Origin of the sequence: Nitrospira sp. (assembly GCA_016715825.1) — a bacterium.
Classification (GTDB): Bacteria; Nitrospirota; Nitrospiria; order Nitrospirales; family Nitrospiraceae; genus Nitrospira_D.
Window position 1 is genome coordinate 1 of sequence record JADJXO010000001.1, and the last position, 115,343, is coordinate 115,343.

Sequence of the window (115,343 nt, forward strand, 5' to 3'; positions counted from 1 at the left end):
AATCGGGACCGAAGAGGATTACCACGCGATGATCGACGAGTTGCATCAGCGTGGAATGGGACATCTGCTGGATGTCGTGCCGAATCATATGGGCATCGCTCAGCAGATCAACGCCTGGTGGCAGGATGTGCTTGAGAACGGGCCGAGCTCACGGCATGCGTCGTTTTTCGATATTGATTGGGACCCGCTCAAGATCGAATTGCGGAACAAGGTCCTCCTGCCGATCCTCGGTAATCAATATGGGGTCGTCCTGGAAGACCAAGAGTTACAAATAGAATATCAGGACGGGCGATACATCATCCGCTATTACGAGCATCGACTCCCCGTGGCTCCCAAAGCGTCTGTGCGGATCCTGTCCCATCGCCTTACAGAGCTTGCCGACGCGGAGGGGCCCGAGAGCCCCCATGTGATGGAACTGGAGAGCATCATCACGGCGCTGACGCGCCTACCGCCGCGAGACGCTCGTGACCCAGCGGCGGTCGTCGAGCGGTATCGAGAGAAAGAAGTTGTTCGTCGCCGTCTCTCGGCGTTGCTGGAAAGCAATGCGACGATCCGGCGCTTTCTGGACGAAAACGTGCGACAGATCAACGGGACCAAAGGCGATCCACACAGTTTCGACCTCCTCGATGATCTCTTGAACGATCAGGCGTACCGCCTGGCCGACTGGCGGGTGGCGGCCGAAGAGATCAACTATCGGAGGTTTTTCGATATCAACGAGCTCGCCGCGTTGAGAATGGAAAACCCCGAAGTCTTCGAAGCCACGCATCAGTTGGTCTTTCGATTACTCAAAGAGGGGGCGGTGACCGGGCTTCGGATCGACCATGTCGATGGTCTCTACGACCCGGCCGACTATCTCCAGAAGCTTCAGGAGTGGGTGCGACGCGAATGGCCGGAGGTCGGTGAATCCGAACGCCGTCCGCTGTATCTACTGGTCGAAAAGATCCTTGGTGCCAATGAACGGATTCCCGAGACCTGGGCGGTTCATGGCACCACCGGCTACGAATTTTTGGCCCTCGTGAACGGGCTCTTTGTGAATCGTGCCAATGAACGCGCTGTCGATGCGGCCTATACGCGTTTCGTCGACAATGAGCAACCGTTCGACGAACTGGCCTACCGGTGTAAGCAATTGATCATGAATGTCGCGATGGCGAGCGAGTTGAACGTCTTGGGCCATCAATTGAATCGGTTATCGGAACGGGATCGACGGTCGCAGGACTATACCCTGAATAGCCTCACGCATGCGATCCGGGAGATCATCGCCTGTTTCCCGGTCTACCGGACGTATATTACCGGGGCGCCGGAGGGGATCCTGGATCGAGACCGGGCGTTTATTTGGCAGGCTGTGACGAGGGCCAAACGGCGCAATCCGGCGCTGAGCGGGTCGGTATTCGACTTTGTCCGTGATCTACTCTTGCAACCGGCCGATGTGCACAAGGCCCATGATGAAGAGCGGCTTCGCTTCGTCATGAAGTTTCAACAGACGACGAGTCCGGTCACGGCGAAAGGGATCGAAGATACGGCCTTCTATCGGTACCACCGACTGGTCTCATTGAACGAAGTCGGGGCCGATCCTCAGCACTTTGGCATCACGCCGACGACGGCCCATCAACAGTTGAAGGAACGGCAGGGCCGATGGCCGGCCACCCTGTCAACCACTGCGACGCATGACACCAAGCGAGGCGAGGACGTTCGTATGCGAATCGCGGTGTTGTCCGAGATGCCGAAGCTCTGGAGCCAACGGGTCATGTTGTGGGGCAAGCTTAATCGCAAGTGGAAAGTCTCTGCGGAGCAGGGGCCGGTGCCGAGTGCGGATGATGAATATCTCCTATACCAAACTTTGATCGGGGCCTGGCCGCTGACTCCGCTCGATGAGGAAAGGCATGAAGAGTTTCGCACGAGAATGCAACAGTACATGAACAAGGCGATCAGAGAAGCTAAGGTTCACACGAGTTGGGTCAACCCTGATCCTGAGTACGAAGAGGCCATGGGCCGCTTTGTGGCGAGGATTCTCGATCGATCCGAATCGAAAGACTTCCTCGATGATTTCCTCCCGTTCCAGCGAAGGATCGCGCAGTACGGCATCTACAACTCACTGGCGCAGCTGCTGATCAAGATTACGGCACCAGGCGTCCCGGATTTCTATCAAGGCACGGAGTTCTGGGATCTCAATTTGGTCGATCCGGACAATCGCCGCCCCGTGGACTATGAGTTGAGGCAGACTGTCTTAGCCTCGTTGCGGTCAGCCGGAGACTCGGTGCAAGCCCGGCAGGCCCTCTTGCACGATCTCCTGACGCATCGGGTCGATGGGCGGATCAAGCTGTGGCTCACCACTGAAGGGTTGCGTTACCGCAGAGTGCATGCCGACTTGTTCCAGCAGGGAGAGTACGTGCCGCTCCAGGTCACCGGTGCGAAACGTGAACTCCTCTTTGCGTTCGCTCGCCTTCATGGAGACCAGGCCGTGGTCGTCGTCGTGCCGCGTCTCTTGACGGGAGTGATCGAGGATCCAACGGTGCTTCCGGTCGGTGAACGCGTATGGGGTGATACCAGGGTGATGATGCCGTCGTGGAAAGAAGGATCTCCCTTCCGGAATGTTCTGACGGGGAGTCAATTGGTGACGGTGTCGGACGAGGGGCGACAAAGTATCACCGCTGCAGAGATCCTGAAAGATTGTCCGGTTGCTGTAGTGGAACGCATGGTCTGATTGCTTTGCCGAAGGAGGTCGTCTACGTGGGGGCCAAGACAAAATCGAAACCTGAAACGTGGTCGCCGATCATCATCGAATCGGTGCACCCCGAGGTTGATGGTGGGCGGTATCCGATCAAGCGCGAGGTTGGAGATCGTCTTGAGGTATCCGCAGACATTTTTAAGGAGGGCCACGACGTACTGACCGCCGTGCTCCGATATCGGACGATCAACGAAACAACCTGGCACGAGGCGGTGATGTCGCACGTCGATAATGATCGATGGTCCGGCCATTTCGACCTTCAGGAGAACACGCGCTATCTCTATACCATTGGGGCCTTCACCAACACATTTGAATCATGGCGGCAGGAGGCAATCAAGAAATCGCAGGCGGGGGAGCGCATTGAAAGCGAGCTGCTGGAAGGACGGGCGTTGGTCGAAGGGGCCACGAAACGGGCGACAGGACCGGATAAAGCCAGACTTAGTGAATTGCTGAAGCAATGGCGGTCGTCGGATACACAGGAGGCCCAACTGGCTGTGGCTCTCAGCGAAGAACTCTCATACCTTGTCGAGTGCCATCAGGAACGCACGGCTTGGACCTTGTATGATCGGGAGCTGAAGGTGGTGGTCGATCGTGTCCGTGCGCGCTACGGAGCCTGGTATGAAATCTTCCCCCGTTCACAGGGAACGATCCCGGGCAAAGGTTCGACGTTCAAGGAGTGTGAACAGCGATTGCCGGCGATCAAGGCCATGGGATTCGACGTGCTGTATCTCACGCCGATCCACCCCATCGGCCGCACGAACCGCAAAGGAAAAAACAATTCCCTCACCCCGACTCCGACCGATCCCGGTAGTCCCTATGCGATCGGAAACGAACGGGGCGGCCATGATGCGGTGGAGCCGAGCCTCGGCACGATCGAAGAGTTCGATCGATTCGAGAAAGCTGTCCGCGCGCAGGGAATGGAACTGGCCATGGATTTTGCCATCAATTGCTCGCCGGACCATCCTTACGTCAAAGACCATCCGGAGTGGTTCGCCCATCGGCCGGACGGGACGATCAAGTATGCGGAAAATCCACCCAAGAAGTACCAGGATATCTACAACGTCGACTTTTACTGCAAAGACTGGCTCGGGCTCTGGAACGAGATGAAACGCGTGGTTCTGTTCTGGGCTGATCACGGGGTGAAGATCTTTCGCGTCGACAATCCACATACGAAGCCGGTGGCCTTTTGGGAATGGCTGATCCGTGAAGTGCAAGATCGTCACCCAGACGCCATCTTCTTGTCCGAAGCCTTCACTAGACCCAAAATGATGAAGGTGCTGGCGAAAGCAGGCTTTACTCAATCCTACACCTATTTTACGTGGCGCAATTTCAAGCAGGAACTCACGGACTATCTGATCGAATTGTCGCGCAGTGAGATGAAGGAATATTTCCGGCCGAACTTTTTCACGAATACGCCGGACATTCTGCCGGAGATTCTTCAGCAAGGCGGCCGACCTGCTTTCAAGTTTCGGTTGGTCCTGGCCGCGACGTTATCGCCTTCGTATGGCATCTACAGTGGGTACGAGCTGTGCGAAAACCGAGCGTTGCCGGGGAAAGAGGAATATGTGGATTCAGAGAAATATGAGATTGCAGTATGGGACTGGGATCGCCCCGGCCATATCGTCGACTACGTGACGTTGCTCAATCGAATCAGGCGGGACAATCCTGCGCTGCATGAGCTGGAAAATCTGGAATTCTATGAGTCGAGTAACGATCAGGTTCTGTTCTATGGAAAAAGTACGGTCGATAAGAAGAACGCGGTGCTGGTGGCGGTCAGCCTCAGCCCGTTCCAGTCTCACGAAGCCCATCTCCGGATTCCAATCGCGGCACTCGGCATCAAAGCGGACGAAACGTATCAATTGCACAATGTGATCACTGATCAGCGCGATCTCATGACGGGCGAGAGTTACATGCTACGATTGGATCCTCAGGTCGAACCGGCTGCGATTTTCGTGGTGCGGCGATGGACTCATCGAGAGCAGGAGTTCGATTACTTCTTCTAAGAGGCGACACATGTCACTGGCGGGACAATCTCCGTGGACTGATCAAGTCCGTTCCGCACTCGAAGCGCAGGGGCGGGGACCAATCATCGAGTATCTTCAGCGGCAGCGATGGTTTCGCGGTAAAGGTAGGTCGGTGGCGGACGCGCGATTCCTCGATGGATTCGAGTTGTCATCCGGAACCGTCCCCCATGTGCTGGCGGTCCTGCTGGTGGAATATCGAGGAGGGGGGCAAGAACGCTATGCCGCCCCGCTCTCGGTCAGACCCAGAGCGGAGGGAGACGATGCCGTGGCTATTGCTGCACTCAGCGACTCCACTCCTCAGCTCTGGGTCTGTGATGCCACCCGGGACGATGAGGTCTGGCGTGCCTTATACGCCGCAGTCGGAGGAGAAAAGGAGATCGTCGGGCATGTGGATTGTCTTGCAGGAAAGGTCATACCTGGGCAGCAGGAGGAATTGACTGCACCAGCTGATTGCGTGAAAGTTCTTTCGGCGGAACAGAGCAACACCTCAGTTGTGCTCGACCGGCGGGTGATCATGAAATTGATCCGAAAGCTGGATCTGGGCATCAATCCGGACGGCGAGGTCCTAGAGTTTCTCGCGACGCAGACCTCCTGCCGCGACATCCCGCCGTTGCTCGGCCTCATGAAGTATCACGACTGCCGAACCGAGGAGACGGCTGTTGAGGGAACCATCCTCGTGGTCCAAGGGTTTGTTCAGAACAAGGGGGATGGGTGGACCCACACGCTCATGCGGTTGGAAGAACTGCTGAACACATCACAATCGCGGCGTGAAATGTCCGACACCTTCCTGGGCGAGATCCGTCACCTAGGACGAGTCACCGGCAGGCTCCACCTCGCGTTGGCATCGAATGCGGAGCTGGAGGCCTTTCGCCCCGAGCCGACCACGGACCAGGATGTCGAAGGGTGGCAGGGGAAGATGACGCAGTTTCTTGCCGATGTCTGTCGCGATCTGCGGGGGATGCCGGTCGAGCAACAGGCGCTGGTCGGACTCTCCCTCGACGAACCGGACCGTCTAGAGAAAGTCTGCCGGACTCGATTTGAGAACCTCCGCCTATTAGCGGAGGGGCGAGCAGCGAAGGTTCGTTGCCATGGTGACTATCATCTTGGCCAGGTTCTCAAAACGGACGACGGATTCGTGGTGATTGATTTCGAGGGGGAACCGACACGGCCGCTCGAAGAGCGACGAGCGAAGTACTGTCCTCTCAAGGATGTTGCGGGCATGTTGCGGTCGTTCAACTACGCAGCACATGCTGTGCTGAAACGGGGTCGGCCGATGTCTGCCACTGATCGTGACGTCATCATGGAATGGGAGCGTGCCGCGCGTGCAGTGTTTCTCGAGGGGTATCGCTCGGTCGCCAAACCCGATGAGGCGGAATTCCTGCCAGACACGTGGGAAGACGTGGTGCGGGTGCTGCAGGTCTATGAACTCGACAAAGCGCTGTATGAATTACAGTACGAGTTGCACAATAGGCCGGATTGGCTATCGATTCCGCTGCAAGGCATTCGAAGCCTTACGCTGGAGGAGGTGTAAGGTGAGAGGGGAATCCGATGGGGTATAAACCGATCGGAGATTACGGAGTCATCGGAGACCTCCATACCGTGGCCTTGGTGGGGAAGGATGGGTCTATCGATTGGTGTTGCTTCCCGCACTTTGATTCACCCAGCTTGTTCGGCGCGTTGCTGGATGACCGGCGAGGTGGGCGGTTCCGCATTGCTCCACCCGACGATGGAAAACGACAACAACTCTACTTGCCGGAAACCAACGTGCTCTTGACCCGCTTTCTGCACCATGACGGCGTCGGCGAGGTGACGGATTTCATGCCGATCGAAGGCGATGAGCCGGGAGTGCATGCGACGCGACATCAGATTATTCGTATGGTCAAGGTGGTCAGAGGCAAAATTCGGTTTCGGTTGGAGTGTCATCCCGCGTTCAACTTCGGTCGGGATGATCATCGTGTCACGACGCTCCAGGCCGGAGCGATCTTTCGATCGGCTTCGTTGACGATCGGATTGGTGAGTTCCGTACCGCTGACGACGAGTCAGGGGGGCGTGGAGGCGGAGTTTGTCTTGGAAGAAGGGCAGCAGATCACCTTCGTTCTCGTGCAACTGGAGTCAGAAACGAGCGAGAGCGTCCTTGATGTACCTCAAACGGCCGACACTGCGTTGCGCGAGACCGTGGCCTATTGGCGGAAGTGGTTGAGTCAATGCCGCTACACGGGGAGATGGCGTGAAATGGTTCAACGTTCGGCGTTGACGTTGAAGCTCCTGACTTATGCACCGACCGGTGCGATCGTGGCCGCGCCGACCACCAGTCTGCCCGAATCGTTGGGCGGTGAGAGGAATTGGGACTACCGCTACACCTGGATTCGAGATGCGGCCTTCACCCTGTATGCGCTGTTGCGGCTTGGTTTTTCGAAAGAGGCGGGTCGGTTCATGCAGTGGCTCGAAGCCCGCTGTCACGATCTCAACCAAGACTGCTCGCTACAAGTCCTCTACGGTATCGATGGACGTCGGATTACACAGGAGGACATCCTGTCCCATTGGGAAGGATATCAACGTTCGTCGCCGGTCCGTGTGGGCAATGGCGCGGCTTCACAACGCCAATTGGATATGTACGGCGCGTTGATGGATGCGGCCTATCTCTACAATAAGCATGGATCACCTATCAGCTATGACAGTTGGATGGGTTTGACTCGTCTCCTGGACTACGTCTGTGCCAATTGGGATCAGCCTGACGAAGGAATTTGGGAGGTGCGCGGCGGGCAGCGGCAGTTTGTGTATTCAAAAGTCATGTGTTGGGTTGCGCTCGACCGAGGAATCCGCCTCGCAGACAAGAGAGGATTTCCTGCAGATCGTGCTAAGTGGATGGATGCGAGGGACCGGATCTATCGTGATGTCATGCACTATGGTTGGGATCATGAACGCCGCTCGTTTGTGCAGGAATATCACGGTCACGCACTGGACGCCAGCGCCTTGATCCTGCCGCTTGTCTTTTTCCTTTCACCGACCGATCCACGTATGCAATCCACCATCGAGCAGATCACATCCAGTCTGGTATCCGATGCACTGGTCTTTCGCTACCTCCCAGAGGAGGCTGCGCCCGACGGCTTATCCGGCCAAGAAGGAACCTTTACGCTCTGTTCATTCTGGCTGGTCGAGGCGTTGACCAGAGCCGGTCGTTTGGAAGAAGCTCGGTTGACGTTTGAGAAGATCTTGAGCTATGCGAATCACTTGGGCCTCTATGCGGAAGAGTTGTCTCTGACAGGAGAACAGTTGGGCAATTTCCCTCAGGCGTTCGCCCACATCGGCCTGATCAGCGCTGCCTATAACCTTGACCGAGCTCTTGGTTCACAGCGGATTCCGGCTGCGTGACGGTACATCAAGAGGAAGGGCCATCGTCCATCATGACACCAACGAGCAGTGACGGCGCATTTCAGTTCCTCGGGTGCAGCGAGATCCAGGAAATTCTGGGCAAGCTGGCGGAAGACGAGCGCACTCTGGCCGAATTGTTGGAAGAGGTGCCGCTCGATTCCATCTACTTCCATACCCATAGTTTCTTCTTGCGCCATCGGTTCATTGAACGGACCTATCCCAACGATTTTGCAGAATGGGTGGGCGAGCAGGTGCGCGATCACGTGCTTGCGGAACGGCTTTCGGTCGTGGATCCGTTCGAATATCCGAGCTTGGAGGCCTTGCGGGAAGAACTGATCTCCCTGATCGACGACCACCTCTCCGGCCTCGCGACGGTGCCTCGTGCAGGGTTCGGTGCCCCGTTCTACTTCAGCCGGTCACGTATCCTGGAGGTCCCGACGGGTTTGGAAGCGCGGACGCTGCGGGAATTTCGTGCAGCAATTTCAGAAGTGGATGTCAGCGTGATCTACTTCCATGTGTTCGAATCGCATCTGCGCCTGCAACGGGAGGAGAATGATTTTTCGGCTTGGATTCGACATGGCTTGAAGTTGACCGAATTAGCCGACCGCATGAAGGCGCTGAATCCCTACTTAGGGAGCCTCGAACGGCTGCGATCCAACCTGTTGAACATGTGCGACGATCAATTGGCGAAGGGTGGGTCAGGATAGGAGATGGACAGGACACGATGGTGAACGACGATCCGTTTTGGTACAGGGACGCGGTGTTCTATGAGATCCATGTGAAGGCCTATGCCGACGGCAATGGAGACGGCATCGGGGACTTCCAAGGCTTGATCGGAAAGCTGGACTACCTCGAATGGCTCGGAGTGGACTGCCTCTGGCTGTTACCGTTTTATCCTTCGCCGCTCCGGGACGACGGCTATGACGTGGCGGATTTTCTCACCGTGGCTGAACAGTACGGCACGATGCAGGATGTCAAACAACTGTTGGATGAGGCCCACCGTCGTGGGATTCGTGTCATCGTCGACCTAGTCCTCAATCACACCTCCGATCGCCATGCGTGGTTTCAGGAATCGCGGCAGTCTCCTCAGTCGTCGAAACGCGGCTTCTATGTGTGGAGCGACACCGATCGCAAGTACGGGAAGGCCAGAATTATCTTCATCGACACGGAAAAATCCAATTGGACCTGGGACCCTGATGCGAAGGCGTTCTACTGGCACCGGTTTTTCAGTCATCAGCCGGACTTGAATTATGACAATCCAGAAGTCCGTCAGGCCATGCTGGACATCATGACCTTTTGGCTGGACCAAGGGCTGGACGGGTTTCGGTGCGATGCGGTTCCGTATCTGTTTGAACGGGAAGGTACGATCTGCGAAAACCTTCCTGAGACGCACGACTATCTGAAAGATATCCGTCGGCGAATTGATGCGTCCTATCAGGGGCGCGTCCTGTTGGCAGAAGCGAACCAATGGCCGACGGATGTACGACCATATTTCGGCGATGGCGACGAGTTTCACATGGCCTTTCACTTTCCCCTCATGCCCAGGCTTTACATGGGGGTGCAGAGCGAAACGCGTGATCCCATCATCGATATGTTTACCCACACGCCGGAGATTCCACCGAACTGCCAGTGGTGCCTTTTCCTCCGCAACCATGATGAGCTCACACTCGAAATGTGTTCCGGTGAGGAGCGGGACTACATGTATTACACGTACGCGCGTGATCCGTCGATGCGGCGTAACATCGGCATCGGCCGTCGGCTGGCTCCGTTGTTGGAGAATGACCGTAGAAAGATCGAGCTGCTCCATAGCCTTGTCTTCACCCTACCCGGGAGTCCCATCATCTATTACGGCGACGAAATCGGGATGGGGGACAACATCAAACTCAAGGATCGAGACGGCGTACGGACACCGATGCAATGGACGATGGATCGGAACGCAGGATTTTCGAATTGCGACCCAGCTCAGCTTTATCTGCCGGTGGTGGCAGATGCCGTGTATGGGTATCAAGCGGTCAACGTCGAGTCGCAGAAGGAGGCACCCCATTCGCTCCTTCACTGGATGAAACGGATGATCTCCGTCCGCAAACGGTTCTCGGCGTTCGGACGAGGGGCGATTACGTTTCTACGGCCGGCCAACGGCAAGGTCTTGGCGTATTTTCGGGAGCATGAGGGTGTCAAGCTGCTGGTGGTTCACAATCTTGCAGGCTCCGCACAATCGGTCGAATTGGATTTGAAAGGATGTGTCGGCTCGACGCCGATTGAACTGTTGGGCGAGGCACGTTTCCCCACGCTGACGGAACGCCCCTATATCTTGACGCTGGCGCCGTATGGATTCTATTGGCTCAACCTCATAGGGAAGCCTTCCGAAGTTGCCGCATACGGTATCGAGCAGACAGTGCTGTAATGGGACGGCGAGACATGAAGAGGGGGTGGAGTCGATGATCGGCGAGTTGGAACAGTACCGGGAAGTGGCTCCGAAGGGAACGGTCGATTTTCTGCATCGGTTGAGTGATCTCGTGCAAGGCAAGCAGTTTCTCCATGTCAGCGCTGTGCGCTACGGCGGCGGAATGGCGGAGATCTTGCGGCGGATCGTGCCGGTGATGAAAGCACTGGGTGTCGAAGCTCGTTGGGAGGTCATCGCCGGGACACAGGAATTTTCTGATGTGACAAGACGGATTGCTGACGGGTTGCAGGGGAGACCTGAAACGATCACCAATGAGATGTACGCCACCTATCTTGATATCACCGCCAGAAACGCGAGGGCATTGAATCTCGACGCCGATCTGGTGGTCGTCCACGATCCCCAGCCAGCGGCGCTGATCGATTATCGGAAGGGCGGCAAATGGGTCTGGCGCTGTCACCTGGATATGGGCCGCCCCCACCGCTCAATCTGGAGTCTGTTCCGACGGCACGTCGTGAAATATGATGCAGCTGTCTTCTCGCTGCCGGGATTCGCTCAACGGCTGCCGATTCCGAAGTTCTTGATCTATCCGTCGATTGATCCGTTGACCGAAAAGAATCGGGAACTCTCTCGTGTTGAGATTGCGCAGGGACTTGATCGTTTTGGTATCGCCAAGAGTAAACCGATTCTCTTGCAGGTGGCCCGTTTCGACCGGTTCAAAGATCAGATCGGCACGATTCGAACCTATCAGATGGTCAAGAAGCATCATAACTGCCAGCTTGTTTTGGCCGGTAGCGGAGTGCTTCATGACCCGGAAGGGGAGTCTGTCTTGGCAGAGGTTCAGGCAGCGGCTGCGAATGATCCGGACATTCACATTCTTCAACTGCCTCCGGAGGCAGATCGCGAGATCAACGTGTTGCAACGGGCGGCCTCCGTCGTGGTTCAGAAAGCGCTGAAGGAGGGGTTCGGCGTGGCCGTGTCCGAAGCCATGTGGAAGGGAAAGCCCATCATCGGAGGAACCGCCGGTGGCGTCTCGGCGCAAATCGTCGATGGTGCGACCGGATTCATCGTCCATTCCGTTGAGGGGGCGGCATTTCGTATCCGCTATTTGCTTAGCAATCCTGGAGTCATGACGAGGATGGGGGCATCGGCGAAAGAGCATGTGCGACGCAATTTTCTCATCACCCGACACTTAGGCGACCATCTCACCCTGTTAAAGCTGCTGTGTTCTGAGTGACGGTATGGATCGGCTCGAATCGAATCAACAGCCCGTTGCCGAATCTTCCTTGCCGGATTCGGTCCACGCGCTGCTTGATCAGGCGGAACCAACTGATATCGTCGTGGGAGTGCTTACCTTCAACGATGGAGCGACGGCACCTGCCGTTGCCAAAACGTTGATCGAGGGATTTCGTCGTTCGGGTCGAGGGCAGAGGGTGTTGCTGATCAATTGCGATGCCGGTTCGCAAGATGGGACAGGGGATCTCATCGAACAAGCGGTCGGACGCGAGGGACCTTTCTGGGCGGTCCGACATCCGGTGCGTGGATCCTCATTGCATGTCATCACCGAGTCGGGGGTACCTGGCCGAGACGTGGCGGTGCGGTTGCTCGCGACGGTCTCTGAGCGACTGGCGGCAAAGGTGTGTGTCATCGTCGACGGGAATCTGAAGTCCGTTGATCAACACTGGCCGGAACTGCTCACGTCACCCATTCTCGACAAAGGTGCGGATTGTGTGCTGCCTCAATTCTCCCGCAATCGGTACGAAGGGACCCTGACGAATACGCTGCTGGCACCCCTCACCCGAGCGTTGTATGGAAAACGCCTGACCTATCATCAGGGCGGAGCCTATGCGTTCTCTGATCGGTTCATGCGATCGACCCTGACGGCTCAACCATGGGACGACGAAATCGCCCTGTATGGGATCGATGGATGGATCACGACATTGGCAGCAGCCGAACCCATCGACGTCTATGAAGCAATGTTAGGGGCACGTGTGCGCCAAGGCAAGCCGATGGGGGATTTATCAACGATCATTGCCCAATCGGTCGGCTGCATTTTTCACTTGATGGAACGCTATCAAAGTGGGTGGGAGTCGGTAAAGGGATCGAAGACGGTTCCGATGATCGGAGAACCGGCCGGATTAGGGGAGTCCGTCGGAACTCTGCACGTCGAACGGATGATCCAGGGGTTTCGCCAGGGGCTGCGGGACCTGGTCCCGATCTGGCAGATCGTGTTGGCACCCGATACCTTTCAACACGTGTTGGAGCTGGGGATCGATGATGCGGATAGTTTTCGGTTTCCCTCCAGTCTTTGGGTGCAAGTCGTTTATGACTTGGCCATGGCCTATCACGATCGGCTCCTCCACCGTGAGCACCTGCTCAAGTCGCTGACGCCGCTGTACCTCGGCTATACCGCGTCACTGATCTTGACGACACGTGCGCTACCAGGGAAGCGTGTGGAAGAGCATCTGGAGCGATTGGCCGTCGAGTACGAAACCATGAAATCGTATCTGATTCAGCGATGGAGGTGGAGCGATGGGTAATGTGTGGGGCGACGCGATCGTAGAAGCGTTTCGCGACATGATGATGCGGATGGCGCTCTTTCTCCCAAAGTTACTTGCGCTGGCCAGCTTCATTGTGTTCGGCGTGCTCGTCGGATTGGCGATGAAGGCGGCACTTCACCACTTGTTGCGCGCAGTTCGCGTCGATGTGCTCAGTGAGCGATGGGGATTGCAAGCGTCGCTGGCCAAGGCGGGGTTTAAACAACCGTTTTCTCAGATCATGGGACGCCTGGCGTTCTGGACCGTGTTTATCATCTTTGTGTTCATGGGTGTGGACGCGCTGGGGTTGCCGACGACCGCCGACCTGATGGGGCAACTCTTGGGCTATTTGCCGAGCGTGATTGCGGCCGGACTCTTGATTCTGGTCGGTGTCTTGATGGGCAACTTCTTGGCGGAGGCGACGTTGATCGCGATGGTCAACGCGCAGATTCAGGAGGCACGATTTATCGCTGGTCTGGTGCGTTGGGGGATATTTCTCTTTGCGGCTGCCATGGTGCTGACTCAGCTTGGTATCGCCAAGGAAGTCGTGATCGCGGCATTTTCTATCGTGTTTGGCGGGGTGATCCTGGCTCTGGCGATCGCCGTGGGGCTCGGAGGACGGAACATTGCACGTGATGCACTGGAGCGCCGCTGGCGGAAGCGGAAAGAAAAAGAAGAACGAGACGAAATCGCACACCTGTAAGGGAGGGAATCACTGCCAAGGACACAAGCGGCGAAGCATGGCAAAGTCTCTCCCATTAGGAAGTGACCCCGGGGCTCAAGGTTTCCTCTTGAGCAGACGCCAGGTCTTTGGCCCAACGATGCCGTCCGGTTTCAGTCCATGCTGTTTTTGAAAACTGGCGACGACTCTGTTTGTGGTAGGACCGTAGCGCCCGTCCACAGTGAGACGATGCCCGAATCGGCGTAAGGCTTTCTGGAGCCGTATGACATCACGTCCTTTGAGAGGTGGATGTTGGAGTGAGAGATGTCTGATGAGTTTTGATACCCGAGTGTGTGGTTGAAGTGCCCGCTCGGTATGTGGACCGACGATACCATCGGGTTTGATTCCGTTGTAGCGTTGAAACCAGCGAACGGCTGCAGCCGTGTCGCTCCCATAGACGCCGTCGACTCGAATCGGGAGCCCATGGCGCTTCAAGAGCCGTTGGATACGCGCAACGCGCGGCCCTTTCATCAGGGAGCGTTTGACCCGCAAGGGAGAGTACGAGCCCTTTTTCAGGACCGACCGTTTCGACTTTGAGGTGAGACGGGAAGAAGATGGCTTGACTGAGGCCTCTCGTCTCTTCGCGGTCAAGGCCTCAATGCGGTCTCGCAGGACCCCATTCTCTCGCTCCTGTCCTTCTATCGTGCGCTGCATGGAGGCGTGTCGCGCTCGCATCTCCGAGTCGTCCTGTTCGAATGCGATCTTCTCCACCACAGCCTCGTTCAGGTCTGTGTGCGGTTCCTCGATCTGTGTCTCCAGGGCCGGAGGCGAGAAGTCGCAACCGGTTAGACTCAAAACACCGAGAAGCGACGCAGACGTGAGCGCGGCGGCAGACATCTGGCTGAAGGACCAGGAAAATGCTAGACGATCATTCATCAACGAGTACGCCATTGCAGCTTCCGTTGTAGGTATTGGGTGTGATGGAAGCGACAACGATCATTCGGACCAGTGTGATCAACATTCCTCCCCTTCCTCGAGGAAGGAATCGTAACAGTGTTGATGCCAGACAAGGACGTCTTTCTCCGAAGGGGACGGAACAGATGGGGTTTCTACGAGAGCGCTGTCGTGTCGCAGATCGATGGTTTCACCACAGCCCTGGCACTCCTGCTGTGTCGCCTTGTGTACGAACGGCTTGTTTCCGTTGTCGGTGTTCATGGGTACCTCTCTGGTGTGTAAGCCACGACGTCCGTATAGAGTGCGCATGGGCAGACGCACGAGAGGACAGCGTGTGTGGATTCTAAAGCCAACCTCCTAATGGGGAATCGTCAAGTACCGAATCGGGCGTTTCATCCGGGAACGCGCGGACCAGCGCCGCCGCCGTGCCCACTTGAGCGCAGACCCACACAGTACGGCGACTGTCAGCATGACGAGACCCTCCAGCAACGTTAGTTCCATTGCGTCTTCGTCCAATCTAGTTGCACGGTCATTCCAATATCGTGCCGGGAATCTCCCGATCGGTAGGCGCTTTAATCTCTAGCAGGTCAAGTTGAACCATGATGTTCTTCCCGGCCAATTTGTGGTTGGCATCCAACGTGACCTGTTCTCCGTCCAATTCAGTCACGATCATATTCATCACTGTGCGATCGTTTTTGAGAATGGCCACTTCGAGGCCAATCACCGGCACGATATGGTGGGACTTCAACCATCTGCGCTTCACTCGGTAGCACAGGTCGCTGCGATACAAACCAAAGGCAAGGTCAGGGGGAAACAGCTGGGTTCTGGACTCACCGACGGTCATACCGAGCACCAGATGATTGATGCCCGGCATGACAGACTGTTCTCCGGCGATAAACTCGAGGGGCTCGTGATACAGGGATGAATCAAACAAGGATCCATTCTCCAACCAGGTCATAAAGTCGACTCGTACCAGGTCACCCCACTCGACTCGACGGAGTCGCAGTTCTCCATCCGGATGGCGTAAAGTCCTCGTTATGGCCACGGCATCTCTCCCTGTCTCTCGTCGCATCGATTGGATTGTCAGGACCTGCAAAATATGGCCGTCGCATACTCCTTTAATTCCTGCTTCGTTCGCACGCCGTAAAACTGTTTGAGAAAGGTGATGCTGAGGCGAACGGTTCTGGCAGAAAGGCCGAGCGCACGTGCGATTCGAGATGCCGGGTAGCCTCTCAGCATGAGACGCATGATCAGCTCATCCAATGATGAGATGCCTCTCGTCTGTGGGCGACGTTCATTCGTTCTCGGGCTTGCTGCTTTCGAGGAGAGGGAGGAGGAGAGAAAACGTCGGCCCGCTCGCACTGTACTGATCGCATCGAAGAGTTCGGTTGAGATGTCGTTACGATAAAGGATACCCGAGGCTCCGCTGGAAAAAGCTGCCGCTGCCACATCCTTATTTCGTGCTCCCGTCACGGCCACGATGCAACACGAAGGATTGATGCTCGTAATGCGTCGAATGGTTTGCAAACTGCTTGCATGCAAGAGATCAAGGAGGACGAAATGGGGTTGTAGGCGGCTCACGACCGGCAAAAGAGAGTATTCGTCAGCGGGAGACTCGACGACCTCGTACTGCGTCGATCCAGGAATACCGTGAACGTGAAGTCGACTATCCTCGGCAATCAATGGGTGAATACCCGCTAAGAGGATAATGCGGGGGGGCATGCGACCGGACATGTGGTTGTTGCCTCCTTCAGTCAGATGGCGGCACAGATAACCCTGAATGGGCGCTGCCGTAAAGGAGCCTCATACAGGCCATGCCGACGTCGCTCACCGCCGCCTACAATCAGCCTCATCATCCATGACGTGTGCGATGAGGCATGAGGTATAACTAAGCACAGAGGCCCCAAGCTGAGAACTAGGAGTGTCCCTAGTTACCAGGACTTCATTCCCTGGATAGTGAGAGGGTGTGTTGTGCAGAAAAAAGGTCGGAGGGGTATGGCGACGAGTCGGTGCGAAACACGAGAAGATTGGTGAAGGATCAGGCGGGGACTAGGCCGTGCGTGACCGCATACTTGGTCAAATCGGCCGTCGTAGAAAGTCCGAGTTGTTTGACGATGCGTGTCTTATGAAACTCCACGGTTTTGACCGACACGCAGAGAATCGTGGCAATCTCTTTCAGTGATCGTCCCTCCGCCACCAGCTGGAGAACTTCTCGCTGGCGTATGGTGAGCTGCTTTTGTGGTGCCGTGAGGGATCGCTTGCTGTGTAAAAGCGGATCCAGCATGTCTTTCGCCAGCATGGGAGATACATACAGCTGTCCGCGCAGGACGGCTCGGATGGCTTGAAGAAGTTCGGTCGCGGTCGAACGCTTCAACACATAGCCGGCTGCGCCGGCTCGGAAGGCCTCGGTGACATAGGTCGCATCTCCATGCATGCTTAAAAACAACAACTTGGAGGCGGGAACCAGGCGTCTAAGCTGGTAGGCTGCGTCGATACCGTTTAAGAGCGGCATCGACAGATCCAGCAAAATGACATCAGGAAGCAGACGAGGGGCCGCCTCCAGAAGGGCGCGGCCATCTCCTACTTCACCGACCAAGGTGAATTCCGGCTCCAACACATTATGCAGGGCCTGCACAAACAGGGTATGGTCATCTGCGAGAAGAATCGATGGCTTGTTCATCGCAATTCAGTTCCTGGGTCGAAGCGTGTGAACACAGTTGTTCCGTTCCCAGGCGAAGAGCACCAGGATATCGTGCCATCCAGCAGCTTCGCTCGCTCCTCCATACTCAACATCCCGAGCCCATCCTTTCGACGTTTGACTTCTTCGAGGTCCATTCCAATTCCATCGTCGCACACGGTCAAGGAGATCTCGTCGGATGACACGACGAGTGTAAGGGATACTTGTGACGCATTGGCATGGAGTCCCACATTCCCCAAACTTTCCTGTGCGATTCGATATAAGCACGTCGCCAATCGCAACGGAATGGAGTCGGCCGATCGGGGCTTCGTGAATCGAGCGCTGATGCCGGTGCGCTTCACGAAATCATTGAGGTAACGTTGGAGGGCTGTGACGAGCCCAAGGTCCTCCACCGTTGTTTGATGGAATCGATAGGCAAGCCCACGGACGTCGTCGGATAGTTCACTCACATGCCGCCGGATCACGCGGATCCGCCGGCGGATGACGGATGGGGAGTCCGGGAGATTTCGGCTCAGCGTGTCGAGTTGGAGGCCGATCGCCCCAAGGCGCTGGTTCACGTCGTCGTGAAGATCGCGCGAAATCCGCCGCCGCTCTTCGTCCTGGACCGTGAGCAATTTTCCGGCTAACGTGCGGACATCATCCCGATATCGGTTTTCGGTCTCTTTTTTTTCTGTCGACGCACGCTCCTGATCGAGTGGCAATGCGCCCTGGTCCGGAGCCTGTTTCATAGCATCACACTCCTCGTTCACCTTACGGCGTCTGGGAGGCTTATGCAACGTCTCTCGTCGAGCCTGAGAGGACTGAATGGAATGGGCCCAGATCCGTTAGCGAGGCATAGCGGGGGGGAGAAACCGTGGGGGGGTGCGTACCCCGTCGCTGTAGTGAGGAGGTTCCGGGTCGAGCAAGCTTGGTATGGTGCGCCCGACAGGACTTGAACCTGTAACCTTCTGATCCGTAGTCAGATGCTCTATCCATTGAGCTACGGGCGCATGGCGTCTGTCGCGTTCAGACATGGGGGTAAAGGTCAAAGGCCTGGTCGAGAAGCACAAGTGCAGGTCACAACCTTACCTTAGAGCTCACCGGGACGAATGGTTATACAGTTCTCGAAGTGGGGGGGTCAAGTGAGGAACGTCGATGTAGAGAGGAGCTCAAACCTCAGCCGTTTCGAAATATGCCGAAGGCTTTCTAGAAGATGCGCTTGCGGACTTCGTTCGAGTAGGCACGCTCATCCCCGCCCCACTGTAAGCTGAATCAACGTATGGCAAACACAGAGTGAGAGTTGTGAGCAAGGTATTCGAGCGGCGTAGGCTGACTCCTACGGCAGGGTGCGTAATTGTGCACGCTGCGTATGTATCTGAACTCGGTCTCTCCAGCCTTGGGGGGGGGGTGCTGTATAGAGGAGAGCTCAATGGGGAAGGATCAAAAACTTGGGGGCTTTCATCACGAGAATGAAAGCCCCCAAGTTGACTCGATTGCTCAATCAGGCAAGGATTCAACAATCCGTACTTGGACACAACGCTTTAGTGGCCGCCCTTGTGCTCGTCCTTCTTGTCGTCACCAAATGTATCGGCATGGCCACCCTTCTTTTCCTCTTTCTTGTCGTCGCTATACGTGGCATGCCCGCCCTTCTTCTCTTCTTTCTTGTCATCGCTATAGAGGACATGGCCGCCCTTCTTCTCTTCCTTCTTATCATTGCTAGCGAAGGCCGGGGCGTTAAAAGTCATTGCGACTGCCACTGCCATAGCTGCCATCAACACACGTTTCATAAGGAAACCCCCTGTGAAAAATTAAAAATAGGTGCCACCCATTTGGCACTAGCTTGGCACATGATGCAAGGGTAGTGCCATTGATACTCGAATTGCAAGGTGAAAAAAGAAGATGCAGGCTTTAGCGGATTCCCAAGACCGTGTGTGGGTGCCGGAGCGGCCCTCGTATCATGCCATGGCAGACTAGGGGGGAGGTCATCCACCTGAGATCACCGGTCTGATTTCGATCTGATCCTGATCCGACAGCATCTCGTCTTCTGTGGCCAATTCGTCTCCCCGAATGACTAAGTGTGCTTCAGCGACGAGATTCAGGTCTCGGAGCAATTCCTTCACTCTCTTCGGTCCTTTGACTTCGATCGTGCGTGCGGGATGATTCAGTTGTACGTGCATGGGAGGATGATAAGCGACCGGACGAACGAAGGGCAAGGGGAGATCGTACTCGGAGGAACGCACAATGTGAGAAAAGAAGCCGGTTAGCAGGGCGCGGCAAGCTTGTGCTTTGCGAAACTGAGGCCTTCCTCTAGCGTCCCAAATTCTCCATCCAGTTGAGCCTCGTAGCACTCATCAAGCAGTCGGCCCATTTCAGGACCAGGCTGAACTCCTAATTCCAACAAGTGCCGCCCCATCAGAATGGGGACCGGGGCCTGATGCGCAACGTCCAGCTGCTTCGCTCGGTTCAGTAACCACTCGCCGGCTGGGAATCCATCAAAGACCTTTGGCGGCCGGCCTGCATGATCGGCCCTCGCTACGCGCACTAAACGGTCAAGCCGTTTCACTTGTCTGGCGAGCCGACGGACGGCGCTGTCAGAGGCTTGTGCATCATAGAGTGTGCGGGGACGGAGATGGCACAAGACCAAGGGCAGCACCCCGTCTATGATGTCCTGCTGGTTGGTGAGCCGTTCGAGAAAGCATCGCGTCGGGTCCTCGCCCGCCGATTCATGCCCGCGCGAGGTAATATGCTCGTAATCCTGTCTGGTTGTTGCTGGTTTGCCGAAGTCATGGGAGAGGATCGCCAATCCGACGATCAGATCGTCCTCCTCGTTGCCGGATCGCTCACCGGCAAACCAATCCAGACAGTGGAGTGTGTGGATCCAGACATCCCCTTCAGGGTGCCATAGCGGATCTTGTGGACAGTCCTGAAGTGCCGCAAGCTCCGGATAGAACCGCAGCCACCCGCAGTCGCGCAAGAAGTGCAACCCCCTAGACGGTTTGCAGCCCTGAAGAAGAAGTTTTTTCCACTCCTCCCACAGACGTTCACGGGGCTGACTGTTCTGTGAGAGGGTTCGGCACAGCTCCACGGTCTCCGGCGCAGCGGTGAATTCAAAGCGGGCGCACAACTGCATCCCACGCAGGACACGCAGCGGATCTTCGGTAAACTGTGGCGACACGTGCCGCAAGATACGTGCGTGGAGGTCATCACGCCCATTGAAGGGGTCACGAAGCTCTCTCGTGTCCGGGTCCCACGCCATGGCATTGATGGTGAAGTCCCGTCGGGCCAGGGCATCGTCGATCGAGATGTCAGGATCCGCCTGTCGCACCAGAGTAGGGATCGAGGTCGTGCTGCTGGGAAGGATGCGGGAGGGAATGGAAATGTCGATGGGCAGACCTTGCAGTTTGAAGACCGCGAACGCCTTGCCGACGAATTGGACGGAGAACTGTTCGGACAACAGCGCGTGGAGTTGCCCTGGTGGAAGACCCGCGACTTCGAGGTCCAAATCGCGCGGCTGTCGCCCGAGTACCAAATCGCGGATACAGCCGCCGACCAGCCAGGTTCGTCCGCCATTGCGACGAACCAGTCGCTCAATCTTGCGGAGCGTCGCGGATAGCGTGGGATCTTCAAGGCGAAAACGGACCGGCATCTAGGGCTCCGCTTCCCTCAGGAACCTCGCGGCCTCTTCCGGGGAGACCGGATTGATGTAAAAACCGGTACCCCACTCGAAGCCCGCCACTTGAGTCAGTTTGGGGATGATCTCTAGGTGCCAGTGATAGTAGTCGCCGGTTTTTTCGTGAAGCGGCGAGCTATGGAGGATGAAGTTGTAAGCCGGATGGGCCAAAACTTTATCCATACGACGGAGCGACTCTGACAGGATGGGAGCGAGCAATTCAAATTGAGCTTTTTGGCTATCTTCAAAGTATGCGGCGTGGCGTTTGGGCAGAATCCACATTTCAAACGGGAAGCGTGGGGCGAAGGGCGTCACGCACAGGTACTCTGGATTTTCAGCGACGATCCGATCACCGTCTGAGAGATCTTGCCGAAGAATGTCGCAATAGATGCAGCGTTCCTTCTGCTGAAAGTGAGTGCGGCATCCGTCGAGTTCATCCTGTACGCTGGTCGGGACGATCGGCAAGGCGATGAGTTGGGAGTGGCTATGTTCCAACGTAGCCCCCGCCAGCGCGCCATGATTCTTGAACACCAGGATGTAGCGGAGCCGGACGTCCTTTCTCAGGTCGAGCATGCGGTCGCGATAGGCCCACAGGAGGTCTTCAATCTGCTTGGCCGGTAGGTCGGCCAGACTTTCGACATGGTTGGGGGTTTCAATGATGACTTCGTGCGCTCCCACGCCGTTCATCCGGTCGTACAACCCGATTCCTTCACGGCCCATGTCGCCTTCGACTTGAAGCGCGGGGAACTTATTGGGAATGACACGGACACGCCAATTCGGCGAGTTGGGCTCGCCCGCTTGAGGACGATAGGCCATGATTTCTTTCGGCGTGAGCCGCTCCTGTCCCGGACAAAATGGACAGAGGGTTGTGGCCGTAGGTTTAACCGGCTGGCATTTGACAAAATCGTGTGGGCGTCCATTCCGTTCGGTGGAAATGATCACCCAGCGGCCGACGATCGGATCACGTCTTAAATCTGGCATTGATTCCTCCGTAAAACGTAAAAAAGTAAAAGGTGAACCGTAAAAAGTTTGGCTTCTTGGACATGGGAAAATGACGATTGATTTCTACACGTCACTTTTCACGTTTTACCTTTCATCTTCCATCATACTCTCCACAGTTCGGCCTCAAAGTTCGGTCCAGGCACGGTTAGGACCGCGGGTTTGGGGCCAGGATAGCGGGCTATTTCCAGGTTATGCTTGCGGACGACAATCGAGAGCTGCATGGTCTGAGCAGGTTGAAGCTGAATGTCCTGCCAAGGAATCGCTAGCTCGATGATCGAGCGAGCGCTGATCGTTACATACCGTCCGATCTCTTGCCACGTGCTCGCCGCGATCTGTTGAGACAGAATGAATTCCTCAGCTTCTGGCAAGGGCAGGGGAAAGCTGAGGTGAAAGGGGGCTTGTGGGCCGTGAAGGGCTATCACAACGTCGAGGTCAGTTCGCTTCATAACTGTTTCATCGGGGTCGAGCCTGATCACGAACTCATCCTGACTCCAGCCGAACCGGATGGCCGAAAAGATTCGATCGGCCTTCCACATGGCCCCCAACGGAGGCTGCGTCGTGATGCTGCCGGCGCCGTGCCACTCGAAAAAATCGGTCACCAGACCATCGAGTGTAGGGGTGATCCAACGGACCGGTTGTTGGACCAGGTTGGATTCAGTGCCGATCCCCATCATACAGATCGGTTGGTTCAGCTGATCGGGAGGGTGCTGGCCCATCAGGGTCCACACATTGCGGAGATGTGTTCTGAAAAGCCGGTCGAACTCCGGTTTGAAGTCGGTGTCGAAATCGTCTCCGTACCACCAGAACCAATCACTGCCTTCAGCGGCGTACAGTTCCTGCCATGCGGCTTGGACGCGATCGGGAGGAAGTTGGGGGGCTCTCTCCATGAGCGTGGAACGGGTGTGGCCTAGCAGATCCCATCCTCGATTGTCTTCATGGTGCCCGATCCAGATTTTGTAGTCAGCATTGATCCACGAGCCGGAGTGGAGACAAGGAAGGTGCTGAGTCGGGGGAGTCGAGGCGATGGCTTCGGATATCGTGGAGGTTTGAGTGGTGCTCTGCCCAGCTTGGTCCATATCATGATTGGTGAAGGCTTGGTACAGGAGTGACAGAAACCGTTCGCCTCCGTCGTGATAATGTTCCCACGGGTTTTCGCCATCCAAAATGATCGGGACGATGACTCGATCGAGCGGCGTTTCCTGCGCGATGTGGTGTAGTCGTCGGAGGATATCTTCAGCTGCGGATTCTGCGGTCGTCTTATGGTAGATAAATCCAAAGGCATCGGAGATGTCACGGTCACGAAAGAGGATGGTCAGCGATTGTTCAGCCGGTCCAACCTGATAGGGTTGATACAGCGCGGACTGCCGATGCCATGGTTGTTGGCACATCGCCAGAGAGCGAGCGAGGATACCTTCATCGGTCGCCAGCCAGCGAAGGCCGGTTTGGAAGACAAGAGGAAGCAATTCCGGGCAGACGGATCCCTCTGAAGGCCAGAGGCCTTGGGGAGGACGACCGAATGTCGATCGATGGAACTCCACCGCCTGCCGAAGTTGGGCTTCCGCATCCTCGCGCGCTCGAAAGCGAGCCGGCAGGGGAAGGTCCGGCCTCGCGCGCCGGTTGATATCCGTATCGATCACGAGTGGAAGGATGGGGTGAAAAAACGGCGTCGTGGTCAGCTCGATCTGCCCACGCTCCATGAGGTTCCGGTAGAGAGGAACAATCTCTTGCACGGCGAGCCGTTGAATCGATAACACCTCATGTTTGTCCTCTTCGGTGAAGCCTCGATTTTTCTGGCGTAATGTGGCCAATCGGAGATATCGTCGAATGGTGCCGTATCCGAACCAGGCCAGGTTGTGCCAGACTTGCAGGTCCAACAGCTCCTGCGTGGAAAACTGACAGGCGATGCGACGAAGATCATGCTCATGGAGATCCAAGCCTCGTTTCACCAGCAGCTCTTGGTATCGTGGGTAAGGTTGGACCATCGTCGCCCAATTGGCGGAAAAGAAGTGACGGACCAGAAACGCTTTTTCTTCCACCGTCAGGTTTGTCGCTGGTCGTTGGGCATGTTCGAGAAAAAGGTCGCGAACCTTGCCGTTGCCGATTTCTTCCAACTGTAAGAGGAGTGACGGAGTAAAATTGAACGTTGCATGAACCGTTGGATGCTGTTCCAGGATATAGGCCATATCGTAATAGGATTTGGTCGCATGCAGGCGCACCCAAGGCATACTGGCTGAGCCAGCCAGCGGGTCGGTGTAGTACGGCTGGTGCATATGCCAGAAAAAACACACGTGGATCTGTTTCATCGGCAGGGCGCTCCCTTCACCGGGGAAGTATGTCATAGGGGGCGTGAGCGGGCAATCAGCGGGCCGGTTTGAGTCCTGTCGTCATACAAACGATTTTAGAGGAACTGCAATGCTGTCGTTGCTTCGATACTGGGGACCGGTGTGTGCCTATGCCGGATTGATCTTTTATCTGTCTGCTCAGTCTCACCCCGAGGATAATCTGCCCGATTTCGTGTTCGATCTAAGCGACAAGGTCGTGCATGCCATTGAGTATGCGGTGCTTGGTCTGTTGTGTTATCGGGCCCTTCGTGGCGGATCCAGCGATTCGTGGCGGCAACAGGCGATTCCTATGGCCATTCTGTTGGCGTCGGTCTATGGGGCCAGTGACGAAGTTCACCAAGCATTTGTTCCGTTTCGAGAGTCGAGTTGGCTCGATTGGGTCGCCGATACGGTCGGCGCTGCAATCGGTGTTCTTGCCATGCACCGAACGGTCAATTTCAGGCCGGCTGACTCGATTCCAGAACCATAGCAGTCTGCTGAAAAAATTGGTTTGTGCGCTTCGAAGGGCTCAGCACGAACGGAAATCATCAGTACGCTGAATAACCACTCCGTTCGTCCTGAGGTTCTCGAAACCTGTGGTGAGTTCATCGAACCGGATGAACGGAGGGTTTTTCAGCAGAATGCTGGCCATACCTCGACCGAATGCGGTGTCTTCGTGACAAGTTCTCGGGTGCTCGGTATAATCCCTCAGCTATGGCGACCGTAAATCCCGCATCCTCCACATCTTCATTGCCTCCTCCTGATCACGCACTCGTCGCTCAGACGATGAAGGCCCATCTTTCTCCCAACTTGGAGTTGAAGGAGCTGAGTGCGTTGCCCGGAGATGCGTCCAATCGGCGGTACTACCGCGCCAGCATGACGGGAGGTTCACCACATTCTGTCATCGTGATGCAACTGGCGGAGCCGGAGGCGTTCAAGCAGTCTGAAGAGGCGGTCAGCGGAGCGGTGCATCAGATTTCCGAGCTGCCGTTCACCAATATCATGGCCCATCTTGCCAAGGCGAACGTCCCTGTTCCGACACTGTATCATTATGATCGGTCCGCTGGATTGCTGTATCTCGAGGATTTTGGAGATGTGACGTTAGCAGAAGCCGTCAGCCGTGCCGATGCCCCGAACGTAGAGTCTCGCTATAAACAAGCCATCAATGTGTTGGTACACATACAATTCGACGCAACCACTCCGGAAGACCGTGGGTGTCTCGCGTTTCATCGGAGTTTCGACGTCCCGTTGCTCATGTGGGAGTTCGACCATTTCCTGGAGTACGGGGTTGAGGCCCGGCATGGCAAGCCATTACCCGAAGGGGATGCGACGACCATTCGAAGCGAGTTCGAGCGCATTGCCCAGGTGTTGGCGTCCCAACCTCGTGTCTTCACCCATCGCGATTATCACTCGCGTAACTTGATGGTCGATGGACTGCGGCTTGGCGTGATTGATTTTCAAGATGCCTTGATGGGTCCGGCGACCTACGATTTGGCCTCACTTCTGCGGGATGCCTACATTCAGCTCGATGAAACTCTCATCGATGAGTTGGTGGCCTACTACCTTGATCAACTGGAGGCGCGCCGTTGTGTCTGGGCCAACCGTGCGGTGTTTCGCCGCCTGTTCGATCTGACAAGCATTCAGCGAAATCTGAAGGCGGCCGGCCGGTTCGTCTATATTGACCGAGTCAAAGGCAACCCGAAATTTTTGTCCGATATTCCCCGTGTCTTGGGCTATGTGAAACGAAATCTTAAAAAATATCCAGAGCTGGAGACGCTTCGGAAACACATCACTCCATACGTACCGGAATTGCAGTAAGCCATGCCATGTGAAATGTTCAGCGTGAGGCGAGGACTCAGTATGGGCCCGCCCTCTATCCTCTCCAACGGCTCACCGCTCACCGCTCACGTGTTACGCATATGAAAGCCATGATTCTCGCGGCAGGTCTTGGGACCCGCCTCAGACCCTTAACCAACACCATTCCAAAGCCGCTCTTACCGGTGGGAGGAACCCCACTCATTGTCTGGAACGTCTTACTGCTTAAACGACATGGGTTTCGTGAGATTGTCGTGAATCTTCATCACCTCGGTCCGATGATCGAGCAGGTTCTAGGTGATGGTTCAAAATTTGGCGTTCGAATGATGTACTCACAAGAACCGGTCATCTTGGGTACAGGGGGAGGGATCAAGCAAGCCGAGCCGTATTTTTCTGGCGAACCGGTGCTGATCTTGAACGGGGATACGCTCGTCGAGATAGACCTTGGGGCTGTCTGGGAGTTCCATCAAACACGCCAAGCGGCGGCAACCTTGGTGCTGCGAGAGGATACCGATGCTGTACGATGGGGTCTCGTTGAGGTGGGAGCCGGCGATCAGATTGTGCGTATCACGGGGAAAGGGCGTTCGTCGTTGTCTCCGGTCATTCCCAGGATGTTCGCCGGGATTCACATCCTACATCCGCGTCTTCTTCAGAGGGTTCCGAAGGGGAGCGCTTCTTCAATCATCGATCCTTACCTAGCAGCCATTGAAGGAGGCGAACGAATCCTCGGGTACGACTTTCATGGCTATTGGTCTGATATCGGAACCGCCGAGCGGTATGCGCAGGCGGAGAAAGATGCACGAGCCGGACTGATTCGCCTCGTTGATCGCCAGCCCTCAGAGCCGTCTACGCCACAAACCTGAACCTGCGGCTCTCTTGACCTGTTAGTCCTTCAGTTGCTTGAGTAGGCGAGCGAGATAGGTGCGTTGGAGTTTGAGCGATTCTGCGGCCTTCGTTTGATTCCCCTCGGCTCGTTCCATTGCCCGAGTGATGATGTAACGGCTATGTTTCTCCATCGACTCGTGGTAGGACAAGTCCAGATACGGCAGCACGGCATCTGCTGGTTGGCGGAGACTGGCGTCGTCCGCCATCAGTGCCAACATATCGGGCTCGATCGTATCCTTCGGGTTCAAGACGACGGCCCGTGCGATCACATTGTCCAGCTCTCGAATATTCCCAGGCCATGGGTAACGGGCCAGGGTGTCGAGTGCATCCTGGCTGAGAGCCATGCCGGGCCGCTTGGCGTCACGCGTGTGGCGATCGAGGAAGAACTGCGCCAGGGCCGGCACGTCGCCCTGTCGTTCACGAAGCGGCGGGAGCGTCAGGGTGACGACATTCAGCCGAAAGTAAAGATCTTCCCGGAACTGTCCTGCCTTCACAGCCTGTCTCAGGTCCTTGTTGGTGGCGGCGATGATACGAATATTGACGGAAACCGTCTTCGTTCCTCCGACACGCTGGAATTCCCGGTCTTGTAGAACCCTGAGCAGTTTGGCCTGCAGCGGCAGCGACATATCGCCGATCTCATCGAGGAATACGGTTCCACCGTCGGCCATCTCCAACTTTCCTTTTTGTTGGCGATCCGCTCCGGTAAAGGCGCCGCGTTCATGCCCGAACAACTCGTTCTCGAGCAACGTCTCCGTCAACGCCACGCAATTGATGACGATGAGCGGCATGGCGGAGCGGTGGCTCCATTGATGGATCGATCGGGCGAAGAGTTCTTTGCCGGTTCCGCTTTCACCGAGGAGCAAGACGCTGGCATCCGACTTGGCAGTTCGTTGAGCCGCCTCCACGACAGACTGTACGGATGCACTGTTTCCCACAATGGATGCATAACGGCCGTCGACCTCGGAACGCAGATAGGCCACTTGTCGTCGAAGGGAATCCCGCTCCAAGGCTTTGCGAATGACGATCAGGAGATGTTCATGATCGAGGGGTTTAGTCAGGAAGTCGTACGCGCCTTCCTTCATCGCATCCACTGCCGCTTCAATGGACCCATGTGCGGTCATCACGATGACGGGAAGGTGTTCCGATGGCTTCATCTGGGAGAGGCGCCTGAGCACGTCGAGACCCGACAATCTGGGCAGCGTGAGATCGAGGAGGACCAACTGTGGAGACTCATGGGTAATTTGGTCCAGGGCCTGCGGTCCTTCCGATGCCACGACCGTATCATACCCGGACGCGTGGAGCCGGTCTTCAAGCATCATGACGATATCGGGATCGTCATCGACGATCAGAATCTTCGCGTGCATTCGCCTAATCCTCGGTTGATGGTCAGGGGCATCGACACTCAACCGTTCATGACATTGAGGACAAGACCCGTTAATGGTTTTGGGTAGAAATAGGTTGATTTGTGCGGCATACGCTCGCCCGCAGCCGCCACCGCTTGGACTTCGCTGACCTTCGTGGCATTGAGCAAAAATGCTCCGGTTCCGGTCCCTCGAGCGACCCAGTCGAGTGCGTCATGGTCGTCTTTAGTATAGAGGATGGCTTCTTGTTCCTCTTGTGTTGGGCAGAGCTTCGTCACGATCAGCTGCTGCAACAGGGAGACGTCGAGCCTGGTTCGAGGCGAGGCTTTGATCGAGGGACGATAGACCGGCTTCAGCGTAAGCAGGATGTATCGGTCATCGCCCTGTCGAGTGAGTCCGAATACCGGCACCTGTTGACCTTCCGTCTTCAGGGCGGTCAAGAATTGCTGACGGACCTGAGCTTGAGTGGAGGGGGAGAAGGGAAATTCTCGGAAGTCGAATGCCTCTCCGAGCCGTGTCGCGATCTGATCGGAGGGAGGCAGTGGGGTGGTCGCCACGCGATGCGTTGGCAACACCGTCAATCCTGGGTCTTCAAGAGGAGTGAGCAGCATCATGACCGAGTCATAGGGCTGGAGCCCGGTGAGAGCGCCGAGCTGTTGCCGACGGAGCGTTTGATAGTTCAGTGCTGTTTCGTAGCGATGGTGACCGTCTGCGATGAACAGTGGTTTGCTGTGCATGAGGTCGGAGATCTGTTTGAGAATAGTCTCATCGGTCACCACCCAGAGGCATTCGCGACAGTCTGCATCATCTTGAAAGTCATACTGCGCGGGTTTCCCTTTTGTCGCTGTTTCGAGCAGTCGGATGATGGCGCCGCCGGGATCGGAATAGAGAGACCAGATTGGACTGAAGTTCGCGCGACAGGCTTCAATGAGGTTCAACCGGTCGGTTTTCGCCGCGGCACGGGTGTTCTCATGCGGATAGATATGTCCGGAGTCCAAGGCTTCAAGCTTCGCCAAGGCGAGGAACCCTCGGAGCACTTTGCTCGGTGCACCAGGTGCCGAGTACGGCGGACGGTACTCAATTGTGTGATAGTAGACGGCAGCTTGCGGATCTCGGGTGAGGACCCCCTCTTTGATCCAGGATTGGAGTGCAGCGGCGGCGCGGCTATATCGGTTGTCGGCCGGGCTGTCACCGGTCTGGTCCATCCCCAACTCCATACGGATGATATTGTGAGGGTGGCGATCATGCAGCCGTTGTTGCCCTTCTGCATCGATGATGTCGTACGGCGGAGCCACGACATCCTTGATCGAGCCGACAAGGGCCTGATCGTACCGCATACCCTGGAACGGAAAAATCTGTGACATGAACAACCTCTTGGCTGTGTCGTGACTGCGACGACGGGTTGATGGTTACAGGAGAGGACGGGGTCCTTTCGCTCTACGCCACGCCGTTTCTACGGCCGACGTTCTAACGGTTGGTGGGAATATACTTACCGATCGCGGGTAATCATGTAATCAGCGGCCACCGACATTGCGCGCCGTGGCGTACTATCGTCGAATTGATCGAGCTCATGCTTAGCGGCTGCGATGTAGGCCTTGGCTCGATCCATCGCATAGGTGATCGACCCGAATTCCCCCATGAGGAACAAAATCCGTTCCAAGTCGGCGGTGCTGAGCGTTCGAGTTTCCATTCGATCTTTGATCATCTGACAGTCCTGCGCCGAGCAATGTTGCAGCAGATGGAGGAGCGGCAAGGTGGCTTTGCCTTGCCGGAGGTCTTGTCCGATTGTTTTTCCAAGCGATTCGCCGTTCGCGATGTAATCCAGCGTGTCGTCGGCAACCTGGAACGCAATCCCCAGGTATTGGCCAAATCGGAAGAGGGCTTGCTGCTGGGTCTCAGTTGCGTCGGCGAGAATGGCGCCCATCTGACAGGCTGCGGCGATCAATCCGGCGGTCTTGTGCTCGACGATCTTAATGTAATCAACTTCCGGCATCGCAGGATTGCCGTTGTAGTAGAGCTGGAGGACTTCGCCTTCGGCCATTTTGTTACAGGCTTCGGAGATCACTTCATTGATTCCTTGGCTCTGAAACTCGACGACATTGCACATGGCCTTGGTATAGAGAAAATCGCCAACCAAGATACTGATCTGGTTTCCCCACACCTTCCGAGCAGTTCTTCTCCCCCTCCGCAGATCGGCCTCATCCACGACGTCGTCGTGGAGCAAGGTGGCCGTGTGGATGTACTCTACAATGCTGCCGAGTTGATAGTGTTCGTTACCTGGATAGCCGCAGAGGCGAGCGGACAAGAGTAGAAGCAACGGCCTGATACGCTTCCCCCCACCACTGAGGATGTGGGCAGCCACTGTATTGACCAGGGTGACACTGGAGTCGAGGTTCTTTCGCACCCGGTCTTCCAGTCCGTCCAGCTCAGCACGGTAGGCGTCCCACACGTCGGACATGCTCTGTGGCGTGGCGATGACTGGACCTTGCGTCATGCCGCGGATGGTATGGCAGCCGGGGAAATAAAGTCAAGCAAATGAAAGGGGTATAGACGCATTGTCACCTTGACAGAGGAATGAGCCTTCCAGTAAGTTCCGATCGTGGGAAGCGGCTGAGGTCCAGCCTGCGGACATGGGGTTAATCTACCCCAGGATTCTTGCTCGCGCTCAACTCCATCCGATAGGGAAAATCTCAATATTCTCATGAGACTAGGTACATGAATACTCCAGGTTTCCCCAGGCAACAAGGGCTCTATGACCCTCGGCATGAAAAAGACTCGTGCGGGATCGGATTTGTGGTCAATATCAAGGGGAAGAAGTCCCATGACATTGTCCGTCAAGGACTGCAAGTATTGGAGAATCTAACCCACCGTGGGGCCCAGGGTGCCGACCCCTGTACCGGAGATGGAGCCGGGATTCTCTTGCAAGTGCCGCACACTTTTTTTAAACGGGTCGCAGGAGATGCCGGGGTGTCTTTGCCGGAGGTCAGTGAGTATGGGGTGGGGCAGTTATTCCTACCACCGAATGCAGAGTCTCGGCGGCTCTGCGAAAAGGTATTTGCCGAGATCATCGGTGAGGAAGGCCTCCGGTTGCTTGGGTGGCGTGACGTGCCGGTCAAGAGCGACAGTATCGGGGTGCAAGCGCGAAAGACCGAGCCGTTTATGCGGCAGGTTTTTATCGCACGTGATGCGCTCAATGAGGCTCAGTTCGAACGAAAACTCTATGTGACCAGAAAGCGGGTGGAAAAGGCCGTCCTCGAATCGGCGATTCAGGGGCGAGAGCACTTTTACGTCTCCAGTTTATCGGCCCACACGATCGTCTACAAGGGTTTGCTCCTACCGCATCAAATGGCCGCGTATTATCAGGATCTGACCGATGAACGGATGGTGAGCGCCCTGGCGCTGGTACATTCTCGCTTCAGCACCAATACCTTTCCGACCTGGCCGTTGGCCCATCCGTATCGGTACGTCTGTCACAACGGGGAAATCAATACGCTGAAAGGCAACGTCAACTGGATGAAGGCCCGGCAAGGCCGCCTCCATTCCGATCTGTTCGGCAAGGATATGGAGAAACTGTTCCCGATCGTGACTGAGGATCAAAGCGATTCGGCATGTCTGGACAATACTCTCGAATTCCTTCTGCTTGGGGGCCGGTCGTTGCCCCACGCCATGATGATGTTGATTCCCGAGCCATGGGTGGCGAACTCACAGATGGATTTGGATCGCCGAGGCTTTTACCAATATCACGCGGCGATGATGGAACCATGGGACGGGCCGGCTGCGGTCTGTTTTACTGACGGCAAGATGATCGGAGCGACGTTGGATCGGAACGGACTCCGTCCCTGCCGCTATCAGGTGATGACGGATGACACGGTTGTGCTGTCGTCGGAAGCCGGCGTGTTACCGGTTCCGGCCAAGGAAATCCGTATGAAGGGACGGCTCATGCCCGGGCGGATGTTCCTCGTCGATACTGTCCAAGGCCGGATCATCGATGATGAAGAAATCAAGACTGATATGGCGAAGCGGAAACCCTACCGCAGTTGGGTGACCCAATACGGCGTGTCCCTTGATGAACTGCCTGAGCCTTTGAATGTCCCGCAGCCGGACCATCCGACGATCAGGCAGCGGCAACAGGCTTTCGGCTACACTGTCGAAGAGTTGAAGATGGTCATCACCCCCATGATCGTCAATGGTGAGGAACCGACGTCTTCCATGGGCACCGACACCCCCTTGGCGGTGTTGTCTGATCGACCGCAGCTCTTGTTTAAGTACTTCAAGCAGCTGTTTGCGCAGGTCACCAATCCGCCGATCGATCCGATTCGCGAACAGCTTGTGATGTCGCTGGTTACGAATATCGGGCCGAAGCCCAATCTGATGGATGAGTCGCCGGAATCGTGCCGCCGGATCAAGGTACAACAACCGATTTTGACGAACGCCGATCTGCAAAAGATCCGCGGGATTTCCGATCCGCATTTCAAGAGCAAGACGTTGCGCATGTTGTTCCGCGTGGCCGAAGGGGCCGACGGCTTGGGAGCCGCGGTCGATGAGTTGTGCCGAGAGGCGTCACTGGCAATCAAGGAAGGGTACGAATTTTTAATTCTGAGTGATCGCGGAGTCGATGGGGACTGGGCCCCGATTCCGAGCCTCCTCGGCATCTCCGCGGTGCACCACCATCTCGTGCGGGAATGCACGAGGACGGAAGTCGGATTAATCCTTGAAACCGGGGAGCCGCGAGATGTGCACCAATTCGCCTGCTTAATCGGCTACGGAGTCGGGACGATTAATCCGTATCTCGTGTTCGAAACGCTCGTCGACATGGAGCGTGACGGGTATCTTCCCGAGGGACTCGATGCGCAGACGGCGGAGGCGAAGTTTATCAAGGCCATCAACAAGGGCCTGCTCAAGATCTTCTCAAAGATGGGTATCTCGACCGTGCAATCCTATTGTGGCGCGCAAATTTTCGAAGCCATCGGATTGAGTCACGAGCTCATTGCTCGATACTTTACCGGGACCGCGTCACGGGTCGAAGGGGTCGGCATTCGGGAGATCGGCGAGGAAACCTTGCGTCGACATCGCATGGCCTATGAGCCGGCTGCGATCCGGCAATTGGAGTTCGGTGGGGAGGTCCATTACCGTATTCAGGGCGAACATCACAACTGGAATCCCGACACGATCTACAAGCTGCAACATGCCAGTCGAGCCAACGACGCCAAGACCTATGCGGAGTTTGCGCAACTGGTCAATGATGAAAGTCAGCGACGCTCGAACCTGCGTGGATTGCTCGAGTTCAAGTTCCCCTCACAGCCGATTCCCATCGAAGCAGTCGAGCCAGCTCAGGACATCGTCAAGAGGTTCAATACGGGTGCGATGTCGTTTGGATCCATCAGCAAAGAAGCGCATGAGACACTGGCGATTGCCATGAATCGGGTTGGGGGTAAGAGCAACACCGGAGAAGGTGGAGAAGACCCCGAGCGCTTCACGCCCATGCCGAACGGCGACTCAAAGAACAGCTATATCAAGCAGGTGGCCTCAGCTAGGTTCGGCGTAACGGCGCACTACCTCGTCAATGCCCGCGAGTTACAGATCAAGATGGCGCAGGGTGCGAAACCAGGCGAGGGTGGACAGTTGCCGGGCCATAAGGTCGATGAACAGATCGCGCGGTTCCGATATTCCACGCCGGGTGTGCAACTGATTTCGCCTCCGCCGCACCATGATATCTATTCCATCGAAGATCTGGCGCAATTGATTTTCGATCTAAAGAACTCGAATCCGGAGGCCGGTGTCTCGGTCAAGCTCGTGGCGGAAGTCGGTGTCGGGACGGTCGCGGCCGGCGTCGCCAAAGCGCACGCGGACAAGGTCCTGATCAGTGGGGATTCCGGTGGCACCGGAGCCTCCCCGTTGTCGTCGATCAAGTATGCCGGTATTCCGTGGGAATTGGGGCTGGCGGAAACGCATCAGACTTTGGTGTTGAACGATCTGCGCGGCCGTATTCGTGTTGAAACGGACGGGCAGATGAAGACGGGCCGCGATGTGGTGATCGCCACGTTACTCGGTGCGGAAGAGTATGGGTTTGCGACGGCGCCGCTCATCGTCGAGGGCTGTATCATGATGCGGAAGTGCCACCTCAATACCTGCCCGGTCGGCATTGCGACGCAAGATCCAGAACTGCGAAAGAAATTCAACGGCAAACCGGAACACATCGTCAACTATCTCTTTTTTGTCGCCGAGGAAGCCCGGCAACTCATGGCGAAGCTCGGGTTCAAGACGATCAATGAGATGGTCGGTCGTGTCGATAGGCTGAAGATTACGAAGGCAGTCGACCACTGGAAGGCCAAGGGATTGGATCTCTCACCGTTACTGGCTATGCCCGATGTCGCGCCAAACGTACCACGGTATTGCGTACAAAAGCAGGACCATGGCCTCGACCACATCCTTGATAATGAACTGGTGAAATTGTGTCGTCCAGCGGTCGAGACGGGTGAGAAGGTGACGATCGAGTTGCCGATTCGCAACGTGAATCGGACGACGGGTACGGTCCTGTCGAGCAGCATAGCGAAGAAATATGGCCTCGAAGGGCTTCCAGAAGATACGATCTCGATCAAGTTTAACGGGTCCGCCGGGCAATCGTTCGGTGCGTTCCTGGCGCGAGGCATCACGCTGACGTTGGAAGGGGAGTCGAACGACTATATCGGCAAGGGGCTTTCCGGCGGAAAGATCATCGTGTACCCGCCGAAGGATGCGCTCTATGACCCAGCAGAAACCATTTTGATCGGCAATACGTCGCTCTATGGTGCAACGCAGGGTGAAGCCTACTTCTATGGCCGGGCGGGGGAGCGCTTTGCCGTTCGGAACAGCGGAGCACAGACCGTGGTGGAAGGGACAGGTGATCATGGCTGTGAATACATGACAGGCGGCGTGGTCGTGGTGCTCGGCAGGACAGGCCGGAACTTTGCGGCAGGCATGTCCGGCGGCGTGGCGTTCGTGCTCGACGAGCAGGGCAAATTCAAAGGTCGCTGTAACACCGGCATGGTAGAGTTGGAGACGGTCGTCACATCGGAAGATAAACAGCTTCTCCATGATCTGATCACGAAACATTTCATGTATACCGGCAGCCGGAAGGCCAAGCAGGTGCTCGACACCTTTGATGGCACCGTGCCGAAATTTGTGAAGGTGATGCCGGTCGACTACAAGCGCGTGATGGAAGAACGGAAGCGTAAAGCAAGTGCGGTACATTAATGGGTGATCCAAAAGGTTTCATGAAATATGCCCGTGAGGGCCCGAAGCGGAAGCCGATCGAGTTGCGTGTGCTCGATTGGAAGGAGATGTACGAGCCGATCTCGGAGGAGAAGCTCAAGGTCCAAGGCGCGCGTTGCATGGATTGCGGTGTGCCGTTTTGCCAAGGCAGCACTGGCTGCCCCGTCGTCAATCTCATCCCTGAATGGAACGATCTTGTTTACCGTGGTCGCTGGAAAGATGCCCTCAAAGCGCTGCACACGACGAATAACTTTCCGGAATTCACGGGCCGGCTCTGCCCGGCCCCCTGCGAAGGGGCCTGTGTGCTCGGGATCAATGAAGATCCGGTTTCCATCCGCATCATCGAATGGAATATTGTCGATCGAGGATTCAACGACGGAATGATCGCCCCGATCCTGCCTGTCGTCAAGACTGGGAAGACGGTTGCGATCATCGGTTCCGGTCCGGCAGGGCTGGCTGCGGCACAGCAATTGGCTCGTGCCGGCCATGACGTGACGCTCTTCGAAAAATCCGATCGGATCGGTGGCCTCCTCCGCTACGGCATCCCCGACTTCAAAATGGAGAAGTGGGTCATCGACCGTCGTTTAGAACAGATGAAGGCCGAAGGGGTGAAGTTCCAAACTGGTGTGACGGTCGGCACTGATATCACCGGCGAGCAGCTGCGCAAGCAGTTCGACGCGGTAGGGCTCACGATGGGAGCCGAACAGGCGCGCGAGCTACCGATTCCTGGCCGTGAGCTCAAGGGTGTGCACCTCGCCATGGAATATCTCACCCAGCAGAACAAGCGGACAGCCGGTATTCCGGTTACCGACGAACCGATCACAGCAAAGGGGAAGCGGGTGGTCATCATCGGCGGCGGGGATACCGGGTCCGATTGTCTCGGCACTGCCCATCGTCAGGGTTGCGTCGAAGCACATCAATTTGAATTGTTGCCCGAACCGCCCCCGCAGCGGGCTGGCTCCACCCCCTGGCCGCTCTGGCCGATGCAGCTGCGCACTTCCCACGCTCATGAGGAAGGGTGTGATCGGCAATGGAGCGTGTCGACGACGAAGTTCTCCGGTCATAACGGCCATGTCACAAAACTACATGGCCACCGGGTCAAGTTTGAAAACGGCAAGTTTGAACCGATGCCCGGTACCGAGTTCGAGATGAATGCCGATCTCGTGTTGCTTGCCATGGGGTTTACCGGTCCGGTCAAGAACGGTCTGCTCGATGACCTGGGCGTAAAATATGACGCACGCGGTGCTGTGACGGTCGACCAGCACTTCATGACCAACCTTGAAGGCGTCTTTGCCGGCGGCGATACCAAACGCGGCGCGTCGCTCATCGTCTGGGCCATCGCCGAAGGGCGAAAAATGGCGGCAGGGATCAATCAGTATCTGCAAGCGAACCGGTCCGCAAAAAGGCCATCTCCTGAGCCTGGTTGAGCTGTTAGCAAGGCTTTCCAACTTTGTGGATGTTAAGTGGTTGCCCGAGCAGAGGGTTCGAAGAGCGCGACTTTTTGAAGGGACGGGTAGGTCGGTCGGCCACGTAGGCAATCCGTTAGCGAACGTAGAGAGTTTTCTCTCGCTTGGGCAGCACAGCCTTGCCCTGTCTGCATGCCTCAATAGTGATCTGCTAGCTGGGTGGGGCCATCCTGTTTCCAGTTTTATCAGTTCATCAAGTCACTCCCGCCTATCCTAATACAGCGTACGCCTGTGCGCGCCTGTCATAAAAAGATACAGCGACGAATCGCTTTCGATTCAGAAACGGTAGTCTCTCCCGTACCCGACAGTCTGTTTAGATCCGGGTCACCTAATCGCCTCATCCAATAACAATTCAAAGGGTTGTGAATGATTCAACACGGAGAGGTGCCATCCCTGTTTCACCAGGTACGTATATTGCCTATTAATAGATAGGGAAGGGAATCGGAACGGAGGATCTCATGTCGAAGAACATCGTGCTGTTATCCGATGGTACCGGGAATAGTGCAGCAAAGGTTGTGAAGACGAATGTGTGGAGGTTGTATCAGGCGTTGGATGTTTCTGCGACGAATCAAGAGAATCCCAACGCGCCTGTCCAGATCGCGTTCTATGACGATGGCGTGGGTACCTCCTCTTTCATGCCTCTCGCGGTACTCGGTGGCGCGTTTGGATGGGGGCTCAAACGCAACGTACTGGATCTCTACTGTTTTCTCTGTCGAAACTACGAACCAGATGATCGTATTTATTGCTTTGGGTTCAGTCGAGGAGCATTCACGGCTCGCGTGTTAGTCGGGATGGTCACTTCTCAAGGGCTGGTCCCTGTCACCGGCCTGTCAGAAGATGAACTACGGCGCCACGCTACCCGACGCTATCGCGAGTTCCGCAGGGAGTTCGCTCAGGGGGATGTGGTTGTGAACGTTTTTCGGCGGGTTCGCGATGTGGTCTTATCCATTCAGAACGATGGCGAAGGGCGTTATAAATCTGACAAGGTAATTCCACCGATCAACTTTGTCGGGCTGTGGGATACTGTGGCCGCCTATGGGTTGCCAATCGACGAGCTCACGAGGGCATGGGATAAGATCTTTCCCCTTTCCGCGCCAGATCGGAACTTGAGTAAGCATGTGAATCAGGCCTGTCACGCACTTGCCCTCGACGACGAGCGGCATTCATTTCATCCAGTACTCTGGAACGAGGCGGACCAAACTAATCCGCCGCGCATCAAGCAAGTATGGTTCTCAGGTATGCATGCGAACGTTGGGGGAGGCTATCCGGACGATGCGTTGGCCCACGTGTCACTCGACTGGATGATGACGGAGGCCGAAGATGCTAAGTTGGTGTTTCTTGAAAATGACCGAGAGAAGGTACGGATATCGTCGGACTTGAATGGGAAGCTCTATGACTCGCGCTCGGGGATGGGAGGAGTGTATCGTTATCAGCCGCGAGATCTTGTTGCTCTCTGCAATGACAGACCTCATGAGAACAATCAGGTAATCGTCGAACTTCCAAAGATTCATCACAGCGTCATGAAACGCATCCAATTGAATATGGATGGGTATGCCCCCATCGGCCTTCCCACTCGTTATGTGGTCGTTGGACCTGGTGGGAATGTGGTCGATCAGAAAATCGGAGATCCGACGGGGAAGATTTTTATTGAAACCGAAGAGGCGGCTACAGCTCGGCGCAATCGTGAAGAAGGTGTCTGGGACCTCGTCTGGCGAAAGCGCGCTGTGTACTTTCTCTCCGTACTGGTCGCACTGTCCCTTCTGGTCTTCCCGGTATGGCATCATGACTCAACTGCTTGTGAGGGAAAATCTTGTTGGGCCGCACCGTTCGTCAACGCCCTTGAACTGGTGGCTCCTGGTGCATTGTTTCCCTGGATTAGTGCCTTTAAAACTCATCCAGCTGCACTTGGTGCGCATATGGCGCTTCTTGTGCTCTTGATTATGAGAGGAGGTCAATTAGGGGCAAAAATTAAGGGGCAAATGCGCAGGATTTGGGATGAACAGAAGGTGGAGGGGGAGCCAGGCATTGTACGCTCGCTCAGAACCAGCAGATTGTATAAGGGTGTCATGGGAACTATGCGCACTTGGGTCATGCCATGGGTTGCCAGTCTGGCTGTCATCTGGTTGCTGTTCGCTGGCCTATCGCAGGGGGTATTTTCAATCTTGAACTCTGGTGGTGTGATCTGCTCCGTCACATCGTCTCGCTCCGTTCAACGGTTTGTGACACGTGATATTTGTTGGAACAGTCATAAAACAGCACAGCAGGGGACTCGTTATCGCGTAACGATTTCAATGGGGGAAGGAGGATGGACAGATAGGGGTGTGCCCGCTGGGCTGGGGGGGGTGCATTCGTCCGATGTGACGTTGCCCATGCATCTCTTCACGCTGTTTAAAAGAGACATCCACGAGCCGTGGTTCCGCCCCATCCTTCGTATTGGCGATGAAGGTGCGGACGACTATCCGCTCGTTGGGGACTTGAAAGATGGTGGTCGTGTGCTCGTAGCAGAAATAACGGCGCGTCGGTCCGGGCCCGTCTATCTATTTGTGAATGATGCTGTGCTTCCAGGTCCATCAAGCTGGCAAAAGTTGTATGACAATAATGAGGGTTATGGGACGTTCGAGTTCGAGAGGCTTGGACATACCTCGTACTGAGTGGGGATTCTGTTGCATCGTTTCATCAATGGTAACAGTATCCTTTTGAGCGACGACATGGAACGCAGTGCGGCATTCACACCGTAGGCCATTGCTGAACGGCGAAAAATGGCAGCGCGGATGGATAAGTATCTGCAGGCTGTGAAGTCGAGAAAGTAGCTCGGGCTCAGTCGCTGTTGCGGCAGTCCACAGGTTTTAGCAGACATCAAGGAACTAGAGGCAATCCGCAGGCAAAAGGGAGATAGTTGACATGGCGGACAAATGTGAGGGTGCGTCAAATAAAGAACAAACAAAACATTGGGACGCCAGCGATCAGAGTCTCCTTTCGGCTACATTGCTGGCGACGCCTACGCAGCGGATAGCCTGGTTGGAAGAAGCGCTGCAGCTGGACTATGCAACCGGTGTCTTGAAGGCGAGAGAGTTCCTTAGCGAGGAAGAGTGGGAGGCGATGGACTCCTCACGTGGATGAGCGTCTGGGTTATCGTCGAAGGGGTAAAATGGTGGCAGGGATCGATAGTATCTGATAGGGGAAAGTCAAAGCGAGATCTGGTTAGCTGGTCATGTATGTACTCCGAACAAGCTAAAGGTGCCGACGAAATTAAAGTTTTTCTTCGTTTCCTGCAAGCTGTTGATCTGCCTATCGCGGCGAGCAGCATTGAGAAACGCGACCCGCCAGAGCCCGATATTCGATGCGTTCATGCCACGGACGGGGCAGTCGCATTCGAACTTGTTGAGATCTGCGACCCGAATCTTGCAAAGGCAATAAGCGCGCGATCGGAGGCGTACATCCGTACCTCAGATCCATCGGCTCGAATTATTTCGAAGAAACTTCGCTGCAAATATACGACGAATCTCCCCATTGAACTGCTTTGCTATACAAATGGGCGTGTCATTACGCCAGATAATGTGATCATTCCCACTGTGGCACCTTACCTCCAATCGTGGAGGCACGTCTTTAGGCGTGCATGGCTGTTAGGCAGGAAGGGAGCATATGGGCTTTGGTCCGGCTAACTTGGCGTTCGAGCGAACTCTCAAGTGTGATGATCAGCCCGCGCTCACGCACAGCTCATTGATGAATCGCGGTGCGCAAAAATGAGAGAAATGGCGTTGGGAGTCTTTTCTAGCTCAGAAAGCGGGAGGCCAGCGTTGGTTGTTGGTTGATTGCTCAGCTCGGTCCAAAGAATAGATTTACGCAGCGACTAGGTCGAGCGCGAGTTCAGTTTGAATAGGTTGGCTGGACGTAACAGGTGCTTCGCGACCTTCGATCAGATCACTGACTCGTTCTCGGACTCCCTCGGCGTAGCGAAGGAACTCGATGCCGAACTGATTGTCTTTGTGCCAGCGCACGACTGAGACTTCTACGGCGAGATGGGATTCTGTTTGGGGTACCTCGAAATGGAGGGCGAGATAGCTTCCGGGAGTCAGGGCCGCATTGCTTTGTATTCGGCAGCCCGTGGTAGAGAGATCGAAGAGGGTGCCTTCTCCGGCGCCGTTGTCCGTCTGGACGCTGGCGGAATACCGCACATACTTTCTTGGGCTGTTCCGTAGCCTCATAGGTGCCTCCGTGCTACTGCCTGTATCGGCGGGGAGGGAAAAAACTTAAAGGGGGGGAGGGAATTTCTCTTCCGGTGATTCTCGCTAGACGCGCCCGGCTCTATTTTTGTATTGTTCGAAACACTTGTATAGAGGAGGACTAACCGATGACTCGGCAAAATTTTCCCCGCAGCCCCAAGGTTCTTCTCGGTGGGATTGCTCACCTCGGACGGTTTATCGACAAAATTCAGCTTCGTCATGCTGGACAAATTCAGGACTACAACTACATCACGATGGGGTTCGATAAGTATCTCGTGGATTTTCTTGGTATTGATGGAAAGGCCTTCGAGCAGCGGGTCTTAGCCGGTGGAATGGATGAGGACCTACTTGCGTGGGTGAAGGAGAATGGCCACAAGGTTTCAGATGAAGAAATCGATCAATGGAGCAAGAATCTCCTGGCATCCGGTCCGAAAGATGAGGCAGCTCGCCAGCGGTTTCAAGGCCGGCTTCAAGAAGTTGCCTCCAAGCGTGGCGTACCGGTATCGAGTCTTCCCTCCGTGTCTACCTGGGTGGATGTCATCGAGCTTGACGAAGAGCGCCTGTAGTAGCATGAGCCATGAGGAGAGTTGGCATTATCTGCATTTCTCTTGCGATGATCCTTGGCTTGCCGCTGCTCGGCGTGCTGCTCGCTGGTAAACCGATCGGGCGCTATCTAGAATTTCCTCCCCGCACCAGTTACGTGGAACATGAACCTTTCTCCAGGCCAGTATTCCTCGTTCTGGGACTCTTGATCGTTCTACTCCTTGCGCCCATCCTCTTTCGGATTCTAGTTTCAAGTCTGCAGAAACGCTTCACGTCTGACGTTCCACGTTTCACGCTCCCCTGGTGGGGGTGGCTTGGAATCGGATGGACAGGACTCTGGTGGGTGGCAGCCTGGACTCGCGCCTCCTGGCTCGCTGCGGTTCAGGAACATACGTTCACGCCGCTGTGGATCGGCTACATCGTGACTGTCAACGCCTGCACGGTTGCCCGCACCGGTCGGTGTATGATGATCCATCGACTTCGCTATTTTCTCTCGTTGTTCCCTCTGAGCGCCGCCTTCTGGTGGCTGTTCGAGTATCTGAATCGCTTCGTGCAGAACTGGCACTACGTCGGCGTCGGCGAGCTGTCGTCACTCGAGTATTTCCTTCGAGCCACGATTCCGTTTTCTACGGTGATCCCAGCCGTCATCGGCACGGCGGAGTTACTGACTTCGTATCCTGCCGTTAGTGCGGGTCTGGAGAGGTTCACACCAATTCACTTTGTGGCCAGGAACTGGCTAAGCTGGTCCTTGCTGATACTGTCCGGTCTCGGCCTCCTCGGCATCGGACCCTGGCCCAACTATCTCTTTCCGCTCGTTTGGGTTGGACCCCTGTTGCTGATCGTCTCGTTGGAATCACTGGCTGGACAACCGACAATGCTTTCCCCGCTTGCGCAGGGTGATTGGCGGGGTGTGTGGGTTCCGGCACTGGCTGCGCTGATCTGTGGGTTATTTTGGGAGCTATGGAACTGGAAGAGTCTCGCTCATTGGGAATACGCTGTTCCTTTCGTGCATCGATTCCAACTGTTCGAGATGCCCGTGCTCGGCTACGCGGGCTATCTGCCGTTTGGGCTTGAATGTATGACGGTCGCTCACCTCTGTTTAAGTCGTCAGTTTTCCGGTGGCATGGAGTATCATAGCCCACGACCGTAACGACTCCTTCTCATGAGTGGCTCGTATGCCGGATAGATACCTGCTCAAACTCATTGGATTCATTGCGCTTCTGAACGTCCTCCATCTTGTCGACCATATCTTCCGTGGAGATTTTCACTGGCCTATCGATGAGCAGTCGGTTGGGTTCATCGTCGTCGCTACGGTCATCTTGGGTGGGCTGGCGCTTGGCGTATGGCTCTATCGAGTAGGTTGGGTGGGACCACGATTTTGGGTGATTGTTGGAGTGTTGGGGGTAGGGCTCGGGTGGTTCTCGCATTTCAGTCCGATGACCGACCAGCCTGTGTCGGTTGTGTACCGGGGGTATGCAACGCCTTGGGTGGGAGCCTTGGCCGTCGGTTGTCTGTTTCTACTGATGGTGTCTGTGTTGGGAGCGACGCTGTATGCTGGGTATCTATGGAAGCGAGGGAGTTCCTCATAATCGAGCAACCAGATGAGCTCTTATCTCATTTCCGTCCAGAAGCCTGCTTGCGAGCGGAAGGCCAGTTGGCGTGCTGTCGTGCGGACCACGGCGGCGTCGTTATTGTGGTCGATGGACTGCACCAGCTCATTCGGCGACAGGCGGACCCAGAAGAAGCCTCCCGTAAACGCCGAAATGGCGAGCGCTCGTTCGGAAGTCACCACCACCATCACGTGGCCGCGTCCGCGTAACTGCGTGACTGTCTCATTAGGCCCCAGTGCTTCACTGAACCAGTGGCCTCGACTCTCTTGAAACCCATGGATGCGTCGGTTTGTGTGAACGATAACCAAGCGGGGCAATGTCTGATGCTGTTCGACATGTTCTTCTACGTCCAACTGGACCTCGGTCCATCGATGTAATGCCGAGGAAAACCCCAAAAGCCGGCGGGAGGTCTGTACAAAACCGGCCGGCCCCTTCGCCGCCGTGGTGACGATGGATTCATTGACTCCCAACGCTTCCTCAACCGGGCTTCCTCCTCCCGGCAGCGCGACGACCTTGTCTTCGACGATCGTGACGAGAACCTCGATGGGGTGGACTTGTGCGGCGACAGGACCTGAGCCAAAGCCCACGATGAGGAGGAGAAGCACTATGGGGTGAAGGGTAGGGTAACGCATCCGAAGCCTTCGCGAGCAGCCGGTTTGACGCGGTCGTGTCATGTTCATCATATAAGGAATCGAGTCTTGGCGTCTTCATGCGAGGCCTACTGGTGTGATGCCGTCTTGTGGGGCGGGGGAATTTCGTGGTTGCGAGGATGTTCCAAGGCGGAAAACGTCGACGCCGTCAACCCTAGAGGGCTGACGGCGTTTCTTCATTACGACTCAATGGGTTGGATGATGTTACGCGGAGGGCAACGTCAGGAGCTTCTTCATTTCGCAGTGAGCGAGCACGACATCGGGTGCCCGCTGGAGGGCTTCATAGTAGCTTCGCTCATACCCGTCACCGATTTCGGAAGGACGAATCAACATCCGGATCTCCGTCAGGAGCATCGCGACCTCGTCGATGGTCGGCTGATCATGGCCATCCAACAGTTCATCGATGCGGACGACCATGTTGGAAAGAGGATGAAGCCAGGTAAACCATGGGTCGTTCATCACGAGCTGCAGGAGTTGTCCTGTAGAGTCCACGCGGCCATAAATTCGCTCGTAGGTCAGCTGTTCGGCGACGATCAGGGCTTTGTGCAAGCCCAGGAGCCCGTGGCGGACATCCGTCAGAGTGCGACGAAGTGGGGTTTCTCGAATTTGTGTTTGTTTTGATGAGATAGCCATAATGGTAATCTTACCAGCTCAATTAAAAAATGGGGGTTTGGGTGACATTTACCAGCATGAGCACCGTATTAGGTTCCTTATCGGATCTTCGCTGCTCCTTCTAAAGTCGTGATTCAAATTAATGGGAGGCGATGAACTACAGCGAGTTTGAGATCAATGAGGACGGTAGGACATGTCCACGCCCGATGGGGCGGCATTATGGTGGCAGTATGGTTGAAACAGGTGGGTTGGGAAGGTCTTGCCGATCCTGAATCTGTACAATTGTGTCTTCTCCAGGGAGATCTTCCCAGGGACTCAACAGGTTGCCGTAAAACGCAAAGAGTTCACCAGTCAATCGGGCGGTATGAGCAGGGTCTGTGGGATGTTTTCGCCGGATATAGTCGTTGAGGACTCGACCGTCGCCTGTCCTGTGGATATGCGGTTGCTCCAAGTTCATTCGATAGCGCTCAATGGCACTTGCAACGCGGCTGATGAAGACGACGGTCCCGTCCGGCTCCACTTCCTCAACGATGCCGATATGGGTGAGGGGATCGTTCGCCTTCCCGTCGCCATTAAAATCCCACGTGTTGTCGAAAAACACGAGGTCGCCTGGCCGGACATCCGGTCCACGATGAAGGACGCCATGCCGATGCACATGGTTGTAGATGAGTCGGACCCCGTTGGCGTTCACATCCTGGCTGATTGCCCGGTAGAGATCGATGCCGTGTGCCAGGTAGACGGCACGAGCCACTCCAGCACAGTCGTAGGCGATTCGTTTACCCTGGCTCATGATCGTCCGTGCTCCGACCAACCGTGCTGCGGACTGAACGATGGCCGATCGGCTGGGCAACGACGTCAAAAAGGGAACCGCCTGTCGCTCAGGAGGTAATGTAGCCAGGGATTGAGTCGGTCGAGAGGGTCGGGAATGAGCCGGTTGATCAACGGACATCGGTACCTTACCCATGAGCCGCGCAGACGTCGGTATCGGCGTCGTACAGCCGGCCAGAGGCATGAGGATCACAACGGCGATAAGTACGAGGTATCTCATTTAGGCTACCGCACGTTCACGAATCGGCCTTCGGCTGTTCGGCGGAGTGCATCGATGTCTTCCCGTCTGGTGACCGAAAGGGGAACCGTCTGGGTCAATTCTTCAATGAGGAGATCGGTTGTGAGCGGCGTTTTCCGATGGAGGGCCCGATAAAGCGCCGCAACGACGGCCTGCTCGATCTCAGAGCCGCTGAACCCATCACTGGCACTGACGATTGTACCGAGGTCGAATTGAGCACGGTCTTGCTTGCGCAAACTCAGGTGAATGTTCCAGATGGATGCTCGTTCGGTATCGTCCGGTAGGTCGACGAAAAAGATTTCGTCAAACCGCCCTTTTCGCAAGAGTTCCGGTGGCAAGGACGAGAGATCATTGGCTGTGGCGATGACGAACACATCCTGTTTTTTCTCCTGCAGCCACGTGAGAAACGCCCCGAAGAGTCGGCGGCTTAAGCCTGCGTCGGCCTCGCCGCTCCCGCCTCCGGCGACCATGGCTTTCTCAATTTCATCGATCCAGAGCACGATCGGGGACAAGGATTCGGCCATCTCAATGGCTTTACGGAAATTCTTTTCCGACTCGCCGATGAACTTGTCGAACAAGCGGCCGGCGTCGAGTTTCAAGAGTGGCAGCTTCCATTCCCGTGCAATGGCCTTTGCAGCCAGCGATTTACCACAGCCCGGCACTCCGACTAGCATAATGCCTCGAGGCGGCGTGAGGTTGAGTGATTTCGCTTCCTCCGTAAACCCGACCTGCGCGCGTTCCAACCAGGCCTTGAGATTGGTGAAGCCCCCCAGTTCAAACCGGTTGTCTTCCAATGGATAGTACTCCAACAGTCCGCCATCCTTAATAGCCTGCACTTTACGTTTCAGAATAGCCTGCACGTCGTCGGCCGAGAGGGTGCCACGTTCGACGAGACAATGGGCTACGGCTTGGCGCGCTTGATGGAGTGTGAAACCCTGTAACGCACGCAGGATCGCATCGGCATCTCGGCTGCTCGGTCCCTTATCTGCTGTCTGGGTCTCATTGATTGACCTCAGCATGCTCTGCACGAGAGTGGTCGATCGCAGGCGAGTGGAAGTGCGAGGTGCCAATGAACGAAGTAGATCGTGCAGCATGGATCGCAGCTCCTCTCGATCAGGCAGCCTCAGATCGAGTCGTACGGCAGACTGCTCTAATTCCAACGGGAGCGTAATCGGCTGACCGGTCAGGATGCAGGTGGATCGTGATCGGCTGTAGGCGGCTCCGACCTCACGAAGCTGCCGGCATATGGCAGGATCTTGCAGATGGGGGCCGAGATCTTTCAGCCAGAATACCGCTTCAACAGTAAGCCCGTGGATGTGCTGGAGCACGGCCAAGGGTGTGGCGGTCATTCTGCTGAGCGTCGGGGCATCGTCGGCACGCGTCAGCCCTCTGGTGACGGACCATTCGAAGAGGGGCATCCGTTCCTGAGCTGTGACTGATTGCAGGAGGGCCAGCACCCGGTCCTCTTCCACCGTTTCGATCACGACGAGAGGATGGGAGGAACGGATCAGGATGCGGAGATCGTGCACACTGGTTGACAGAGCCATCGCGTGGAAATGCTAGCATGCGGCCTCGATCGGACCAAGAAAAGCGATGATTGTAACCGCCGGTCAGCCAAGCGTTAGGCTTTAGTCGGGCTGGCGAGTGCTTTGCTGATCTCACGAATCAGGCGCTGTTCGATTTCCACCGTTTCCTCAGGGCTGACGTTCAACACACGGCCGCCTTGGGCCACGCGCTCGAATTCAGCTTTCACCGAGAGTTTGGTCTGATTGTCTTGAAGGGCTTCGAGTGAAATGAGGTATTGGTTTCGTGAACCGGTCACTTCGAGCGTCGGGGGGTTCGAGACCTTGCGTTCCGTAACGTAGATGGCCCTGTGATCGGTTTTGACGCTGACCTTTGGACGATACCCGTTTCGTGTCAGGGCCTCGTCAACGACCTTGACCACGAGTTCAAGAGGGCGAGGGAGTATATCGGACTGTGCACCCTTGTCCTCAACTTTGAGAGATTCGGAGACCTGCGATCCAATCATCTGTTTGGTTTCCACCAACTCCTTCTCGAGTTCCTCTTTGGTGCCCTTTGCGTCGCGAAGTTCTTGATTGAGTAGATCGATTTGCTGCTGCATAACCCTGTTTCCGTCTTGCAGGGAACTAAGCAAGGATTCTTGTTTGGCGACTTGTTTCTTGAGGACTTCGTTTTCTGCACGAGAGGGATCGCTGTCCTGGGCGCAGCCATACAGAGAGACGAACAAGATGCACCAGAGTCTGAATCGTGATCGACCGCCAAGTATTGTGTCTTGCACGCGAGTTCCTCCTGAAAGCGTCGTGGGATTATCCACGCTTCTGCCTGAGTTGTCTACGCAATATCTCACGTTTGACCGCGCCAAGGATTCACCGGTATGTTCACGACCACGAAGGTGATGGCGGCCTTAATGATGTGGTCTTTGCCATTTCTCGTCGTGCAGTCTCCCGTTATGGTGGAGAGCGGGCAGGCGGCGGCGAGTATGTCGCAGGAGGATTATAGTCTGTACGACCGAGTCATTGAGGATAAATTTCTTACCTCGCAGATCCAATTGGTCCTACTGGAGCGCTTCACCGTTTCTCGGTTGGTTCCTGGACAAGATGGATCTCTGATGCTGGATGTCTTTCGGCAGCAGGGCTATTTCGACGATATGCTGCCGCACGAGCTTGTCCGAGACTTTCTCGGATCCAACCAAACCCCTGTTCCCCTGGAACCTCGGTTCCAGTTCGGCATTCGCTACCGATTCGTCACCGAGGGCACGACGGAAGATCCAGAGGCTGGTGCTGCGGTTCTAGTTCTGCGCAATCAGGCTCGGCCCGTACAAAGGCCTTCTGTGCTCGACCGGCTCGCCTTTTCACGTGTGGGGCGGACGTTGAATAACGATCAGGCTCTCGTCTACGTGGAAAATGTTCGCCCTGATCGGACCGGGGCAGGCTTTCTTGTGTGGTATCGCCGAGAGGAACAGGAGTGGAAGCACGTCGATACAGAAATCATCTGGATTATGTGAGCGTGAGAGGAAGCAGATGGTGGCTCGCTTGCGTTGGCAGAGTATTGGGCTGTAGCATGCCTCTACGATGACGGCGTTGATCCGGAAAACCTTCTCGGTCCCTCCGCTGGGCTGCAATTGCTCGATCATCGGCGATCCGGTCACGAAGCAAGCGGTTGTGATCGATCCTGGCGGCGCACCCGAACGAATTCTCCGTGAAGTGCAGCAGCTGGGGTGCACGGTCAGCCATATTCTCCATACCCATGCCCATCTCGACCACTTTTTGGCATCTAGCGAAATCAAGAAGGCGACCGGCGCGGTGATTTGTCTCCATCAGGAGGATCTCCACTTGTGGAACAATCTGGAGCTCCAATGTCGTGTATTCGGGGTCTCGTACGTGCCGGCCCTGCCGCCCGACCATTGGCTGACCGATGAGGAAAAGGTCATGCTGGGGCAGGTGCCGATCGTGGCGCTCCATACACCAGGCCACACGCCTGGGTCGATCAGTTTTTATCTGCCCAATGACAAGCTCGTGCTGGCCGGCGATACGCTCTTCCGGGGGAGCATCGGCCGGACCGACTTATGGGGTGGGAACTTTGAGGCCATCGAACAGTCGATTCGCGAGCGACTCTATACGCTCGATGAGACCACGACGGTGATAACCGGACATGGACCGGACACGGAAATTGGTCTCGAAAAAGAATCGAATCAGTTTATCCGTGTGTGACGGTTTTGAAGGACGTACGCCTTTGACCCGCACTATTCAAAAAGGTCGTCCTGCTAGGCCTCAGCGAGCGAAGAGGTGAGTCGTACTTTTGGCTGTACGGTGAGCCTCTAAGCGATGCGAGAACAACGCAGGTGGCGTTTTTCAATAGCTGCGCTACTCCTTGGCCATACGTTCCTTAAGACGCGCAATCCGTTTTTCAGTCGATTGTTTGATAAAGATCATATTCTCGGCGAGATGTTGTTGGGCGTTGATCTTTCCTTCCTCGCGACGTTGCTGCTGATCGAGCCCAAACTGGGCGATGATCGGCCCATCCTCCTTGTTCAGTTCTTTCCAGATTTCGGCACAACGTGATTGTTTGGCTACGGGATACTTGTCGCAGGGTGGATCGGCAGCTGCCGAGACTGAAGCTGTGAGGAGTGAACTAAAGAGCAGAGCGGAAAGTCCAAACCAGTATTGATCCATACGGTTCTTCATGAGAATGACCCTCCCGAACACGCGAGCACCATATCATAACTCGCGATGTCGCGTAGAGCCTTCCGACCTATTAAGGGGGATGCGGACGCTATTTCAAAGATTGAGGTAGGAAGGACTTCCTGTAAGCGCCTGTCTCTACGAATAGTGAGCTATCAGGAACAGAATGGACAATGATCCAATCGCATCAGGGTCGCGAACCAATCATTCGCATTTGCTGTGCTGAGTACATGCCATCCGACATTCCTTTTACAGACCGGACATCGAATTAGGACTGATAAGAACCCAAATGCTAGTACCCCCGTTCCTATGAAAACAAAGGAAAGCACTATCTGGTCACGATACCAGGCATAGGCTGCTTGGCCTGAGGGGAAATTAACACTCCATACGAACATAGCAAAGATGACGAGATCAATCATGGTCAGAACAAGGAATAGGACGATCTTCCAAAATTGTTGTGTCTGCTGTATCCAGAATCGGTCATTCATTTGCAACGGGCCATAGCATTTAGCGAATCTTAGCTTCTGCCTATCGTACACCAGTCTCTAAGGATATAAGGGCCAGTATGGAATAGTCTGTTACTGATTGGGCTCGATTTGTCCTAGGTTAGCTGTTTTCTGCTCCAACGTCACGTAGATCTTGTCCTCGAAGGTATAGTAGCCGCCGTTCTCCTTATCGGTGGAAATGCAGGCAGGTGAGAAGATGACGGCGCAGCCGAAGATATCGCCGATGACCCACCAGGACCAGGTTCGCGTCAGGGCCATGGTCTTCGGCTCATAGCCCTCCTTGGTGATGACAGCCTGGTGGTCGTCCTTTCGACTGAGCGAGACGGTTCCTGGTGCTAAGAGATGAACCCGTTCGTCAATGATCACCTGCGCATCGAGTGGGGTGGTGAAGATGGTGACGGACTGGTATCCCCCGTGCCACCAGCTGCCGCAGCCGGAGAGAGAGACAAGTCCTACGAACAGTCCGATACTTCTAAATCGTCGGTGGCTATTTCTACACGTCATAACGAATTCTCCTCGCAGATAGGTCTCCTGCGAGGCATTCTTCCACCGACCGGCTTGTTCTTCTAGCGGATTCGAAAATCTTGCAGGAAGGTTAGGAAGGGCACGGGTTAGATCTTCATCGCCTCGTTCACTTCGCGCAGCGTCGCACTGGCGACCGTAGCGGCGCGCGTGCTGCCGGCTTCGACGATCTCATCGACACGAGAAGGCGCTTGCGTCAGCGTGGCGCGCTTGTCCCAGATCGGTGCCAGCTGTTCCACCATACGGTCTGCGACCAGTTTCTTGCAGTCGATACAGCCGATGGCCGCGGTTCGGCAATCCGTATTGATCTGGTCCTTCACTACTTGAGGTGAATAGATGTTGTGAAATTCGTAGACGGGACAGATGTCGGGATTACCGGGGTCTGTCCGTCTCACTCGCGCTGGGTCGGTGACCATGGTCTTGAGCTTTTGCCGGACGACCGGTTCGGTATCCGAGAGGTTGATGGTGTTGTGGTAACTCTTACTCATCTTTCGCCCGTCGGTGCCGATCACCTTGGGGAACTTGGTCAGATGTTCCTTCGGCTCCGGGAACACCGGCGTCTTATAGATATCGTTGAACCGCCGGGCCAGTTCTCGCGTCAGCTCGAGATGAGGCAGCTGATCTTTCCCTACCGGCACGAAGTCGGGTTTGTACAAGAGAATGTCGGCCGCCTGCAGGACCGGGTAGCCGAGAAACCCATAGGTGGTGAGATCCTTCTCTTTAATTTCTTCTTGCTTTTCTTTGTACGTCGGGTTCCGCTCCAACCAGGAGATCGGCGTCATCATCGAAAGCAGGAGATGCAGGATGGCATGTTCGGGGATGCGAGACTGAATGAAGATCGTGGACCGTTCCGGGTCGATGCCGCCGGCGAGCCAATCGATCAGCATTTCACGGACGAACGTGCGAATCCGGCTCGTGTCGGCGTAGTTAGTGGAGAGGGCATGCCAGTCGGCCACGAAGAAGTAGCAGTCGTACTGTTCTTGTAGTGCCTTCCAGTTTTCCAAGGCCCCCAGGTAATTCCCAAGGTGCATGAGTCCGCTGGGTTGCATACCGCTCAGGACTCGGCTTCGTGGTGTCGTCATTGGGCGACTCCCGGGCGCAGGCCGAGCGCGGTCGAGAGGATCGTTCCGGACAGGCCCTTTGCAAACGTACCAGTGATGGTGTGGATCACACCCAGCTCCTTGTCGAACACGATCAGCCCTACGAGGATAAGCATGCCATACGGTTCCAATCGCGCCAAGGTCATGGCCGGCTTGGCGGGAAGAATCGCCATCAAGATTCGCCCGCCGTCGAGAGGCGGGATCGGCAGCAAGTTGAAGAGTGCGAGGAAGACGTTGATCATCACGGAATAGAGCGCCATCACGGCGAGAGGACGAAACACCATGGTTGCCAGAAGTCCGGGGGACGTCTCGGCTTCTGCTGAACCGCGGAGTGACAAGGTCGGCTCGATCGTAAGGAGTAGGGCCAACAACAGCGCACTGGATACCGCCAAGATCAGATTCATCCCTGGTCCAGCCGCTGCCACCAGGGCCATATCACGGCGGGGCTGACGTAGATTTCTCAGGTCGACCGGGACCGGTTTTGCCCAGCCGAAGAGAAAACTCCCCATCATCAAACACATCAAGGGCAGAATCACGGTACCCAAGGGATCGATATGCGCGAGGGGGTTGATGGTGAGTCGCCCTTGAAGTTTCGCGGTGGAGTCGCCGCATTTTGCCGCCACCCAGCCATGGGCGTATTCATGAAGCACCATGGCAAACAAGAGAGGGAGCCCCATGTACGAGATGGTGTGAAGGATTTGCGAGAGAGAACTCATGAGCAATGGTTCAGTTCAGTTGCACAAACTTACCCTGTTTTACCTGAAGAAGAAAGAGCGGTCGGTGGAGGGTGCCGTCAGGACCGAATCCGGCCGGGCCGGCGAGCGTAGGGAGATCACGATGGGTGGCTAAATACTCCTGCAAGGCCTCTCCGGAGGTCGCGCCGTGACGGATCCCTTCGAGGGCCACTCTGGCCGCATCATATCCCTGCATGGTGAAAAGGGACGGGGGTGAATCAAAGCGTTTCCGGTATCGTTGCACAAAGTCCTGGACGGCGGGGCTCGGACTATCGACAAAAAATCCGTCGACAAAAGTCGCGCCGTCGACTGTGCGATCGGCCGTTCTGACAAAGTCCTGCGAGTTCCACCCGTTCGTGCCGAGGAGGGGAACCCTGATGTCATGGAACGCCAGTTGGGCGGCGAGCAGCCCGATATCTTGAGCCCGACTCGGGATAAAAATCGCGTCAAACCCAGGCGTGTAGAGAACACGTTTTTCAGTTCGGTTGGCTGGTTTTCCCGGAGGACGCGGAATTTCCACGGGAACCGCCAGACCATACTTTTTGAGATCCTCGGCCTTCAGTCGCTGGATTTGCGGAGCGAAATCGGTTTCTCCTTCCTTAAAGGATTCGATGGCAACGATCTCCCCGTCCAAGTGGTACACCTCCTGGGCAAACAGGCGGGCGAGTTCCCGGCCGTAGACGGTGTCGGGATGGATGATGCAGAATCGTCGATGCCCTTGATCTTGTGCGGCATAGGTCGCCATGCGTTCGGCTTGCAATGCATAGGTGAGCGAGGTGCTGAAGAGGTAACTGCCCAATCGGCGTACATTGGGGAGTGTGGCGGCCGGCGTGATCAATGGGACTCTGTTTTTCTGAGACATTTCTGCCATGACCGGAAGATTTCGGGACAGCATCGGGCCGATAATCGCGAGTGGGCGATCATGATGGAGGAGCATCGAGAGATCCTCGAGAAACCCCGGTCGATCGATATCGTGGTCCTTCACGATCAAGCCGACGGATGGTGCGCCGGGCTGCTCACGTGATGTTTCGAGCGCGAGTTGAATACCTTGCAAGACGTCCGTCGCGAATGTCGACAACTGTCCAGACAGGGGGAGCACGGCGGCGATGACATACTGATTGGATCGTAACCGTGTCTTCAGCAGCTCCAGCGATTCGCTGACCCTTTGCCCGGAAGAATGCGCAGGAAAGGCTGCGAGAAAGTGCCGAGCTTCCCGCTCCGCCAGGTGATCTTCACTGCGGCCGATATAGTAGTCGATCAACCGGAGTGAGGCGAGGTCGCCGGGATATGAGCGTGGATAGGCATCCCGCACCCGGGCCAATCCCTTCTTATCCAATTTCTCCGCGATGAACTGCCGGACCTGTTCCCGTGTTTCGGTGATGTGCTCTTCAGAGCTTCCGGCCATTCCCTCCAGCAGGATATGAATAGCCCGTACGTAATCTTTTTTGAGCGCTAACAGATCGGCTGAGAGTTGCTGGGCTTCCCGTTTGGTGCCCTCATCGAGGGTCGTCGTACGAACTTGGGTCAGTAACGGCAATGCAAGGTCTACGTTTCCCATTGCCGTGTGGGTTCGGGCAAGCAAGAGTTTGCTGCGGTCGAGGAGTTCGGATTCCGGAAATTCCGTGTGGAGTTGATTGAACTGGTGGAGTGCCTCGCCGTAGTCCTTCATGCCATAGAGGGCCGCTCCTAACAGCAAGTAGGTGTCATCGAGGTGCTCGGGTCGTGGGGAGGTGGTCAAGAAGCGACGCAAGCTGTTAGCGGCTGACTCGTAGTCACCTTTCTCAATCAATTGCTTGGCCTGTTTCAACACCGGCGGATTGGGAACCAAGGGTGTGACCGTGTCCGCCGCTTCTGCCTGAGGCCAAGGAGGGACAATGGACCCTGGAGCGAGGCTGGCCACAAAGGCGAGGATGACCATCATCAGCGGCCAGGTCGTCATGGGAGAAGGATGGTGCGAGTAGGCGAGCATTCCGTTTGGTCAGCAGTAACCCATAGGCAGACTAGTAACGGAAAGGGTGCAACCTGTCAAGGAGAACTGCTGCGTTTTCATTGTGCGCCCGAGGAGAGTTGGCTATAGTGTGACATCCCATGACCACGGCTCACTCATCGGCACCTGTACTGGATCCGCTGGTTGAACGATATTTGAGTCAGCTGCGGGTTGAAGGCGGGTTGGCACACAACACGCTGGAGTCCTACCGGCGAGATCTGTTCCGTGTGCAACGGTACTGGCTCCAGCATCAATTGCGTATGAGTGAGGCCGTACCATCGTCCATTATCCGGTCGTTTCTCGCTTCACTGAAACAGGAGTCGCTCGCGGCATCATCGTTGGCTAGGATGCTGTCGACACTGCGAGGATGGTATCGGTTTCTCGCTCGCGAACATATTCTGCACGTGAACCCTCTCCGTGATGTGGCGGGCGCGCGACGCTCGGTTCGATTGCCGAAAACGTTGACGCATCAGGAGGTAACGGCGTTGCTTGAGATGCCTCTTCGCGACCGTGCAGAGGATCGCCGTGATCGTGTGATGCTGGAATTGCTTTACGCGTCCGGGCTGCGCGTGTCGGAGCTGGTTGGCCTGACGCTGTCACAAATCGATCTGGAGCTTGGCTGTCTTCGAGTGATGGGGAAGGGCGCCAAAGAACGAATGGTGCCGATGGGACAAACGGCACGAGAATTGTTGGTCGAGTATCTTGAACAGGTTCGACCCACGCTCCTCAAGAACCGTCGAGCCTGTCGTCACGTGTTCGTCAGCCGGCGGGGACATGCCTTGACGAGACAAGGCTGCTGGAAGTTGCTGTCGTTGCGCGCGCGACGGGCGGGCATCTTCAAGCCGATCTCACCGCATATGCTTCGCCATTCGTTTGCCACGCATTTGCTCGAAGGCGGCGCTGATCTTCGTACGGTGCAGGCGATGTTAGGCCATGCTGATATCGCAACGACTCAGATCTATACCCATGTGGATCGTCGCCGACTGAAGCAGGTTCACCGGCAATTCTTTCCTCGGCAACTTCGTCGGTCCCATACAGGTGGATCAAGCGAGGGACAGCACAGGCAACCACGTGGTGTGCCTCACAAATGACGTACAGACAATCTTGCTGATGACGTACAGCCTGGTTGACAAGGAGAAATGGACTTGGTACGCTCCGCACGCTTGTTAGAAAATTCGGGCGGATAGCTCAGTTGGGAGAGCGCTGCCCTTACAAGGCAGAGGTCACAGGTTCGATCCCTGTTCCGCCTACCAGCTCAACGGCGCTGGTGTGGAGGGATAGGCAGGGTCCTGCAGAGCTGAGGGTCTCCTTCTCGCTCACAAGGTTGATCGGCGACCGTTGATGTTGTCTTGTTGTTCTCCAAGTGTTCCGCAATTAGGTAGTGAATACGGGGCCGTCGTTCAGCCTGGTTAGGACGCCAGATTGTCAATCTGGAGGTCGCGGGTTCAAATCCCGTCGGCCCCGCCATTTTCCTCAGTGTTTGGTACACTCCACTTTGCCAACAGTAAGAACGTAGGAGGGAGAGGCTAGACTCGTATGTTTCAAGCCGGTCCGCTCGCAACGCTCGCATCGCTGAGCATCATTTCCAAAGTCGTGTTAGTGGTGCTGCTGGGTTTCTCCATTCTTTCATGGGCGATCATTTTCTATAAGTGGGCTACCTTTCGCGCAGTCGACCTCAAGGACCGGCAGTTCATGGCTGTCCTACTCAGGGCGCGAGATGTGGAAGAGGTAACTCGCAATCTCTCGCAGGTGGCCGGAAGCCCCTGCGCAAAAATTTTCCATTCCGTCGTCCAGCGGTTGGATCAGATCCCCACCACGTCCAATGACGGTGGTTCGATGGCATTTGATCGACATGTGATGGAGCGGACGGCAGCGCACCTTGCGCAAGCGCAACTCTCAAGATTGGAATCGTTTCTCCCGTTTCTTGCGACGACCGGGAACATTTCCCCGTTTGTCGGTTTGTTGGGAACCGTGCTTGGGATTATCGATGCGTTTCGTGAAATCGGCACCCAGGGGACCGCGAGTATCGCGGCCGTGGCTCCCGGCGTTTCAGAAGCCCTGATCGCCACTGCGGCTGGATTGTTTGCGGCGATTCCAGCCGTCATCGCCTACAACTATTTTCTGACACGCATTCGACGTACGGCCTTCCAGATGGATTCCGTCGTGGTCGAACTGCTGGCCTTGATCCCCGCTCAAAGCAAGCCGGCTGGTTCGATGTCTGCTGGAGTGAAGGGATGATTTTCGAGACGAGACACCGTCGGTTCTTGGCAGAGATCAACGTGATTCCACTCGTGGATGTCGTGCTGGTCTTGCTCGTGATCTTCATGGTCACCGCACCCATGTTGTACCGTGGCATGGATATCAACCTGCCGACTTCGGCGACCAACACGATTAAGCCAGAGATGCGAGCGGTGCTCACTATCGAAAAGGATCAGCGTCTCTACCTCGACAAGGATCAAGTGAGTGTGGCTCAGCTGGAGCGCAAGTTGCGCACACTCAAAGCCGAGCACGAAGATGTCACGCTGTATCTCCGCGCCGACCGTGACGTGCCGTATGGAGTCGTGGTTCAGGTGATGGATGGAGTGAAAAAGGCCGGGATTGAAAAGCTCGGGATGGTGACGGATCCCGCCGGACCAGAACGACTTACTGACAGCACGCCTTCTCCAGGTAACCAGTAGGATTAAGGTTTACGGTGCAGGCTTGGGTATCAGCCGGCATATCAGCGGGCGATGATTGGCAGGCGACACTGGCGCGTCGCTTAGGCCGTGCCGTCTTTGTGTCCGTGGTGTTGCACGTCGGCATATTGGCCTTGTTGGGGTGGGTACGGTTGCCTCGTCAAGGAGAACGGCCGCTCAGTTCCATTGAAATTTCCCTTGCCAGTCTTCCGACTCTTCCAACGAAGTCTGTGGAGCCTCCCAAGACTCAGCCCGTTAAAAAAGCGGTGGAGCGACCGAAAGCCCCTGACAAACCGAAACCAGTTGAACAAGTCACGCCTGTTGAACCGCCGAAACCCATTGAACAGTCGAAGCTCACTGAACCGCTTAAGCCCATTGAACAACTGAAACCGGTCGAGCAACCCCCTCCTTCAGTCGAACAGGCCAAACCTGCCCCACCCGTAAATGTCCCGCCTGCCCCTCCTCCGATCCCTTCTGCAAAGCAATCGAATGATATTATGCGCGACGTCTTGAAAGACATCGAGTTGCCTCCTGATGCTCCAAGGCTAGGAGAGATCAGTCCGGAGGCCAATCCCAAAAAGGCGCCAGCCATCAAGTTGCCGGAAGTTCCGGTTGTAGCGGAGACGAAGGAAACGGCGGGAAAGCCGGCAGTCACACCCCCGTCGTCATCCTTGACAGAAGAATTGGCGAAAGAATTGGATGAGGAACTGAGGAAGATCAAGAAGGTCGAGATTGCCAAGGAAACACCTCCGCCGGCACCTGCCGCAGAAGCGCCAGCGAAGCCATCGCCACCTATCGAAGCAAAGGTCCCGAGTCAGAAGACCGTTGATACGACGCTCAAAATCCCGGGAATGGCTCCAGGGTCGAACGCCTATCTTGGGTTAGTCCGCCAACGGATCAGTAATGTATGGAGTGCGCCTCCGGTAGATGTGACCAACCAGGTTTATGTCGTCATTGTGCAATTTCGGTTGCATCGAAACGGAAGAGTGACTGGAGTGGCCATCGAACAATCCTCCGGAAACGAGTATTATGATTTAGCTGGGAAACGGGCAGTGTTAAGTGCCGTACCCTTACCTGTATTTCCAGCCGACATCACCGATGCCTATTTTGATGCCCATTTCACGTTCACCGTCGGGGAACCTCAAGGATAAAACATGACGTTTCGAACTCTTCTTCTTGCCGGTGTCTGTGCCTCGCTCGGTCTTGTGTGGATCATTGAGTCTGGTGCCGCTGACGTCTTTCTTGAAGCCACCAGGTCGGAATTTCAGAAGATCCCGCTGGGGGTCGTGGGAATCGACAATGTCGGTGGACCGGAGTCACCCGAGGGACGTGCGAAGCTGGGAAGCCGTATCGAGGATGTGCTCAAGGCGGATGTGCGGCGATCCTTAGTGTTTTCCCTCGTCGATCTCGCGCCGCTTAAGATTAAGGTCGGCCATCCAGGGCCCGAACCAGACCCTTCCTTCAAGCAGGCTACGGAGAACGGAGTCTCTGTCCTAGTCTGGGGAAGGGCCGGGATGAAGACCAACACGAAGCCACCCGATGTCAATATGGATGGGTATGTGTACGATGCGGGCAGTGATGAGGTGGTCGGTGGGAAGCGATACGCAGGCTCCACATCGGTTGTCCGGCTGATGGCCCATCGGTTCGCGGATGAGTTGGTGTTTCGATACACGGGAGAGCCGGGCATTGCGCGGACGAAGATCGCCTATGTCTCGCAGCAGGGAACTGCTCGCGAACTCTTCGTAATGGACTATGATGGGTTTGAGCCTCGCCAGCTGACCGCCGACGGGTTTTTGAACTTGATGCCGCACTGGTCGCCGGATCGGCGTTTTCTCGTCTTCACCGCCTATCGCAATCGGAATACCCAGGAGATTCATATGATCGAGCTCGCGACAGGGAAACGCTGGACGCTTGTCTCGCAAGGTGGGTTGAATATCACTCCAGCGCTCTCGCCCGACGGGCATTTTCTCGCCTATTCGTCGAGCCATGAGGGTAATGCCGAACTGTATCGGTTGGATACGCGCACGAAAGCCGTCCACCGACTGACGACGAATGCGGGAGGGGACCTTTCTCCGTCCTGGGCTCCCTCTGGACGTGAGTTGGTCTTTGCTTCAGATCGTAGCGGAGGGCCACAACTGTTTCTGATGAGTGCGGACGGGTCTAATGTCCGTCGATTGACATTTGACGGAGACTATAATGCGGCGCCGGCCTGGTCGCCTCGTGGAAACTGGATCGCGTATGTGTGCCGGACCCCGAAGAAGGAGTATAAGCTTTGTCTCATCACCCCGGATGGGCAGAAACGTCGGCAGTTGACGGCTGGTCCAGGAGTGGATGATTCACCTTCCTGGTCGCCGGATGGGCGCCATCTTGTGTTTAGCTCGACGGCGGACGGCAAGAGTCAGATTTACATGATCAATGCGGACGGGAAAGATCTCGAGCGGATCACATTTACGGGTACACACAACAGCGCCCCGACCTGGTCTCCCGCGTCATGATCGTTGTGGAGGGCATTGACGGCAATCGTCCTCCCCTGTATGAAAGAGTGGATATCCTATTCAGGAGGGAACCAATCCCATGAGAAAGCTACCAACCATTTACCTGCCGCTGATTTTTGGTATTCTTATAGCGGTGATGCCTGCCTGTTCCAAAAAGGCGCTTCAATCAGGTGGCGATGCCCAAACATTTCAAGAACCGACGACTAAGAGCGGGATCACGAGGGGAGGAAATCGAGACGGAACCAGCGGCGGGGTCAGCCCAAATTTTCCAGACACGGCATTCTCCGGTGGCGAGAACTCAAACAGCTTGCGCGGAATAGATCGTGACCCATCTGAAGAACGGCTCAATGGTGATGTCGGCAGCGATGGTGGTTTTGGGGGGCATGGTGGGGCGGGGAATAATCGAGATAGACTGATGGCGAAATCCGACCCAGGAGCCGCCGCTCGTCAGTTGGCTGAAATACGGGCCGAGCAGCTCGCATCAGCAGCGGCTGGCCTGCGAGATGTGTTTTTTGCCTATGATAGTTTTTCGATCACGGAGGAGAGTCGTCATGCCCTCTCCGACAACGCGGAATGGATTAAGTCCAATCCGAACAGCCAGCTGAAAATCGAAGGACATTGTGATGAACGAGGCACGTCGGCGTACAATTTGGTGTTGGGGGAGAAACGTGCGAAAGCCGTCCGGAACTATCTTGTTGAGCTGGGCGCGGCACCCAATCATCTGTCGGTCGTCTCCTACGGCAAGGAACGTCCGTTCTGCACCGAACATACCGAATCGTGTTACTCCCAAAATCGCCGTGGGCATCTCGCTGTTGGAATCGGGGAGTGACGCATGCGTGACTACGATTGACCGAACTGCCCCCTCTGATTGGTAACGATTGCTGAGAGGTCAGGATATGCTGATTCAACCATCCATGACGCATTGTGCGCTCCTCGGTATGACGATGATAGGTCTCGTGTTTTCTGGTTGTATGGCACAGCAGTCGGATCTCAAAAAAACGGAAAAAGATTTTAAGAATCAGCTGTCTCAGACCAGCGCGAGGCAGAATCAGGAAATTTCAACGTTGCGAGAACAGGAGTTGCCCCGGTTGCGAGGGGAGCTCGAAAAGGCGCTGCATCTGGCCAAGGACCTCCAGGGTAGACAAGAAGACTTTAAATACCGCTCGGCGCAGTTGGAGCAGCAGACCAAAAAGCTGGAGCAGCTGGCGGCAAAACTTGAAGCCGATAGCGGGACCCGGTATCTGTGGGTACAGAAGAGTTTCGAGACACAGGATGCCAAAGTTTCAGCCAGGCTCGACGAAGTGGCGAAAGCCATGGAGGCCTTGAAGAAAGAGCTCATCGAGGTCGTCCAGCGGACGAACGAAAGCATCACCAAGCGAGTGGATCTCAAGCTTGATGAACAACGGCGAGAGCTGGTGGAAAACAATAAAAAAGGTGAGCACGTCTCTCAGAAATTCGTCCAATTCAATCAGGCCTTGACCGGGTTTCGGGAGGCCTTGACCGGTCTGAACGATCGGGTGGGCGAGGGAGAACAGGTGTCGAAGAATCTCACTGCCAAGATCGACGCCGCTGCACAAGCGGAGGATCTCAATCGAAGCGTGGCGTCCCTGACGAAAGCCCTTGAGACGATTGGAAAGAAAATCACGGCCCGGCTGGACGAGCAGGACAACCGTATCGACGCGTTGGCGAAGACGGTTGAACATGTTTCCAATAAGCCCGCGTTGCTTCAACAGGGGGCTAAATCTGCGGAGCAGTCCACTGCGTCGAGAGAATTCACGCCCGAAGGAGGGGGCGCATCTGCGAACTCTCCCGAATCGGAAATCGCGACGGCGAGAGCAACGATCGTTCTTCCTCAGGAATCACCAAAGTTTGAATCCCCTCAGAGCAGTTTCGAGTCCCCGGATCGTGCTCGGTATGACCGGTTACTGACTATGTTTCGGGACGGGGATCTCGAAGGCGCTCGACAAGGATTTGCCGGCTTTCTCTCCGAATATCCGAACTCCAGCCTCGCGCCGAATGCGAGGTTTTGGCTTGGTGAGTCGTACTATGGCAAGAAGGATTTTCAGAAAGCCATCGATGCCTACGACAAGGTAGAGATCGACTATCCGAGCAGTGAGAAGGTGCCCGCCGCGCTTCTGAAGAAGGGGTATGCGTTTCTGGCGATGAAGGACGTGAAACGAGCCCACTCAGCATTCAGACAAGTGATGACGCTGTACCCGGGGAGTGCAGAAGCGGGAAGAGCATCGGACAAGTTGGCACAACTCAAGGAGGCACGGTAATACCATGGGTGTTCGTCCAATGCTGTCGGGTCTTCTGGTCTGCGGGCTGTCGATATCGGCGGTTGATCTTGTCGGATGTGCGCGACATGCGGATTTTATCCAAGCTCGGAACCAGCTCTCAGCGGTCGCTCGAACCCAAGACCAGGATCGTCAGCGGATGGACGCCGTCATGCGTCGGTTGGAGGCCATCGAAAAGATCAAAGACCCAGTAGCTACCAAGCCACGGTTTGATGAGTTGTCCGCTCATTTCCAGAAAATGGAACATCGACTCGCCAAACTGGAAGAGACTGCGAGCCGCTCAGCGGTGAAAGTGGATCCTCCAACGGAGTCTCGTGGCGTCAAGCCGGTCAAGTCCACCCCTCCGGCCGAATCCATCGCGATCGTCACTGGAATTACTCCGACATCGGCATTCAACTTAGCGTACAATGATTACCTCAATGGAAATTATGAACTCTCGGTGGCAGGGTTTCAGCGGTTCGTGAAAGACTTCCCCGGGACGTCGCTGACTCCCAATGCACAGTATTGGATGGGCGAATCGTATTACAATTTGAAAGATTATGGGCGGGCGATTCAAATATTCGATTCGCTTGTGGCCGAGTACCCTGGAAACGAAAAGGTGCCGGCGGCGCTGTACAAGCTTGGATTGGCCACGGCCGAGACCGGCGATCTCACAAAGTCCAGGAGAAATCTGAAGCGAGTGCTTGAGGAGTTTCCCTCGTCGGAGGAATCGAAACTAGCCAAGAATAAGCTGGCCGAAATCCGATGACCGTTGCGGTCGCGCGACGTCCTACCCTTCCTACCAGCGTCTCTGTCCTGAGGAGCCTCCTGCCGTGCTGACGACTGACGGCAGCGGTAAGATTTGCATCCTACCAGACGACGTCATCGGTCGCATCGCAGCGGGAGAAGTGGTCGAGCGTCCTGCAGCAGTCGTCAAAGAGCTGCTTGAGAACAGCATCGATGCCGGGAGTCGTGCGATCACGGTTGATGTGAAGGATGGCGGCCTCTCGCTGATCCGGGTCACCGATGACGGTGAGGGCATGAGCCGGGAGGATGCGCCACGCGCGTTTCAACGGCATGCCACCAGCAAGCTTCGGTCGGATATGGACCTCTGGTCCATCCGAACGATGGGCTTTCGAGGTGAGGCATTACCGAGTATTGCCGCGGTGGCGCATGTTCATCTGATCACGACAACGCGGGCGGGTGAACTCGGGACGGAATTGGACGTCGTGGACGGGTTGGTCGGGACCATTGCTGATGCGCCTCCCGTGATGGGGACTAGAATCGAAATATCGGATTTGTTCAAGAATCAGCCGGCGCGAAAAAAGTTTCTCAAGTCTATTCCTACAGAGCATTCGCATATCACGCGGGTGGTGCAACAAGCGGCGTTGGCATGGCCGTCCATCCAATTTCGTCTCACGCACAACGCACAGGAACTGATGAACTATCCGGCGGTACGGTCTGAGGCTGATCGAATCGCCCAAGTGTACCACCCTGCGTTTCTTGAACAGTGTGTGTCGCTCAATGCCGCGCTTCCTGGTGTTGCCGTCAGTGGGTATCTTGTCGATGCGGTTCATGCGAAGTCGTCGCGCACACCGCAAGAGGTGTTTGTGAACCGTCGCCCCGTTCGGAGCCTGGCGGTGTCCCACGCCGTTGGAGAGGGCTACGGATCGTTCATTGCCAGGGGATGCCACCCGCGATTTGTCCTGTTTTTGGAGGTGGATCCAGATCGTGTCGATGTCAATGTCCATCCCAGCAAACGAGAAGTCCGGTTTTCTGATAATGAAGCTGTGCATCAGCTGGTGCGACGAGCCGTTCGACAGGCATTGAGCCGAGAAACGACGCCGAATGATGTGCAGGACCAGAGTCGTCGTGCCGGTTCCACCCAGCAGGTCGCAGGTGCGGTGAGTCATCCGTTCTCTGCGTGTGAGTCTTCTCCGGCGACTCCAACCCCGCCCGCCTGGCAGGGTGGTGACGCTCAATTGACGTTCGTCAATGAGGCAGCAGAGTCCTATGCTCGGGTCTCCTCCATCGAAGTGATCCCGCTGGGACAGATCAATCGAACGTACCTCGTGGCTCAAGTCGGGAAAGATTTGACCGTGATCGATCAGCATACCGCGCATGAGCGCGTCCTGTTTGAACGACTGCAGCGGGCCTGGGCGACGCGCAAGATGGAGGCTCAGGCGCTGCTCATTCCTGACCCAGTTGACGTGTCTCCGGCTCACGCTGCCTTGCTGCAGCGGTACCGGGGGGATCTGGAGCAGTTAGGGTTGGAGATCGAACCGTTCGGCATCTCAACGGTTCTGATCAGATCGACCCCGGTTGGTCTTGGGCGTATCGATGGGAGCCTGTTTCTTCACGATCTTCTCGAAGACCTCATCCATTGGGACAGTCTGACAAGTCTGGAGGCAAGGGTTCGTTCGGTATTGGCCTCGCTGGCCTGTCACGGTGCCGTCCGCGCTGGTCGTCTCATGAGACTGGAAGAAATCAAAGCGCTGGTAGACGAATGGCGGAGCGAAGGAGAAATTACCACCTGTCCCCACGGACGCAGAACCTCGTTCCGCCTCACGGTCAGTGAGCTTGAAAAACTTTTTGGGCGGGTCGGTTGGTAGGCTATTCTGTCCCTCGTCCCACGTGAATCTATGCTTTCAGAACTTCTACGTCGCCACCGGCCGTTGGTTGTGCTGCTGGGACCGACGGCCGTCGGAAAAAGTCGAGTTGCGACAACGGTGGCCCGCCGGTTTGATACCGAGGTCCTGACAGCCGATTCTCGTCAGGTGTACCGTGGAATGGACATCGGAACAGATAAGCCGACGGTCGCAGAGCGTCAGGGTGTGCCGCATCGGCTGATTGATCTGGTTGATCCTCACGAAGCATTCAATGCCGGGCGGTATCGCCGCGTGGCATTGGAGGAAATCGATCGATTATATGCTGCGAACCGGCTCCCGTTCGTGGTAGGGGGTACAGGGTTGTACATACGGACCTTGGTACGAGGGTTATGCGCAGCGCCCGAGTCCGATCCCCGTGTGAGGGCAGACCTCAACAAGTTAAGAGACGAAAGGGGGAAATGCGGCCTCTATGCGGAATTGCAGCGCACTGATCCTGAGGCGGCAGCCCGGTTGCACCCGAATGACGAATCAAAGGTGATGCGGGCGCTGGAGGTCTACCGATTGTCGGGGCGCTCGATCTCGGTCATCCAGGAGGAACATCGGTTTCAGGAAAGACCGTTTTCGGCTCTGCTGATCGGACTCCAGCGCCCTCCGGACATCCTGTATCAAAGAATTGAAGAACGTATCGATTGGCAGTTGACGCATGGAATGGTAGAAGAGACGCAGTCATTGCTCAATCAGGGATGTGGGCGGGAGCTGGCTTCCATGAAAGGGCTTGGTTATCGTCAGGTCGGAGCCTTTTTGGCAGATGCGTACGACTATCCTGAAATGGTGCGCCAGTTCAAGCGAGACACCAGACACTTTGCGAAACGGCAGATGACCTGGTTTCGAAAGGAGCCAGGGATCGTCTGGCTGCCGATCGAAGAAGGGGAACGGCCTGAACAAACGGCCGAACAAGTGATCAGACAGATCGAACAGTTTATGAGGACTTTGGAGCGGCAGGCCCCGTCCAGTGTGAGGGAAGGGGCAGCCTATGGAAAGGGATCTGCATGAAGATGAAGACCAGCAAGCGGCATGCGACGGTCGGCGTGATCGGAGGAAGTGGGCTCTATAACATTGAAGGGTTAAGAGCGACTCGATCAATTCGGGTGCGAACGCCGTTCGGAGTTCCCTCCGATGCGATTACCCTGGGCACGCTCGAAGGCGTTCAGGTGGCCTTTCTCTCCCGGCATGGTCAAGGACATCTGTTGAATCCAACGGGGATTAACTATCGCGCCAACATTTTTGCGCTCAAGTCTCTTGGTGTCTCCCATATTATTTCGATCAGCGCCGTCGGGAGCATGAAGGAATCGATTCGACCTGGAGACGTCGTGATACCGGACCAGTTTATCGATCTGACTAAGCGCCGTCCCTCGACGTTTTTTGAAAATGGGATCGTGGCACATGTGGCGTTTGGTGAGCCGGTCTGTGCTGAGCTGGGACACGCGCTGCGGTCATCAGCCGAGCAAGTCGGGGCCACGGTGCATCCACGGGGGACCTATCTCTGTATGGAAGGTCCGCAGTTTTCGACCAAGGCGGAATCGCAACTCTACCGGCAATGGGGAGTCGATGTGATCGGAATGACCAATATGCCGGAGGCCAAACTGGCGAGAGAAGCGGAGCTCTCGTACGCGACGGTGGCTCTTGTCACCGACTATGACTGCTGGCATGAAACGGAGGAGGCTGTGACGGTAGACGCGGTGTTGGCCACCCTGCACCGTAATGTGGCTGTGGCCAAGCAGATCCTTCGGGCGGTCATGCCAGCCTTCACCGAGCTCAGATCCTGCACCTGTCATCGCGCGTTGGAGAATGCGATTCTGACCGCGCCGAAACGAATTCCTGCGGCGGTTCGGAAGCGGCTCGCCGTGCTCATTGCTCGTGCGTTGAGACCACAGAAAGGAGCCCGTTAGTCATGGGGAAATTGCTCGTAGTCGGATCGGTTGCGCTCGATACAGTCAAAACGCCATTCGGCGAAGGAACCGACATCCTAGGAGGGTCGGCGACCTATTTCTCGACGGCCGCCAGTTTCTTTACATCGGTGGCGCTGATCGCCGTGGTCGGAGAAGACTTTCCGCAACAACATGTCGCGTTTCTCAAAAGTCGAGGAATTGACCTCACAGGCCTGGAGCGTCGTCCCGGAGCCACCTTTCGCTGGAAAGGAGAATATACCCATCAGCTGAACGAAGCCCATACCTTGGATACGCAGCTCAATGTCTTCGAGACGTTTCGCCCCCAAATCCCAGAAGCCTATTGCGCACCCGATGTCTTGTTTCTGGGAAATATTCATCCCGAGCTGCAACTCGATGTGCTGCAGAAAGTTCAGCGTCCGGCCCTTGTGGCGTGCGATACGATGAATTTCTGGATCAATGGGCAGCGAGACGCACTTTGGAAGGTGCTGGAGAAGGTCGATGTGCTGATCATCAACGACGGGGAGGCTCGAGCCTTGGGCCAAGACTCGAACTTAGTGAAAGTCGCCAAGCTCGTGCTTGCCCGAGGCCCCAAACACTTGATCGTGAAACGCGGAGAGTACGGGGTGTTGATGTTCAATGAGAAACAGGTGTTCGGTGCACCGGCATTTCCGCTCGAAGACGTCCGTGATCCGACCGGAGCGGGAGATACCTTTGCTGGAGGATTTCTCGGGTATTTGGCGGCAACCGGAAATCGCTCGCCCGAGGCGATGAAGCAGGCGATTATCTTCGGAAGCGTCATGGCGTCATTTACAGTAGAAGCCTTTAGTCTTGACCGATTGCGAATCCTGGATTACAAAGAGATTCAGGCTCGGTTCTCAGAATTCAAGCGGTTAACGCATTTTGAGGATATTTGATGGTCAGCGTGAATAGTCGGTGCGGCCAACTGAATCGTTGTCTGGTGCCGGTGTGTGTAGGCGCCTTAACCATCATGACGGGATGTGCAACCGACAAGGAAGCGGTCCGCAAGTCGCAAGGGCATTATCAAGAAGGCGTCGCCAGTTTACCGGCAGATCGTCAACGGGCGTTTGTGTCATTTCAGAAGTCCGTCCAGTTGAACCCAGCGAACAAGGAGTCACGGTACGCGTTAGGGCATGTGTATGTCCTCCAGGGCAAGCTCCCCCTTGCGGAAGAGCAATTTCGGGCGGCCATCAAGATTGACGAATCGTATTCCGAAGCGCACACGTATCTCGGACAGGTCCTTGCGAACCAAGATCGGTGGGATGAAGCGATTGTGTCCTACAGACAGGCGCTCGCGAATCCCCTGTACCCGACTCCTGATTTGGCCAGATTTCATCTCGGTCGTGCGCTTGCACACCAGGGAGATCTGCACGGGTCCATGGAGGCGTTCGAGGATGCGGCCTCAGCCAGTCCTCCCAGCGTCCCTCCGGCAATGACCCATCTGGAGCTCGGACGGGTGTACTATAAATTGGGGTATACGACGCGAGCCCGGGAGGTCCTGAAGAAAGTCGCGACGATGGATGAGGGCGGGGGATTGGCAGAGGCGGCATCGGAACTGTTGACTCGATTGAAGTAGGAGACCTATGGAGTCGGTCGGCGAATTCTTCAGGCAAGTTCGGGAGACCAAGGGGTTGACGGTCGATGAGGTTGCGTCCAAGACCCGTATTCGTGCGGACTTCGTCAAGGCACTCGAAGACGGGAATTTTGCCAAGTTGCCGGACCAGGTCTTCGCTCGGGGATTTGTGCGGTCCTATGCACGCTCGCTGGGCCTTGATGAAGAGGATGCGATTCATCGGTTTATTCAGTCGGCCGGGTCGTTCTATGAGAAACAGGATGAACGTGAACGGCTGAAGGTTCGGCAGGTCGAGGAAGATCGCAAACGCCAAGCCAATCGAAAGACGGTCGCCATTGCGATCGGCCTTGCCGTGCTGACGTTAATCTTTCTCCTAAGCCGAGAACAATCCGCGGTGTTCCGTCAGGGCGCACCGGAACCAGCGTCCTTGGCGAAACGGCCGGCTCAAGCGGGCAAGGATCTGCCGGAACCGAGTGCCCGCGGACCGGAACATGCTCCAGAAACGTCGAAGCCAAGTGAGGTGCCTGCAGGTCTGTCAAAACCCACGGCGGACACGTCGCCCAAGCAGGAGGCAAACTCAACCGCTGTGGCGGTGTCCAAAGTTGAGCCCGGGGTGGTGTCCGCGGTTTCCACCGCATCCCCAGGCAGTGATGGTCCGCTGGCAGGGTTATCGTTGAACGGGGCTGTGGATCGGGGTGATGGACAGCTCGTTCTGGATTTAGAAGCCACGGAGTTGAGTTGGGTCGTCGTACAGATCGACAATGGCAGCCCTCAGGAATCACTGCTTCGGCCTGGTGAAAAGTCCCATTGGACGGGGCAGGATCAGTTCATCCTCACGCTTGGCAACGCCGGGGGAGTGAAAGCTGAATTAAACGGTAAACCTCAAAAGCCGTTTGGGCCCAGCGGCAAAGTGGCTCGCGACATTGTGTTGAAACGGTAGTGTCGTTGAATTCATCCATCTTCTGTTTTATCCAGAACATGCATTCAGACAAGGGATCAGACGAGCGCTATGTGTCGGTGGGGTGTTTCCTTGACAGAAATTCAAAAGCATTGGTATAGTTTTACGAATTTACCTGTCTTTTGAGAATTGAGCAGGCAAGTCAGCGGCCTGGAGTGGATGAAGGCCGATGGGTTTAACACAAAGGAGGACGTCTGATGGGGTATCTGTCCAAGTTTTTGGGTATCAGTGCAGCGATTATGCTCCTCTCGGTTTCAGTGGTGGGAGCTGAAGAAAAAGACCCTTTGAAGCCACGTGTTCCGGCTGATCAGATGGCTGAGGCAAAAGGTATGAAGAATCCGGTCGATGTCACTCCGGAGAGCATTGCAAAAGGGAAGGCCTTGTATGAGGGGAAGGGCACCTGTTTCAATTGCCACGGCAAGGCTGGTGACGGACAGGGTGAAGCCGGCAAGATTTTGAATCCAAGCCCACGGGATTTCACCAATTGCAAGTTCCACAAGAAGCGGAAAGATGGCGAACTCTTCTGGGCCATCAAGAACGGCAGCCCCGGCACGGGTATGGTTTCATTGATCCCGGCTGCGATCAATGAGGAAGAAGCCTGGGCCATCATCAACTACGAGCGGAGCTTCTGTAAGAAGGATTAGTCTCGTTTGTTGAGGGAGGTTCCACGAGTCGATAGGAAAAGGGTGGGGAGGTCACTCTCCACCCTTTTCATTTGCGTCTCGCTCATAAGAATATCGACCGGTTAACGCCGGTTTACGATCTCTAACCCGCTCCCAATACCCCGTCAGCGTTCATAAAAATCAGAAATATTGTCCCTGCCTCTGGGATCCCCTCAAAAGGGGGGACCACACGAACATCCGCCTGAGTCATGCATTGGAGCTTGCGCTGTGGATATAAAAAGGGGTAGAGTCCGCCCACTGTGAAAAAACTGAGAGCAGCACTCAAACGAGGTGACAACCACTATGGGGCCGTCTGTTTTCATCACTTGGAATAGGAGGGCGACTATGGGCAGCCTATGGCCGTGGGGGAAGTGCCGCGTAGCAGTGGTAACGGTTTCGTTTGCGCTCCTGTCGACGGGAGCCATTGGGGTTCTCAACTCCGGGGTCGGTTATGCCGGAGAAGGCGCGTTGCCGCCGGGGGTCTCGGCAGCTGACATCGAATATAATGGGCGCATTACGGTTGGTGGAGAGCCTGTCACGGCCGCCATCAATACCGCCAAGAAAAAAGGCATCATCACGTTTGACGGCACGGCAGGTGAACGGATCAACATCGGCTTTCACGGTGTTTCACTCACTCAGTTCAGGGTGGCGGTGTATGGGCCGGATGGTGCGATGGTCCCAACTCAGGCCTCGGCCGTGAAGAGCTATTATGCGACCATGCAGCGAGAACTTTCCGCTCAGACGAATGTCCAAACGTCAACCTCGTCCTATAAGTTCAGTGATGATACGGCAGGTAGTTTGATCTCCTCCAGTCAGATGAACGGAGCGAGTCTTGATCTCGTTGAGTTGCCCGCGACCGGAACCTATACGATCCTCCTCGATCCCTTCAGCGAATATACGGGGAGCGCGACCATCGCAGTCTCAAGCGCGGTGAGCGGAGAAATCGTTCCTCAAGGTGCCGCCGCGGCGTTTGATATCAAGCGGGTCGGGCAAAACGCGTACTATACCTTCTCGGGTCAAAGCGGCCAAACGGTGAGTGTGCAGTTAAGTGATGTGACGATTCGCAGTGGGTATGCGTCGATTCTGAAGCCGGACGGTATGCCCTTGGGCAAGCCGATCTCGTTTGTGTCCGGCGGAGTCATGATCCCAGGGCAGGTTCTTCCTACTTCAGGGACCTATACTATCCTCATTGATCCGGATTTGAGCTACACCGGTCATGCCAAACTCGCGGTCTATAATGCTCCTGAACTGACCGGGCCTATCGCGATCGACCAAATGACGGTGACACCGACGCTGTCCGTGCCGGGGCAACGGGCACGGTATACGTTTGACGGAACGGCGGGCCAATGGGTGAATCTCGGACTGACCGGGGTTTCAATTGCATCGAGCACGGTGTCGATCTTGAAGCCTGATGGCAGCAAGTGGTCCTCCACGACCATCGGTTCGAGCGGTGGCAGTCTCGATCCGTTGACGGCGTTGCCGGAAACAGGGACGTACACCGTTATGGTCGAGCCGGTGAGTAACTACACTGGCAGTATGACGCTCGCGCTCTCCTCGCCGGTCACAGGGACATTGGCTCTCGATGGCCCATCAGTGCCGCTCAGTCTGAGCAAACCAGGTCAGACCGCTCGGTATACGTTTGACGGCAAGGCGGGACAGTGGGTCAGCCTCGGCCTGACATCAGTGGACATCACCTCGAGTGCGGTCACGTTGATGACTGCGGAGGGGACCATCCTCGCTTCCACAGCCGTAGGGACGGCGGGTGGAGCGCTGGAAGATCAACACCCCTTGCCGACCACTGGCACCTACACGATTCTTGTAGACCCGGGCAGCAACTACACCGGGGGAATGACCCTGACCCTTTCGACGGAGGTTTCGGATTCTCTAAAGATTAACGCGGCTCCGCGATCGATCATGATCAGCAGGGCCGGACAGAATGGGCGCTACACGTTCATGGGTTCAGCCGGTCAACAGGTGATCATCAAGGTGACCCAGAATAAGCTTGGCACCGTGAACGTGAGCCTGTATTCGCCGAACGGTATCTTGCAAGCTGGTGAGACGAGCTCCGAGTCGAGCTTTACGCTCAAACCAGTGACGCTTGCTACGTCGGAAATGTATACGATTACGATCAATCCGCCGATGCCTGACACCGGCAGCATCCACATGCAGGTAACCAGCCCATAGGCCTGCTGTTTCAGCTTGGTAGCGTGACGATCCGGCTGAGATCGTGATAGATCAGAAGAGGGTGGGGAGCTCTTCCCCACCCTCTTTTTTTCATAAGGCGAAGGACGACGAAGACAAAGCATCTTCGGACAAAGCCTGCACCAGGGATCTCTCGGAAAGACCCGGCATCGGAGTGCAGGACCACACGCGAATCTAGAGTCGCAATATAACACCGCAACTCGAAGCGCTCCGCTGAAATTGCCAGATTGCCTGGGGCCGTCACGATCCTCTTCGAGCTACTGCAGACGAGCTGCTACCTCGCGCGCCGCAGATAAGAGCGGAGCCAGGTAGTCGGTTTTCTGTTTGCCTATAGGTTGTACGTTTAACGTAACGGAGTGAGATCCCTTAACGAGCTGAACAGCGACCACACCCGTCTTTTGCACGTTGTAGCGAGCTGCATCTCCAATCTTGACCGGCGTGTGCGGCTTCAGAATGGTCATCTGGTCGTACGACTCTGCCGGCCATAATTGGATCGTCAGCATGGCCACACCTGGGCTTGAATAAAGACACATGTCTCGTTCCGTGTCACCACCTGGGTGCTCGGCACCTGGTCCGATCACACGACTGGCACCTTGGAGATCAAGCAGCTCGCAGGCTCGAACTTCTTGCCCTGCCCATGCCTGATGTACTCCCCCGGCCACGTTAGGCACCAGTGCCAAGACTACTAGGGTCACTCCAAGCTTTGCGTAAGAAAGTGTCATGTGACGATCCTCCGGTTGACCGGTTGACATGGTGCTTGAATTGCCTCGCCAAGGGCAGGCCAGGCTCCACCTCGCATCGACGAGAGCGCACACCGCAGGGAAAAACCCAAGAGACTAGACCGATCCGGACAAGAAGGGCACTTGCGAGCTCTGTCCCTAGAACACGTGCCAATCACCACGAGAAGAAGTAATACGCTATAGCCGTTGCGGTTTCAATGAGGTATGTCTGTGCGACGACCTCTCCCAAGTTCAAATACTGCCCTCCTCACATTCCTTTCCCAGTGATACGTAAAAGGAATGATTTCTTATCTTGGCTACGCAATCCAGATACTGGTGTGCCACAGACTCTCTACCCTTATCTTTCTCGGAGGATTGGATTGCCCTTGTTTTGTGCATCGCAAGCGCCAATTCCATTTCCGGAGCACGCACTGGCCTGAATGGTATGAGTTAAGGCGTTTCCGACGCGGCGAGAGAGGGCAGGGTGGTGAGGACCACGTCGGTGGCTCTGTCGTCCGGTTTCAGCAGTGGAATGATCTGAGGACGCTGCACGGAGCTAAACTTTGATTTTGAAGCCCAGGCCACCTTCTGACGCACGAATCCGCTGATCTCACCGAGCGTGACCGTACCATCATGGTTTGTGTCCGCCTCTCCACGAAGACCCCGCAAGAGATAGTAGGTGAAGAGCCCGTGACGATGCGTGTCGTCGTTGAGGCCCTTGCCGAATCCCTCCACCGCGATCAAGCGGATGGTCTCATCACCATGTAATTCCCATTGGGGGGTAACGCGTGGCTTGGGGTTATCTTGAATCGAGGAGATGGTTCCTTCGAAGATAAGAATGGCCTGCTGCGGGCTGAGTTTTGCAAAGACCGATTCGAGCGATTTCAATCGGTAGAGGGTTGTTGCGGCCTTCGCTCCATCATACGGGACGAGCATGATCTCGCCAGTCGGAGATACCAGGGCCTGGCCGGAAAAATAGACGATGACAAGTCCATCCTTCATGGGCCGAGTCGGGAGCCATTCCAGAAACGCCTTCTCGATCTGCGCATGCGTCGCTTTCCGGTCTGTCAGGAGGTGGATATTGGACGCTGGAACACCCCCGAACGTCTCAAAATACTTCGCCACTGTCTCTGCATCGCGTGACGCATACTTGCGGGATCGTATCTGTTGGTCGCGATGGGAGCTGAGGCCGATCGAAATAATGGACGTGTCAGGTTGCCGAACGTGTGATGTTTGTGCCGGGACGTGATCGATATCATCGTTGGTGGATCCGGTTGGGGCGATGGTGAAGGAAAGTGTTTGGGGGCGGGCCGCAACTCCACTGCGTTCTTCTACGGCAACCTGAATCTTGGCCTGTTGGGGTTCGGCAAGCAGGGGTAACGTGGCGACAAACTCCAGTGATTTGGTTTCTCCTGCTTCAAGAGGCGGTACTCTCAAGCTCGTCGTGGGAAACTGTTCGATGGCGGGCGAGGTGCCGGATAGTGACGCCCAGGCATGTTCAATCGGGGCTATCCCAGTATTCACGATATCCACTCGAATTCTGATGTGTTCACCGCCCTCGAAGATTACATCGCTGTTCTCATCAAGCAATAGGCTTTTGAATCGAAGCACTGAACCCGGTGAGGCTGACGGAGGAGGAGGTTCCTTGGTTGTTGAAACCGAAGGCTGGGGCAGCTTGCTGACCGGTGCTGAATTCGGTGCGACTGAGGGAGGCTGTTCCTGACCACCTGCGGCAACTCTGGCAATCAACGCGACACGTGTGGCCAAATCGATGGCGGTGTCCTGGATGAATGGATCGATGTGGTAGTCGCAATTCTTTCCGAGTTGCTCCAGGCGTAGGCGCTCTCGCCGAGCGACGGTGATGTCTGATTGTCGAAGTAACGTTCCGGTTCGATCGTACACGCGAGCTACGGTCGTAAGTTGGAGGCTTGCCGGAGGCCGGTCGTAGAGGGCGTCCTTGTTGAGATCAAAGATCGAATCAATCTTGTCGATTTGAATGATATGATCAGGGGTGAGAGGGGTGTCACCTTCGGTGATCACGGTGGTAAAGGTTCGTCGCAGGCCTTCCTGCAAGGCCTCGTGGAGTCGATGTCCCAACGGAATGTCCTGCATGTGTCCGCAGGAGTCGCTGTAACGAATGGTGAAGTCGGTGAAAGATCCAGGCACCTCCAACTTGGCACTGGACGCGAGAGGGTCTCCGAGGTGGGGAAACTCCAACTGCTTGGCGCATGCGGAAAGAAGAAGAGCGCCTCCTAATCCGGTGCAGGCAACGAGGGTGGTGCGAATGAGTGGGTTCCGTGAAATCACTGGCTTGCCTACGTCTTGGGTGCACCACGGTACTGGAAAAAACATCTGAAAGCAACACGGCCCTCCTAGAGGATCGGCTCTCATGGTATGGTGGAGAGAGTTCGGCCGGCCGTTCAAAACGCTCGTAGCCCTTATTGATAGAAAGTTTTCCTCTTTGAAGCCTGTTGAAAGAGTGGTGTAGTATATAGCGTTGAAGGTCGTGCGGGCCTCAGTTCCAATTAAGGGCTCTCTGGAGGAGAGCCATACCCTGAAGGAGTGCAGATATGCTCAATTGGAGTCAGCAGGCGGCTAGTGTGCTCGTCGGTTGTGGATTAGTCGGATGTGCGCTGATTGGAAGTGGGTGCGCATCATCTGTATCAGCGGCAGGGGTTCCTCCCGCCTGGGCACAGGGCTTTTCAGAAATTGTCAAGAAGACGACTCCAGCCGTCGTAAATATCGCTGTCACTGGTGGAAAGGAAGGGGGCCGACGACGTGGTGGTGTTCCTCCTGTTCCTCCGTTTGGGATGCCTCCAGGTGGCGATGAGCCGGGAGGAGAATCTCCGGCGCCACCGAGTCCTCATAGCCCACCTGCTCCACATGGTCGTCCGGATCAGAGTGCAGGTTCCGGGGTCATTTTGGACACCAACGGCTATATCGTCACCAATAATCACGTGGTCGAGGGTGCGACGCAGATTACCGTGACGTTGAGCGATCGGCGCGAGTTCTCTGCCAAGGTGGTCGGTACCGATCCAAAAACTGATTTGGCGGTCATCAAGATTGAAGCCACGGGCTTACCATCTCTTAAGTGGGCCGAGTATGACGGACTACAGGTGGGGGACCTTGTCCTGGCCGTGGGAAGTCCGTTTGGTTTGAGCTCGACGGTTACGCTCGGCATTATCAGCGCCTTAGGGCGAGGCAATGTGGGAATCGCGGATTATGAAGATTTCATCCAGACCGACGCGGCAATCAATCCGGGGAATTCAGGCGGAGCGCTCGTCAATATGAACGGCGAGCTGATCGGGATTAATACGGCTATTTTTTCAAGAACCGGTGGGTCGGAGGGTATTGGGTTCGCGATTCCGAGCAGCATCGCGCTCGATATTGTGGACAGCCTCCAAAAAACAGGGAAGGTCGTTCGTGGCTGGATGGGTGTGGCCATTCAAGAGATCACTCCGGCGTTAGCAAAATCCTTCAAACTGCCGGAGGATCGGAAGGGCGTGCTCATCAGCGATGTCAATGAACAGGGGCCATCTCACGCGGCAGGGATCAAGCGCGGCGATGTCGTGGTCGCGTTCAATGGCAAAGAGGTACAGAGTGTCAGCCAGTTGCGGAATCTCGTCGCGAGAACGATGGTTGGGAAGGATGCGCAAGTCAAGGTAGTCAGAGAAGGCAAGGAACAGCTGATCGCGGTGAAGGTGGAGGAACGTCCGTCGGATGAGGTGTTGGCAAGGAAAGAGCCAGGTCCGTCTAAGAAGGATTCCGGAGACATGATCAAGCCGCCGGACAATGTGCTGGCGTCCTTGCGGGTCCAAGCACTGGATAATGCGCTGATGAGCCAACTGAATATTCCTGCGAAGACAGTGGGGGTCGTCATCACGTCCGTGGAACCCGGTGGTGAGGGGGAAGGAGCGGGGCTTCAGCGCGGTGACGTGATTCAGGAGGTCAATCACGAACCCGTCAAGTCGATCGCCGATTATCAAAAAGCGGCTGAAAAGATCAAGAAGGATGAACTCGCGGTCTTGTTGGTCAGTCGGCAAGGGAACAGCCTGTTTGTGGCCGTCAATCCGAAATAAGGAGTATGGAGACATCGGTTGATCGGTCACTTTTCACGATGCTCAGGTAGTGGGACATTCAATCGACAGACCGAGAGACTCCGAAACGTGTGAGGCGGTGTGCTGAACAAAGTAAACCGGTGGCTGCAAGATTCGATCTTCAAGCCACTCGAAGACAAGAAAATGCCGGTCATGGAGCACCTGGTTGAATTCCAGGTGCGCCTGACTCGTGCGGTGATCGTGGTGATGGTCATTTTTTCGGGAACCTTTTTCTATGCCGACGCCTTGGTGAAATGGCTCCGTGTTCCGCTCCAGAACATGTTTGTGCCCAGCCATCTCACGTGGGAGCCTACCGAATTACCGACTGTGCCGTTTGTGTTTCTCGCTCCGGCGGAAGCGCTTTGGCAGAACATTAAGGTGGCAGGCCTGTGTGCCATCGTGCTGGCCATGCCGTATCTGCTGTATGAAATCTGGAGATTTGTGGTGCCGGGGCTCCATGTCCAAGAGCGACGTTTTGTCGGCCCTTTCGTATGTGTCAGCGCGCTGGCCTTCTATGCCGGTGCGGCGTTTTCGTTCTTCTTCGTGCTGCCGTTTGCATTAAATTTTTTGATTGCGTATGGGGTGAACGCGGGATTTGTGCCTCAGATTTCGATCGCGCAGTACGTGGGATTCGCCCTCTGGTTTCTTATGGTCTTTGGGCTGACCTTTGAGGTGCCGTTGGCGCTTACGCTCATGGCGAAGCTTGGGTGGGTCGATGCGCCCTTCTTGATTCAGTACTGGAAGTGGGCCTTATTGGGATCGTTCGTCATTGCAGCCATTCTGACTCCAACTCCTGACCCATTCAATCAAACACTCATGGCTGGCCCTATGTTTCTGTTGTACTGGGTCGGTATCTTTGGCGCAAAGATTTTTGGCAAGGCACCAGCATCGGAGACGAGTCAATCTGGTACTCCGGCGATGGCGATGGCTGGAGCGGGGGCAGGGGGGAATCTTTCGAGGTCGCCGGTAGGGAAGTCCTCAGATGAGGAGTATGTCGGAGTGCCAGGGGGGCGGCGCCGTTCGTGAGGGTGGGCGGTCAGATCGCCTGTTTGCCGGAATGAGTAATGGAATGAGCAATTATGGGACGTGAATTGAACATCATCAACGATGGACACGGAGGCAGCGGAGACGCCTGCACCTATATGTGGGCCTGTGCCATCTGCGATGAAAATGAAAGCTGCCAAAAAGACAAGGAAGGCCATAGCCGTTGGCTGGTTGCGAAGCGGATGGAACGGATCGAGTACAAAGTACTCATCATGAGTAATAAAGGTGGGGTGGGGAAAAGCACCTGTACGACGAATATTGCCGTCAGTCTCGCACTCAAAGGGTGGCACGTCGGCATCTGTGACATGGATATTCATGGCCCCAACATTCCCAAAATGGTCGGCGCCGAAGGCCAGAAGCTCAAGGTCAGCACGTCCGGTGGGATCATCCCTTTCCAGGCCTATAACTTAAAAATCGCCTCGATGTCGTTTCTGCTGCAGAACTCTGATGATCCGATCATCTGGCGCGATGCATACAAGTATGAATTCATCAACCAATTACTCGGCGGCGTTGATTGGCAGGATCTGAATTTTCTCCTCATCGATCTGCCGCCGGGGACCGGCAACGAATCAGTCACGACCATCGACTTGCTTGGCAACGTCAACGGTGCCGTCATCGTGACCACCCCTCAGGAGGTGGCCCTCCTTGATTCGCGGAAGTCCGTCACCTTTTGTAAAGACAGCGAAGTGCCGATTGTCGGCATCGTCGAGAACATGAGTGGGTTGGACTGCCCTCACTGCCATCGCGAGATCGAGGTGTTTCGGAAGGGTGGAGGAGAGGCCTCCGCGCTCGATATGGGAGTTCCGTTTCTAGGACGCATCCCACTGGATCCCGATGTCGTCACGCAATCAGATGCGGGTGAGCCGTTCGCCCTGTTCAATTCTGACACACCGACGGCAGAAGCGTACCATCGGATTGCGAATCAGATCGAATCGTTTTGCAAGAAGAGCGGGTCCCTGCTGAATGTCGGACGATCCACAGCCAAACCAATCAAGGGAATGAGCCTGTGAAAGCTGCTGATGCCATGACAGGGTTAACTCAACTGCACGAGGCACAGCAGGTGGTGCTTGATGCCGCCATGGTCTTGGAGGTGGAGAAGGTTTCCATTCTGGATGTCCTGGGGCGGGTATTGGCTGAGGACATCATAGCAAGCCGAGACAATCCGCCATGGGACAATTCGGCGATGGATGGGTTTGCCGTCAGGTGGGAGGATACTAGGCAGGAGCATACGATCCAGAAACCGGTCTCCCTCGTGGTGATCGAGGATGTAGCAGCCGGAAGGATGCCGTCAAAAGACGTTGGCCCGGGTCAGGCAATCCGTATTATGACGGGTGCACCGATTCCTCGGGGGGCTGATACGGTTCTGAAGATCGAAGATACCGAACATACTCCTGACTCCGTCCGTGTCTTGAAAGCTGAACCGAAGGGGGCCAACATCCGACCCCAAGGTGAGGATGTGAAGAAAGGGGAGTGCATCATCAGGAAAGGGACCAGAATGCGTCCCAGTGAGGCTGGAATGCTGGCGATTTTGGCGAAGTCATTCGTCTTTGTCTATCAGCGACCACGCGTCGCGATCCTGTCGACGGGTGATGAGTTGGCGGACTTGGATGAGCCGTACAGTGAGGAGAAGATCATCAACTCCAACAGTTATGGGATGGCGGCAGCGGTTCAGGAAGCCGGGGGTATTCCCTTGCTGCTTGGTATCGCGCGCGATACACCCGCGGCACTGAAAGAAAAGATTTCCCAAGGACTGAACGCGGATATGCTTGTGTTGTCGGGCGGTGTGTCGATGGGCGATTACGATTATACCAAGGCTGTTTTTCGCGAACTGGGCGCCGAGATGAATTTCTGGAAGCTCGCCATCCGGCCGGGTCAACCGCTGGCCTTCGGGAAGATTCAGAATAAACTCGCGTTCGGCCTCCCAGGCAATCCGGTGTCATCGATGGTGACCTTCGAACAGTTGGTACGGCCGGCCCTGCTCAAAATGAGCGGCTGCCGAAGCTATGGCCGCCCGGTGGTGCAGGCGGTTTTTCAGGACACGTTTTCCAAGCGCACGGATCGACGCCATTTCTTGCGCGGTATGCTCACTCGAGAGGACGGTATCTTCAAGGTGCGTACGACTGGTGATCAAGGATCCGGTATTCTCACGTCGATGGTCAAGGCTAATTGTCTCATCGATGTGCCTGTCGCCGTCGAGCGTTTAAATCCTGGCGATCACGTGGCCGTCCAGTTGTTGTCCGGAGAGGCATGGCCCGCCACGGCGGATCCTGCACATGCGGGTCCACACCGCCTCTCTTGTTGCTAGAAAGGACGCCACTCATCATCTCGGATGCAGTCAACCAAGCCAGGAATCGATTCTGGCTCTGTGGATGACTCGGTTGATCGGTGACACTGTAGTTCCATGGCTGTCCCCATTGTTTCCTTTATCGGTCGTTCGAACAGCGGAAAGACGACCTTAATCGAACGTGTAATTCCTGAGCTGGTCAAGGGTGGATACCGTGTGGCCACCGTCAAACATGCAGGGCATGGGTTCGATCTTGATACGGAGGGGAAGGATAGTTGGCGTCATAAGCGTGCCGGCGCGAGTAGCGTCGTGGTGGTCTCGAAGGGAAGCCTGGCCCTGTTTACGGACGTCTCAGATCAGCTCAAGGTCGAAGAGGTGCGAGACCGTTTCTTGGACGCCTCCTACGATCTCATCATTGCAGAGGGATGGAAAAGCGAGGGGTATCCAAAAATCGTCGTTGTTCGTGATCAATTGGGTGAAATCTCCTACTCTTCCGACGGTCTGCTGGCGGTCGTCTCTCATACGGTGATCGATCTCCCGGTTCCCGTGCTTCATGTGGATGATGTGGGTGGTGTGGCTGCTCTCTTGATCAAGCAGTTCCCTCTCAGACGCCGGGAGCATGAGCTGGACATCTAAGGCCACAGTTGTCTTGACCGTTGTTGTGGGAGGGCTTGCTCTCATGGGGGTCGCGACCCCTCTCACGGATCAACCGAGGTTCTGCGCAGGGTGCCACACGATTGCGCCTGCCTACGAGAGCTGGACTCAATCTTCCCATCGAGAGGTGGCCTGTGTCGCCTGTCATGTGAGACCAGGGTTTGAGGGATGGCTGCACGATAAGGTTGGGGCAGGGGTCAAAGACACCACCATCTATCTGTTTGGCACACCGAAGGAAGCACACAATCTCACGGCTCACGTGGATTCCGATGTGTGCCTCGGTTGCCATCGCCACATCCTTCGCGTGTCGGAAATTGCGGTACGCGATCTTCCTGCACCGATCAAAGAAGTGGGATTGATCATGAACCATGGTCAACACATGGAGGCCTTCAAAGCTCGTGGACACAATGAAGGCTGTACGACCTGTCATTCGGGCGTGGTGCATGATCACCCCATCAAGAACTATCCCATTGTCATTCCGCGGGGCCATGTGTCTGCTGATGACAAGCCGTGGTATCCGGTTCATCCTAAGGGATCGTACCTGCATGAACGAGCTCTTCGTGACTGCTTCAGCTGTCATGATGGAAAGGGACAGCATAACGGTAAGGTTCTGGACCGGAAATGTGGTACTTGCCACATCCCTGAAAAGATCAGCGGCGCACTCCTATTTAATTAGTAAATCACGCGATGGATCGGATGTCGAATTCTGTTCTAACCGTGTCGAAGCTGACAAAGCGGTTCGGAAGTTTCACAGCGGTTGATGACGTGTCGTTCGAGATTCGGCAGGGCGAAATTCTGGGGTTGCTGGGGCCGAACGGTGCCGGAAAGACGACGACGATCCAGATGTTACTTGGAGTGGTGACGCCCACATCGGGTTCTATTGAAGCATTCGGCTTGGATTTGTCCACACACCGTGAGGCGGTGCTGCAACAGATCAATTTTTCATCGACCTATATCGCCATGCCACAATCCCTGACCGTCGAGGAAAATCTGTGGGTGGTGGCCAGACTCTATGGTATGAGCGATAGAGCCAGCCGAGTAGACCAGATCGTCAAGAAACTTGAGATGGGGGAATTTCGACAGAAGGTCACGCGGAAATTATCATCGGGGCAGATGACGCGGTTGACCTTAGCGAAGGCTCTTCTCACGGCGCCCCGGCTTCTCTTTCTCGATGAACCAACGGCGAGCTTGGATCCCGATATTGCCCATAAAATACGCTCGATCCTGAAGGAAGAGCGTCGATCATCAGGATTGAGTATCTTGTACACCTCGCACAATATGCGTGAGATGGAAGAAATGTCGGATCGGATTATTTTTCTTCAACGAGGACGTCTCGTTGCGGAAGGAACAGCCCAGGCCATCGTGGATCGATTCGGGAAGGCAGACCTGGAAGAAGTATTCCTGAATCTTGCGCGGGAATCGAACGTACCGTCGACGCCATGAACGGAGCGCTCATGGATTTTGGTGTAGGATTTCTGGCCGGGGGGCTGGTTGTCAGCATGGCCTGGGGGATGTTTTGGCTGGTGATTGGCCTGATCGGATGGAACCGTGGTACCTGCGGGTGGCATATCGTGACGAAAGGGCTTGTTGGAGGTGCTGTGCCCTGTTCGCTGCTAGCCAGTCTGATGTGGTGGCACCTCGGAACCGGAGGTGATGGATTATGGTTTGCGAGCGGGTTCATCGGAATTCCGGGTCTTCTTGTGCTCCTCTCCTTCCGACTCATGCCTGATGGGAAAACGGCAGGTTCACATTTGATCGAAGGAATCCGATCCCTTATGGCGGATCTCCTGGGAGCGCATCAACGATGTGGGGGATGCCGTTCTGATCACGATCATGAGACCTGTCGATGAAACTGCATCGTGTGACGGCGTTGATTCTCAGGCATCTCTATCTGTATCGGCGAAGTTTTCCACGGATCATGGAGATTGTGTATTGGCCGTTCTTGGATCTCGTGATCTGGGGATTTATCACGCTGTATTTGGCCAGATACCAGAGCGAAGTGCCCGGGTTTGTCACATTTTTTCTCGGAGCCTTGATTCTCTGGGATGTGCTATTTCGTGCTCAACAGGGCATTACCATCACGTTTCTGGAGGAGCTTTGGGCACGCAATCTGATGAATCTCTTCGCCAGTCCGTTGAAGCCCAGCGAATTTCTAGCCGCCACGATGGCGATGAGTGTGATGAAAGTGACCGTTGTTTCGATTGTCTTGGGCGGGTGTGCGCTCATTTTTTACTCCTATAACGTCCTGATCATCGGAGTCTGGCTCATTCCATTTGTGCTCAATCTTGTCCTCACGGGCTGGATCATCGGGGTACTGACGACCTCACTGATCATGCGATTTGGACAGGAGGCTGAGGTCTTGGCTTGGAGCATGGTGTTTCTGTTCCAGCCTATCTCATGCGTGTTTTATCCCATGGAGGTGTTGCCTGGGTGGCTCAAGGCGATCGCTTGGGCGAACCCGGCTGCCCATATCTTTGAAGGAATGCGGGGCGTCCTGATATCTGGACAGGTCCCGCTCTCGAACCTTGTGTGGGCAGTCGGACTGAATAGTGTCTTACTGGTCGGTGTCGTCATCTGGTTTTACCGGACGATGGCGTACTGTAAGGATCAGGGATTGCTCGTGCGAGTGGGGGAGTAAGGTTGTAATCTAAAAATCTCTGTGCTACTCTTGCCTGGACTCGTATCGCCGGGGGCCTCTGCGGTGCTGAGTGTCTATAAGAGGAGGCCCACAACGTCGATGTTGCCTTGTCCGGGAATTTCGTCGGAAGTCAGACCTAAGTCGCTGCTGCGATCGCGTCTTCGGCCCGCTCCTTCCCCGTTCCTCGTGCTCAAGACAATGTCATTATTTTAAAGGAGGAACCCCGATGGGTTCGAAGATCTATGTCGGTGGGTTGCCATATTCGGCGACCGAGCAGCAATTGAGTGACTTATTCGCGGCCCATGGCGCAGTCGCCTCGGCTCGAATTATTACGGATAAGTTCACCGGCCAATCAAGAGGATTTGGCTTTGTGGAAATGTCCTCCGATGCCGAAGCTCAAGCTGCGATTACGGCCCTCAATGGCTCAGAGATGGGTGGCCGGACTCTTACAGTCAATGAAGCACGGCCACAAGAACCGCGCACGGGTGGCGGTGGCGGTGGTCGTGGTGGATTCGGTGGCGGCGGCGGCCGCAGCGGAGGCGGCGGCAAGCGTGACCGCTGGTAACTGACGATCTGCATGTGTATGTAGAAGAGAGGGGTGCCATGTGAATGGCGCCCCTTCTTTTTTTCCGGCTAAAATGGTGCCATCACGCAGTCCGAGCGGATGCTGGATATCCCTCATCGTCAGACGGTGACCAATGATGACGGGTTTGGAATCAACGATAGGAGTGGCGGAGTTACCTTCGGTCTCGTTCCGTAACAGGCCGGTGGTCGTGGTGGAAAACTTTTGGTCTGCTGAGGAGCGCCGGTTTTTCCGTGAAGGAATGAACAAGGCGACCTGGAAGCAGCTCTCAGATCTGGAGAATGTCCAGCAGGATTTTCCAGATTCGGGCAACTGGGCAAAGGCTGAAATCCGGCTCAGCGGAGGGCGAGCACTTTCTCTCGCGGCTACAGCTTCCATGCATTCGAGAACATGTTGAATCATTCCCGAATATTACCGGGCGTCACGTTGGGTTTAGTTACTACTCCTATTCAGCCGGTGATTGCCTCTTAGCCCATGATGATACCGATCAAGGGCGGCTCACGGTGGGGCGTCCGTCACTGCGGCGTCGAATCGCCGTCGTCACCTATCTTCAGGAAGAATGGAAGCCCGATTGGGGTGGGGAACTCATTATCTATGCCAAGCGCGCAGGCCCATCGTCGGATTCCGTCGACCTTGTGCCGACACAGTGCATCGAACCACGTCCGGGAACGCTTGTCATGTTTACCGTCCCTCGGTATCACAGGGTTTGCCGTGTGGATCTCACGGCTGGACAGCATCGCCGGTTGTCCATCGCCGGGTGGTTCATGACGGAGCATGCCTAGGATTCCAGACAGCCAGGGCACGGTGTAGGTGGATTCAGAACCCGACCGCTTTCGTTAGTGGCCTCAACTGACGTTTCTTCAGGCGTTCAACCGAACCAGTCGGTATCGTTGGCTGCGCGTGGCCGGTCTTCTACTCCAAGAGTCGGCGCCGGCTGTGCGAGTACGTTGTGGACGAGGGCAATGAGCCGGTCTTTTTCAAACGGCTTGGCTAAAAACGGGAGTGTGCCTCGCTTGATTCCATGGCTGGTAAGTTCTCTGTCCGGATTCCCCGACATCAGAATAATGCGAAGACCTTTCCGGATCAGAGTCGCACGAACTGCCAGCTCATGACCGTTGACGTGCGGAAATTGATTGGAGGTCGAGGCAAGTTGAAAACCCGGTGGGGGTAACACAAGGTCTGTCAGAAGGAGATCTATCGGGCCTTCGTGGTGTGTGCAGATCTTGAGCGCTTCCGAACTGCCTTCGGCTTCCAGCACGGTATGACCTGCCGCTTCAAGAAGAGCTTTACAGAGTTTGACGGTTGGGAGTTCATCGTCGACGACTAAGATGGTCGATGCAGCCGGTGCCATTGGATTGTCCTGATTCTTTTCCATCGCTGGAACCTACCATGGTCATCTTAGTGCCGAACTGGCTGCATGGCGAGCAAAACCATAATTCTTCTCGCCGTGCATCTTTAGATCGGACTGGAGAATCAGATGGGGATGGTTTCTGTCTTTCCTCTACACCATGCTTTGAAGAGACCGACCATCTTAGTGAGGCGGGCCCTGCGCAATCAAGATCGCCCAATGGGAGACCTTAATCGATCACGATGGTTCCTTTTCTGTCCGACGGGAAGAGAATACTTTTTGATTTGAGGCGGCTGAGGTTCGCCGTTCGATAAAGACGTCGACCTGTTGACCTGCATAGACAGGGAAGGATGGCCGTTCGAATCGATAGATAATTTGCAGAACTCTCGTGTCGACTCGTTCCGTGTTTTCTCCCGTCAACGACTTCTTTGGAATGACATAGGGCTCAATGCGGACGAACGCCAGTGGGATTTTCTCGCTTCGCCAAAGATTTGATCGAGGCTACAGCGGGCGCTTGCGGAACGACGAGTGGGGCATTCACTTCGTCGATATCGGCACGGATCTGCAATTGCTCGGTTTCTCCCAACAGCATCAAGGGTTCAGCCGATCCCAGCTGGGCATATTCTCCGGCTCGAAGATTGACCTGTAGAATCGTCCCACGTCTGGGCGCGCGGACTGTCAAACGCTCCAACAGGATCGTGACTTCATCACGTTGGGCCATCGCCTGCTTCAGAGTGGCTTCGATACGTTGAGCGCCTCTTTTGGCCATCTCAAGTGCATACCAGGTTCGCTGGAGGTCATCCTCGCTGACGGCTTGTTCATCGTACACCGATCGCAGGCGTTTGAATTGAGTCTCGAGATCGCCGACTCTGTATTTCTGCTCTTCAATCTGCGCTTGTAATGGGGGATAGCGGCTTCACGGGTCAAAAGGTGAGCATGCAATTCTCTGTCATCTAGTTGAAACAGCGGCGACTGTTCAGTGACTTGGTCTCCGACTTTGACGAAGACTTTAGTGATCAACCCTGCAACCGGTGGTGCAATACGAACGTTCTCATTCACTGCTTCGATAATGCCGGAAGCGGCGACGGTTCGCTCATAGGGTGATCTGGGTGGCTCTGAGATCGGCGGAGGCATCGGGTCTTTTTGATTTGCGCCCATGAGCACCCATCCGGCGAACCCCACGCCTGCTATGGCCAGCCAGACGCTCAGTCGTTTCATGACGATCATGCGGTTCCTCCCTGCGGGATATGCTCAATGTTCACGATGCGTCCATCCGTCAGGTTGGCCATCCGGTCACCAAAGTGAAAGATGCGGCTGTCATGTGTGACCACGATAACACAGCGATCCGGAGAGCGTCCCACTTCACGCAGCAGCTGCATGATCTTTTGGCCGTTGGATCCATCCAAGGCGGCAGTCGGCTCATCACAGATGAGCAGGCGCGGCTCGTTGATCAACGCCCTCGCAATCGCGACGCGCTGCTGCTGGCCTCCAGAAAGGTTTTTCGGGACAAATTCAGTTCGATCAGCAAGGCCGACTCGTTCCAACATGGCGCGTGCTCGGTGTAGGGCCTCTGGACGTCGTATCTTCTGGATGAAGAGCGGCACGGCCACGTTCTCAGCAGCGGTCAGCGCGGGGAGTAGATTGAATTGTTGATAGACAAACCCCATGGTTTGTCCTCGAAAGCTGGTCCGCTTGCTCGATGGTAAGCCGCTGAGCGGAACACCCAGCACCTCGATCTGACCGTCATCGATGTCGAGAATCCCGGCGATGGCAGAGAGGAGGGTGGTTTTGCCGCCACCGGATTCTCCCACAAGTAACAGCAACTCACCGAGATAAATGTCCAGGTCGATACCTTTGAGGACAGTGATCTGTGTGTCTCCGCTGCCGAAGGATTTCACTACATTCTGGGCACGCACGGCTGCCGGTCGTGAGTCGTCGTTCATCGCTCTCACCGAAAGACAATCCCGGGTTCAAGTCGAATCAATTTTATGATGCTGACTGACGCGGACACGAGGCAGATCGCGAGTAATGCAACAAGGACCAGGAGCAGCAATTGCCAGGTCTCGGCAAACGGGAGGGTACCACCTTGCGCCGCTAAGAATCCAAAGACCGTCGCAAGCCCGATACCTATGCCGTAGCCGGTGAGTCCGACGGTGAAGGCTTGGAGCAGAATCATGCGTGCCAGAGTAAAGCCTGAGGCCCCCATAGCCTTCAGCGCGCCAAACTGTCGAAGGTTTTCGATGGTGAAAAGATAGAACGTTTGTCCCGCAATGGCCATTCCGACGATGAATCCAAGCAGAATTGTCGTGCCGAAGTTGATGCCAATCCCAGTGTTGATGAGGACCCACATGTACGTCTTGAAGCCAAAGTCTTCCTGGGTGAATGCCCCTAGGCCTGTTTCTGCACGGATTCGATGAATCACCTCTTCAACTGGAACACCGTCCTTGTGTTTGGCCAGGACGTAGGACAGTATTCGACGTTCACGCGGTACATAGCGCATCGCACGTTCGTAGGTCGTGTACACCACAGGGATATTCGTGAAACTTTTTTGAGTTTTGGCAATGGCCACAACGCGGGCCTGTTTGTCGTTCAATTCAAAGATGGTGCCGACCCTGACAACCGTTGGGCCTCCCATTCGTTCCACGGCCCATTGGTCCAACACGACGGCCTCAGGCTGCAAGATATCTTCGAATCGGCCTTCGAGCACTTCAGCAGGACGTCCGATCAACGTCGCCGATTCAAGTCCGGTTAACGTGATCTGATGATACTCTCCGTTGGCCAGGCGGGCTCGGAGGAGCCCTTTGTACAAGGGCACGGCCCATTCCACTCCGTCCACGCTTCTGACTCGATCCACCGCTGTGTCGGCGAGCGGTTTCACCTCATCTACTTGCGCAATGCCAGGATCTGTGATCCAGATCGGTATATTGAGATTCGTGATACTGGCTTGAGACCACATCATCAGGCCCCAGAAAATCGAGCCTTGTTGAACGATCAACATCACGGCAAAGGTCAATCCACAGAGCAACATCAAGTATTTAGCGCGATCACCGAATAGCATCTTGAGTGCAACATAACTCACGGTGTGTCCTGCGGTTCACGATAATGAAGCGGAAAACGAGCAATCCAGAGTTGCGGGGGCAATCGTACCTGATCATGTCGATAAAATAATAGGTATCGATCTACGGGAGGCTTGCCTACTCCATTACTCAATTCCTGATCCCGTTCATACAACCATGTAGGGGAATGGGTGCAGGATGAGGTGTTGCAGGGAGGCTGTAGAACAACAGTCTGCATACGTTGGCGCAATAGGGCGAGAAATGAAGAGAGACACGGAGGCGAGGATTGTGTCGTTACTCCGCGTTCCTTCGACTCTTGAGTGCTTCAAGCCTGATTTTGTCGAGATTGATGTACAGTGATTTCTCTTGGGTGACGATCACGGCACCGGGAGCTTGCCCTTTGGCCTTCTTGACCCACTTGCGGCGGGTGTAGATTACCTCGCCTTTGCCGCTTTTCTTTAAGTCGCTATACAGCAACGCCAGCGTCGCGGCATCACGAAGAGTTTCGACCGGCGGTTCAGCCCCTTTCCCCAGCCTCACGACGACATGCGAACCGGGTGTGCCTCGGGCATGGAGCCAGAGGTCGTCACTCTTGGCTAAGCCGAACGTCAGCGCATCATTCTCGCGGGCATTACGCCCGACGAAGATCGGCAATCCGTCTGTGGAGGTAAACCGTCGATAGGGGCCTCTCCGATCAGTGGCCGATTGACCTGTTTTCGCGGTTGATGGAGTGATCGGGGTGGATACCAGAGGGGAGGTAAACCGATCGATAGGTCTCCAGGATTCTCGTTCTACTTCCTTCAGCTCCTCGCGTAACTGAGTCACCTGTTTCTCCGCTCGCTCTATACGTGGCTTGAGCTCACGTTCAGCAGCGAGATATTTTCGATGTTTCCGAAAGTAGTCATCCATATTGCCCCGAGCCGATTTCGTGGGATCGAGCGGAATGCTGATATCGAGCAATCTGTCGTCAAAGTAATCTGTGACAGTAATCTGATCAGTCCCTTTCAAGATCAAATGGAGGTTGGCTTTGATCAGCTCTCCATATCGAGCGTGGGCATGATAGGCCGAAGCCTTCGACAGATCTCCTTTCCAGGCCTCGATCAATCGCAGTTCCTTCTTGAGTGCCTTCGTGAGACGTCGCAGCTGTAATTCTCTCGACTGAACGAGTTCTCGTCTTGCTTCTTCTACTCGATAGTAGGCATCGATTTCTGCGGAAATCGGAAATGCAGAGTCCGCACCTCCGGTGAATCGAGTGGGTGGGGTGTCCGTTCTGGGCTCGCGTTGAACTGGTACGGAATAGGGCTGTCCAACGAGGGACTGTTGGCGGAGTAGGTCCCTTAGCACTCGACGCTCAGCATCAAGGATGAGCAGATTGGCCTTCTTGCCGGTCAACTCGCACACGATGGTCCGGGCTCCTTCCTTGCTGGTGAGCTGAAGTTCAACGATGCGGTCACGTGAGATCTGCTGAATGTCGTCGATCCTCGCTCCTTGGAGATGGGCTCGGAGAAATTGACAGAACGGTGGAGGCGTTGGCGGGTTGACTTGAGAATAGGTGGTGAAATGAAGACGAGCAGAATTCAGTTCGCAGGAAATCAATAATCGGTGCGTGTGCCGAGGGACTCGAACGTCGAACACGAGCATGCGAGCTGTCGGCTGATGAATTTTCTGAATCCATGCGCCACGTAATATAGGCGAGACCTCTTGAAGCACCTGCTCAAGATCAGAAACGTTCAGCATCGTAAGTGAATGTCATGCTCTTCAGGAGGTGTATATCTCCTGTAATCCCGCCTCATGCCATCGCACGGGGGGTAAGTGTATCAGCATCGGGACCGGGTGTTAATTGGGTCACTCTACGATGTACGACAAGTACAGGCAAGTGACTGCAGCGAACGCGTTGGTGCCATCATAGTTTCCTGCTTGCGGCGTCGCTTCTATTCCGCTAGAGTCCATGCAATTATTCGTGCGTGCTCGCCGTCCCCATGCGCCTACTCGATCCTCAGCCACTTACACGATTGAGACATGAGTTTCGCCTATCGATGCGGCGGTTACTCACCGACCTTTGCCGAGAACTGCATGCTGAGCACGCTGATCTGACCGGACAACTGTGTCTACCGACCGGGCTTTTTGAGCGTCTCCGCTCACGGTTCGCACTTGAGAGCTATTCCAACTGGAAAGTGGTCGGATGGATTGAAACGCTCAATGACCTCGTCTATTTCTTGGATATACTCAAACAATGGAAGCTGGAACAGGATCGAGCAGCATGTGCGGAGCAGTTGTTTGACGAATGTCAGGAGCATTTTTTTGAACACGGGTACTTTGATGATCTCTTCCCAACGGGCAAGGCACGGGTCAGCGGGCTGGGAAAACGGTTGTTCGATCTGTGTCGGTCCCTGGCGACGGAGTTGACTCAAGAGTCTCTCTGGTTCGATCCGGCCGTATCGGTCATGTGGTGTCGACAGCGAAAGCTGGCGCGGTGGTTGGTACAGGGAACCTTGAATCACCATTTTGAGAGAGCCGAAGTCCGGGGAACCCTCTCCATTGGTGACTCCGGTGCCTGGTGTCAGGCGCCAAGCGACATGCGACGGGCGTTGCGCCGATCGGGGGACTACGTGGGCTTTCGAGTGGAGCCAAACAGCATTTCAGTCCAGGTTGGGCAAAAGCTTTTTCCGGTCTGGTCGAGATGGGCAGGGCAGGGGCAATGGCAGTGGGTGTGCCATTCTCCGAGGATTGCCGTTCTGACTGATAGCCATTCGGTCACCGTCGGCCCAACACTTGTGTACGGGAAGGACCGGCGGCCAAGATCTGTGAAGGTCACTGATCGGCAACACGTTGATCGTATCGCTCGTGCGTGGCAGACCATCCAGCTTGCTTGGCCGGAAGGGCATGAGACCCTTGCGGTTCTCACATCTCGCGTCATCCCACTACAGGCAAAAGGGGTTGTGAGCTTCAGCTACCGGCATCGTCCAGGACTGTCCTTTATCAACTGCTTTGAGCGAGGCAACCTCGATCTGATCGACGATCTCATTCATGAGAACAGTCACCATCACTTGAATCTTCTTCTGCGGAAATACGTCATGTATCGAGATGACCATCATCAGCAGATCTTCTACTCACCTTGGAGGCGGAGTCTCCGCCCATTACGAGGTATTCTTCATGCAGCCTTCACGTTCACCATGGGCGCCGTTTTGTTCGAGCGGCTCTCAGCCTGGGCATCAGGGCGAGGAGGTCTGGAACGGTGGAAGAATGCAGGCCTTAGCAAACAAGACCTCCAGCGAGCGCAATTTCGTTGCTTGGAGGAGATTAAATCCGTCCGGTACTCTCTGCAAGACCTTCGTTACGCCGATCATCATCTCAAATGGCTGACTGGATCTGGGAGACGCTTGGTCGCACAGCTCGCAGAAGCAATTGATGAGGTCGAATCGAGGGGCAAACAATTCAAACGTGACGTGGAGCGCTCACGGTTTGGTTCGGCGCTACGCAAGCACGGCAAAGAACTCCACCAGGCGCGTCACATGTATGGGCCGATGAGGTTGGGGAAAGGGTGAGTGCTGATGCCGCCATATCGATCAGGTCCGTCTCGTAATCTAGGAAGACCTGAGCGGATGATGGAAGCTCTCTATTTCTTGACGATCGAACCATAGGATGTAGACTCGATCCAGGAGGTATGGATCATGCCGATGTTCATGCCGACATCTCGTGTGAAAACTTCCTGCGCTGCCCTGATCATGTGGTGTGTCTGTGTGCCGCTCGTGTCTGGTGTGATCCCCGAAGGAGCGGTTGCCTTTGAGAATGCCAAGGCCGTGAAGGTCGAGAAGCTTCTCACTCTCATTCGAGTGGCGGAGCTGGAATCAGAGTATGACGCACTTACTCAGAAATATGTGAGCGACTACGAGCAACAAATACGAAAAGCCATTGTGAACGCGTATCCTGATCTGAAGGGTGAAAAAAAGATGCAAATTGAGACCCTCCTGGAAGTCTTCTTGAAGGATATGAGAAAGTCGATCGGACAAGCCGAGACGCTCCATGACCATTTAAAGCAGGCGTACTCGAGAAATTTTGGAGAAGACGAACTGGACCGCCTCATTGCGCACTATTCTTCTCCGCTTGGCGAAAAAGATGCAGGTATGAAGAAAAGCGCCGCCATCGAATACAATAAAATGTGGACGACTCAATTCATGAATCAATACAAGGCCCGAGTCGAAAAGTTTTTTCAGGTGATTGCTCTAGTTGTGAGAGGCAAAGGGAAGCAGGGGGCCTAGCAGACGCGCCCGTCGATTTCCCGCCAATCATTTTCTTCGAGCATAGACTCATTCCGTGAAGAGAGAAGCCTACTCGATTTGCAAAAGGTTGGATGGCCAGGCAGAGTGTTTTAAACCAGAGGCCTGTCCCTCCATCCTTACCCGGAGTTTGGAAATCCCTCCAACGACTTCAACAAGTCAACCTCACCTACGGACGGCTACAGTTGGGGATGGTAAAACTGGTTTGCTGAGGCCTGCGCTTCTCTCCTTAGACATGACGAAGTGCGTGGTGTGACATTGTAAGGACGTGAGGTGCGAAATGATCGAGAAACTACAGAAGCCTGGAAACAGGGCAGCGTTGATTAGCCCGGATTCCGCAGTTGATTTGGAATTGAGGTAGAATCGGCAGCCAGATTCTCTTGGTCACCCAGGAGGTTGGTCTGCGTCGTCGAGATCCGGCCTCACCGCTCTATCCCAAGCTTCGTTTTGCGTGTACGGACCATCCGATCACCGGCTGGGCCGGAGCCATCCTGCTGCGATTGTACTTCGAACTGATCGGGTTGCGTGCGGCGCTTGTCCCACTCCTCGTTCCCTTTGCGAAGACGTCGAACAATCAGAGTCCCGCCGTGGACGTGTTCCTGGCCTGGTGGGACGGACTGGCCCTGGGTGCCGAACGGCTTGAACAGTTGACCGCTATCGGCGCGATCCGTTGCTGTCCCGGCTGCTGGGGCTGCCGCGGTTTCCCTTCCCCGATACGGTACGGCGGTGCTTCGGGCGGTTCACCGATCGCCACACGACCGACGTGTCGGAGGCCCTGATGAGATTGTCGTTGCCGCGCCTGCGGCCGACGCTGCTGGGCCATACGCTCGATCTGGATTCCCCCGTGTTCTGTCGCGATGGTACACACGAGGGGAGTCGCATCGGACATAATCCGATCAAACATGGGCGGCCTTCCCATCACCCGTTGGTGGCGTGGTTGAGTGAACGGCGGCGGCTCTTGTGGGCGACCTTGCGGGCGGGAAATGCGGGGACGGCTAACGGCGTGCGAGAATTTCTCGCGCACGCACTGACCCTGTTGCCGACGGGGCATCGAATCGGACTGGTGCGGGCGGATGCCGGCTTTTTTGTGACCGCGTTGGAAACCCGCGACTTGCCCTATATCATTGTGGCCCGGCTGACTCCGCTGGTGCAGAAGCTGGGTATCCACCGCATTCCCGAAGCGGACTGGCAGCCCGTCACGCGAGGGATTGCGGTCGTAGCCGTGATGGCGACACTCCCGGCCTGGCGGGGCCAGACTCGCCGGTTTGTCTGTCTGCGTCAGACCTTGACGGAGCGGCCCACGGCCAGCGGACGGCGGTTGATCGAGCGTCCCGGCTACACCTACCGCGTCTTCGTCACCACCGTGCCCTTTGCTGCGGAACTGGTCACCCGGATGTATGCTGGCCGGGCCGACTGTGAGAACCGCATCAAGGAACTCAAGGAGGACCTGAGTCTTGATACGTTCTGCCTCCAGTCCTTCGATGCGACCGATGCGGCCTTCCGGACCGGCTGTGTGCTCTACAATCTGTTGATGGGGGTTCGGGAGACGGTCTTGCCCTCGTGCTGGTTTGAGCGGCGGCTGCGGGCCGTGCGGGATCTGGTGTTCCTGGTCGGAGCCGATCTGATTCCCCACGCTCGACGACTGCGGGTCCGATTCGCCGTGCCTCCAGAGGAGCGGGCCGAGTTTCTCGAACGGCTCCGGACCCTGTCGGCGGGGTTGCCGATTGCGGCGCAGTTGGAGTGGGAGCTGAGCGAGGCTGATGACGTGGATCAGGCTTCCACTCGCGCCCCGAATGCTGTCGGGCCCACCGGTAGGCCGGTGCTCCAGAGGACCGGGGCGTCACCCTAACTCATCTCTACTGCGGAATCCGGGATTAGTGAGAAACCGGTAATGCAGGCGCTCGGGATCACCGAAGAAACCCCACTGCAGGTCACGGTGAGTGGTACCGCGCTTGTTATTACATCGGTAAATATCGGTGTCGGTCCCGAGCGTCTAAAGGCCACAATCAAAGAGCTTCGGAAGAAGTATGGACAGATGCTAAAGCGGCTCGCGGACTGATGCGGTGGACCACATCATCTTCCTCAGTGTGGACAACGTTTTGGTGCTCCACACCGATACCATCGACATGGATGGTAGTTCACACGGCGTGAGGGATCACGGTGTGCTGGATGCCGCGCCACCAATTCGGTTGAGGATACCTCCACGAAAATCTTGCCGCGATGGCTGCTGCATTGAGGTTCCACATCGCCCAGCATCATCGGTTTGTTGATGGGAATAAGCGCGCAGCGGTTCTGTCTGCTCTTGCTTTTCTTAGCGTGAATGGGATTGAGGAGCTTCCTGATCAAAAAGAGCTGGAGATAATGACCCTTCAGGTTGCAGCCGGCGAGCTGGTCAAAGATATGCTGACCAAGTGGATTCGAAAGAACCTGGACAAAAAGTAATAGCGCTCCAGAAGCTCCTCACCGTACTCCAGCCAGTGTGCGGTTTAGGCTATGGCAAGACGGATATGTTCTGAAATGCCAGAGGCTGGCGCGTACTCAATATGGAGTAGCCGGCGAGGAGCGTTGCTCCGAGATTTCGAAGAGGCGTGGATAATCAGAGTTTTCATGACAAGCACCCCTCCTTATAGATGATCCCGGACTGTTTTGAGCAAGGCCCACACGCTGGTGAGGCGAACTGCCTGTGAAGCCTTCATGCGACCCGTTTTTGCACAGGATGTTACGGTTCGACCGTCACGTCCACAAAGGCTGGAAGGCTATCGGCTCCCTTCTTATCCGTAACGCGTAACTTAAAACGATACGTTCGCGGCTCTGAAACAGCTGGGGCAAGGAAAGAGGCTTCTGAGTTGTTGGCGTCGAGCAACGAGACCTTGCTGCCGCGCACTTGGCTCCAACTATAGTAGAGCGCTTCGCCCTCAGGATCTCGGCTTGTTAACCCCTTCAGCGTCACCTTTGAACCAGCCTTGACCGTCTTGTTCGGGCCGGCATCGGCGATCGGCGACTCGTTCGGTTCATTGTTCACATTCACGTCAATATCCAGTGAGCCGTGCTTGCCACGGTTGGTGACCGTAATGGTGGCTTTCCCATTACCGACGATCTGGAGCAGGCCTCCCGGTAGGAGCGTGATGACTTTCAGATTGGAAGACTCATAAGTGGTGCCGCTGTTTGGACTGCTGATACGCCGGGTGATGCCGTCGGCAAAGTCGGCAACAACCGGGAGTTCGAAAATCTTGCCCATCGAATCGACATGGCCGAAGGCGGATGACTGTCCTGCTCTGCCGAGTTGCAACGGCTTATCCGTCTCAAAATCAATGGCTGTCAGATCCGCAGGTGGTTCAACATGCAGGATCACTTCATCGAATATGGATCTTGTACTCAATCGTCCACGGGAGACTTCGGCTACTGCTAAGAGCCTCACGGGCCCGATGCTGTTCTGTGGGATGTTCAGTTGTCCGCCAAAGGCCGGGTTCTGCTCGGCCGATCCTACCATTGCGACTGGCGCCACGATCGAGCCTACCGCGGTCGAATCATCCTGTTCAACGAGGACTTCGTCCTGTTCCCCGTACCAGTAGTAGCGGACCTTGGTGATGCCAGTATCCTTCCCCAAATCGACACGTGCCGTGACGGTGCTTCCTGCAGTCAGCGTAGAACCTTCCATAGGCTCTGCGATCGTAAAGGCCTGGACCGGAGAGGCCACCGCCAGGTACACCGGAAACAGGCACTGCCAAACAATCTGAGGGGGGGGTCCCCATTTCATGAGCCGGAGGTCTCGCACGATGATCATTTCGTCAGGTGGAAGGGGACGTCGGTTAGAACGACACGATCCTTAAAAAGTAGAGAGGCTTTCAGCATGAAGGCCCGTTGGTTGTGCAGAATATTTTGCCACCAACGGGCAGGGAGAATCTCAGGAAGCACTACGGTGATCCAACAATCTGGGTCTTTTTGTCGTTGTTCTTCGATGAATTCCATGATTGATCCCAGGATGGAGCGGTAGGGGGAGGGCAAAACGATCAGCGGAACGCCGCATCCCCACTGCGCCCACTGTATTTCCGCGAGCGCAGTTTCCTCGTTGTTGACATCGACCAACAGAGCTTTAATATCGCCCCCCCGACTGCGTGCATAGTCAACCGCTCGGACCACCGATCGATTGACTCCGCTGATTGGAATTAGGATCAGGTTGTGTCTGGGACGGGGTGGACGGGAATCGCGAGTGAGTGTGATCTGCTCCTTGACGGCCTTGTAATGAGATCGAATCCCACGAAACATCATGATCAGGAGGGTCACAAGGACCAACACGATCCAGGACCCGTCCCAGAATTTCGTGGTTCCGATGATGAGGGTGGCAACGCCGGTTGTAAAGGCTCCCACGCCATTGACCAACAGTTTCTTCCGCCAATGGTCTCCCTTTCGCTTGAGCCAACTGCGGACCATTCCGGATTGAGAGATGGTAAATGAGACGAACACCCCGATGGCATACAAGGGAATTAAGGCGTGGGTGTCACCCTCAAATGCCACCAGAAGTACGCATGCGAATAGTCCAAGGATGAGGATCCCATTTGAAAAGACTAAGCGATCGCCGAAACTCGCCATTTGGTGAGGCATGAATCCATCTCGTGCGAGAATCGATGCTAAGTGTGGGAACCCCGCGAAGGCGCTATTCGCGGCAAGGATCAACAGTATCATCGTGCCGATCTGGACCCCATAATAGATGACGCCGGTGCCGAAGGTGAGGCGAGCCAACTGGGACACGACGGTTTCATCGGCTTTCGGTACGATGCCGTGATAGTAAGCCAGCCAGCTGACTCCCATGAACAGCGACCCGAGAATGACGGACATCCAGATCATGGTAGTGGCGGCATTCTTCGATTCCGGAGGACGGAAGGCCTTGACACCGTTAGAGATCACTTCCATGCCGGTAACAGCCGAACAACCTACGGCAAACGCGCGAAGGATCAGAAAGAGCGTCAGGGTTTCCACTCCTCCGCTGACTTCTACGGAGGTGCTGACGAGTGGAACCGGCGTGGAGTCGTACAGAGACCGAGCGACGCCGATGACTACCAGCATGCTCAACCCTCCGATGGCGAAGTAGGTGGGGATCGAAAAAAATTGACCTGACTCGCGGACGCCGCGCAAGTTCATGATGACAATGAACAGGATGGTCACAAGCCCCAACGCTTCTCGATGTACAAACAAGCTTGGAACGGCAGACGTCAGTGCAGCAATGCCGGCCGCAATGCTGACGGCTACGGTGACGACATAACTGATCATTAATGCGCCGGCGGCAACCAGAGATGGGAGTTCTCCTAAGTTTGCTTTGGCAACGGTATAGGCTCCACCGCCCTCAGGATATTCATAAATGATCTGGCGGTAGGAGATCGTAAGAACCAGAACGAGGAAAAGGATCGCGAGACTGACAGGGATCGACCATGCAATGGCCGCAGTTCCGGCCAAGACAAGCACCAACAGGATTTCTTCCGTGGCATAGGCGACTGAAGAAATGTTATTTGAGGAGAAAATAGCGAGTGCAAGTGTTTTGGACAACCGCTGATCTGCTGCCTGGGCAGTCTTCAGCGGATCGCCGACGAGCCAGCGTTTCAAGATCATGAAATGATTATCGCATAAACATCCTAGCGGGTGCATGATGGGATGTCTGTGACAATAGGCCGGACGGCCTAGGTATCAAACATCGACGGGTAACAATAATTCAGTGTGTGAGTTGACGTGAGGTGTCTGGTCCTGTATGGTGAATATGCACTTCTATCGTGGTAGTCCGGCGAAGAGATGCACAACCATAACGGACTTCGCGATCGCATCGCGACCAGGTCCAGTTTGGAGCTACACCCCCCGGCTGTTTCTCCCCTCGGTTCTCTGATCCCGTCATAATGCGATCAAACTGAAAGGATAGTGTAGTGGATACGTCTGCTCAACGCAATTTTCACGCTCTTGGTTTGTCCGAGGCTCTTTTACGCGACCTAGCAGAAGCTGGGTTTGTCTCTCCAACTCCCATTCAAGAACAAGCCATTCCTTCGGCCTTAGCAGGACGAGATGTGATTGGCTGCGCTCAGACTGGCACCGGTAAAACGGCGGCGTTTGTCATTCCGATTGTCGAACGCCTGTCTTCCCTCCCGAAGGGGCAGCCAAAAGCGCTGATCCTCGCGCCGACGCGCGAACTCGCCTTGCAGACGCTGACCACGATTGAGAAGCTCGGGCGGAGTCGAGGCATCTCCGCCACCGTCATTGTGGGAGGAGCGGACATGCAAGCGCAGGTGCGAGGTTTGCGGCAGCGACCGGACATCTTAGTGGCGACGCCTGGTCGACTTCTTGATCACATGTGGAACGGTACGATTTTGTTGTCGTCCATGAAGATATTGGTATTGGATGAAGCGGATCGGATGTTGGATATGGGCTTTGCCCCGCAAATCAATCAGATTCTTGATGCCTTGCCTGAGGAGCGACAGACCTTACTCTTTTCGGCCACATTGCCGTCGGATCTTGCCCGCTTGGTTCAAGCCAGCGTCAGGAATCCCGTGCGTGTCATGGTTGCCCCCTCGGCGACGACGGCGGATGGAGTGACTCAAGCCATACATTATACATCCCACACCGATAAGTCTGATCTTTTGTTGTCCCTCCTAGGGGCCGATAAGGATACGGCCTTGGTGTTCACCAGGACGAAGCATCGGGCGGATCGGTTGGGTCGCATGTTGGGTCGTGCAGGCCATCGAGTGGCGATCTTGCATGGGGGCCGAAGTCTGTCACAGCGGCGTGCGGCGCTCGAGGGGTTTAAACGTGGAGCATTTCGGGTGCTGGTTGCGACGGATATCGCTGCTCGAGGGATTGATGTCGCAAACATCGGCCACGTAATCAATTTTGATTTGCCCAATTGTCCGGAGGATTATGTGCACCGTATCGGGCGGACGGCGAGGATGAAGACAACCGGGCGCGCAACAAGCTTTGTAACAGGTGAGGATCGGTCCCAACTTCGAGACATCGAGCGGCTGTTAGGGCATGCTGTTCCGCTTGCCCCTGGGAGTGGGGCGCCGCCATCTGCTGTGAATGAGGGAGCCAGACAAGTCCGTCGACATGATTATCCATCCACCAATCATGTGAAGAGTGCAGGACGTTACCGTCGTCCGATGTCGAGAGGCGCTCGTGGTGAATCTTCAATTCCCAATCCTTCCTCGATAAGACATTCGTAAAGTGTAAAAACAGTTCGGAAAATCTACCTCGTGAGATACAGTATCCCTCACGAGGTAGATTGGTATGCAGCTGGTTCCTCAGCAGAAGCTGGCGCAAAACAAAGCTCGGCAGTATTCCAGGGTTCGTATCCCAATGCCGTTCAGCTGCTCTCTATCTTCTCAAACAACACGAGGGTGGTTCCGGAAGCCGGTCCATGACGTTGGCTTGGTGTATGACCTATCGCTGCACGGCGCCTGCGTGAGTACCGATGCAGCCATCAAACCAGGTGATCAGGTTTCTCTCGTGCTTCGATTGAATAAGAGTACCCCTCCGGTTGAGGTGGCGATCGCCACCGTGTGTTGGACAAACTATCAATTCCATGGACTAGCGTTCAGTCCGCTTTCTGAAGCATCTTTGAAGCGATTGGCAGAGTACATGAGTCTCTCTGGTTTAATGAAGGAGTAGGAGAATATGGATGATCAAAACTGTAAATCTCTTGGTGCCCAGGGCATGCCGCAATTGCGGAAATATCCTCGCGTGCGGGTATCTGCTCCGTTCCCCTGTGCGCTGGCACGAGTGGGCTTGGTCAAAAGAGGAGCAGTTGAGCAGGGGGTGGGTATTATCTACGACCTCTCCACCAAAGGCGTTCGCGTCATGACTGAAGCCGTGATCACACCTGGAGACCGAATCGCGATGCAGTTACGATTACCTGATCAGGCCGCATCAATGGTCATCGAAACTGCCACCGTCAGGTGGGGAAAAGAGCAAACGTATGGAGTGGAGTTTGAGGGGCTCTCCCAGAACGATAACAAACACATCCTGGCCTTCATGACCCACCAGTCCAAGTCCGGACCAAGAGTCGCGGCCTGAACGCCTCACGCCGTTGGCTGCTTCTCGGGAATTCCGATCACGCCGAAGATGCGCAATACTCACCTCCTCGCTCATCTTCTGTCAGCTGAGGGGGGAGTTGCCCCAAATCACTGCCATGATTTGCGGGGATGTATCGTGTAAGGTGGTGCGTGCAGAATCGACACGCCTCCGTGCCTACAACGAGTTGTCACGATGTGAGTACACATCTCTACTTAATCGCCACCGCTTTGACTTCTTTGTAGGTGGTGTGACCTTGCAAGACCTTGTGGATTCCGTCTTGAACGAGCGTCGTCATGCCTTCCTGGAGCGCGGTTTTCAGCATATCCTCGGTGCGTGCTTTCGTTTGCACCATACGTTTCATTTCATCCGTGCCAAGGAGCAGCTCGTGGAGGGCGACTCGCCCCTTGAAGCCGGAGCGATTGCACGTCTCGCAGCCCTTTCCGCGCGAAAGCCGGAATGTATTGTCTTGCTTGATGTCGAGCTTGTCCCAATACTCAGGGCCGTAGCCTAATCGGATTTCATCATACTCCTCTTTGGTTCCGATGTACTGTTCCTTACATTCTTTGCAGACCCTGCGAGCCAGTCGTTGCGCGAGGACACCCAGCATGGCGTCGGCAAAACTGAACGGATCGCAGCCCATGTCGAGCAGACGGGTGACTGTTTCGACCGCGCTGTTGGTGTGGAGTGTGCTGAGGACAAGGTGACCAGTCAGCGATGCTTCAATGCCAGTCTCAGCGGTTTCCTTATCCCGCATTTCTCCCACCATAATGACGTCGGGATCTGCTCGGAGAAATGCACGCATGGCTGCAGCGAAGGTCAGCCCGATCTTCGGCTGGACTTGTACCTGGCGAAGGCCATATTGAGTAATTTCGACGGGATCCTCGGCCGTCCATATCTTGATATCCGGAGTATTGATGTTGCCCAACACCGAATGGAGCGTCGTCGTTTTTCCTGAGCCAGTGGGACCGACACAGAGAATGATGCCGTATGGCCTTTCTGAAATTTCCTTCAACACTGTGAGGTTGCGTTCGGAGAATCCCATTTTATCGAGCGGCAGGGGTTCGCTTGCTGCAAGGATACGCATCACCACGTCTTCGTTGTACCCGGCGGTGGGGAGCGTCGCGACACGAAGCTCAATTTCTTTCGACTCCGAGAGCTTGAACTTGATTTTGCCATCCTGAGGTTTCCGGCGCTCGGCGATATCCAAACTAGCCATGATCTTAAGCCGAGACACAATCGCACGGCGATAGCTCTGCGGGATCTTCATGTACTCGAAGCATTCACCGTCAACTCGGAACCGCACGAGCGTTTCGCGTTTTTCTCCGTAGGGCTCGATGTGAATGTCCGAGGCATTTTGGCGATAGGCATCGGCAATGATTTGGTTGGCCAGCCGGACGATGGCGCTGTCGTTTTCGTCCAGCCCTCCACCCAAACTGGAGTCTTCCATTGCCTCGGCATGCGCCTCGGTGACCAGCTCTCCGAGAATGTCGGATACGTTCTCATCGAGCTTGCGTCCTCCGCCATCCCCTCCCTGTCCGGTCGCGGAGCCGAGAAACTGCGAGATATCTCGGCGGAGGCTCACGGCGAAGCGGATGTTCAGACCGGGGAATGTGCGTTTGATATCCTGAACACGGTCAAGATCACCTGGATCGTCGGTCAGAATTTCGATGGCCGTACGATCGCGCTTCAGCGGCATCCAATGGTTTTTCTTCAGATAGTCGATGTTCAGATTTTTCAAAAGCTCCACATCGACGATCGTTCGCTCGCTGTATTCGATATAGGGGCACTTATAAAACTGGGCCAGCGATTTACCGATATCGATCTTGGGGACTTTGTATTTTTCAATGAGAATACTCTCAAGGTCGTTCATGCCCTTTCGAGAGTCGGCGATAGCCTGGTCGAGCTCATTTTGTGTGATCCGGCTATTACTGACCAGGAGGTCGAATTTCGTAGGAGTTTTCTTTGAGATCTTTCGAAGGTTGAAGAATGCAATTCCGAGCGCCTTCGCAATTTCATCGACCGCTTCTTCATCTTTTCGGGTAAACCGACTCCCGCTCTTCTTGTTGAGGAGTTGAAGCACTCCCATCAGATATTTATTGTCGGCGACGATCGGGTACGTCAGCACCTGTTTGGTCTTGAACCCGGTCCGTTTGTCGTAGGAGGTATCATGAACGAGAGCGGGGTGAGTGGCCTTGAGCTCAGCCATGTTGTACGCATCGGCGATGTTGACTGGGCGGAGGTACTTGGCGCAGAACCCCGGCAGGCTTTGTTCGGTAATGGGAATTCGGACTTCTTCGACGCCGTCAATGTGGGGAACCTTTGAAAAAATCTCCTTTTTGTCGGTGTCGAATGCGAAGAGAGTTAAATCTTCTGCGTCGAACAAACTGAGGATATCTTTGTGCAGGTCCAGAAGGATTTGATCGAGATTGTTGGCTGCATGAATTTGCGTGGTAATGCGTTTGACATGCTCTGCATGCTCAACCTTTTGTTGTAATTCTTGGACGTTGGGAGTTATGGGCTTGGCTTGCATCCGACTCTGCTTTCGCTGTCGTTGAGACGCGGAATAATCGGGTTGCGCGCTGGACTCAGAAGGCGCGTAGTTGCGCGATCGCGGCCTACCGCTGTGAATCGAGTTTTAGTCTAGCCGAAAGAGACGGGAAGGCAAGGAAAAGACATTTTCCATCGATGGAAGATCAACGATTGGCGAAGGCGGAGCAGGTGCGCGCGTGGCTGGCTCACCGAACAGATGGGTCATGCTCGATGCGAAGTGTTTTCAGGTGGTCCACCAGATTGTGAGGGGCTATCCGTGACTTGTGTCCTCCCTTCCGGATCTTGACCTCCACTATTCCGTCGGCGAGGCCCTTGTCGCCAATGACGATTTGAAAGGGGATTCCGATCAGATCGGCGTCATTGAATTTTACCCCTGCTCGATCAGGACGATCGTCCCATAGGACCTCAAAGCCCGCATTCTCTAACTCTGAGTAGAGCCGGGCAGCGGTTTCGGTCGTCTTTTCAGATTGGCTGACCGTCAGCACGTGAACATGAAACGGTGCGATGGGAAACGGCCAGATAATGCCTTTGTCGTCGTGATGTTGTTCGATCGCTGCGGCTGCCGTGCGTCCCACACCGATGCCGTAACAACCCATGATGGCTAGGCGCTCTTTGCCTTGTTCATCGAGGATCGTGGCGTTCATTTTCTGACTGTACTTGGTGCCGAGCAGGAATACTTGTCCAACTTCGATTCCCTTGGCGAGGGTCAACACACCAGGACCACGAGGGGACGGATCGCCGGCTAGCACATTCCGAAGATCGGCAAATTGTTCAACGGAGAAATCGCGACCGATGTTAGCGTTCTGGTAGTGTGTGTCGGCCTTGTTGGCGCCGATCACGACGTTTTTTATTCCTTCGACGGCCCGATCGGCAAGAATGCGAACCTGCCGCAACCCGATCGGCCCTGCAAATCCTGGAGGGCACCCTGTGAGACGCTGGACGGTTTCAGGATCCGCCAATGTGACATCCGTCACCTGGAGCAACCGCGCCAGTTTGACTTCGTTGACTTCATGATCTCCCCGGATCAAGACAGCAACCGATTCAGTTCCGGATCGATACAGTAATGTCTTCACTAGTTGCTGAGATGAAATCTTTAGAAAGGCTGTGACCTCTTCTACCGTCCGGCGTTGAGGCGTATCAACGGCGGTCAGCGGGAGTAACGCACTTGTATCTGCTTTAGTGGGGGGACATGCCTCAGCCCGTTCAAGGTTGGCGGCATAGGATCCCTCCGTACTGTATGCGACCGTTGCTTCACCCGTTTCGGCGAGCACCATGAACTCATGCGAGACATCCCCACCGATCAGCCCTGTGTCTGCTTCTACAGGCCGGAAGGTCAGGCCGCAGCGTGTGAATATCCGCGTGTAAGCGTCATACATACGTTGGTAGCTGATCGTGGCGCCGGCCTCGTCGAGATCAAAGCTATAGGCGTCTTTCATGATGAACTCACGCCCACGCATGAGACCGAAGCGGGGACGGATCTCATCTCGGAATTTGGTTTGGATTTGGTAAAAGTTCAACGGGAGCTGGCGATACGAACGCACTTCTCGCCGGAAGAGATCCGTAATGACTTCTTCATGGGTCGGCCCCAAACAGAAATCCCGTTCGTGACGATCCTTGAACCGTACGAGCTCCTTCCCGTAGTAGTCCCAACGAGCGGTTTCTTTCCAAAGTTCCGCAGGGGATGCGATCGGCATCAGCAGCTCCTGGGCGCCGGCTCGATTCATCTCCTCGCGGATAATCTGCTCGATCTTCCGGATGACCCGCAAGCCGAGCGGAAGATAGGTGTAGATCCCCGCCGCGACCTTGCGGATCAGCCCGGCGCGCAACATCAATCGATGGCTGACGGTTTCGGCTTCTCCGGGATCGTCCCGTAGCGTGGGAATAAGTAACTGAGATGTCTTCATGAAAGGGTTAGTGGGAGAAGATCCGTTCTAAATCGTTCCAAAAGGCGAAGATCATGACACCGACCAATAAGACCAATCCCACCTGTTGAGCAACCTCTCGCTGTCGTTCGCCAAGTGGTTTACGCAGGATGCCTTCAATTAAGAAAAAGAGCAAGTGGCCACCGTCAAGAATGGGGATCGGCAGCAGATTCAGGACGCCGAGGTTGATGCTCAGAATGGCGATCAAAAAGACGACGCTGGAGGCACCCTGAGAGGCGGCTTCTCCCGAGATATTGGCGATAGTCAGTGGGCCGCCGATATTCTTACTCGAAATATCACCGACCACCATTTTATAGAGACCGATGGCCGTCAGCTCGGTCCATCCCCATGTGGCCTCCAGCCCTTGGTACACGGCTTCCGCCACGTTCTCGGACCGCATCAACGAGCGACCGGGACCGGAGATGCCGATCTTTCCCACTTCAGAGGTCTGTCCATTCACCGTGAGTTTTTCACTGGCCGGTGTGACGGTCAGTATGGTGCGCATACCTTCGCGGAGCACCTCGAATTTCAACGGTGTCTCAGGATGCTCTCTCACGTGCGTGGTCATCTGGGACCACGCATAGATCGTCTGCCCCTCGATCGCGACTACCCGATCCCCGGGCTGGAGTCCAGCCATGGACGCCGGTGAACCATGCAGGACCGATGTGACCAACGCAGGCATTTCCTCTACCCCGATAGTGTACAGCGGTTCCTGAGTAGAGACCTCCTCTCCGGTCATCTGCACGGGGGTCGCCGTGAGCGTTTTGAGGTGCCCTTCCCGTCGGACCTCCAGTGAGAGCGGCTGCCCATTGCTCCGGGAGATGAGATCCAGCAATTCGGTCTTGGTTGAGATCTCTTTCCCATTCACGCTGACGACACGGTCGCCGACTTCCATGCCGGCCACTGATGCGGGGGACCCAGGAACAAGCGCCTCAACATCCGCGCTCAAATCACGAAAGGTTGGGACAAAGAGGGGCGATCCGGTCGATAGCCATCCGGCAAAGATCAAGTAGGCCAGAATGAAATTAAACCCCGGTCCGGCGGCGACAATCAGGACTTTCCCCCACAGGCCTTGGTGCGAAAAGGATCGGCGGCGGTCGTCGGGGGTCGTGGCTTCTGTCTCGTCCTCACCGAATAGTTTGACATAGCCACCCAGGGGAACGGCTGAGACGAGGTACTCGGTTTCGCCGACCTGACGGCCGAAGATCTTCGGGCCGAACCCGATTGAAAACTTCAAGACTTTCACTCCGACCCAGCGGGCAGCGAGGAAGTGGCCAAGTTCGTGGAAGGCGACCAAGACACCAAGGACCACGAGAAACCACCAAGCTTTCTGGAGGAGAAGCCAGAGCGTATCGGGGGACCAGGCGAATGCGGATGTCATGAGAGCTCCCTGTTGCGTCCTCGGTCTTGTAACTCTAACAGACGTTATCTGAAATGCAAAACAATCATGAGTGAGAGAGTGTGTGCACCAATGATTCTGCTTTTTCCCTTGCCCACCGATCAGCTTCCAAGGCGTCATCGAGGCACGTGATTTCTTGCCGGCTATGCGCCTCCATGGTGTTACGAATCACCTGGGCGATTTCAATGAAACGGAGGCCGTGATTGAGAAACGCGTCGACCGCAATCTCATTGGCCGCATTCATCGTAGCCGGCATGGTGCCTCCGATGCGAAGCGATTCATACCCGAGATTGAGACAGGGAAATCGATCATGGTCGGGTTTGGAAAAGGACAGTTGTCCGATCTCCGCCAACTCCAGCGAAGGAAGATCAAGCGTCATCCGTGCCGGATAGTGCATCGCGTACGAGATAGGGGTTCGCATATCAGGAAGCCCCAATTGGGCGATAATGGAACGATCTTTGTATTCAACCAACGAGTGAATGATGCTTTCTCGATGGACCATGACCTCGATGTTGGATTCCGGGATATCAAACAGCCATCGCGCTTCCACGACCTCCAACCCTTTATTCATCAACGTCGCCGAGTCGATGGTGATCTTGGCTCCCATCTTCCAGTTGGGGTGCTGCAAGGCCCGTTCAGGGGTCACGTCTTGAAGTTGTTCGTGAGTCAGCGTCCAGAGCGCTCCGCCGGACGCCGTGAGAATCAGTCGGCGGACATCTTCAATCCGGTGCCCCTCCAACGACTGAAAGATGGCACTATGCTCACTATCGACCGGGAAAATCCTGACTCCGTGTTTGCGAGCTTCATCTTGCATCAACTTTCCCGCCATGACCATCGGCTCTTTATTCGCCAACGCGATCTGCTTGCCGCTTCGAATAGCAGACAAAGTCGGAACAAGCCCGGCGGCTCCCACGATGGCGGAAATGACCAATTCAGCCTCCAAGACCGATGCTACGTGGGTAATGCCGTCTTCCCCGGAGAGGATCTCGACCGGAAGATCGGCACATCGGCTGCGAAGGAGGGCGGCAGAGGATTCGGTGGAGACCGCCACGGCTTTGGGCCGAAAACGGTGAATCTGCTCCTCGAGTTTCTCGATGTTGTTGCCGGCGGTCAGACCCACCACGCGAAATTCATCTGGAAACCGTTGAATGATATCGAGTGTGTTTGTCCCGATCGATCCGGTCGATCCCAAGATGATTATCGGTTTCATGTCTTCACCCCTCCAAATCTCCTAGGAAAGCGGCGACAGGCCTCGAATGTAGACGACATAGTAGTAGAACGTGGGAGCGGTGAACAAGAGACTATCGAGGCGATCCAGCATTCCGCCATGACCCGGCAAGATCCCGCCTGAGTCTTTGACCCCGGTTCGTCGCTTAATGAGTGATTCGAAAAGATCTCCGATGAGGCCCACCATCGTCAGGAGTACGCCAAGGATCAGCGAATCCGTCAGTGAGAGTTGTGAGGCAAACCACTGCTGAGCCAGGACTGCCACACCGACCGTGAGAATGAGTCCACCGAGTACCCCTTCGACGGTTTTCTTCGGACTGATCGACGGGAGTAAGGGATGTTTTCCCCACAGAGTTCCCGCATAGTAGGCCCCGATGTCTGACGCCCATGTCACAACTGCGAGGAAGAGCACGAGCCACTGGCCGTCCGGTAGTGCGCGGGCCGAGACCACGGTGCTCAGAGGGAAGCCCACATACAACAGGCCCAGGAGAATCGCGAGTGCATCGCCCCATCGATGTGCGGCTGACACAGCGGAGATGGATACAGCCACGAGGGCCACCAGGACACAGCCCACGAGCAGTTCCGGCCAGGAGAACGAAAAATGTGGTTGGATCAGTGTCAGGGCAAATCCGGCCAGACCTACTCCCAGAAGGAGATGGCTCAAGCGTGAGGGAAAGCTGAGCTTGTAGAGTTCCAGCAGGGCAATCACACCAACCACGAGCAAAAGCAGGGTCAAGGCCCAGGGAACAAGGTGTGCGATGATGAGATAGACTGCGGGAATCAGCGCGAGCGCGGTGTAGAGACGGCGGAGGTCAAATTGTCGGGTGCGTGCCGGTGAGGTCGTCACAAATCTAGGGCTATGAGCAAGGATTTCTGTAGCGAGGGGGTATCCCACAAGGGTTATGACGAGACGGTGCTTAGGACTCGACCAAATCGACGTTCCCGCTTTTGGTACTCAATTAACGCTAGGAGGAACTCGCGCCGTCGAAAATCAGGCCATAGCGTCGGGCTGAAGCACAGCTCGGTGTAGGCTACCTGCCACAGCAGAAAATTGCTGATCCTGGTTTCTCCACTCGTCCGAATCAGAAGGTCTGGGTCAGGAAGCGGATGGGTGGAGAGGTACTCTTTAAACGTGGTTTCATCGATTTGGTTCGGCTGTAGGGTGCCTGTTTGGACATCGCCGATCAGCGCTTTTACGGCATCGACGATCTCTGCTCGTCCGCCGTAGCTCAACGCGACGGTCAGGGTCATTTTATCGAGATGAGCGGTTTCTTTCTCGGTGGTACGAACCCAGTGTTGGGCGGATTGCGGGAGGAGATCGTGGCGTCCGATGGCGCGGAAGCGAACCCCTTGCTCGATCAAACTCGCCCGTTCCGTGGAGAGGTAATGCTCCAGGAGCCCCATGAGGGCGCTGATTTCGTGAGTTGGACGATTCCAGTTCTCCTGGGAAAACGCGTAGATCGTCAGAGCCCGAATGCCCAACTCCAGACACAAGGTGATCATTTCTCTGACGGAATTGATGCCTTCACGATGGCCAGCGATCCGAGGAAGACCACGCAGTTCAGCCCAGCGACCGTTGCCGTCCATAATGACCGCGACATGTTTCGGGAGCAGATCCAGCTCCAATTTCGCGGTTAGTTCGCTTTCTGAAAGGCGATCAAGGTTTGAAGATGGCTGATGTGCCATATTAAATCTTGGGTTAGCTCCTACAGGTCCAGTGTGCAGACGCGCTGAAGTGGTCAGAGTCTACTGGTGGGCCTAGGGAATGTCAAACGATAACTCGGTAATTATAAGAAGGTAATTCTAGAATGAGCATTTCCTTGAAATGACACCGGAGAGGCAGGAGTGCATTGCGACTGCAGAAATGATTGGGCTATACTGCCCCCTTCTTACGCCACACCGAGACAGAAAGAGCGACCTTATGTCTGATCTTATCCAATTGAGCAAATTTGGCGTTACTGAGATTGAAGCGCAGCATGCCCTTGATCGGCTCAATGTCCGTGACGTGGATTATGCGGATCTGTATTTCGAGTCGCGTACGTCGGAATCCGTGTCCATGGAGGAAGGCATCGTCAAGCGTGCGGCGAAGAGTATTTCTCAAGGTGTCGGAGTTCGTGCAACGGCTGGTGAAAAAACCGGATTTGCCTACTCTGATGAACTCACGAAAAGAGATCTAGAGATTGCGGCGGATACGGCGCGGTATATCGCCAACTCCCCCAAAGGGGATTCGCCCGTTCCAGTGCCCACGCAACGACGCCCCACGAGGGATCTCTATCCGATAGAACGGGCCAAGGCCGAAGTCGCGACGTCTGAGCGTGTGGCGCTCTTGAACGAAATCGATGCGGAAGCCAGACGCTATGACCCTCGCATCAAGAACGTGATGGCGTCTTTTAACACCGAGTACAAGATAGTGGCGGTGGCCACCTCCGATGGGACCTTGGTAACCGATATTCAACCGTTATCTCGCCTGCAGATCACCTGTATCGCCGAGGACGGTGATAATCGTCAGGTAGGGAGCTTCGGTGGTGGTGGCCGGGTCGCGTTCGAATTTTATCGAGAAGGAGGACGCCATCTCGGCTACGCCCGGGAAGCGGCACGAGAGGCGATTCTCAACCTCTCGGCGGTCGATGCTCCGGCTGGTGTGATGCCGGTTGTTCTGGCCGGTGGATGGCCTGGCATTTTACTCCACGAGGCGATCGGGCACGGTTTGGAAGCCGATTTCAACCGGAAGAAAACATCGGCCTTTTCGAATCTGGTAGGCAAGCGCGTGGCATCCGACGTCTGCACGATTGTGGATGATGGAACCCTTCCCTCTCGTCGTGGTTCGTTGAACATGGATGACGAGGGAACGCCGACCAGTTGCACCACGCTCATTGAGAAGGGCATTCTCCGCCGGTATATTACCGATAAACTCAATGCACGTCTGATGGGGATTCCCTTGACTGGGAACGGTCGGCGGGAGAATTACCAGAGTGTGGTTCTGCCTCGGATGACGAATACCTTCATGTTGGCAGGCGAGTCCGACCCGCAAGACATTATCAGATCAGTCAAGAATGGGCTCTACGCCGTCTCGTTCGGAGGCGGGCAAGTCGATATTACGAACGGGAAGTTCGTATTTTCTGCGAGTGAAGCCTATCTGATTGAGGACGGCCAGATTACGAAGCCGGTGAAGGGAGCCACGTTGATCGGGAACGGACCTGAGATTCTCACCAAAGTCTCGATGGTGGGACACGATCTGAAGCTCGATAACGGCATCGGGACCTGCGGGAAGGACGGGCAGTCGGTTCCGGTGGGAGTCGGGTTACCGACTATTAAGATCGATGAAATTACAGTCGGTGGCACGAGGAGCTAGACACTTTCTCCACGCGCGTTCTGCTGATCGATCGAACAACGATTAACGCATTGGTGCAACAACCGAATGTCTAAAGGTAGGTCGCTTTCAGTAGAGACGGCTAACGGGTATGCCCAGCTCGCGGCGGATGTTTTGGCTCGCGCCAAGGCCTGCGGTGCGACGGAAGCGGATATCGTGGTGGCTGACGGAGAGACTCTTTCTGTCCAAGTACGAGTCGGTGCCGTCGATCGACTGACCAAGGCGCGGGAGAAGCGGCTCGGTCTCCGTGTCTTTATTGGTAAGCGGTCCGCCACGACCTCCACATCAGACTTTTCACAAGCGTCACTCGAACGGCTCGTTGCAGATACCTGTACCTTGGCAGGAGCGGTGGTCGAGGATACGGTGTCCGGATTGCCGGATGCTGCTCAGATGGCCACGGAGCAGCCGAACCTTGACCTGTATGATGAAACGGTGCTTGATACGGAGACGCAGATCGACTGGGCGAAACGCGGAGAGGCTGCGGCGTTCGCGGCCGACACGCGCGTAACCAACTCGGAGGGTGCAGAATTCGACTCGTCTTCCGGGCGGGTGGTACTGGCCAACAGTCACGGATTCGTCGGGTCCTACAAGAGTTCAAGCTTTTCCCTGTCCGTTTCACCGATCGCGACCGACCCCGAAACAGGTGCCATGCAGCGGGACGCGTGGTATGAGGTGCAACGCAAGTTTGCGCGATTGGCGTCTGCGGAATCGATCGGACAAGAGGCGGCACGACGGGCCGTTCGTCGCTTAGGCGCGCGTAAGGTCTCGACCAAGCGCGTTCCGGTGGTGTTCGACCAGGAGACAGCCGGAAGCTTACTCGCCAACCTCTGCGGCGCCGTGTCTGGCTATGGCCTCTACAAACGCGCGTCCTTTCTTCTCGACAAACTCGGCCAGACGATCGCCTCCGAACTGCTCACCGTGTATGACGATGGACTAATGGCCGGTGGGCTTGGGTCTCGCCCGTTCGATGGGGAAGGGTTGGCGACTCGCAAGAATACGATTGTGGAGCGCGGCGTGCTCAAGAGCTATATGCTCGACACCTACTCGGGAAAGAAGCTGGGACTGCCGTCGACTGGGAACGCGTCGCGAAGTGTGGGAGAAAGTCCTTCGGTCGGTCCGACGAACTTTTATTTGGTTCCTGGAACGAACAGCGCACAAGAGATTATTGGGTCAGTGAAGGATGGGCTCTATGTTACAGAGTTAATCGGATTCGGAATCAACATGGTGACCGGCGATTATTCACGTGGAGCCTCAGGGTTTTGGGTCGAAAACGGAGAGTTGGCTTATCCGGTTGAAGAAATTACCATCGCGGGCAATCTGAAGCAGATGTTCAAGGATATTGAAGTCGTCGGGAACGATCTGGTGTTTCGAGGGCGCATCACTAGCCCCACGCTGAAAATTTCAGAAATGATGGTGGCAGGTAGTTGAGAGCTGAGTAAGTGCGAGTGCTGAGTCACGAGTCGAAAGTTCTCTCCTTTCTCTTTTTCCTACTCAGGACTCAGGACGAAACACGTGTGACGGCACGGAGGTGACCCATGGCTGAATCCATTCGAGAGACAACCGTGCAGTACCAGAGTGGAAAAGTGGGAATGAAGGCGTTCGTAGCGGCACCACAGACCAAAGAAAAACGGCCGACCATTATCATCGTCCAGGAATGGTGGGGCCTCACGGACCATATGAAGGATATCGCGAGGCGGTATGCGGGGGAAGGCTATGTGGCCATCGCTCCGGACCTGTATTCCCGCCTGGGACATGCGCTGACGACCGATGCCGGAGAAGCCGGGAAATTGATGAACACGTTGAAGCAGGAAGACGGGCTGGCCGATCTGAATGCGACGGTGGCCTATTTGAAATCGGTTCCGGAAGTTGATGCAACCAAGATCGGCATCACGGGGTTCTGTATGGGGGGTTCCTATGCACTCATGCTGCCCTGCATCAATGCGGAGATCAAAGCAGCGGTGCCGTTCTACGGCCAAGTCCCGAATCCCGATATCCCGATTCAGAAGCTGGCCTGCCCGGTTCTCTATATTTATGGCGAGGATGACGGCTGGATCACCAAGGCCGATGTGCAGCGACTGGCGGCGGCATTGAAGAAGTACGGCAAGGCCGGGGAGATCAAGACGTATCCTGGTGCCCCGCACGCCTTCTTCCGAGATACGGACCCATCTGTCTATCGGCCGGATGCAGCGAAGGATGCATGGGGCAGGACAAAGGCATTCTTCAAGCAACATCTCAGCTGATGAACATGACCTCCGGCTTCGTGCTCTGTCGTTTGTCTTCCCACTCGGCCTTGCCGGAAGGTCATCTTGATCAGCCCATCGAATTGTAGCAACACGGGAAAAATTTATCATGCCGCTTGATGCCGAACTCGGACAGAAAATGCTGCAGCTGATTACGTCGCGCTACGACGATCGGCATTGGCGCAAACAGATCGAAAAGACTCTCAGCCTCCCCCAATCCGGCGTGGCTGATCCAGTGCAGCAGCAGATCTTCATGTATCTTAAGCAAGGCTTGAAAGCCTACAAATCTCGCCGAGCTGATCCCGACTCCTGGATCATCGGGGGCTATGCCACGAAAGAAGTTATCACTCGCGCAAAGTTTCAGCCGCAGCTCATTGGGCCATCCTTCAAGCAAGAGGACGTGGCATTTTTAGAAGCAGATCCAGGGGCTGACGTCACCGAAGCTTGGTGGGAAGAGATGCTGGTGCAGTGGTTCGACGTGCCGGAAGAAGAGAAGCCTGCTGAAGATTCGGAGAATGAATCGTCGGAATCAGATTCCTCCACGATGGAACAGTCGAAAGCCTGAGAAACTACACCACGCTGGCTAACCAGCCCTATGAGCCTGCCAACGAACATCACACTGTTGTTCCATCCCAAACTTAATCGAATCAGTAAAGACAAAGGGCTACGAGACGGCCTGTCCGCTGTGGCGCAGATTGCGGACACGCTCTGGGTCGCCAACGATGAGGGCACTAGTCTTGAGCGACTCGCACCCATCAAGCGCCACAAGCCCGGTATCAGGACATTCGGTCGCCATGAGCGATTTCCACTCGCGGACCTTCTTCGTCTTCCGCAGAAGGTAAAGAGTGTGAAGAATCAGCCCGAAGTGGATGTGGAAGGACTGGCCTATGCGGACGGCTATCTTTGGTTGGTAGGCTCCCATAGTCTCATTCGCCGTAAGCCGACACTCGACGATGGTCCCAAGAAGGCTCGGCAGCAGCTACAGCAGGTCCACCGGAGGGGCAACCGCTACCTGCTGGCTCGAATTCCGGTAGAGGAAACCGACGGGATACCGATGTTGGTAAAAAAGGTGACGGAGGATGGGACCAAGCGCCGGGCCGCGCAGTTGCGTGGCGACGACTGTGGGAACGACTTGACTGAGGCATTGCGCCGAGATGACCACCTGGGATCGTATCTCAGGATCCCGGGTAAGGATAATGGGTTCGATATCGAAGGCTTGGCTGTGGTGGGTACGCGACTGTTTCTTGGGCTGCGTGGACCGGTGTTACGTGGTTGGGCAGTCATTCTGGAAATAGCGGTCAAGGAGCACCCCAGGCATGCCTCTCTTCTGAAGTTAAGATCCATCGGGCCACAGGGTCGCCTGTATCGAAAACATTTCCTTCACCTTGAAGGGCTCGGTATTCGAGATCTCTGCGCACAGGGTTCCGACTTGCTGATCCTTGCGGGACCGACGATGAGTCTTGAAGGCCCCGTGCGTGTGTTTCGATGGAAGGGAGGGACTGATCAAAAAGGCGAGTCTATGGTCCCGCGCAAGGAATTGGATCACCTGCTAGATGTCCCGCATGGTCAAGATGTTGGCCATGCCGAAGGCATGA

The 115,343-nt window shown here is 55.6% G+C and carries 102 protein-coding genes and 3 tRNA genes (1 of these 105 running past the window's edge); 64 read left to right on the top strand and 41 right to left on the bottom strand.

Annotated features, from left to right (window positions below):
- The 9 genes from treY to IPM58_00045 form a co-directional block, all read left to right on the top strand.
- Positions 1 to 2,701, top strand: a 2,701-nt coding sequence (gene treY / locus IPM58_00005; GenBank protein ID MBK9305497.1) for a malto-oligosyltrehalose synthase, incomplete at its 5' end; no start/stop codon positions are given.
- Positions 2,668 to 4,728, top strand: a complete 2,061-nt coding sequence (locus IPM58_00010) for an alpha-1,4-glucan--maltose-1-phosphate maltosyltransferase (protein MBK9305498.1) — start codon at positions 2,668 to 2,670, stop codon at positions 4,726 to 4,728. The genes treY and IPM58_00010, both read left to right, overlap by 34 nt.
- 10 nt (positions 4,729 to 4,738) lie before the next feature.
- Positions 4,739 to 6,280, top strand: coding sequence for a phosphotransferase (locus IPM58_00015; protein MBK9305499.1), 1,542 nt, complete (start codon positions 4,739 to 4,741; stop codon positions 6,278 to 6,280).
- A gap of 17 nt (positions 6,281 to 6,297) precedes the next feature.
- Complete coding sequence (locus tag IPM58_00020) at positions 6,298 to 8,121, top strand: glycoside hydrolase family 15 protein (protein MBK9305500.1); 1,824 nt, start codon at positions 6,298 to 6,300, stop codon at positions 8,119 to 8,121.
- A 32-nt stretch (positions 8,122 to 8,153) separates the two neighbouring features.
- A complete protein-coding gene (locus tag IPM58_00025) occupies positions 8,154 to 8,828 on the top strand; it encodes a hypothetical protein (GenBank protein ID MBK9305501.1) in 675 nt (224 codons plus the stop codon).
- 20 nt (positions 8,829 to 8,848) lie between these two features.
- Positions 8,849 to 10,525 carry a maltose alpha-D-glucosyltransferase gene (treS, locus tag IPM58_00030; GenBank protein MBK9305502.1) on the top strand — a complete coding sequence of 559 codons (1,677 nt, stop codon included), beginning with the start codon at positions 8,849 to 8,851 and terminating at the stop codon, positions 10,523 to 10,525.
- Between the two features lie 34 nt (positions 10,526 to 10,559).
- Complete coding sequence (locus tag IPM58_00035) at positions 10,560 to 11,759, top strand: glycosyltransferase (protein MBK9305503.1); 1,200 nt, start codon at positions 10,560 to 10,562, stop codon at positions 11,757 to 11,759.
- A gap of 4 nt (positions 11,760 to 11,763) precedes the next feature.
- Positions 11,764 to 13,062 (top strand): glycosyl transferase family 2, encoded by a 1,299-nt coding sequence (locus IPM58_00040; protein MBK9305504.1) that lies wholly within the window; start codon positions 11,764 to 11,766, stop codon positions 13,060 to 13,062.
- Positions 13,055 to 13,762, top strand: coding sequence for a hypothetical protein (locus IPM58_00045; GenBank protein MBK9305505.1), 708 nt, complete (start codon positions 13,055 to 13,057; stop codon positions 13,760 to 13,762). The genes IPM58_00040 and IPM58_00045 overlap by 8 nt, the downstream gene beginning before the upstream one ends.
- Before the next feature lie 75 nt (positions 13,763 to 13,837).
- On the opposite strand, the gene IPM58_00050 is transcribed toward IPM58_00045, so the two are convergent.
- The 11 genes from IPM58_00050 to IPM58_00100 form a co-directional block, all read right to left on the bottom strand.
- Positions 13,838 to 14,671: a peptidoglycan-binding protein gene (locus IPM58_00050; protein ID MBK9305506.1), complete on the bottom strand. Its 834-nt coding sequence runs from the start codon at positions 14,669 to 14,671 to the stop codon at positions 13,838 to 13,840.
- A gap of 532 nt (positions 14,672 to 15,203) precedes the next feature.
- Complete coding sequence (locus IPM58_00055) at positions 15,204 to 15,719, bottom strand: FKBP-type peptidyl-prolyl cis-trans isomerase (protein MBK9305507.1); 516 nt, start codon at positions 15,717 to 15,719, stop codon at positions 15,204 to 15,206.
- Positions 15,720 to 15,757: 38 nt separating this feature from the next.
- On the bottom strand, positions 15,758 to 16,408 hold the full coding sequence (locus tag IPM58_00060) for a response regulator transcription factor (protein MBK9305508.1): 651 nt from the start codon (positions 16,406 to 16,408) through the stop codon (positions 15,758 to 15,760).
- Positions 16,409 to 16,712: 304 nt separating this feature from the next.
- On the bottom strand, positions 16,713 to 17,354 hold the full coding sequence (locus IPM58_00065) for a response regulator transcription factor (protein ID MBK9305509.1): 642 nt from the start codon (positions 17,352 to 17,354) through the stop codon (positions 16,713 to 16,715).
- Positions 17,351 to 18,100, bottom strand: a complete 750-nt coding sequence (locus IPM58_00070; protein ID MBK9305510.1) for a sensor histidine kinase — start codon at positions 18,098 to 18,100, stop codon at positions 17,351 to 17,353. The genes IPM58_00065 and IPM58_00070 overlap by 4 nt, the downstream gene beginning before the upstream one ends.
- Positions 18,101 to 18,285: 185 nt before the next feature.
- Positions 18,286 to 18,361 (bottom strand) — tRNA-Arg (locus IPM58_00075).
- A gap of 531 nt (positions 18,362 to 18,892) precedes the next feature.
- A complete protein-coding gene (locus IPM58_00080) occupies positions 18,893 to 19,138 on the bottom strand; it encodes a hypothetical protein (GenBank protein ID MBK9305511.1) in 246 nt (81 codons plus the stop codon).
- Positions 19,139 to 19,333: 195 nt separating this feature from the next.
- Complete coding sequence (locus tag IPM58_00085; protein ID MBK9305512.1) at positions 19,334 to 19,528, bottom strand: MoaD/ThiS family protein; 195 nt, start codon at positions 19,526 to 19,528, stop codon at positions 19,334 to 19,336.
- An 83-nt stretch (positions 19,529 to 19,611) separates the two neighbouring features.
- Positions 19,612 to 20,997 (bottom strand): HD domain-containing protein, encoded by a 1,386-nt coding sequence (locus IPM58_00090; protein MBK9305513.1) that lies wholly within the window; start codon positions 20,995 to 20,997, stop codon positions 19,612 to 19,614.
- Positions 20,998 to 22,002: a galactose-1-phosphate uridylyltransferase gene (galT, locus tag IPM58_00095; GenBank protein MBK9305514.1), complete on the bottom strand. Its 1,005-nt coding sequence runs from the start codon at positions 22,000 to 22,002 to the stop codon at positions 20,998 to 21,000.
- Between the two features lie 122 nt (positions 22,003 to 22,124).
- Positions 22,125 to 24,326, bottom strand: coding sequence for a glycoside hydrolase (locus tag IPM58_00100; protein MBK9305515.1), 2,202 nt, complete (start codon positions 24,324 to 24,326; stop codon positions 22,125 to 22,127).
- Positions 24,327 to 24,435: 109 nt separating this feature from the next.
- On the opposite strand from IPM58_00100, the gene vanZ reads away from it, so the two are divergent.
- The 3 genes from vanZ to IPM58_00115 all read left to right on the top strand — a co-directional run bounded on the left by vanZ (position 24,436) and on the right by IPM58_00115 (position 27,022).
- A complete protein-coding gene (gene vanZ, locus IPM58_00105) occupies positions 24,436 to 24,834 on the top strand; it encodes a VanZ family protein (protein ID MBK9305516.1) in 399 nt (132 codons plus the stop codon).
- A gap of 224 nt (positions 24,835 to 25,058) precedes the next feature.
- Positions 25,059 to 26,162: a phosphotransferase gene (locus IPM58_00110; protein MBK9305517.1), complete on the top strand. Its 1,104-nt coding sequence runs from the start codon at positions 25,059 to 25,061 to the stop codon at positions 26,160 to 26,162.
- A 101-nt stretch (positions 26,163 to 26,263) separates the two neighbouring features.
- A complete protein-coding gene (locus IPM58_00115; GenBank protein MBK9305518.1) occupies positions 26,264 to 27,022 on the top strand; it encodes an NDP-sugar synthase in 759 nt (252 codons plus the stop codon).
- Between the two features lie 21 nt (positions 27,023 to 27,043).
- On the opposite strand, the gene IPM58_00120 is transcribed toward IPM58_00115, so the two are convergent.
- The 3 genes from IPM58_00120 to IPM58_00130 form a co-directional block, all read right to left on the bottom strand.
- Positions 27,044 to 28,408, bottom strand: a complete 1,365-nt coding sequence (locus IPM58_00120) for a sigma-54-dependent Fis family transcriptional regulator (protein MBK9305519.1) — start codon at positions 28,406 to 28,408, stop codon at positions 27,044 to 27,046.
- A 38-nt stretch (positions 28,409 to 28,446) separates the two neighbouring features.
- Positions 28,447 to 29,769: a DUF1015 domain-containing protein gene (locus tag IPM58_00125; protein MBK9305520.1), complete on the bottom strand. Its 1,323-nt coding sequence runs from the start codon at positions 29,767 to 29,769 to the stop codon at positions 28,447 to 28,449.
- A gap of 125 nt (positions 29,770 to 29,894) precedes the next feature.
- On the bottom strand, positions 29,895 to 30,899 hold the full coding sequence (locus IPM58_00130; protein ID MBK9305521.1) for a polyprenyl synthetase family protein: 1,005 nt from the start codon (positions 30,897 to 30,899) through the stop codon (positions 29,895 to 29,897).
- Positions 30,900 to 31,120: 221 nt separating this feature from the next.
- Here IPM58_00130 and gltB point away from each other — a divergent pair, with 221 nt between their 5' ends.
- From gltB to IPM58_00150, 4 genes are all read left to right on the top strand, one after another.
- The gene (gene gltB / locus IPM58_00135) at positions 31,121 to 35,638 is read left to right on the top strand and encodes a glutamate synthase large subunit (GenBank protein MBK9305522.1); all 4,518 of its coding nucleotides are present in this window, start codon (positions 31,121 to 31,123) and stop codon (positions 35,636 to 35,638) included.
- The gene (locus tag IPM58_00140; GenBank protein MBK9305523.1) at positions 35,638 to 37,083 is read left to right on the top strand and encodes a glutamate synthase subunit beta; all 1,446 of its coding nucleotides are present in this window, start codon (positions 35,638 to 35,640) and stop codon (positions 37,081 to 37,083) included. The genes gltB and IPM58_00140 overlap by 1 nt, the downstream gene beginning before the upstream one ends.
- A gap of 497 nt (positions 37,084 to 37,580) precedes the next feature.
- Positions 37,581 to 39,773: a DUF2235 domain-containing protein gene (locus tag IPM58_00145; protein MBK9305524.1), complete on the top strand. Its 2,193-nt coding sequence runs from the start codon at positions 37,581 to 37,583 to the stop codon at positions 39,771 to 39,773.
- A gap of 250 nt (positions 39,774 to 40,023) precedes the next feature.
- On the top strand, positions 40,024 to 40,242 hold the full coding sequence (locus IPM58_00150; protein MBK9305525.1) for a hypothetical protein: 219 nt from the start codon (positions 40,024 to 40,026) through the stop codon (positions 40,240 to 40,242).
- A 719-nt stretch (positions 40,243 to 40,961) separates the two neighbouring features.
- Here the strand turns inward: IPM58_00150 and IPM58_00155 are convergent.
- Positions 40,962 to 41,327 (bottom strand): PilZ domain-containing protein, encoded by a 366-nt coding sequence (locus tag IPM58_00155; protein MBK9305526.1) that lies wholly within the window; start codon positions 41,325 to 41,327, stop codon positions 40,962 to 40,964.
- Positions 41,328 to 41,473: 146 nt separating this feature from the next.
- Here IPM58_00155 and IPM58_00160 point away from each other — a divergent pair, with 146 nt between their 5' ends.
- The 3 genes from IPM58_00160 to IPM58_00170 are packed head-to-tail and all read left to right on the top strand — an operon-like array spanning position 41,474 to position 43,477.
- The gene (locus tag IPM58_00160; GenBank protein ID MBK9305527.1) at positions 41,474 to 41,911 is read left to right on the top strand and encodes a DUF5069 domain-containing protein; all 438 of its coding nucleotides are present in this window, start codon (positions 41,474 to 41,476) and stop codon (positions 41,909 to 41,911) included.
- An 11-nt stretch (positions 41,912 to 41,922) separates the two neighbouring features.
- Positions 41,923 to 43,038 carry a hypothetical protein gene (locus tag IPM58_00165; GenBank protein MBK9305528.1) on the top strand — a complete coding sequence of 372 codons (1,116 nt, stop codon included), beginning with the start codon at positions 41,923 to 41,925 and terminating at the stop codon, positions 43,036 to 43,038.
- Positions 43,039 to 43,063: 25 nt separating this feature from the next.
- The gene (locus IPM58_00170) at positions 43,064 to 43,477 is read left to right on the top strand and encodes a hypothetical protein (protein ID MBK9305529.1); all 414 of its coding nucleotides are present in this window, start codon (positions 43,064 to 43,066) and stop codon (positions 43,475 to 43,477) included.
- Between the two features lie 20 nt (positions 43,478 to 43,497).
- On the opposite strand, the gene IPM58_00175 is transcribed toward IPM58_00170, so the two are convergent.
- From IPM58_00175 to IPM58_00195, 5 genes are all read right to left on the bottom strand, one after another.
- A complete protein-coding gene (locus IPM58_00175) occupies positions 43,498 to 44,130 on the bottom strand; it encodes a hypothetical protein (protein MBK9305530.1) in 633 nt (210 codons plus the stop codon).
- A gap of 222 nt (positions 44,131 to 44,352) precedes the next feature.
- Positions 44,353 to 44,781, bottom strand: coding sequence for a hypothetical protein (locus IPM58_00180; GenBank protein MBK9305531.1), 429 nt, complete (start codon positions 44,779 to 44,781; stop codon positions 44,353 to 44,355).
- A gap of 196 nt (positions 44,782 to 44,977) precedes the next feature.
- Positions 44,978 to 45,808: a CHAP domain-containing protein gene (locus IPM58_00185; GenBank protein MBK9305532.1), complete on the bottom strand. Its 831-nt coding sequence runs from the start codon at positions 45,806 to 45,808 to the stop codon at positions 44,978 to 44,980.
- Positions 45,809 to 45,813: 5 nt separating this feature from the next.
- The gene (locus IPM58_00190) at positions 45,814 to 47,373 is read right to left on the bottom strand and encodes an AAA family ATPase (GenBank protein ID MBK9305533.1); all 1,560 of its coding nucleotides are present in this window, start codon (positions 47,371 to 47,373) and stop codon (positions 45,814 to 45,816) included.
- Between the two features lie 74 nt (positions 47,374 to 47,447).
- A complete protein-coding gene (locus tag IPM58_00195; GenBank protein MBK9305534.1) occupies positions 47,448 to 48,125 on the bottom strand; it encodes a hypothetical protein in 678 nt (225 codons plus the stop codon).
- Positions 48,126 to 48,221: 96 nt separating this feature from the next.
- Here IPM58_00195 and IPM58_00200 point away from each other — a divergent pair, with 96 nt between their 5' ends.
- Positions 48,222 to 48,851, top strand: a complete 630-nt coding sequence (locus tag IPM58_00200) for a hypothetical protein (GenBank protein ID MBK9305535.1) — start codon at positions 48,222 to 48,224, stop codon at positions 48,849 to 48,851.
- A gap of 67 nt (positions 48,852 to 48,918) precedes the next feature.
- Positions 48,919 to 49,557: an MBL fold metallo-hydrolase gene (locus IPM58_00205; GenBank protein ID MBK9305536.1), complete on the top strand. Its 639-nt coding sequence runs from the start codon at positions 48,919 to 48,921 to the stop codon at positions 49,555 to 49,557.
- A 153-nt stretch (positions 49,558 to 49,710) separates the two neighbouring features.
- Here IPM58_00205 and IPM58_00210 read toward each other — a convergent pair whose 3' ends face one another.
- From IPM58_00210 to IPM58_00230, 5 genes are all read right to left on the bottom strand, one after another.
- Positions 49,711 to 50,031 carry a hypothetical protein gene (locus IPM58_00210; protein ID MBK9305537.1) on the bottom strand — a complete coding sequence of 107 codons (321 nt, stop codon included), beginning with the start codon at positions 50,029 to 50,031 and terminating at the stop codon, positions 49,711 to 49,713.
- Between the two features lie 575 nt (positions 50,032 to 50,606).
- Positions 50,607 to 51,038: a hypothetical protein gene (locus tag IPM58_00215; protein ID MBK9305538.1), complete on the bottom strand. Its 432-nt coding sequence runs from the start codon at positions 51,036 to 51,038 to the stop codon at positions 50,607 to 50,609.
- 107 nt (positions 51,039 to 51,145) lie between these two features.
- Entirely contained in the window at positions 51,146 to 52,138 is a 993-nt protein-coding gene (gene trpS / locus IPM58_00220; GenBank protein MBK9305539.1) for a tryptophan--tRNA ligase, read from the bottom strand.
- The gene (locus tag IPM58_00225) at positions 52,135 to 52,872 is read right to left on the bottom strand and encodes a site-2 protease family protein (protein ID MBK9305540.1); all 738 of its coding nucleotides are present in this window, start codon (positions 52,870 to 52,872) and stop codon (positions 52,135 to 52,137) included. Before IPM58_00225 ends, trpS begins: the two co-directional genes overlap by 4 nt.
- A gap of 10 nt (positions 52,873 to 52,882) precedes the next feature.
- A complete protein-coding gene (locus tag IPM58_00230) occupies positions 52,883 to 54,829 on the bottom strand; it encodes a penicillin-binding protein activator (protein ID MBK9305541.1) in 1,947 nt (648 codons plus the stop codon).
- Positions 54,830 to 55,008: 179 nt separating this feature from the next.
- Here IPM58_00230 and xerD point away from each other — a divergent pair, with 179 nt between their 5' ends.
- The 18 genes from xerD to IPM58_00320 all read left to right on the top strand — a co-directional run bounded on the left by xerD (position 55,009) and on the right by IPM58_00320 (position 72,276).
- On the top strand, positions 55,009 to 55,968 hold the full coding sequence (gene xerD / locus IPM58_00235; GenBank protein ID MBK9305542.1) for a site-specific tyrosine recombinase XerD: 960 nt from the start codon (positions 55,009 to 55,011) through the stop codon (positions 55,966 to 55,968).
- Positions 55,969 to 56,054: 86 nt separating this feature from the next.
- A tRNA-Val gene (locus tag IPM58_00240) sits at positions 56,055 to 56,130 on the top strand.
- Between the two features lie 136 nt (positions 56,131 to 56,266).
- Positions 56,267 to 56,344, top strand: a tRNA-Asp gene (locus IPM58_00245).
- 69 nt (positions 56,345 to 56,413) lie between these two features.
- Positions 56,414 to 57,115 (top strand): MotA/TolQ/ExbB proton channel family protein, encoded by a 702-nt coding sequence (locus IPM58_00250; protein MBK9305543.1) that lies wholly within the window; start codon positions 56,414 to 56,416, stop codon positions 57,113 to 57,115.
- Positions 57,112 to 57,555 (top strand): biopolymer transporter ExbD, encoded by a 444-nt coding sequence (locus IPM58_00255; GenBank protein MBK9305544.1) that lies wholly within the window; start codon positions 57,112 to 57,114, stop codon positions 57,553 to 57,555. The genes IPM58_00250 and IPM58_00255 overlap by 4 nt, the downstream gene beginning before the upstream one ends.
- Positions 57,556 to 57,569: 14 nt before the next feature.
- Positions 57,570 to 58,703 carry a cell envelope integrity protein TolA gene (locus IPM58_00260; protein ID MBK9305545.1) on the top strand — a complete coding sequence of 378 codons (1,134 nt, stop codon included), beginning with the start codon at positions 57,570 to 57,572 and terminating at the stop codon, positions 58,701 to 58,703.
- 3 nt (positions 58,704 to 58,706) lie between these two features.
- Positions 58,707 to 60,047 carry a PD40 domain-containing protein gene (locus tag IPM58_00265; GenBank protein MBK9305546.1) on the top strand — a complete coding sequence of 447 codons (1,341 nt, stop codon included), beginning with the start codon at positions 58,707 to 58,709 and terminating at the stop codon, positions 60,045 to 60,047.
- A gap of 79 nt (positions 60,048 to 60,126) precedes the next feature.
- Positions 60,127 to 60,876 (top strand): peptidoglycan-associated lipoprotein Pal, encoded by a 750-nt coding sequence (gene pal / locus IPM58_00270; GenBank protein MBK9305547.1) that lies wholly within the window; start codon positions 60,127 to 60,129, stop codon positions 60,874 to 60,876.
- Between the two features lie 67 nt (positions 60,877 to 60,943).
- Positions 60,944 to 62,326 (top strand): tol-pal system protein YbgF, encoded by a 1,383-nt coding sequence (gene ybgF, locus IPM58_00275; GenBank protein ID MBK9305548.1) that lies wholly within the window; start codon positions 60,944 to 60,946, stop codon positions 62,324 to 62,326.
- Between the two features lie 4 nt (positions 62,327 to 62,330).
- Entirely contained in the window at positions 62,331 to 63,092 is a 762-nt protein-coding gene (ybgF, locus tag IPM58_00280) for a tol-pal system protein YbgF (protein ID MBK9305549.1), read from the top strand.
- A 64-nt stretch (positions 63,093 to 63,156) separates the two neighbouring features.
- Entirely contained in the window at positions 63,157 to 64,935 is a 1,779-nt protein-coding gene (mutL, locus tag IPM58_00285; protein ID MBK9305550.1) for a DNA mismatch repair endonuclease MutL, read from the top strand.
- 30 nt (positions 64,936 to 64,965) lie between these two features.
- The gene (gene miaA, locus IPM58_00290; GenBank protein MBK9305551.1) at positions 64,966 to 65,985 is read left to right on the top strand and encodes a tRNA (adenosine(37)-N6)-dimethylallyltransferase MiaA; all 1,020 of its coding nucleotides are present in this window, start codon (positions 64,966 to 64,968) and stop codon (positions 65,983 to 65,985) included.
- 2 nt (positions 65,986 to 65,987) lie between these two features.
- Positions 65,988 to 66,881, top strand: coding sequence for an S-methyl-5'-thioadenosine phosphorylase (gene mtnP, locus IPM58_00295; protein ID MBK9305552.1), 894 nt, complete (start codon positions 65,988 to 65,990; stop codon positions 66,879 to 66,881).
- A gap of 2 nt (positions 66,882 to 66,883) precedes the next feature.
- The gene (locus tag IPM58_00300) at positions 66,884 to 67,795 is read left to right on the top strand and encodes a sugar kinase (GenBank protein ID MBK9305553.1); all 912 of its coding nucleotides are present in this window, start codon (positions 66,884 to 66,886) and stop codon (positions 67,793 to 67,795) included.
- Complete coding sequence (locus tag IPM58_00305; GenBank protein MBK9305554.1) at positions 67,795 to 68,475, top strand: tetratricopeptide repeat protein; 681 nt, start codon at positions 67,795 to 67,797, stop codon at positions 68,473 to 68,475. The genes IPM58_00300 and IPM58_00305 overlap by 1 nt, the downstream gene beginning before the upstream one ends.
- Before the next feature lie 7 nt (positions 68,476 to 68,482).
- Complete coding sequence (locus IPM58_00310; protein ID MBK9305555.1) at positions 68,483 to 69,412, top strand: helix-turn-helix domain-containing protein; 930 nt, start codon at positions 68,483 to 68,485, stop codon at positions 69,410 to 69,412.
- 215 nt (positions 69,413 to 69,627) lie between these two features.
- Positions 69,628 to 70,074 carry a cytochrome c gene (locus IPM58_00315; GenBank protein ID MBK9305556.1) on the top strand — a complete coding sequence of 149 codons (447 nt, stop codon included), beginning with the start codon at positions 69,628 to 69,630 and terminating at the stop codon, positions 70,072 to 70,074.
- A 363-nt stretch (positions 70,075 to 70,437) separates the two neighbouring features.
- The gene (locus tag IPM58_00320; protein ID MBK9305557.1) at positions 70,438 to 72,276 is read left to right on the top strand and encodes a hypothetical protein; all 1,839 of its coding nucleotides are present in this window, start codon (positions 70,438 to 70,440) and stop codon (positions 72,274 to 72,276) included.
- Between the two features lie 275 nt (positions 72,277 to 72,551).
- Here IPM58_00320 and IPM58_00325 read toward each other — a convergent pair whose 3' ends face one another.
- Both IPM58_00325 and IPM58_00330 read right to left on the bottom strand, forming a co-directional pair.
- A complete protein-coding gene (locus IPM58_00325) occupies positions 72,552 to 73,016 on the bottom strand; it encodes a hypothetical protein (protein ID MBK9305558.1) in 465 nt (154 codons plus the stop codon).
- A 447-nt stretch (positions 73,017 to 73,463) separates the two neighbouring features.
- On the bottom strand, positions 73,464 to 75,320 hold the full coding sequence (locus tag IPM58_00330; protein ID MBK9305559.1) for a hypothetical protein: 1,857 nt from the start codon (positions 75,318 to 75,320) through the stop codon (positions 73,464 to 73,466).
- A gap of 263 nt (positions 75,321 to 75,583) precedes the next feature.
- Here IPM58_00330 and IPM58_00335 point away from each other — a divergent pair, with 263 nt between their 5' ends.
- The 11 genes from IPM58_00335 to IPM58_00385 all read left to right on the top strand — a co-directional run bounded on the left by IPM58_00335 (position 75,584) and on the right by IPM58_00385 (position 85,095).
- Positions 75,584 to 77,092, top strand: coding sequence for a Do family serine endopeptidase (locus tag IPM58_00335; GenBank protein MBK9305560.1), 1,509 nt, complete (start codon positions 75,584 to 75,586; stop codon positions 77,090 to 77,092).
- 162 nt (positions 77,093 to 77,254) lie between these two features.
- Positions 77,255 to 78,136, top strand: coding sequence for a twin-arginine translocase subunit TatC (gene tatC, locus IPM58_00340; GenBank protein MBK9305561.1), 882 nt, complete (start codon positions 77,255 to 77,257; stop codon positions 78,134 to 78,136).
- Between the two features lie 53 nt (positions 78,137 to 78,189).
- Entirely contained in the window at positions 78,190 to 79,164 is a 975-nt protein-coding gene (locus tag IPM58_00345; GenBank protein ID MBK9305562.1) for an Mrp/NBP35 family ATP-binding protein, read from the top strand.
- 14 nt (positions 79,165 to 79,178) lie between these two features.
- Positions 79,179 to 80,459: a molybdopterin molybdotransferase MoeA gene (locus tag IPM58_00350; GenBank protein MBK9305563.1), complete on the top strand. Its 1,281-nt coding sequence runs from the start codon at positions 79,179 to 79,181 to the stop codon at positions 80,457 to 80,459.
- 96 nt (positions 80,460 to 80,555) lie between these two features.
- Positions 80,556 to 81,074, top strand: coding sequence for a molybdopterin-guanine dinucleotide biosynthesis protein B (gene mobB, locus IPM58_00355; protein ID MBK9305564.1), 519 nt, complete (start codon positions 80,556 to 80,558; stop codon positions 81,072 to 81,074).
- Positions 81,058 to 81,768 carry a NapC/NirT family cytochrome c gene (locus tag IPM58_00360; protein MBK9305565.1) on the top strand — a complete coding sequence of 237 codons (711 nt, stop codon included), beginning with the start codon at positions 81,058 to 81,060 and terminating at the stop codon, positions 81,766 to 81,768. The genes mobB and IPM58_00360 overlap by 17 nt, the downstream gene beginning before the upstream one ends.
- Positions 81,769 to 81,788: 20 nt before the next feature.
- On the top strand, positions 81,789 to 82,535 hold the full coding sequence (locus tag IPM58_00365) for an ABC transporter ATP-binding protein (GenBank protein ID MBK9305566.1): 747 nt from the start codon (positions 81,789 to 81,791) through the stop codon (positions 82,533 to 82,535).
- 11 nt (positions 82,536 to 82,546) lie between these two features.
- Entirely contained in the window at positions 82,547 to 82,942 is a 396-nt protein-coding gene (locus IPM58_00370; GenBank protein MBK9305567.1) for a hypothetical protein, read from the top strand.
- Positions 82,939 to 83,730 carry an ABC transporter permease gene (locus IPM58_00375; GenBank protein ID MBK9305568.1) on the top strand — a complete coding sequence of 264 codons (792 nt, stop codon included), beginning with the start codon at positions 82,939 to 82,941 and terminating at the stop codon, positions 83,728 to 83,730. The genes IPM58_00370 and IPM58_00375 overlap by 4 nt, the downstream gene beginning before the upstream one ends.
- Before the next feature lie 226 nt (positions 83,731 to 83,956).
- On the top strand, positions 83,957 to 84,295 hold the full coding sequence (locus tag IPM58_00380; GenBank protein MBK9305569.1) for an RNA-binding protein: 339 nt from the start codon (positions 83,957 to 83,959) through the stop codon (positions 84,293 to 84,295).
- 299 nt (positions 84,296 to 84,594) lie between these two features.
- Positions 84,595 to 85,095 carry a 2OG-Fe(II) oxygenase gene (locus IPM58_00385; protein ID MBK9305570.1) on the top strand — a complete coding sequence of 167 codons (501 nt, stop codon included), beginning with the start codon at positions 84,595 to 84,597 and terminating at the stop codon, positions 85,093 to 85,095.
- Positions 85,096 to 85,181: 86 nt separating this feature from the next.
- Here the strand turns inward: IPM58_00385 and IPM58_00390 are convergent, their stop codons facing one another.
- The 6 genes from IPM58_00390 to IPM58_00415 all read right to left on the bottom strand — a co-directional run bounded on the left by IPM58_00390 (position 85,182) and on the right by IPM58_00415 (position 90,454).
- Complete coding sequence (locus IPM58_00390) at positions 85,182 to 85,688, bottom strand: response regulator (GenBank protein ID MBK9305571.1); 507 nt, start codon at positions 85,686 to 85,688, stop codon at positions 85,182 to 85,184.
- Between the two features lie 418 nt (positions 85,689 to 86,106).
- The gene (locus IPM58_00395; protein MBK9305572.1) at positions 86,107 to 86,430 is read right to left on the bottom strand and encodes an efflux RND transporter periplasmic adaptor subunit; all 324 of its coding nucleotides are present in this window, start codon (positions 86,428 to 86,430) and stop codon (positions 86,107 to 86,109) included.
- Positions 86,391 to 86,888 carry a biotin/lipoyl-binding protein gene (locus tag IPM58_00400; GenBank protein MBK9305573.1) on the bottom strand — a complete coding sequence of 166 codons (498 nt, stop codon included), beginning with the start codon at positions 86,886 to 86,888 and terminating at the stop codon, positions 86,391 to 86,393. Before IPM58_00400 ends, IPM58_00395 begins: the two co-directional genes overlap by 40 nt.
- Positions 86,885 to 87,604 (bottom strand): ABC transporter ATP-binding protein, encoded by a 720-nt coding sequence (locus tag IPM58_00405; GenBank protein MBK9305574.1) that lies wholly within the window; start codon positions 87,602 to 87,604, stop codon positions 86,885 to 86,887. Before IPM58_00405 ends, IPM58_00400 begins: the two co-directional genes overlap by 4 nt.
- Before the next feature lie 5 nt (positions 87,605 to 87,609).
- The gene (locus IPM58_00410; protein MBK9305575.1) at positions 87,610 to 88,740 is read right to left on the bottom strand and encodes an FtsX-like permease family protein; all 1,131 of its coding nucleotides are present in this window, start codon (positions 88,738 to 88,740) and stop codon (positions 87,610 to 87,612) included.
- Between the two features lie 271 nt (positions 88,741 to 89,011).
- Positions 89,012 to 90,454 (bottom strand): NFACT family protein, encoded by a 1,443-nt coding sequence (locus tag IPM58_00415; protein MBK9305576.1) that lies wholly within the window; start codon positions 90,452 to 90,454, stop codon positions 89,012 to 89,014.
- 299 nt (positions 90,455 to 90,753) lie between these two features.
- Between IPM58_00415 and IPM58_00420 the strand changes: the two genes are divergently transcribed.
- The 6 genes from IPM58_00420 to IPM58_00445 all read left to right on the top strand — a co-directional run bounded on the left by IPM58_00420 (position 90,754) and on the right by IPM58_00445 (position 95,436).
- Complete coding sequence (locus tag IPM58_00420; protein MBK9305577.1) at positions 90,754 to 92,262, top strand: hypothetical protein; 1,509 nt, start codon at positions 90,754 to 90,756, stop codon at positions 92,260 to 92,262.
- Positions 92,263 to 92,388: 126 nt separating this feature from the next.
- On the top strand, positions 92,389 to 92,976 hold the full coding sequence (locus tag IPM58_00425) for a DUF2059 domain-containing protein (protein ID MBK9305578.1): 588 nt from the start codon (positions 92,389 to 92,391) through the stop codon (positions 92,974 to 92,976).
- Positions 92,977 to 93,374: 398 nt separating this feature from the next.
- The gene (locus IPM58_00430; protein MBK9305579.1) at positions 93,375 to 93,773 is read left to right on the top strand and encodes a hypothetical protein; all 399 of its coding nucleotides are present in this window, start codon (positions 93,375 to 93,377) and stop codon (positions 93,771 to 93,773) included.
- The gene (locus IPM58_00435; protein MBK9305580.1) at positions 93,665 to 94,843 is read left to right on the top strand and encodes a transposase; all 1,179 of its coding nucleotides are present in this window, start codon (positions 93,665 to 93,667) and stop codon (positions 94,841 to 94,843) included. The genes IPM58_00430 and IPM58_00435 overlap by 109 nt, the downstream gene beginning before the upstream one ends.
- Before the next feature lie 42 nt (positions 94,844 to 94,885).
- Positions 94,886 to 95,053: a hypothetical protein gene (locus tag IPM58_00440; GenBank protein MBK9305581.1), complete on the top strand. Its 168-nt coding sequence runs from the start codon at positions 94,886 to 94,888 to the stop codon at positions 95,051 to 95,053.
- A 161-nt stretch (positions 95,054 to 95,214) separates the two neighbouring features.
- Positions 95,215 to 95,436, top strand: a complete 222-nt coding sequence (locus IPM58_00445) for a type II toxin-antitoxin system death-on-curing family toxin (protein MBK9305582.1) — start codon at positions 95,215 to 95,217, stop codon at positions 95,434 to 95,436.
- Positions 95,437 to 95,713: 277 nt separating this feature from the next.
- Here the strand turns inward: IPM58_00445 and IPM58_00450 are convergent, their stop codons facing one another.
- Together IPM58_00450 and IPM58_00455 are read right to left on the bottom strand one after the other, a co-directional pair.
- On the bottom strand, positions 95,714 to 96,751 hold the full coding sequence (locus tag IPM58_00450) for a hypothetical protein (GenBank protein ID MBK9305583.1): 1,038 nt from the start codon (positions 96,749 to 96,751) through the stop codon (positions 95,714 to 95,716).
- 23 nt (positions 96,752 to 96,774) lie between these two features.
- On the bottom strand, positions 96,775 to 98,598 hold the full coding sequence (locus IPM58_00455) for an APC family permease (GenBank protein MBK9305584.1): 1,824 nt from the start codon (positions 98,596 to 98,598) through the stop codon (positions 96,775 to 96,777).
- 305 nt (positions 98,599 to 98,903) lie between these two features.
- Between IPM58_00455 and IPM58_00460 the strand changes: the two genes are divergently transcribed.
- From IPM58_00460 to IPM58_00470, 3 genes are all read left to right on the top strand, one after another.
- On the top strand, positions 98,904 to 100,190 hold the full coding sequence (locus IPM58_00460; protein ID MBK9305585.1) for a DEAD/DEAH box helicase: 1,287 nt from the start codon (positions 98,904 to 98,906) through the stop codon (positions 100,188 to 100,190).
- A 64-nt stretch (positions 100,191 to 100,254) separates the two neighbouring features.
- On the top strand, positions 100,255 to 100,635 hold the full coding sequence (locus IPM58_00465) for a PilZ domain-containing protein (protein ID MBK9305586.1): 381 nt from the start codon (positions 100,255 to 100,257) through the stop codon (positions 100,633 to 100,635).
- Between the two features lie 6 nt (positions 100,636 to 100,641).
- Positions 100,642 to 101,040 (top strand): PilZ domain-containing protein, encoded by a 399-nt coding sequence (locus IPM58_00470; protein MBK9305587.1) that lies wholly within the window; start codon positions 100,642 to 100,644, stop codon positions 101,038 to 101,040.
- 208 nt (positions 101,041 to 101,248) lie between these two features.
- Here IPM58_00470 and IPM58_00475 read toward each other — a convergent pair whose 3' ends face one another.
- The 6 genes from IPM58_00475 to IPM58_00500 form a co-directional block, all read right to left on the bottom strand.
- On the bottom strand, positions 101,249 to 103,570 hold the full coding sequence (locus IPM58_00475; protein MBK9305588.1) for a GspE/PulE family protein: 2,322 nt from the start codon (positions 103,568 to 103,570) through the stop codon (positions 101,249 to 101,251).
- Positions 103,571 to 103,775: 205 nt separating this feature from the next.
- The gene (locus IPM58_00480) at positions 103,776 to 105,494 is read right to left on the bottom strand and encodes a proline--tRNA ligase (protein MBK9305589.1); all 1,719 of its coding nucleotides are present in this window, start codon (positions 105,492 to 105,494) and stop codon (positions 103,776 to 103,778) included.
- Between the two features lie 7 nt (positions 105,495 to 105,501).
- Positions 105,502 to 106,893: an RIP metalloprotease RseP gene (gene rseP, locus IPM58_00485; GenBank protein ID MBK9305590.1), complete on the bottom strand. Its 1,392-nt coding sequence runs from the start codon at positions 106,891 to 106,893 to the stop codon at positions 105,502 to 105,504.
- A gap of 64 nt (positions 106,894 to 106,957) precedes the next feature.
- A complete protein-coding gene (locus tag IPM58_00490) occupies positions 106,958 to 108,121 on the bottom strand; it encodes a 1-deoxy-D-xylulose-5-phosphate reductoisomerase (protein MBK9305591.1) in 1,164 nt (387 codons plus the stop codon).
- Between the two features lie 21 nt (positions 108,122 to 108,142).
- The gene (locus tag IPM58_00495; protein MBK9305592.1) at positions 108,143 to 108,985 is read right to left on the bottom strand and encodes a phosphatidate cytidylyltransferase; all 843 of its coding nucleotides are present in this window, start codon (positions 108,983 to 108,985) and stop codon (positions 108,143 to 108,145) included.
- Between the two features lie 53 nt (positions 108,986 to 109,038).
- Positions 109,039 to 109,824, bottom strand: a complete 786-nt coding sequence (locus IPM58_00500) for an isoprenyl transferase (GenBank protein ID MBK9305593.1) — start codon at positions 109,822 to 109,824, stop codon at positions 109,039 to 109,041.
- Between the two features lie 235 nt (positions 109,825 to 110,059).
- Between IPM58_00500 and tldD the strand changes: the two genes are divergently transcribed.
- From tldD to IPM58_00525, 5 genes are all read left to right on the top strand, one after another.
- Positions 110,060 to 111,490 (top strand): metalloprotease TldD, encoded by a 1,431-nt coding sequence (gene tldD / locus IPM58_00505; protein MBK9305594.1) that lies wholly within the window; start codon positions 110,060 to 110,062, stop codon positions 111,488 to 111,490.
- A 66-nt stretch (positions 111,491 to 111,556) separates the two neighbouring features.
- Positions 111,557 to 112,936 carry a TldD/PmbA family protein gene (locus tag IPM58_00510; protein ID MBK9305595.1) on the top strand — a complete coding sequence of 460 codons (1,380 nt, stop codon included), beginning with the start codon at positions 111,557 to 111,559 and terminating at the stop codon, positions 112,934 to 112,936.
- Between the two features lie 107 nt (positions 112,937 to 113,043).
- Positions 113,044 to 113,748: a dienelactone hydrolase family protein gene (locus IPM58_00515; protein ID MBK9305596.1), complete on the top strand. Its 705-nt coding sequence runs from the start codon at positions 113,044 to 113,046 to the stop codon at positions 113,746 to 113,748.
- A gap of 109 nt (positions 113,749 to 113,857) precedes the next feature.
- A complete protein-coding gene (locus IPM58_00520; GenBank protein MBK9305597.1) occupies positions 113,858 to 114,313 on the top strand; it encodes a hypothetical protein in 456 nt (151 codons plus the stop codon).
- Between the two features lie 30 nt (positions 114,314 to 114,343).
- Positions 114,344 to 115,343, top strand: partial view of a DUF3616 domain-containing protein gene (locus IPM58_00525; protein ID MBK9305598.1) — the 5' portion only. Its footprint extends 152 nt past the window's final position; 1,000 of the gene's 1,152 nt are visible here — the first part of the coding sequence; the start codon lies at positions 114,344 to 114,346; its stop codon lies off the right edge, out of view.

Coding starts and splice junctions, on each gene's coding strand:
- IPM58_00020 (MBK9305500.1), top strand. CDS start 6,298: ATGGGGTATAAACCGATCGGAGATTACGGAGTCATCGGAGACCTCCAT.
- IPM58_00390 (MBK9305571.1), bottom strand. CDS start 85,688: ATGGAAAAGAATCAGGACAATCCAATGGCACCGGCTGCATCGACCATC.
- IPM58_00200 (MBK9305535.1), top strand. CDS start 48,222: ATGTTCACGACCACGAAGGTGATGGCGGCCTTAATGATGTGGTCTTTG.
- IPM58_00415 (MBK9305576.1), bottom strand. CDS start 90,454: ATGCTGAACGTTTCTGATCTTGAGCAGGTGCTTCAAGAGGTCTCGCCT.
- IPM58_00080 (MBK9305511.1), bottom strand. CDS start 19,138: ATGAAACGTGTGTTGATGGCAGCTATGGCAGTGGCAGTCGCAATGACT.
- IPM58_00425 (MBK9305578.1), top strand. CDS start 92,389: ATGCCGATGTTCATGCCGACATCTCGTGTGAAAACTTCCTGCGCTGCC.
- IPM58_00265 (MBK9305546.1), top strand. CDS start 58,707: ATGACGTTTCGAACTCTTCTTCTTGCCGGTGTCTGTGCCTCGCTCGGT.
- IPM58_00500 (MBK9305593.1), bottom strand. CDS start 109,824: ATGGCACATCAGCCATCTTCAAACCTTGATCGCCTTTCAGAAAGCGAA.
- trpS (MBK9305539.1), bottom strand. CDS start 52,138: ATGACGACACCACGAAGCCGAGTCCTGAGCGGTATGCAACCCAGCGGA.
- IPM58_00155 (MBK9305526.1), bottom strand. CDS start 41,327: ATGAGGCTACGGAACAGCCCAAGAAAGTATGTGCGGTATTCCGCCAGC.
- galT (MBK9305514.1), bottom strand. CDS start 22,002: ATGCCAGATTTAAGACGTGATCCGATCGTCGGCCGCTGGGTGATCATT.
- mtnP (MBK9305552.1), top strand. CDS start 65,988: ATGAAGACCAGCAAGCGGCATGCGACGGTCGGCGTGATCGGAGGAAGT.
- IPM58_00335 (MBK9305560.1), top strand. CDS start 75,584: ATGCTCAATTGGAGTCAGCAGGCGGCTAGTGTGCTCGTCGGTTGTGGA.
- IPM58_00205 (MBK9305536.1), top strand. CDS start 48,919: ATGACGGCGTTGATCCGGAAAACCTTCTCGGTCCCTCCGCTGGGCTGC.
- IPM58_00090 (MBK9305513.1), bottom strand. CDS start 20,997: ATGCCGGTCCGTTTTCGCCTTGAAGATCCCACGCTATCCGCGACGCTC.
- IPM58_00300 (MBK9305553.1), top strand. CDS start 66,884: ATGGGGAAATTGCTCGTAGTCGGATCGGTTGCGCTCGATACAGTCAAA.
- vanZ (MBK9305516.1), top strand. CDS start 24,436: ATGCTGTCGTTGCTTCGATACTGGGGACCGGTGTGTGCCTATGCCGGA.
- IPM58_00385 (MBK9305570.1), top strand. CDS start 84,595: ATGTCCAGCAGGATTTTCCAGATTCGGGCAACTGGGCAAAGGCTGAAA.
- IPM58_00320 (MBK9305557.1), top strand. CDS start 70,438: ATGGGCAGCCTATGGCCGTGGGGGAAGTGCCGCGTAGCAGTGGTAACG.
- IPM58_00480 (MBK9305589.1), bottom strand. CDS start 105,494: ATGAAGACATCTCAGTTACTTATTCCCACGCTACGGGACGATCCCGGA.
- IPM58_00370 (MBK9305567.1), top strand. CDS start 82,547: ATGGATTTTGGTGTAGGATTTCTGGCCGGGGGGCTGGTTGTCAGCATG.
- IPM58_00145 (MBK9305524.1), top strand. CDS start 37,581: ATGTCGAAGAACATCGTGCTGTTATCCGATGGTACCGGGAATAGTGCA.
- tatC (MBK9305561.1), top strand. CDS start 77,255: ATGCCGGTCATGGAGCACCTGGTTGAATTCCAGGTGCGCCTGACTCGT.
- IPM58_00450 (MBK9305583.1), bottom strand. CDS start 96,751: ATGAAATGGGGACCCCCCCCTCAGATTGTTTGGCAGTGCCTGTTTCCG.
- IPM58_00190 (MBK9305533.1), bottom strand. CDS start 47,373: ATGGCTCTGTCAACCAGTGTGCACGATCTCCGCATCCTGATCCGTTCC.
- IPM58_00520 (MBK9305597.1), top strand. CDS start 113,858: ATGCCGCTTGATGCCGAACTCGGACAGAAAATGCTGCAGCTGATTACG.
- IPM58_00440 (MBK9305581.1), top strand. CDS start 94,886: ATGCAGGCGCTCGGGATCACCGAAGAAACCCCACTGCAGGTCACGGTG.
- IPM58_00475 (MBK9305588.1), bottom strand. CDS start 103,570: ATGCAAGCCAAGCCCATAACTCCCAACGTCCAAGAATTACAACAAAAG.
- IPM58_00120 (MBK9305519.1), bottom strand. CDS start 28,408: ATGCACGCGAAGATTCTGATCGTCGATGACGATCCCGATATCGTCATG.
- IPM58_00380 (MBK9305569.1), top strand. CDS start 83,957: ATGGGTTCGAAGATCTATGTCGGTGGGTTGCCATATTCGGCGACCGAG.
- IPM58_00150 (MBK9305525.1), top strand. CDS start 40,024: ATGGCGGACAAATGTGAGGGTGCGTCAAATAAAGAACAAACAAAACAT.
- IPM58_00515 (MBK9305596.1), top strand. CDS start 113,044: ATGGCTGAATCCATTCGAGAGACAACCGTGCAGTACCAGAGTGGAAAA.
- IPM58_00350 (MBK9305563.1), top strand. CDS start 79,179: ATGACAGGGTTAACTCAACTGCACGAGGCACAGCAGGTGGTGCTTGAT.
- IPM58_00040 (MBK9305504.1), top strand. CDS start 11,764: ATGGATCGGCTCGAATCGAATCAACAGCCCGTTGCCGAATCTTCCTTG.
- IPM58_00510 (MBK9305595.1), top strand. CDS start 111,557: ATGTCTAAAGGTAGGTCGCTTTCAGTAGAGACGGCTAACGGGTATGCC.
- IPM58_00445 (MBK9305582.1), top strand. CDS start 95,215: ATGGCTGCTGCATTGAGGTTCCACATCGCCCAGCATCATCGGTTTGTT.
- IPM58_00395 (MBK9305572.1), bottom strand. CDS start 86,430: ATGGCCAAAAGAGGCGCTCAACGTATCGAAGCCACTCTGAAGCAGGCG.
- IPM58_00400 (MBK9305573.1), bottom strand. CDS start 86,888: ATGATCGTCATGAAACGACTGAGCGTCTGGCTGGCCATAGCAGGCGTG.
- pal (MBK9305547.1), top strand. CDS start 60,127: ATGAGAAAGCTACCAACCATTTACCTGCCGCTGATTTTTGGTATTCTT.
- IPM58_00210 (MBK9305537.1), bottom strand. CDS start 50,031: ATGAAGAACCGTATGGATCAATACTGGTTTGGACTTTCCGCTCTGCTC.
- IPM58_00315 (MBK9305556.1), top strand. CDS start 69,628: ATGGGGTATCTGTCCAAGTTTTTGGGTATCAGTGCAGCGATTATGCTC.
- IPM58_00050 (MBK9305506.1), bottom strand. CDS start 14,671: ATGGCGTACTCGTTGATGAATGATCGTCTAGCATTTTCCTGGTCCTTC.
- ybgF (MBK9305548.1), top strand. CDS start 60,944: ATGCTGATTCAACCATCCATGACGCATTGTGCGCTCCTCGGTATGACG.
- IPM58_00360 (MBK9305565.1), top strand. CDS start 81,058: ATGAGCTGGACATCTAAGGCCACAGTTGTCTTGACCGTTGTTGTGGGA.
- IPM58_00160 (MBK9305527.1), top strand. CDS start 41,474: ATGACTCGGCAAAATTTTCCCCGCAGCCCCAAGGTTCTTCTCGGTGGG.
- IPM58_00035 (MBK9305503.1), top strand. CDS start 10,560: ATGATCGGCGAGTTGGAACAGTACCGGGAAGTGGCTCCGAAGGGAACG.
- IPM58_00060 (MBK9305508.1), bottom strand. CDS start 16,408: ATGTCCGGTCGCATGCCCCCCCGCATTATCCTCTTAGCGGGTATTCAC.
- IPM58_00130 (MBK9305521.1), bottom strand. CDS start 30,899: ATGACGCAAGGTCCAGTCATCGCCACGCCACAGAGCATGTCCGACGTG.
- IPM58_00305 (MBK9305554.1), top strand. CDS start 67,795: ATGGTCAGCGTGAATAGTCGGTGCGGCCAACTGAATCGTTGTCTGGTG.
- IPM58_00345 (MBK9305562.1), top strand. CDS start 78,190: ATGGGACGTGAATTGAACATCATCAACGATGGACACGGAGGCAGCGGA.
- IPM58_00015 (MBK9305499.1), top strand. CDS start 4,739: ATGTCACTGGCGGGACAATCTCCGTGGACTGATCAAGTCCGTTCCGCA.
- IPM58_00365 (MBK9305566.1), top strand. CDS start 81,789: ATGTCGAATTCTGTTCTAACCGTGTCGAAGCTGACAAAGCGGTTCGGA.
- gltB (MBK9305522.1), top strand. CDS start 31,121: ATGAATACTCCAGGTTTCCCCAGGCAACAAGGGCTCTATGACCCTCGG.
- IPM58_00045 (MBK9305505.1), top strand. CDS start 13,055: ATGGGTAATGTGTGGGGCGACGCGATCGTAGAAGCGTTTCGCGACATG.
- IPM58_00215 (MBK9305538.1), bottom strand. CDS start 51,038: ATGACGTGTAGAAATAGCCACCGACGATTTAGAAGTATCGGACTGTTC.
- IPM58_00070 (MBK9305510.1), bottom strand. CDS start 18,100: ATGAAACAGGCTCCGGACCAGGGCGCATTGCCACTCGATCAGGAGCGT.
- IPM58_00405 (MBK9305574.1), bottom strand. CDS start 87,604: ATGAACGACGACTCACGACCGGCAGCCGTGCGTGCCCAGAATGTAGTG.
- IPM58_00115 (MBK9305518.1), top strand. CDS start 26,264: ATGAAAGCCATGATTCTCGCGGCAGGTCTTGGGACCCGCCTCAGACCC.
- IPM58_00100 (MBK9305515.1), bottom strand. CDS start 24,326: ATGAAACAGATCCACGTGTGTTTTTTCTGGCATATGCACCAGCCGTAC.
- IPM58_00465 (MBK9305586.1), top strand. CDS start 100,255: ATGCAGCTGGTTCCTCAGCAGAAGCTGGCGCAAAACAAAGCTCGGCAG.
- IPM58_00025 (MBK9305501.1), top strand. CDS start 8,154: ATGACACCAACGAGCAGTGACGGCGCATTTCAGTTCCTCGGGTGCAGC.
- rseP (MBK9305590.1), bottom strand. CDS start 106,893: ATGACATCCGCATTCGCCTGGTCCCCCGATACGCTCTGGCTTCTCCTC.
- IPM58_00185 (MBK9305532.1), bottom strand. CDS start 45,808: ATGAGATACCTCGTACTTATCGCCGTTGTGATCCTCATGCCTCTGGCC.
- IPM58_00125 (MBK9305520.1), bottom strand. CDS start 29,769: ATGTCACAGATTTTTCCGTTCCAGGGTATGCGGTACGATCAGGCCCTT.
- IPM58_00170 (MBK9305529.1), top strand. CDS start 43,064: ATGCCGGATAGATACCTGCTCAAACTCATTGGATTCATTGCGCTTCTG.
- IPM58_00310 (MBK9305555.1), top strand. CDS start 68,483: ATGGAGTCGGTCGGCGAATTCTTCAGGCAAGTTCGGGAGACCAAGGGG.
- IPM58_00065 (MBK9305509.1), bottom strand. CDS start 17,354: ATGAACAAGCCATCGATTCTTCTCGCAGATGACCATACCCTGTTTGTG.
- IPM58_00250 (MBK9305543.1), top strand. CDS start 56,414: ATGTTTCAAGCCGGTCCGCTCGCAACGCTCGCATCGCTGAGCATCATT.
- mobB (MBK9305564.1), top strand. CDS start 80,556: ATGGCTGTCCCCATTGTTTCCTTTATCGGTCGTTCGAACAGCGGAAAG.
- IPM58_00230 (MBK9305541.1), bottom strand. CDS start 54,829: ATGACGACCTGGCCGCTGATGATGGTCATCCTCGCCTTTGTGGCCAGC.
- IPM58_00110 (MBK9305517.1), top strand. CDS start 25,059: ATGGCGACCGTAAATCCCGCATCCTCCACATCTTCATTGCCTCCTCCT.
- IPM58_00420 (MBK9305577.1), top strand. CDS start 90,754: ATGCGGCGGTTACTCACCGACCTTTGCCGAGAACTGCATGCTGAGCAC.
- miaA (MBK9305551.1), top strand. CDS start 64,966: ATGCTTTCAGAACTTCTACGTCGCCACCGGCCGTTGGTTGTGCTGCTG.
- tldD (MBK9305594.1), top strand. CDS start 110,060: ATGTCTGATCTTATCCAATTGAGCAAATTTGGCGTTACTGAGATTGAA.
- IPM58_00490 (MBK9305591.1), bottom strand. CDS start 108,121: ATGAAACCGATAATCATCTTGGGATCGACCGGATCGATCGGGACAAAC.
- IPM58_00180 (MBK9305531.1), bottom strand. CDS start 44,781: ATGGCTATCTCATCAAAACAAACACAAATTCGAGAAACCCCACTTCGT.
- IPM58_00140 (MBK9305523.1), top strand. CDS start 35,638: ATGGGTGATCCAAAAGGTTTCATGAAATATGCCCGTGAGGGCCCGAAG.
- ybgF (MBK9305549.1), top strand. CDS start 62,331: ATGGGTGTTCGTCCAATGCTGTCGGGTCTTCTGGTCTGCGGGCTGTCG.
- IPM58_00455 (MBK9305584.1), bottom strand. CDS start 98,598: ATGATCTTGAAACGCTGGCTCGTCGGCGATCCGCTGAAGACTGCCCAG.
- IPM58_00375 (MBK9305568.1), top strand. CDS start 82,939: ATGAAACTGCATCGTGTGACGGCGTTGATTCTCAGGCATCTCTATCTG.
- IPM58_00175 (MBK9305530.1), bottom strand. CDS start 44,130: ATGCGTTACCCTACCCTTCACCCCATAGTGCTTCTCCTCCTCATCGTG.
- IPM58_00165 (MBK9305528.1), top strand. CDS start 41,923: ATGAGGAGAGTTGGCATTATCTGCATTTCTCTTGCGATGATCCTTGGC.
- IPM58_00255 (MBK9305544.1), top strand. CDS start 57,112: ATGATTTTCGAGACGAGACACCGTCGGTTCTTGGCAGAGATCAACGTG.
- IPM58_00085 (MBK9305512.1), bottom strand. CDS start 19,528: ATGCACGTACAACTGAATCATCCCGCACGCACGATCGAAGTCAAAGGA.
- IPM58_00225 (MBK9305540.1), bottom strand. CDS start 52,872: ATGAGTTCTCTCTCGCAAATCCTTCACACCATCTCGTACATGGGGCTC.
- IPM58_00470 (MBK9305587.1), top strand. CDS start 100,642: ATGGATGATCAAAACTGTAAATCTCTTGGTGCCCAGGGCATGCCGCAA.
- IPM58_00325 (MBK9305558.1), bottom strand. CDS start 73,016: ATGACACTTTCTTACGCAAAGCTTGGAGTGACCCTAGTAGTCTTGGCA.